117 protein-coding genes, 1 pseudogene and 3 riboswitches are annotated in these 114,109 nt (G+C 49.1%); of the genes and pseudogenes, 39 read left to right on the plus strand and 79 right to left on the minus strand.

The features are described 5' to 3' along the window. Window positions 1-181: 181 nt before the first annotated feature. The 3 genes from EXW93_RS14130 to EXW93_RS14140 all read right to left on the minus strand — a co-directional run bounded on the left by EXW93_RS14130 (window position 182) and on the right by EXW93_RS14140 (window position 3,424). The gene (locus EXW93_RS14130) at window positions 182-1,534 is read right to left on the minus strand and encodes an Ig-like domain-containing protein (RefSeq protein ID WP_174316655.1); all 1,353 of its coding nucleotides are present in this window, start codon (window positions 1,532-1,534) and stop codon (window positions 182-184) included. Between the two features lie 173 nt (window positions 1,535-1,707). Then, complete coding sequence (locus tag EXW93_RS14135; RefSeq protein WP_174316656.1) at window positions 1,708-2,115, minus strand: hypothetical protein; 408 nt, start codon at window positions 2,113-2,115, stop codon at window positions 1,708-1,710. A 73-nt stretch (window positions 2,116-2,188) separates the two neighbouring features. Next, window positions 2,189-3,424 (minus strand): UDP-glucose dehydrogenase family protein, encoded by a 1,236-nt coding sequence (locus tag EXW93_RS14140; RefSeq protein WP_174316657.1) that lies wholly within the window; start codon window positions 3,422-3,424, stop codon window positions 2,189-2,191. Window positions 3,425-3,534: 110 nt separating this feature from the next. Here EXW93_RS14140 and EXW93_RS14145 point away from each other — a divergent pair, with 110 nt between their 5' ends. Then, on the plus strand, window positions 3,535-3,783 hold the full coding sequence (locus tag EXW93_RS14145) for a hypothetical protein (RefSeq protein WP_041255214.1): 249 nt from the start codon (window positions 3,535-3,537) through the stop codon (window positions 3,781-3,783). A gap of 63 nt (window positions 3,784-3,846) precedes the next feature. Here EXW93_RS14145 and EXW93_RS14150 read toward each other — a convergent pair whose 3' ends face one another. Next, window positions 3,847-4,275, minus strand: a complete 429-nt coding sequence (locus EXW93_RS14150; RefSeq protein ID WP_174316658.1) for a helix-turn-helix domain-containing protein — start codon at window positions 4,273-4,275, stop codon at window positions 3,847-3,849. A gap of 122 nt (window positions 4,276-4,397) precedes the next feature. Beyond that, window positions 4,398-5,822: an SdrD B-like domain-containing protein gene (locus EXW93_RS14155; RefSeq protein WP_174316659.1), complete on the minus strand. Its 1,425-nt coding sequence runs from the start codon at window positions 5,820-5,822 to the stop codon at window positions 4,398-4,400. 139 nt (window positions 5,823-5,961) lie between these two features. On the opposite strand from EXW93_RS14155, the gene EXW93_RS14160 reads away from it, so the two are divergent. Both EXW93_RS14160 and EXW93_RS16530 read left to right on the plus strand, forming a co-directional pair. Beyond that, complete coding sequence (locus EXW93_RS14160; protein WP_254606216.1) at window positions 5,962-7,416, plus strand: S8 family peptidase; 1,455 nt, start codon at window positions 5,962-5,964, stop codon at window positions 7,414-7,416. Continuing rightward, on the plus strand, window positions 7,416-7,559 hold the full coding sequence (locus EXW93_RS16530; RefSeq protein WP_254606217.1) for a hypothetical protein: 144 nt from the start codon (window positions 7,416-7,418) through the stop codon (window positions 7,557-7,559). The genes EXW93_RS14160 and EXW93_RS16530 overlap by 1 nt, the downstream gene beginning before the upstream one ends. A 45-nt stretch (window positions 7,560-7,604) precedes the next feature. Here EXW93_RS16530 and EXW93_RS14165 read toward each other — a convergent pair whose 3' ends face one another. Genes EXW93_RS14165 through EXW93_RS14175 form a run of 3 tightly spaced genes read right to left on the minus strand, consistent with a single transcriptional unit; the run spans window position 7,605 to window position 8,771 of the window. Continuing rightward, window positions 7,605-8,027 carry a hypothetical protein gene (locus tag EXW93_RS14165; RefSeq protein ID WP_053454386.1) on the minus strand — a complete coding sequence of 141 codons (423 nt, stop codon included), beginning with the start codon at window positions 8,025-8,027 and terminating at the stop codon, window positions 7,605-7,607. Window positions 8,028-8,034: 7 nt separating this feature from the next. Next, complete coding sequence (fabZ, locus tag EXW93_RS14170; RefSeq protein WP_023469477.1) at window positions 8,035-8,457, minus strand: 3-hydroxyacyl-ACP dehydratase FabZ; 423 nt, start codon at window positions 8,455-8,457, stop codon at window positions 8,035-8,037. A gap of 26 nt (window positions 8,458-8,483) precedes the next feature. Further along, complete coding sequence (locus EXW93_RS14175) at window positions 8,484-8,771, minus strand: DNA-directed RNA polymerase subunit beta (protein WP_023469478.1); 288 nt, start codon at window positions 8,769-8,771, stop codon at window positions 8,484-8,486. A 386-nt stretch (window positions 8,772-9,157) separates the two neighbouring features. Between EXW93_RS14175 and EXW93_RS14180 the strand changes: the two genes are divergently transcribed. Together EXW93_RS14180 and EXW93_RS14185 are read left to right on the plus strand one after the other, a co-directional pair. Continuing rightward, a complete protein-coding gene (locus EXW93_RS14180; protein ID WP_023469479.1) occupies window positions 9,158-10,525 on the plus strand; it encodes a hypothetical protein in 1,368 nt (455 codons plus the stop codon). An 88-nt stretch (window positions 10,526-10,613) separates the two neighbouring features. Further along, the gene (locus EXW93_RS14185; protein ID WP_174316660.1) at window positions 10,614-11,561 is read left to right on the plus strand and encodes a class F sortase; all 948 of its coding nucleotides are present in this window, start codon (window positions 10,614-10,616) and stop codon (window positions 11,559-11,561) included. Window positions 11,562-11,608: 47 nt separating this feature from the next. Here EXW93_RS14185 and EXW93_RS14190 read toward each other — a convergent pair whose 3' ends face one another. Together EXW93_RS14190 and EXW93_RS14195 are read right to left on the minus strand one after the other, a co-directional pair. Further along, window positions 11,609-11,932 (minus strand): winged helix-turn-helix transcriptional regulator, encoded by a 324-nt coding sequence (locus EXW93_RS14190; protein ID WP_023469481.1) that lies wholly within the window; start codon window positions 11,930-11,932, stop codon window positions 11,609-11,611. A 67-nt stretch (window positions 11,933-11,999) separates the two neighbouring features. After that, a complete protein-coding gene (locus EXW93_RS14195) occupies window positions 12,000-13,157 on the minus strand; it encodes an AI-2E family transporter (protein WP_035395884.1) in 1,158 nt (385 codons plus the stop codon). 248 nt (window positions 13,158-13,405) lie between these two features. Here EXW93_RS14195 and EXW93_RS14200 point away from each other — a divergent pair, with 248 nt between their 5' ends. Together EXW93_RS14200 and EXW93_RS14205 are read left to right on the plus strand one after the other, a co-directional pair. Beyond that, entirely contained in the window at window positions 13,406-15,946 is a 2,541-nt protein-coding gene (locus tag EXW93_RS14200; protein ID WP_174316661.1) for a HAMP domain-containing sensor histidine kinase, read from the plus strand. 100 nt (window positions 15,947-16,046) lie between these two features. Next, window positions 16,047-16,892 carry an NAD(P)-dependent oxidoreductase gene (locus tag EXW93_RS14205; RefSeq protein WP_035395878.1) on the plus strand — a complete coding sequence of 282 codons (846 nt, stop codon included), beginning with the start codon at window positions 16,047-16,049 and terminating at the stop codon, window positions 16,890-16,892. Between the two features lie 50 nt (window positions 16,893-16,942). Here the strand turns inward: EXW93_RS14205 and EXW93_RS14210 are convergent, their stop codons facing one another. Then, window positions 16,943-17,725 (minus strand): flagellar hook-basal body protein, encoded by a 783-nt coding sequence (locus EXW93_RS14210; protein WP_035395874.1) that lies wholly within the window; start codon window positions 17,723-17,725, stop codon window positions 16,943-16,945. Window positions 17,726-17,740: 15 nt separating this feature from the next. Further along, window positions 17,741-18,535 carry a flagellar hook-basal body protein gene (locus EXW93_RS14215; protein WP_035395871.1) on the minus strand — a complete coding sequence of 265 codons (795 nt, stop codon included), beginning with the start codon at window positions 18,533-18,535 and terminating at the stop codon, window positions 17,741-17,743. A 242-nt stretch (window positions 18,536-18,777) separates the two neighbouring features. Here EXW93_RS14215 and EXW93_RS14220 point away from each other — a divergent pair, with 242 nt between their 5' ends. Beyond that, window positions 18,778-21,630 carry a sensor domain-containing protein gene (locus EXW93_RS14220; RefSeq protein WP_174316662.1) on the plus strand — a complete coding sequence of 951 codons (2,853 nt, stop codon included), beginning with the start codon at window positions 18,778-18,780 and terminating at the stop codon, window positions 21,628-21,630. 46 nt (window positions 21,631-21,676) lie between these two features. On the opposite strand, the gene EXW93_RS14225 is transcribed toward EXW93_RS14220, so the two are convergent. The 28 genes and pseudogenes from EXW93_RS14225 to prfA form a co-directional block, all read right to left on the minus strand. Then, window positions 21,677-22,873, minus strand: a complete 1,197-nt coding sequence (locus tag EXW93_RS14225) for a multidrug efflux MFS transporter (RefSeq protein ID WP_174316663.1) — start codon at window positions 22,871-22,873, stop codon at window positions 21,677-21,679. Window positions 22,874-23,067: 194 nt separating this feature from the next. After that, a complete protein-coding gene (gene mreB / locus EXW93_RS14230; protein ID WP_023469490.1) occupies window positions 23,068-24,048 on the minus strand; it encodes a rod shape-determining protein MreB in 981 nt (326 codons plus the stop codon). A gap of 217 nt (window positions 24,049-24,265) precedes the next feature. After that, entirely contained in the window at window positions 24,266-25,570 is a 1,305-nt protein-coding gene (gene murA, locus EXW93_RS14235; protein WP_174316664.1) for a UDP-N-acetylglucosamine 1-carboxyvinyltransferase, read from the minus strand. A gap of 221 nt (window positions 25,571-25,791) precedes the next feature. Continuing rightward, window positions 25,792-26,025 carry a DUF1146 family protein gene (locus EXW93_RS14240; RefSeq protein ID WP_023469492.1) on the minus strand — a complete coding sequence of 78 codons (234 nt, stop codon included), beginning with the start codon at window positions 26,023-26,025 and terminating at the stop codon, window positions 25,792-25,794. 318 nt (window positions 26,026-26,343) lie between these two features. Then, window positions 26,344-26,757, minus strand: coding sequence for a F0F1 ATP synthase subunit epsilon (locus EXW93_RS14245; protein ID WP_029342737.1), 414 nt, complete (start codon window positions 26,755-26,757; stop codon window positions 26,344-26,346). Between the two features lie 26 nt (window positions 26,758-26,783). Continuing rightward, a complete protein-coding gene (atpD, locus tag EXW93_RS14250; protein ID WP_023469494.1) occupies window positions 26,784-28,202 on the minus strand; it encodes a F0F1 ATP synthase subunit beta in 1,419 nt (472 codons plus the stop codon). 36 nt (window positions 28,203-28,238) lie between these two features. Then, window positions 28,239-29,090, minus strand: coding sequence for an ATP synthase F1 subunit gamma (gene atpG / locus EXW93_RS14255; RefSeq protein WP_058704130.1), 852 nt, complete (start codon window positions 29,088-29,090; stop codon window positions 28,239-28,241). Window positions 29,091-29,132: 42 nt separating this feature from the next. Next, a complete protein-coding gene (gene atpA, locus EXW93_RS14260) occupies window positions 29,133-30,641 on the minus strand; it encodes a F0F1 ATP synthase subunit alpha (protein ID WP_035395863.1) in 1,509 nt (502 codons plus the stop codon). Window positions 30,642-30,660: 19 nt separating this feature from the next. After that, the gene (locus EXW93_RS14265) at window positions 30,661-31,194 is read right to left on the minus strand and encodes a F0F1 ATP synthase subunit delta (protein WP_023469497.1); all 534 of its coding nucleotides are present in this window, start codon (window positions 31,192-31,194) and stop codon (window positions 30,661-30,663) included. Continuing rightward, window positions 31,194-31,727 carry a F0F1 ATP synthase subunit B gene (gene atpF / locus EXW93_RS14270; protein ID WP_023469498.1) on the minus strand — a complete coding sequence of 178 codons (534 nt, stop codon included), beginning with the start codon at window positions 31,725-31,727 and terminating at the stop codon, window positions 31,194-31,196. Before atpF ends, EXW93_RS14265 begins: the two co-directional genes overlap by 1 nt. A 127-nt stretch (window positions 31,728-31,854) precedes the next feature. Beyond that, window positions 31,855-32,067 (minus strand): F0F1 ATP synthase subunit C, encoded by a 213-nt coding sequence (atpE, locus tag EXW93_RS14275; protein ID WP_023469499.1) that lies wholly within the window; start codon window positions 32,065-32,067, stop codon window positions 31,855-31,857. Window positions 32,068-32,142: 75 nt separating this feature from the next. Then, on the minus strand, window positions 32,143-32,886 hold the full coding sequence (gene atpB / locus EXW93_RS14280) for a F0F1 ATP synthase subunit A (RefSeq protein WP_023469500.1): 744 nt from the start codon (window positions 32,884-32,886) through the stop codon (window positions 32,143-32,145). Window positions 32,887-32,894: 8 nt separating this feature from the next. Continuing rightward, entirely contained in the window at window positions 32,895-33,281 is a 387-nt protein-coding gene (locus tag EXW93_RS14285; RefSeq protein ID WP_023469501.1) for an ATP synthase subunit I, read from the minus strand. Then, a complete protein-coding gene (locus EXW93_RS14290; protein WP_023469502.1) occupies window positions 33,278-33,496 on the minus strand; it encodes an AtpZ/AtpI family protein in 219 nt (72 codons plus the stop codon). The genes EXW93_RS14285 and EXW93_RS14290 overlap by 4 nt, the downstream gene beginning before the upstream one ends. Window positions 33,497-34,273: 777 nt before the next feature. Continuing rightward, window positions 34,274-35,407, minus strand: coding sequence for a non-hydrolyzing UDP-N-acetylglucosamine 2-epimerase (gene wecB / locus EXW93_RS14295; RefSeq protein ID WP_174316665.1), 1,134 nt, complete (start codon window positions 35,405-35,407; stop codon window positions 34,274-34,276). A gap of 124 nt (window positions 35,408-35,531) precedes the next feature. Then, window positions 35,532-36,153 (minus strand): annotated as a pseudogene (gene upp / locus EXW93_RS14300) (uracil phosphoribosyltransferase). A 72-nt stretch (window positions 36,154-36,225) separates the two neighbouring features. After that, window positions 36,226-37,206 carry a hypothetical protein gene (locus tag EXW93_RS14305; protein WP_055969291.1) on the minus strand — a complete coding sequence of 327 codons (981 nt, stop codon included), beginning with the start codon at window positions 37,204-37,206 and terminating at the stop codon, window positions 36,226-36,228. Between the two features lie 132 nt (window positions 37,207-37,338). Continuing rightward, entirely contained in the window at window positions 37,339-37,980 is a 642-nt protein-coding gene (locus tag EXW93_RS14310; RefSeq protein WP_023469506.1) for an ABC transporter ATP-binding protein, read from the minus strand. After that, complete coding sequence (locus tag EXW93_RS14315; protein ID WP_055969298.1) at window positions 37,977-39,005, minus strand: ABC transporter permease; 1,029 nt, start codon at window positions 39,003-39,005, stop codon at window positions 37,977-37,979. The genes EXW93_RS14310 and EXW93_RS14315 overlap by 4 nt, the downstream gene beginning before the upstream one ends. 75 nt (window positions 39,006-39,080) lie before the next feature. Then, window positions 39,081-40,436 carry a HAMP domain-containing sensor histidine kinase gene (locus tag EXW93_RS14320; protein ID WP_055969302.1) on the minus strand — a complete coding sequence of 452 codons (1,356 nt, stop codon included), beginning with the start codon at window positions 40,434-40,436 and terminating at the stop codon, window positions 39,081-39,083. Further along, on the minus strand, window positions 40,433-41,101 hold the full coding sequence (locus EXW93_RS14325) for a response regulator transcription factor (RefSeq protein ID WP_023469509.1): 669 nt from the start codon (window positions 41,099-41,101) through the stop codon (window positions 40,433-40,435). Before EXW93_RS14325 ends, EXW93_RS14320 begins: the two co-directional genes overlap by 4 nt. Window positions 41,102-41,175: 74 nt before the next feature. Then, window positions 41,176-42,435 carry a serine hydroxymethyltransferase gene (gene glyA, locus EXW93_RS14330; protein WP_174316666.1) on the minus strand — a complete coding sequence of 420 codons (1,260 nt, stop codon included), beginning with the start codon at window positions 42,433-42,435 and terminating at the stop codon, window positions 41,176-41,178. 111 nt (window positions 42,436-42,546) lie between these two features. Beyond that, entirely contained in the window at window positions 42,547-43,086 is a 540-nt protein-coding gene (locus tag EXW93_RS14335; RefSeq protein ID WP_023469511.1) for a TIGR01440 family protein, read from the minus strand. Continuing rightward, a complete protein-coding gene (rpiB, locus tag EXW93_RS14340; RefSeq protein ID WP_029342752.1) occupies window positions 43,086-43,526 on the minus strand; it encodes a ribose 5-phosphate isomerase B in 441 nt (146 codons plus the stop codon). The genes EXW93_RS14335 and rpiB overlap by 1 nt, the downstream gene beginning before the upstream one ends. Before the next feature lie 5 nt (window positions 43,527-43,531). After that, window positions 43,532-44,047 carry a low molecular weight protein arginine phosphatase gene (locus EXW93_RS14345; RefSeq protein WP_023469513.1) on the minus strand — a complete coding sequence of 172 codons (516 nt, stop codon included), beginning with the start codon at window positions 44,045-44,047 and terminating at the stop codon, window positions 43,532-43,534. 17 nt (window positions 44,048-44,064) lie between these two features. Then, a complete protein-coding gene (locus EXW93_RS14350) occupies window positions 44,065-45,063 on the minus strand; it encodes an L-threonylcarbamoyladenylate synthase (RefSeq protein WP_023469514.1) in 999 nt (332 codons plus the stop codon). Further along, the gene (prmC, locus tag EXW93_RS14355; protein WP_023469515.1) at window positions 45,060-45,908 is read right to left on the minus strand and encodes a peptide chain release factor N(5)-glutamine methyltransferase; all 849 of its coding nucleotides are present in this window, start codon (window positions 45,906-45,908) and stop codon (window positions 45,060-45,062) included. The genes EXW93_RS14350 and prmC overlap by 4 nt, the downstream gene beginning before the upstream one ends. Next, a complete protein-coding gene (gene prfA, locus EXW93_RS14360) occupies window positions 45,908-46,966 on the minus strand; it encodes a peptide chain release factor 1 (protein WP_023469516.1) in 1,059 nt (352 codons plus the stop codon). Before prfA ends, prmC begins: the two co-directional genes overlap by 1 nt. Window positions 46,967-47,122: 156 nt before the next feature. Here prfA and EXW93_RS14365 point away from each other — a divergent pair, with 156 nt between their 5' ends. The 8 genes from EXW93_RS14365 (at window position 47,123) to treC (ending at window position 55,626) form a co-directional block, all read left to right on the plus strand. Beyond that, entirely contained in the window at window positions 47,123-47,491 is a 369-nt protein-coding gene (locus tag EXW93_RS14365; RefSeq protein ID WP_035395845.1) for a GntR family transcriptional regulator, read from the plus strand. Next, complete coding sequence (locus EXW93_RS14370) at window positions 47,485-48,351, plus strand: ATP-binding cassette domain-containing protein (protein ID WP_035395843.1); 867 nt, start codon at window positions 47,485-47,487, stop codon at window positions 48,349-48,351. Before EXW93_RS14365 ends, EXW93_RS14370 begins: the two co-directional genes overlap by 7 nt. Further along, on the plus strand, window positions 48,344-49,318 hold the full coding sequence (locus EXW93_RS14375) for a hypothetical protein (protein WP_174316667.1): 975 nt from the start codon (window positions 48,344-48,346) through the stop codon (window positions 49,316-49,318). Before EXW93_RS14370 ends, EXW93_RS14375 begins: the two co-directional genes overlap by 8 nt. Before the next feature lie 170 nt (window positions 49,319-49,488). Continuing rightward, a complete protein-coding gene (locus EXW93_RS14380) occupies window positions 49,489-50,847 on the plus strand; it encodes an alkaline phosphatase (protein WP_035395839.1) in 1,359 nt (452 codons plus the stop codon). Between the two features lie 11 nt (window positions 50,848-50,858). After that, window positions 50,859-51,506 (plus strand): DUF4352 domain-containing protein, encoded by a 648-nt coding sequence (locus EXW93_RS14385; protein WP_055969310.1) that lies wholly within the window; start codon window positions 50,859-50,861, stop codon window positions 51,504-51,506. A 128-nt stretch (window positions 51,507-51,634) separates the two neighbouring features. Continuing rightward, window positions 51,635-52,342, plus strand: coding sequence for a trehalose operon repressor (gene treR, locus EXW93_RS14390; RefSeq protein WP_174316668.1), 708 nt, complete (start codon window positions 51,635-51,637; stop codon window positions 52,340-52,342). A 182-nt stretch (window positions 52,343-52,524) separates the two neighbouring features. Beyond that, the gene (treP, locus tag EXW93_RS14395) at window positions 52,525-53,964 is read left to right on the plus strand and encodes a PTS system trehalose-specific EIIBC component (RefSeq protein ID WP_174316669.1); all 1,440 of its coding nucleotides are present in this window, start codon (window positions 52,525-52,527) and stop codon (window positions 53,962-53,964) included. A gap of 21 nt (window positions 53,965-53,985) precedes the next feature. After that, window positions 53,986-55,626, plus strand: a complete 1,641-nt coding sequence (gene treC, locus EXW93_RS14400; RefSeq protein ID WP_174316670.1) for an alpha,alpha-phosphotrehalase — start codon at window positions 53,986-53,988, stop codon at window positions 55,624-55,626. 210 nt (window positions 55,627-55,836) lie between these two features. Here the strand turns inward: treC and EXW93_RS14405 are convergent, their stop codons facing one another. Further along, complete coding sequence (locus EXW93_RS14405; RefSeq protein ID WP_035395828.1) at window positions 55,837-57,195, minus strand: alanine/glycine:cation symporter family protein; 1,359 nt, start codon at window positions 57,193-57,195, stop codon at window positions 55,837-55,839. Window positions 57,196-57,384: 189 nt separating this feature from the next. Here EXW93_RS14405 and EXW93_RS14410 point away from each other — a divergent pair, with 189 nt between their 5' ends. Next, a complete protein-coding gene (locus tag EXW93_RS14410) occupies window positions 57,385-59,088 on the plus strand; it encodes a methyl-accepting chemotaxis protein (RefSeq protein WP_023469533.1) in 1,704 nt (567 codons plus the stop codon). A gap of 49 nt (window positions 59,089-59,137) precedes the next feature. On the opposite strand, the gene EXW93_RS14415 is transcribed toward EXW93_RS14410, so the two are convergent. The 9 genes from EXW93_RS14415 to EXW93_RS14455 all read right to left on the minus strand — a co-directional run bounded on the left by EXW93_RS14415 (window position 59,138) and on the right by EXW93_RS14455 (window position 67,690). Next, a complete protein-coding gene (locus EXW93_RS14415; RefSeq protein ID WP_174316671.1) occupies window positions 59,138-59,959 on the minus strand; it encodes a DUF6612 family protein in 822 nt (273 codons plus the stop codon). 212 nt (window positions 59,960-60,171) lie between these two features. Beyond that, on the minus strand, window positions 60,172-60,630 hold the full coding sequence (ribH, locus tag EXW93_RS14420) for a 6,7-dimethyl-8-ribityllumazine synthase (RefSeq protein WP_035395821.1): 459 nt from the start codon (window positions 60,628-60,630) through the stop codon (window positions 60,172-60,174). Continuing rightward, window positions 60,627-61,817 (minus strand): GTP cyclohydrolase II, encoded by a 1,191-nt coding sequence (ribA, locus tag EXW93_RS14425; RefSeq protein WP_174316672.1) that lies wholly within the window; start codon window positions 61,815-61,817, stop codon window positions 60,627-60,629. The genes ribH and ribA overlap by 4 nt, the downstream gene beginning before the upstream one ends. Further along, window positions 61,817-62,443 (minus strand): riboflavin synthase, encoded by a 627-nt coding sequence (ribE, locus tag EXW93_RS14430; RefSeq protein WP_035395815.1) that lies wholly within the window; start codon window positions 62,441-62,443, stop codon window positions 61,817-61,819. Before ribE ends, ribA begins: the two co-directional genes overlap by 1 nt. Then, the gene (gene ribD / locus EXW93_RS14435; RefSeq protein WP_174316673.1) at window positions 62,428-63,468 is read right to left on the minus strand and encodes a bifunctional diaminohydroxyphosphoribosylaminopyrimidine deaminase/5-amino-6-(5-phosphoribosylamino)uracil reductase RibD; all 1,041 of its coding nucleotides are present in this window, start codon (window positions 63,466-63,468) and stop codon (window positions 62,428-62,430) included. Before ribD ends, ribE begins: the two co-directional genes overlap by 16 nt. A 159-nt stretch (window positions 63,469-63,627) precedes the next feature. Next, window positions 63,628-63,772: riboswitch (FMN riboswitch) on the minus strand. Between the two features lie 183 nt (window positions 63,773-63,955). Continuing rightward, window positions 63,956-65,161 carry a M20 family metallopeptidase gene (locus tag EXW93_RS14440; RefSeq protein ID WP_023469539.1) on the minus strand — a complete coding sequence of 402 codons (1,206 nt, stop codon included), beginning with the start codon at window positions 65,159-65,161 and terminating at the stop codon, window positions 63,956-63,958. Window positions 65,162-65,183: 22 nt separating this feature from the next. Further along, window positions 65,184-66,002, minus strand: coding sequence for a MetQ/NlpA family ABC transporter substrate-binding protein (locus EXW93_RS14445; RefSeq protein WP_029342773.1), 819 nt, complete (start codon window positions 66,000-66,002; stop codon window positions 65,184-65,186). Window positions 66,003-66,021: 19 nt separating this feature from the next. Continuing rightward, the gene (locus EXW93_RS14450) at window positions 66,022-66,672 is read right to left on the minus strand and encodes a methionine ABC transporter permease (protein WP_023469541.1); all 651 of its coding nucleotides are present in this window, start codon (window positions 66,670-66,672) and stop codon (window positions 66,022-66,024) included. Continuing rightward, window positions 66,662-67,690 (minus strand): methionine ABC transporter ATP-binding protein, encoded by a 1,029-nt coding sequence (locus EXW93_RS14455; protein WP_023469542.1) that lies wholly within the window; start codon window positions 67,688-67,690, stop codon window positions 66,662-66,664. Before EXW93_RS14455 ends, EXW93_RS14450 begins: the two co-directional genes overlap by 11 nt. A gap of 86 nt (window positions 67,691-67,776) precedes the next feature. Further along, a riboswitch (SAM riboswitch) is annotated at window positions 67,777-67,880 on the minus strand. Window positions 67,881-68,129: 249 nt separating this feature from the next. Next, a riboswitch (SAM riboswitch) is annotated at window positions 68,130-68,231 on the plus strand. A gap of 67 nt (window positions 68,232-68,298) precedes the next feature. On the opposite strand from EXW93_RS14455, the gene EXW93_RS14460 reads away from it, so the two are divergent. Continuing rightward, window positions 68,299-69,057 carry an alpha/beta hydrolase gene (locus EXW93_RS14460; protein ID WP_035395806.1) on the plus strand — a complete coding sequence of 253 codons (759 nt, stop codon included), beginning with the start codon at window positions 68,299-68,301 and terminating at the stop codon, window positions 69,055-69,057. Between the two features lie 81 nt (window positions 69,058-69,138). Here EXW93_RS14460 and EXW93_RS14465 read toward each other — a convergent pair whose 3' ends face one another. Next, on the minus strand, window positions 69,139-69,753 hold the full coding sequence (locus EXW93_RS14465) for a thymidine kinase (protein WP_041255579.1): 615 nt from the start codon (window positions 69,751-69,753) through the stop codon (window positions 69,139-69,141). 183 nt (window positions 69,754-69,936) lie between these two features. On the opposite strand from EXW93_RS14465, the gene EXW93_RS14470 reads away from it, so the two are divergent. Next, the gene (locus EXW93_RS14470) at window positions 69,937-70,587 is read left to right on the plus strand and encodes a DedA family protein (protein ID WP_023469545.1); all 651 of its coding nucleotides are present in this window, start codon (window positions 69,937-69,939) and stop codon (window positions 70,585-70,587) included. A 36-nt stretch (window positions 70,588-70,623) separates the two neighbouring features. On the opposite strand, the gene EXW93_RS14475 is transcribed toward EXW93_RS14470, so the two are convergent. Next, complete coding sequence (locus tag EXW93_RS14475) at window positions 70,624-70,869, minus strand: type B 50S ribosomal protein L31 (RefSeq protein ID WP_023469546.1); 246 nt, start codon at window positions 70,867-70,869, stop codon at window positions 70,624-70,626. 91 nt (window positions 70,870-70,960) lie between these two features. Next, entirely contained in the window at window positions 70,961-72,334 is a 1,374-nt protein-coding gene (gene rho / locus EXW93_RS14480; protein WP_023469547.1) for a transcription termination factor Rho, read from the minus strand. A gap of 353 nt (window positions 72,335-72,687) precedes the next feature. Here rho and EXW93_RS14485 point away from each other — a divergent pair, with 353 nt between their 5' ends. Continuing rightward, window positions 72,688-73,365 (plus strand): C40 family peptidase, encoded by a 678-nt coding sequence (locus EXW93_RS14485; protein WP_023469548.1) that lies wholly within the window; start codon window positions 72,688-72,690, stop codon window positions 73,363-73,365. A 76-nt stretch (window positions 73,366-73,441) separates the two neighbouring features. Next, window positions 73,442-74,209 (plus strand): SDR family NAD(P)-dependent oxidoreductase, encoded by a 768-nt coding sequence (locus EXW93_RS14490; protein WP_174316674.1) that lies wholly within the window; start codon window positions 73,442-73,444, stop codon window positions 74,207-74,209. 274 nt (window positions 74,210-74,483) lie between these two features. Here EXW93_RS14490 and glpX read toward each other — a convergent pair whose 3' ends face one another. From glpX to EXW93_RS14515, 5 genes are all read right to left on the minus strand, one after another. Next, a complete protein-coding gene (glpX, locus tag EXW93_RS14495; protein WP_035395794.1) occupies window positions 74,484-75,449 on the minus strand; it encodes a class II fructose-bisphosphatase in 966 nt (321 codons plus the stop codon). Window positions 75,450-75,481: 32 nt separating this feature from the next. Further along, window positions 75,482-76,729: a UDP-N-acetylglucosamine 1-carboxyvinyltransferase gene (murA, locus tag EXW93_RS14500; RefSeq protein WP_023469551.1), complete on the minus strand. Its 1,248-nt coding sequence runs from the start codon at window positions 76,727-76,729 to the stop codon at window positions 75,482-75,484. 28 nt (window positions 76,730-76,757) lie between these two features. Then, window positions 76,758-77,405 (minus strand): fructose-6-phosphate aldolase, encoded by a 648-nt coding sequence (gene fsa / locus EXW93_RS14505; protein ID WP_023469552.1) that lies wholly within the window; start codon window positions 77,403-77,405, stop codon window positions 76,758-76,760. 154 nt (window positions 77,406-77,559) lie between these two features. Then, window positions 77,560-78,414: a class II fructose-1,6-bisphosphate aldolase gene (fba, locus tag EXW93_RS14510; RefSeq protein ID WP_023469553.1), complete on the minus strand. Its 855-nt coding sequence runs from the start codon at window positions 78,412-78,414 to the stop codon at window positions 77,560-77,562. Window positions 78,415-78,546: 132 nt separating this feature from the next. Continuing rightward, window positions 78,547-78,921, minus strand: a complete 375-nt coding sequence (locus EXW93_RS14515; RefSeq protein WP_035395791.1) for a response regulator — start codon at window positions 78,919-78,921, stop codon at window positions 78,547-78,549. 94 nt (window positions 78,922-79,015) lie between these two features. Here EXW93_RS14515 and EXW93_RS14520 point away from each other — a divergent pair, with 94 nt between their 5' ends. Then, window positions 79,016-79,525, plus strand: a complete 510-nt coding sequence (locus EXW93_RS14520) for a DUF2529 family protein (RefSeq protein ID WP_035395788.1) — start codon at window positions 79,016-79,018, stop codon at window positions 79,523-79,525. Window positions 79,526-79,661: 136 nt separating this feature from the next. On the opposite strand, the gene EXW93_RS14525 is transcribed toward EXW93_RS14520, so the two are convergent. The 7 genes from EXW93_RS14525 to rpoE form a co-directional block, all read right to left on the minus strand. Then, the gene (locus EXW93_RS14525) at window positions 79,662-80,984 is read right to left on the minus strand and encodes a PTS sugar transporter subunit IIC (RefSeq protein ID WP_023469556.1); all 1,323 of its coding nucleotides are present in this window, start codon (window positions 80,982-80,984) and stop codon (window positions 79,662-79,664) included. 12 nt (window positions 80,985-80,996) lie between these two features. Then, window positions 80,997-82,403, minus strand: a complete 1,407-nt coding sequence (locus EXW93_RS14530; RefSeq protein WP_174316785.1) for a GH1 family beta-glucosidase — start codon at window positions 82,401-82,403, stop codon at window positions 80,997-80,999. Window positions 82,404-82,415: 12 nt separating this feature from the next. Continuing rightward, a complete protein-coding gene (locus tag EXW93_RS14535; protein ID WP_055969344.1) occupies window positions 82,416-82,724 on the minus strand; it encodes a PTS sugar transporter subunit IIB in 309 nt (102 codons plus the stop codon). Continuing rightward, the gene (locus EXW93_RS14540) at window positions 82,724-83,068 is read right to left on the minus strand and encodes a PTS lactose/cellobiose transporter subunit IIA (RefSeq protein ID WP_174316675.1); all 345 of its coding nucleotides are present in this window, start codon (window positions 83,066-83,068) and stop codon (window positions 82,724-82,726) included. Before EXW93_RS14540 ends, EXW93_RS14535 begins: the two co-directional genes overlap by 1 nt. A gap of 152 nt (window positions 83,069-83,220) precedes the next feature. Beyond that, complete coding sequence (locus EXW93_RS14545; protein WP_023469560.1) at window positions 83,221-83,928, minus strand: GntR family transcriptional regulator; 708 nt, start codon at window positions 83,926-83,928, stop codon at window positions 83,221-83,223. 132 nt (window positions 83,929-84,060) lie between these two features. After that, window positions 84,061-85,656 (minus strand): CTP synthase, encoded by a 1,596-nt coding sequence (locus EXW93_RS14550; protein WP_023469561.1) that lies wholly within the window; start codon window positions 85,654-85,656, stop codon window positions 84,061-84,063. Window positions 85,657-85,926: 270 nt separating this feature from the next. After that, on the minus strand, window positions 85,927-86,451 hold the full coding sequence (gene rpoE / locus EXW93_RS14555) for a DNA-directed RNA polymerase subunit delta (protein ID WP_023469562.1): 525 nt from the start codon (window positions 86,449-86,451) through the stop codon (window positions 85,927-85,929). Window positions 86,452-86,621: 170 nt separating this feature from the next. Here rpoE and EXW93_RS14560 point away from each other — a divergent pair, with 170 nt between their 5' ends. From EXW93_RS14560 to EXW93_RS14575, 4 genes are all read left to right on the plus strand, one after another. Continuing rightward, entirely contained in the window at window positions 86,622-87,065 is a 444-nt protein-coding gene (locus EXW93_RS14560; RefSeq protein WP_174316676.1) for a GNAT family N-acetyltransferase, read from the plus strand. Between the two features lie 45 nt (window positions 87,066-87,110). Next, window positions 87,111-87,428, plus strand: a complete 318-nt coding sequence (locus tag EXW93_RS14565; protein ID WP_023469564.1) for an ArsR/SmtB family transcription factor — start codon at window positions 87,111-87,113, stop codon at window positions 87,426-87,428. 65 nt (window positions 87,429-87,493) lie between these two features. Then, the gene (locus EXW93_RS14570) at window positions 87,494-87,922 is read left to right on the plus strand and encodes a DMT family transporter (RefSeq protein ID WP_023469565.1); all 429 of its coding nucleotides are present in this window, start codon (window positions 87,494-87,496) and stop codon (window positions 87,920-87,922) included. A 12-nt stretch (window positions 87,923-87,934) separates the two neighbouring features. Continuing rightward, window positions 87,935-88,414, plus strand: coding sequence for a DMT family transporter (locus tag EXW93_RS14575; RefSeq protein ID WP_035395771.1), 480 nt, complete (start codon window positions 87,935-87,937; stop codon window positions 88,412-88,414). A gap of 392 nt (window positions 88,415-88,806) precedes the next feature. Here EXW93_RS14575 and EXW93_RS14580 read toward each other — a convergent pair whose 3' ends face one another. The 4 genes from EXW93_RS14580 to EXW93_RS14590 all read right to left on the minus strand — a co-directional run bounded on the left by EXW93_RS14580 (window position 88,807) and on the right by EXW93_RS14590 (window position 91,068). Next, on the minus strand, window positions 88,807-89,277 hold the full coding sequence (locus tag EXW93_RS14580) for a heme-degrading domain-containing protein (RefSeq protein WP_174316677.1): 471 nt from the start codon (window positions 89,275-89,277) through the stop codon (window positions 88,807-88,809). After that, entirely contained in the window at window positions 89,265-89,903 is a 639-nt protein-coding gene (locus EXW93_RS16535) for a Gfo/Idh/MocA family oxidoreductase (protein WP_254606218.1), read from the minus strand. Before EXW93_RS16535 ends, EXW93_RS14580 begins: the two co-directional genes overlap by 13 nt. Window positions 89,904-90,019: 116 nt before the next feature. Further along, window positions 90,020-90,316, minus strand: coding sequence for a Gfo/Idh/MocA family oxidoreductase (locus tag EXW93_RS16540; RefSeq protein ID WP_254606219.1), 297 nt, complete (start codon window positions 90,314-90,316; stop codon window positions 90,020-90,022). After that, a complete protein-coding gene (locus EXW93_RS14590; protein ID WP_174316678.1) occupies window positions 90,313-91,068 on the minus strand; it encodes a DeoR/GlpR family DNA-binding transcription regulator in 756 nt (251 codons plus the stop codon). The genes EXW93_RS16540 and EXW93_RS14590 overlap by 4 nt, the downstream gene beginning before the upstream one ends. Window positions 91,069-91,194: 126 nt before the next feature. Here EXW93_RS14590 and EXW93_RS14595 point away from each other — a divergent pair, with 126 nt between their 5' ends. From EXW93_RS14595 to EXW93_RS14610, 4 genes are all read left to right on the plus strand, one after another. Then, a complete protein-coding gene (locus EXW93_RS14595) occupies window positions 91,195-92,028 on the plus strand; it encodes an SDR family oxidoreductase (protein WP_023469570.1) in 834 nt (277 codons plus the stop codon). A gap of 94 nt (window positions 92,029-92,122) precedes the next feature. Beyond that, window positions 92,123-93,688 carry a sensor domain-containing diguanylate cyclase gene (locus EXW93_RS14600; RefSeq protein WP_174316679.1) on the plus strand — a complete coding sequence of 522 codons (1,566 nt, stop codon included), beginning with the start codon at window positions 92,123-92,125 and terminating at the stop codon, window positions 93,686-93,688. A 12-nt stretch (window positions 93,689-93,700) separates the two neighbouring features. Next, window positions 93,701-94,030 carry a potassium channel family protein gene (locus tag EXW93_RS14605; protein ID WP_023469572.1) on the plus strand — a complete coding sequence of 110 codons (330 nt, stop codon included), beginning with the start codon at window positions 93,701-93,703 and terminating at the stop codon, window positions 94,028-94,030. Window positions 94,031-94,043: 13 nt separating this feature from the next. Continuing rightward, entirely contained in the window at window positions 94,044-94,694 is a 651-nt protein-coding gene (locus EXW93_RS14610; protein ID WP_174316680.1) for a hypothetical protein, read from the plus strand. Window positions 94,695-94,747: 53 nt separating this feature from the next. Here the strand turns inward: EXW93_RS14610 and mgtE are convergent, their stop codons facing one another. After that, window positions 94,748-96,100, minus strand: coding sequence for a magnesium transporter (gene mgtE, locus EXW93_RS14615; protein WP_254606220.1), 1,353 nt, complete (start codon window positions 96,098-96,100; stop codon window positions 94,748-94,750). 230 nt (window positions 96,101-96,330) lie between these two features. Here mgtE and EXW93_RS14620 point away from each other — a divergent pair, with 230 nt between their 5' ends. The 4 genes from EXW93_RS14620 to EXW93_RS14635 all read left to right on the plus strand — a co-directional run bounded on the left by EXW93_RS14620 (window position 96,331) and on the right by EXW93_RS14635 (window position 99,413). Next, window positions 96,331-97,068: a metal ABC transporter ATP-binding protein gene (locus tag EXW93_RS14620; protein WP_174316682.1), complete on the plus strand. Its 738-nt coding sequence runs from the start codon at window positions 96,331-96,333 to the stop codon at window positions 97,066-97,068. Further along, window positions 97,065-97,910 carry a metal ABC transporter permease gene (locus tag EXW93_RS14625; RefSeq protein WP_174316683.1) on the plus strand — a complete coding sequence of 282 codons (846 nt, stop codon included), beginning with the start codon at window positions 97,065-97,067 and terminating at the stop codon, window positions 97,908-97,910. Before EXW93_RS14620 ends, EXW93_RS14625 begins: the two co-directional genes overlap by 4 nt. Then, complete coding sequence (locus EXW93_RS14630) at window positions 97,907-98,824, plus strand: metal ABC transporter substrate-binding protein (protein ID WP_174316684.1); 918 nt, start codon at window positions 97,907-97,909, stop codon at window positions 98,822-98,824. Before EXW93_RS14625 ends, EXW93_RS14630 begins: the two co-directional genes overlap by 4 nt. 76 nt (window positions 98,825-98,900) lie before the next feature. After that, complete coding sequence (locus tag EXW93_RS14635) at window positions 98,901-99,413, plus strand: PCYCGC motif-containing (lipo)protein (RefSeq protein WP_174316685.1); 513 nt, start codon at window positions 98,901-98,903, stop codon at window positions 99,411-99,413. 71 nt (window positions 99,414-99,484) lie between these two features. Here EXW93_RS14635 and EXW93_RS14640 read toward each other — a convergent pair whose 3' ends face one another. Further along, window positions 99,485-99,925 (minus strand): hypothetical protein, encoded by a 441-nt coding sequence (locus EXW93_RS14640; protein ID WP_174316686.1) that lies wholly within the window; start codon window positions 99,923-99,925, stop codon window positions 99,485-99,487. Between the two features lie 189 nt (window positions 99,926-100,114). On the opposite strand from EXW93_RS14640, the gene EXW93_RS14645 reads away from it, so the two are divergent. Continuing rightward, window positions 100,115-101,128: a zinc-binding alcohol dehydrogenase family protein gene (locus EXW93_RS14645; RefSeq protein ID WP_304465957.1), complete on the plus strand. Its 1,014-nt coding sequence runs from the start codon at window positions 100,115-100,117 to the stop codon at window positions 101,126-101,128. 215 nt (window positions 101,129-101,343) lie between these two features. After that, on the plus strand, window positions 101,344-103,776 hold the full coding sequence (locus EXW93_RS14650) for a HAMP domain-containing sensor histidine kinase (protein WP_023469581.1): 2,433 nt from the start codon (window positions 101,344-101,346) through the stop codon (window positions 103,774-103,776). Window positions 103,777-103,837: 61 nt separating this feature from the next. Here the strand turns inward: EXW93_RS14650 and wrbA are convergent, their stop codons facing one another. Beyond that, the gene (gene wrbA / locus EXW93_RS14655; RefSeq protein ID WP_174316687.1) at window positions 103,838-104,440 is read right to left on the minus strand and encodes an NAD(P)H:quinone oxidoreductase; all 603 of its coding nucleotides are present in this window, start codon (window positions 104,438-104,440) and stop codon (window positions 103,838-103,840) included. A gap of 226 nt (window positions 104,441-104,666) precedes the next feature. Between wrbA and EXW93_RS14660 the strand changes: the two genes are divergently transcribed. Beyond that, complete coding sequence (locus tag EXW93_RS14660; protein WP_174316688.1) at window positions 104,667-106,457, plus strand: LTA synthase family protein; 1,791 nt, start codon at window positions 104,667-104,669, stop codon at window positions 106,455-106,457. Between the two features lie 361 nt (window positions 106,458-106,818). Here the strand turns inward: EXW93_RS14660 and EXW93_RS14665 are convergent, their stop codons facing one another. The 3 genes from EXW93_RS14665 to groES all read right to left on the minus strand — a co-directional run bounded on the left by EXW93_RS14665 (window position 106,819) and on the right by groES (window position 109,453). Then, window positions 106,819-107,319: a GIY-YIG nuclease family protein gene (locus tag EXW93_RS14665; protein ID WP_174316689.1), complete on the minus strand. Its 501-nt coding sequence runs from the start codon at window positions 107,317-107,319 to the stop codon at window positions 106,819-106,821. 176 nt (window positions 107,320-107,495) lie between these two features. Next, on the minus strand, window positions 107,496-109,136 hold the full coding sequence (groL, locus tag EXW93_RS14670) for a chaperonin GroEL (RefSeq protein ID WP_174316690.1): 1,641 nt from the start codon (window positions 109,134-109,136) through the stop codon (window positions 107,496-107,498). 32 nt (window positions 109,137-109,168) lie between these two features. Continuing rightward, window positions 109,169-109,453 (minus strand): co-chaperone GroES, encoded by a 285-nt coding sequence (groES, locus tag EXW93_RS14675; protein ID WP_023469587.1) that lies wholly within the window; start codon window positions 109,451-109,453, stop codon window positions 109,169-109,171. Window positions 109,454-109,673: 220 nt separating this feature from the next. Here groES and EXW93_RS14680 point away from each other — a divergent pair, with 220 nt between their 5' ends. Together EXW93_RS14680 and EXW93_RS14685 are read left to right on the plus strand one after the other, a co-directional pair. Next, entirely contained in the window at window positions 109,674-110,366 is a 693-nt protein-coding gene (locus EXW93_RS14680) for a CPBP family intramembrane glutamic endopeptidase (RefSeq protein WP_023469588.1), read from the plus strand. A gap of 21 nt (window positions 110,367-110,387) precedes the next feature. Further along, complete coding sequence (locus tag EXW93_RS14685) at window positions 110,388-110,621, plus strand: DUF4305 domain-containing protein (protein ID WP_023469589.1); 234 nt, start codon at window positions 110,388-110,390, stop codon at window positions 110,619-110,621. Between the two features lie 41 nt (window positions 110,622-110,662). On the opposite strand, the gene EXW93_RS14690 is transcribed toward EXW93_RS14685, so the two are convergent. From EXW93_RS14690 to EXW93_RS14705, 4 genes are all read right to left on the minus strand, one after another. Further along, a complete protein-coding gene (locus EXW93_RS14690) occupies window positions 110,663-110,959 on the minus strand; it encodes a DUF2089 family protein (protein ID WP_023469590.1) in 297 nt (98 codons plus the stop codon). Between the two features lie 18 nt (window positions 110,960-110,977). Continuing rightward, window positions 110,978-111,265: a hypothetical protein gene (locus EXW93_RS14695; protein WP_023469591.1), complete on the minus strand. Its 288-nt coding sequence runs from the start codon at window positions 111,263-111,265 to the stop codon at window positions 110,978-110,980. A 181-nt stretch (window positions 111,266-111,446) separates the two neighbouring features. After that, window positions 111,447-112,742, minus strand: coding sequence for a cation:dicarboxylate symporter family transporter (locus EXW93_RS14700; protein ID WP_023469592.1), 1,296 nt, complete (start codon window positions 112,740-112,742; stop codon window positions 111,447-111,449). A 179-nt stretch (window positions 112,743-112,921) separates the two neighbouring features. Continuing rightward, complete coding sequence (locus EXW93_RS14705; protein WP_023469593.1) at window positions 112,922-113,980, minus strand: NAD(P)/FAD-dependent oxidoreductase; 1,059 nt, start codon at window positions 113,978-113,980, stop codon at window positions 112,922-112,924. Between the last annotated feature and the right edge of the window lie 129 nt (window positions 113,981-114,109).

Genomic DNA, 114,109 nt, shown 5'->3' on the forward strand with positions numbered 1-114,109 from the left:
TACTCGATGTTCGTCGAACCTGCTTGGAGTTGTGACTAATTCATGAACCCAAGTCGTATTTATGAATAGCTCTCAAACATTTCACCAGTTTTAAAAAAGTCATTTTCCAATGGTGGTCGCACTCACCTTGAAATCCTAACAAAAAAGAAACAGCAGGTGAGACCCACTATTTCTTCTAGAATTATTTTTTTGAGACCCGGAGTTGCTTCGTCGTCTTCCCGTATTTATTTTGTGAAGTGACGGTAATGACCGTTCCTGCTTTTTGTTTTTTAACTTTCCAATCAAAGCGTCCTTTAGAATCTGCTTTTTTCGTGTATGTCTTTTTTCCAAGCTTCAGAGTAACAGTGGCACCTTTTTCAGTCGTTCCACTGACATGAGTTGACTTCACGTTCATCGCTTTCAAGCTGACGCTTGGTAACAGATGGCTCGATTTGACTTGGAATTGATAACGACCCGTATAGAGATCTGCGTCATTGATTTGTAGATAGTACGTTCCTTTTGGAAACGACCATGTATTCAGATAACGTCCTGGTGTATTAGATTCACCGGATAACCACACGTTGTCGATTGTCTTTCCCTGCTGATCAATCCAAATGATTCTCATAGCAGTAAGATACGACGATAACTCGAGTGTGATTTTACTTTTTTTCGGAACAATGATTTTATAGAAATCGTTCTGATCCGACCAATTTAGGAATCCTGTCATTTTTTTAAAGAAAGCTAGCTTTTCTGCTTCGACGATTCCGTCATTCGGTTCGTGCTCTGTATTGTTCGCTGCCTTAAAAGAGGCTTGAATGTCATAGACACCCGTGTAACCAATATAGGAACGGTCCATGTACAAATAATAAGTACCAGCAGCTACGTCGAATGAATGTAACCATCTACCAGGTGTTTTTTCCGAACTACTGATGAAATCACTATCTATCTTTTTTCCATCTTGATCCATTAGCGAGACTAATGACTGCTGATAGATATAAGTCGAAAGATCGAATGAAACCGTCCCGTCTTTCGGCACTTGAATGCGGTAGACATCACGCTCGTCTTGCTCAGAGAGTAATCCACGAATTTTTTGATTGAATGGTAAGGCTTGAGCCTCACTAGTTCCATTATTCGGTTCAACATCCTGTCCTGCCGTTTTCTTGAATGACGTCTCCACTTTGTAGTCACTCGGTTCACTACTATCATTCTCTACGACAAGACGATATGTCCCTGCTTCTAAGTAATAGTAATCATACTCTCTTGCAGGTGTCTTCCCATCACTATTCATCGAATGATGCATGATTTTATCGCTGTATTCGTCTAACAGATCAAAATCAGTATCTGGACCGAACGCTGTCAAATCGAATGCCAACTTCCCTGCGTCTTCTAATGTCACGTTATACTCATTCGTCCCAGAATCAGAGACATTTCCTTTCACTACACCATTCAGTGGTAACATCTCTTCTGCAGATACCAATGTACTGGACGGTCCGTAACCAATAAATACTGTACTCGCTAACAACATGGTCGCTGTCCACTTCCATACCTGTTTCATGATTTTATTCCTCCCTCAAAAAAGATTTCGACCTTAAGTATAACGAACACTTCGATTCGAACGTCTTCTTATTTTCTAATTAATGGTAATTGTTTTTTCGATTTTCTGTTCAATCACAAAAAAAGAAAGCCACGCGGACTTTCTTTTTAAAATCAAATCCTTTCTTATAAAACTTACGGTAGAGTATACATCGACTTTTCCAGTGCTTCAAGAAATGGACGTTCCGCAAAGGCATGACTCCGTTCTGCTGTGACGACGATCGTCTCCTTCTCGCGCTTAAAACGGACCGGTAGTCCTTCCGCGATCCAGTCGAGCTGGGCTTGCATCTTTTGGCGGATGCTGCCACCCTTGCGTTCGGCTTCCATGAACTGACGTATGTACTGCAGGACATAGCCGAATCCGAACTCGATCGGAATTCGGAGCTCCGTCCCCCGTTGACGGATCCGGATCACTCCTGCCCCGTAATGGACGGCACGTTCCCACTCTTCGTTCTGTCGTTGATTCCATCCGGGATATAACACGTGTGCCTCGAGCGCTCCTTTGGGACCACTCGGTTGAACCGCGAAATAATCGATCTGCATGTCGCTTCGTCCTTTCGTCTAGAAAAATAGGGATGACACCATGACTGGTCTCACCCCTAATGACAGGTCGCACTTAGCGTTTGTTCGAAAATTCTTTTCCCGGGCGTCCGATTGCTTCATAGGCGACGCCTGCCGGGGCATCGACGTACTGCCAACAGTTCCGTCCGTCAATCAAACGTGGCGTCTGCATGACGCGCGTCAACAGTTCTGGCGCCATCGTCTTCATCTCTGGCCACTCCGTCATGATGACGGCGACGTCCGCTCCGCGTAACGCTTCTTCAAGCGTTGATTTCTGATCAAGCAATGTACGCGCCGCCGGATCATAGCCGACGACGACGACACCGAGTTGCTCGAGCCGTTCCGCGAGGCGTAAGGCTGGCGCATCCCGTAAGTCGTCCGTTCCCGGCTTAAAGGCAAGACCGAGTAGCGCGACACGCATTCCCCGCTCCGGTCTGATCTTCGCGAGGACATAATCGAGCTGGGCTTCGTTCGTCCGGTCAGCTGCTTCGATGACGTGCAGCGTCGTCTCGTGCGTCCGCGCAAGCGTCGTCAATGCGGCGATGTCTTTCGGGAAACAAGATCCGCCGTAGCCGGCACCTGCTCGCAAGAAGGCAGAACCGATCCGAGGATCAAGTCCGATCCCGTGGGCGACTTCCGTCACGTCGGCACCGACTGCGTCCGCAAGGCGAGCGATCTCATTAATGAAACTGATTTTGACGGCGAGGAAACTGTTCGCCGCATACTTCGTCAATTCGGCAGTCGTCGGATCAACGACGACGACCGGAGCTGTAGTTTGAAATAACTGCTCGACCGTTTTCGCAAAGGCGGCATCCGTCGTCCCGATGATCAATCGGCTCGGCTGACGGTTGTCCGCGAGGGCCGTTCCTTCACGCAGAAACTCCGGCACCATCGCAAAGCGTAACGTCGGGTGCTCGTCTTGCAGGCGTGCCGTCGTTCCCGGTGGCACCGTCGACTTGACGATGACACTCGCGCCCGGACGCGTTTCTTCAATCAAGCGTGCGACCGCTTCGACAGCCGATAGATCACAGCTACCGTCTGCCCGTTCTGGAGTCCCGACGGCGATCAAGTACAAGTCGGACGCCGGATAGTCCGTCGTGAACGTCAAGCGTTCGCGATTGAGGCGGAGCGCGTCTTCGATTCCTTCTTCGGTGATCGGTGCGATCCCTTGCGCTAACCGTTCCATCCGTTCTGCATTCAAGTCGACACACGTCACCTCATGTCCGTTTTCTGCGAGTCCGATCGCGGTGACGAGTCCGACATATCCTGTCCCAATCACTGTTGCTTGCATCTCCATCACGTCCTTGTCCATTTTTCTCTGTCTTCACTATACGGGAGGAAAGCCGATTTGTGCATCGAAAAAGCTTTCCGAATACGCTATACTGAGTACGGAATGGAGGAATGCATGTGGCGATCATCATTTTTAGCCTCATTTGTCTCTTCGCGTATCGGATCCGTAAGCTTCCAGAAGTCCTGCGGTCGATTTTACTCGTCCTTGGTTTAATCAGTGGATGGTTCGCGTTATTTGAGATCATTGGATATATCGAAGCCAATCCGTACTTGGCGGCCATCCCGATCGCACTCGGGCTCGGCTATTGGTACTGGAAACGTAAACAACGTTCCGTCAAAAAGACGCCTTCGGATCAGTGAAGGCGTCTTTTTCTATGACATACGAAAGCGCACGCGGGAGTTGTCCCTACGTACGCTTTGCTTTTAGGAGTGTTGTTTACGTTCCATCGACGCGATCTGTTCCTCGATATCGAGTAACTTCAATTCGTGTTCGAGCTCAAGGCGACGTTTCTTCCGTTTCAAGCGTGCGAGTTCCGCTTCCATCGACGCTTTCGAGGCTTCCGGTGTTGCCGTCTCACTCGATTGCATCGTCGCTTGGAGCGGATCAAAGACGTTCGACTTCGCGAACTGGGCTGCTTCCGGTCCGAACATATCTTGGATGATTGGGAGAATCTTGTTCAATGCCGTTCCCGGAATCTGTGATTTCTCATCGACTAATCGTTTCAACGCCAATTCATCGACACGATAGCCTTTGCCGTCCTGCTCCGCGTGCAATTCCCCTGTCCGAATCCAGCGCCGGACCGTCTCTTCCGATACGCGTAACAATTCACTGATCTGTTTTGTCGTCAGCATCGAATCCCTCTTTCCTGTGATTTGGTACTACTATTATGCGCATATGTGTGCGTGTGTGTCAATCAACACACATTCCTCCATAAAAAAAGAACGCCTCACTCAGAAGACGTTCCGTTTAAGCCTTATCGTTTTCGAACGAGCAACCATACTCCGACAACGGCACTCATGCCACCGACAATCGCGAACGGAAACGGCTTGTCTTCCCCTGCTTGCGGTAGACGTTCCGCTGTAACAGTCGGAGTCGACGTCGTATCCGCTTTTGCTGCGACCGGTGCTGTCGATTTGACCGGACTGACGACTTTTGTCGGCGTTTCCTTGACCGGTTTCGCCGGTGGCGCCAGTTCGACGGCAACCATTGTTCCGCCACCATCGCGTGTTAGATCAAGAACGGCGTCGACCGATTGACGCTTCAAGTGTTTTAAGAGATGCGCCTGAGCATCCTTCGCCTCACTCATGTCCTCTTCAAACGCGATGTAATCGAGGTGATGCATCGCCTTGACTGTATAACCGGCAGGCGCTTTGACTTTTAAGATGTACGTGCCGACCGGGAAGCCGTCTCCGCCCGCAAAAGCGTGATCATCTCCTTCGTCTTCAATCGTCCATGCCGTTTCACCCGTGACCGTATCCAGTAACGTGTACGTCATCGGGACGGTCTCTTCTTTTTCCTGCGGCTGTTGGTCCCCATTCGCATCGACGAAGTTCGTCAGTGTCAGGAAGTGCGACGGTTCCATCATCTCGTCCCCTTCCGTCATACCAGCATCGATGACCCGGACGTCCCCTGCCTGGATCGTTACGTTCGTTGTTCCGAACGTGTTGACATCTGAATCCTGATGCGGCTTCGTGAACGTGTACAAGCCGATGTCATAGCCATCAACCTTGACTTGATACGTCCCTGGCGTCACCTGTTCGAATATGTAGTTCCCTTGTTCCGTGATCGCCATATCCGTGACGTCGCCACGTGGTGTGATCAAGAAGACACTGACGTCATCAAGAAGGGCTTCCGTCTCTTGACGAATCCCGTCTTCGTTCGCGTCATACCAGACTGTTCCCGAGATTTGCCCCTTCGTCGCTTTGACGTTCGTCGCCGGAGCTGGTTTTGTTTCTGTGACCGGCTTTTCCTTTGTTGGCGTCGTCGGTTTCGGCTTACTCGGTGTATCCGGTTTGACGTCTGGTTGATCTTCCAGTTCCGTGACCGGTTCTTCCGGTGTCACAGGATCATCTGTTGCCGGCTCCTCCGCGTCGACTTTCGGAAACTCAAGGATGATCGATTGCTGTGTCGTTGGTTCCGTGACGACAATCCGTGGTGCCGTCTCTGACGTGAACGTCACCGTCGGATGTGCAGTGATATCAATGCCGTTTCCCGTCAAACCGTCTGAGAACGAGAGTGGTGTCTCACTCGTCACATCGACGATGCCTTCTCCCGTGAAGGTCAACGTATACGGTCCCGTCCCGCTTGCTGTCACGTCCCATTTCGATTCGGCTTGGACCGGAGCGATGCCCGTCCCACTCCACATCAGGAGTAACAAAAAGATGATGATTTTTTTCATGGTGTCTCATTCAGCTCCGTTTCTGTAAGAAAAACATATCTAAATTTTAAACAACAACGTAAAATTAAACCAGATAATTTTGTTTGAACTGTCCTTTTTTTCAACTTTCCACCATTTTCCGTAAAGGTCGTGATTTTTCATGAAACGTATCCTTCCACTCCTGCTCGGTGTCAGTCTCCTGACCCCGTCCGCCGTCTCGGCTGCGACGACACCACTTCCGGTGACGAGTCAGACGTTACGCGGTACATATGATGCGTCCGGACGTGCCGTCTTCACCCTACCGTCAGCCCTCTATATTGAACGGGCAACGCATCTCGAATTCGATCTCGATCGCTCGAAAGGTTCCGTCTATACCTCAAAGACGAATTACAGCAAAGGCGTAACCTACAGCCGGTATCGTCAACTGCAGGATGAAGCGTTGATCTTCCCACTCAGCTGGTCCGGGACACAGTACGTCGTCTTCGAAGGAAAACCGGGGACCCGCTACAAGATTCCCTTCATCCTCCGTAAACTCCAGCCGCTCCTACCGATGAAGCCAAGTGCGACAACGTCAAAGACCGCGAGTCTCCTCGTCAAGATGAAGCACGGCAGTCTGAAACAATCCGTCTCGACGTCGCTCCATGCGACACGATCGTCGCTTCCGGGCCTGTCCCTCGAAGAATGGACGTTCAAGACGAATGCTGCCGCAGCGCAGGCAAAACGTTACTTAGAACGATCAACTGCTGTCGACTACGTCGAACATACACAGACCGCCCGGACGGCAAAGGATATGTATCGCCCGTACCAATGGTCGCTCCAGAACACAGGACAACGAAAAGGAAAAGTCGGAGCTGACATCCAGTATGCCGCTGCCTTAAAACGCCTCGCCGGAAAAACGTTACAGCCGACACTTGTCGCCGTCGTTGATACCGGGATCAACTCGACCTATGCCGATTTCGCAGGACGCGTCCGGACCGATCTCGGGTACGACTTCATTCGCGGAAAGACTTCCGTCACCGATCCAGACGGTCACGGTTCCCATGTCGCCGGGATCATTGCTGCGAATGCCGATAATCTGTATGGCATTCAAGGGATCAATCCAGCGGCTTCCTTGATTCCGATTCGTGTCCTTGATGCAAACGGGCAAGGCTCCACGTCGGACGTCGCACGTGGTATTCTCCACGCCGTCAAAAAAGGCGCCCGCGTCATTAACCTCAGTCTAGAAATGGATGAAAAATCACGCGCTATCGAGGATGCGATCGCGTATGCCGATCAGAAGAAGGTGCTCGTCGTCGCTGCTTCCGGTAATGACGGCGCGAAGACGATCAGCTATCCTGCACGCTATGCGCATGTTCTCTCTGTCGGCGCAACGGACCGAAAAGATGTCCGCGCTTCGTTCTCGAATCGCGGACAAGGACTCGATCTCGTCGCACCGGGCGTTGAGATTCCGAGTTACATCGGTGACGGTGAACTCGCCTATTCGAGTGGAACCTCGATGGCAGCCCCTCACGTTGCAGCTGTCGCGAGTCTCCTAATGAGCTTAAAACCGAGCTGTCCGGCCTCGCGTGCACGTCGCAGTAGCCCCCTCACGTTGCAGCTGTCGCGAGTCTCCTAATGAGCTTAAAACCGAGCTTGTCACCGAGCGCGACAGAGAAACTCTTAAAGTCGTCCGCTCGTGATCTTGGAACAAAAGGCTACGACACCTCATACGGCTACGGTCGTCTCGACGTAAACCGTGCGATCTCGCTCGTCAAATAAACGATAAAGCGCCGATTCCTGTGACAGGAGTCGGCGCTTTATCGTTCATCGGATGATTTCGAGCGGAATCTCAATCCCGCGTCCTGCACCGGCGTCAATGACAAGGACAGGCAGGCGATTTTCGTTGAAAACTTCATCTTCAACGGTTGTATCTGAAGTGTACGTGCGAATCTCACCCATTTTTTTAGCGGAAAACGACACGAATGGGAACGGAATCGATTGATTCGAGACCTCTAACCGAATATCGACTTGTTGGTCGTCAAGACGAATGTCATTCGTCGTCTTGATCGTCAAACGCATCCGGTCCTTACTCGTCAAGGAAATCTGGGCGGAGATGTTCTCTGTCTGACCAGCCCGTTTGATCGGGTCGACGATGACCGATGGGGAAGCGGTCTCGACCTTTTCAGCACGCTGACAGCCAGGGATGATCAATAAGGAAATCGCGAGAGGAAGCAACCAGCGTTTCATCTGGTCGTCACTTAATTGCGAATGTCAATTCGGCAGTGCAGGCGACTTCCCCGTCTACCGTCGCTGTGGCACGACCTTTTCCGATAGGTCCACGTAACTTCGTCAATTCAACTTCGAGGCGCAATTGATCGCCCGGCACGACTTGACGTTTGAAGCGGCAGTTCTCGATGCCGGCAAAGAAAGCAAGCTTTCCTTGATTCGCTTCCATCTTGAGGACAGCAAAAGCTCCGACTTGCGCGAGTGCCTCGACGATGAGAACGCCGGGCATAACATTATAGTCAGGAAAGTGTCCGTTGAAAAATTCTTCGTTCGCAGACACATTTTTCACTCCGACCGCGCGTTTGCCTTCTTCGACCTCTAAAATCCGATCGACGAGCAAAAAGGGATAACGATGCGGAATGACTTCCTTGATTTGTTCGATTGTATACATATGAAACAGCTCCCATCACTGACAAATTAAGATTTCATCCAAAAATCGGTGATGCGGGTCCATGTGTCGAGCTTTAACACATCCATTGCCTCGCCACCACCAAACGTTGCATACCCTACCATTGCACCGACGACCAGTGCGACGATGACGAGAACGAGAACGATCAACAACCGGACGAGAATTGGGACACGTCGCGTCGTGTATTTCCGAAGACGTGGTGTTTTCTTTTCAGATGTTCCGGCGTCCTTGCCTTGTTGATGTCGCTTTGAACGTTCACGCGTTGGCTGTTCCGTACCTGCTTGGTCTTGTACCATTTTGATCACCTTTCATTGATTCAGTCTAAGCGTAGTATAGCACATTAGTACCAGGTAACAATATCAGGAATGACTTTGTTTTCTCCTGGTTCCTAGCTAGTGTAACACGAGCGATCGGTAAACATTTAAAAAAAGTTTTCTTTTGTTATATAAGGAAGTAAAAAATTCGCAACACATTATTTCCGTAAATCTCACATTTTTTTAAATCCAAATGCCATCCACCCGCGTAAGCCTTACAGATTCACAAGCAACACTTACAAGCACAGGATGACACGGGCCCGGTTTCATCCCTCTATTCAAGTTTAGATCAACGCTTCCAAACGTTTTTCCTATTAAAAACTAAAGCAAGCGCTCCACTACCTTAAAATCGAGAGGATGGATTCAACATGAAACACACTAAAAAATTCGCAGCATCAGCAATGGCAGCAGCACTCGTACTTCCAGGAACAGCAGCATTCGCTTCTGGTGGCGCAGATGACATGAAACAAGAGGCACCAAAGAACGTCACGGTCAAAACAAAAGCTGCTGACCTTCGTGCCACACTCGATCAGTTACTTTCAGAGCACTTCGTCCTCGCTGTCATGGACATGAAAAAACAATATGACGGTTCAAAAGACGCAGAATATTACGAAGCAGCACTTAAACAAAATGCACTCGATATGACACCAGCCATCGCTTCCGTTTACGGCGACGAAGGCGCAAAACAATTCGAGAAAATTTTCGTTGATCACAATAAATACACAACAGACCTCGTCAAAGCTGTAAAAGCAGATGACCAAGACGGCATCAACGCTTCGAAGAAAGAAACAGAAGAGTTCGTACAAGATCTCTCAAGCTTCCTCGATACAGCAACGGAAGGTAAACTCCCGAAAGCAGCAGCTGAAGAAGTCCTCCGTGCTCACGAAGCAGATGTCTACAAGACATTCCAACAATATGCTGCTGGTGACTACGAAGGATCGTACAACACGTTCCGTGAAGGATACAGCCGCATGTACGATATCTCTAAAGCACTCTCTGTTGCTATCACAACACAGATGCCTGAGAAATTCGACAACACGAAAGCAGATTCTAAAGCAGCAGATCTTCGTTCAACACTTAACAGCCTTGCAGCTGAACACGTTGCACTTGCAAACCTCAGCATGACAGCTGGTGTGGATAAAGCGAAAGATTACGATGCAGCAAACTGGGCTGAAGATATGCACACTGCAGACTTCAAAGCAGCGATCAAATCAATCTACGGTCAAGCCGGTGCGGATCAGTTCGAACAAGTTTGGACGAAAAACCACATCGAAGCACAAGCAAACCTCGTCACAGCAGCAATCAATGACGATAAAAAATTAATGGGTGACGCACAAGACATGCTCAAAATGTTCTCGAACGATTTCGGTGCATTCCTCGGTGCGGCAACAGAAGAAAACCTTCCAACAAAAGCAGCACAAGAAGCCGTATCAGGTCACGAGACTTACGTCCAAGATACGTTCATGCAGTATGTTGAAGGCGACTACAAAGGTTCTGTCGACACATTCCGTGAGTCTTACGCTTACATGTACGGCGTAGGTGAAAACCTCGGTGAAGCGATCGTCAAACAATCGCCAGAGAAATTCATGGATGGTACACCAGGCTCAATGCCTAACACTGGTAACGGTGGTATGAGCGACAACAACACAGCTGCAACAACAGGTGCAATCGCAGTATTCGGTCTCGCACTCGGAGCAGTTGGTCTTGTCCTCGCACGCAAACGTCAAAACGCCTAAGAAATTGGGTATAATCAAAAACAGGATAGCAATCTGCTATCCTGTTTTTACATAGAGAGACCCTTCTCTCGGAAAGGAGTTACACGTCATGCGAAAATGGTTACTGCCGACAAGCATCGTTTTGATGGTTGTTTCCGTCGGAACGCTCTTGTTCCTGCTCTTTAGCACACCGGAACAAGCAGCATCCAACATCACCCAAGGAACGGCGTCACCCAAGACGGTGACTTCTTCCGAGAATAAGAAGGAGGCGCCAGCAGAAGATCCGTTAAAACCATCGGACATCTTCAAAAAAGAGTTCAAGGATCTTTCGACGAATGAAGTTGAATTACCAAAGACTCTCTCGATTCCAACGCTTGACGTCAAAACAAAGGTCGAGCAAGTCGGTCTTGATAAGAATGGCGCCATGGCGACACCAAAGAATGAACAACAAGTCGGCTGGTATAAGTTTGGTCCACGTCCAGGCGATGTCGGGAATGCTGTCATCGATGGACACACCGATACGAAAACAGGTCCTGCCGTCTTCTATCAACTAAGAGACTTAAAGAAGAATGATCAAATCAAGATTAAGGATGCTTCGGGACGGACGCTCGTCTTCCGCGTCAAAAAGCTTGTTCAATACGATCACTTGGATGCCCCGCTTCAAAAAATCTTTGGTGCTTCTGAGAAACGGAATCTTAACTTGATTACGTGTATCGGAACGTTTGACCAAAATGCCGGAACGTATGATGATCGACTCGTCGTTTTCACAGAACTCGATGAGAAAGCATCTGATCCCGTCAAAACACCACCGAAACCAGCCACGAACGTCCGCGTCAGTGGTGGATTCGTGAACTGGTATGCTTCTACGGATAAGGATGTCGTCAAATACAACATCTATCAAGAAAAAGACGGTAAACGCAAAAAACTCGGTACAACAGATGTCATCGAACGGAAAGCCTTCCCACTTCCAGAAGATGCGACGGGTCGTTTCATCATTACAGCCGTCAACAAAGCAGGCATTGAATCGGAAGAAGCCTTCAGTGCCATACGTCGTTAAGATCCACACAAAAGCCAGAGTCTAGCGACTCTGGCTTTTGACGTCCATCAATAACGAATATGCTGTTTGCTCCAGCGAATCGATTCCTTGAACTGACGGACGAGATCTTCTGCCGGTGCCGTTAAATAATAGGCCAGCCCGTGCACTTTTTCTGACATCTGCTGGACGACGAGACCATCTTCGATCAGCTCCTGCAGCTGTTCGAGGATTTGACCGTGTGACTGATCGATCCGTTGCTCGAGTTCCCCGATCGTCAACGCCCCATCACGCAAAAGATAAATGATACTCGACTTGAGGCTGTTCTCAAAGTTGTGTTGAAACTTCTGCAATGCCAGTAAATCGGCTTGTTCTTCGGTATGACGTGAATCCATCTGATCCCTGCCCCCTTTTTCTTAACTACGTCTTCAGTATGACGCACTTTTACGTGAATTTCAAAACTCAATCGCGCTCCGTGACAATCGTATCGAACGTCTTCTCTTCTTCCGTGATGACCATCTTCTTTTGCGACCGAAGATGATAGAGACGACGGATGTTCAGGATGACGACCTTCATGACGGCGTAGAACGGGACACCGAGTAAGACCCCGAAGAAACCAGCGATGTTCCCCGCAACCAGCAGGACGATGATGATCGTCAATGGATGGACATCGAGCGTTTTCCCTTGGACGAGCGGTGACATGATGTGCGAATCGATCTGTTGCGCGACCGTCATGACGATGATTGCATAAATCGCAAGAATCGGATCCTGAATGAACCCGACGATCAATGCCGGAATGACACCGAGGACCGGACCAAGGAATGGAATGATGTTCGTCAGTGTCGCAAACAACGCAAGCAGCAACGCATAATCAATCCCGATGATTAAGTATCCGATGTAGGCGATGATCCCGACCCCGATACTGACGATGACCTGACCTCGGATGTAACTCATGATCGTCAAGTGGACGTCCCCGAGAATTTTTTTCGTTTCCTTATGGTACTCGTACGGCATCAGCTTGACGAGATTGCCTTTCAGCTTATCGCCATCAAGCAACATATAGATCAACATGATCGGGATGATGACGATCGTTACGACCGTCGTCGTCACGACACTGACGAATCCACCAACGCCCGTACCGATGTTCTTGAGGAACGTCGAAGCGTACTCCGAGATATTGCTAGAAAACTTATTGAACAAGTTATCTGGTCCTGAGAGGAAGCGTGAGAACACCGAACTGTTTTCAAGTTGCTCTCGGACATCGATCAATTGACGCTGAAACTGCGTCGCAAGTGTCGGAATCGAGTTGACGAACTGTGTGATCTGTTCTGATAGCATCGGACCGAAGATGAAGCCGAGCGTCGTCAAGATTCCGATCAGACCAACGAGGACGATCAAGACAGCAGGTCGTCGCTTCATCTTTTTCTCGAGCAGCTCGACGATCGGTAGCAGGACATAATAGAGAATCCCGGCGATCGCAAGCGGTGGTACGACCATCTGTAACAAAATCGCGACCGGTCGGAATAGGAACGTGACATGATCGCCAATCCAGACGATGATGAGTAACGTCATGATCCACCAGGCGAATCGGTACCATTTGTTTTCGAACATTTTTTGCATCTAACCACTTCCCTAATTTAAAGTATGAAGTTCCATATCCTCTATTGTTTTCCTTAAAACAACGCTTCTTAATCCTTATTCTCAGAAAATATATCGGTTCCTCCATTTTAACCAATATATGATATATTTGTTTTAATAAGATTTGCAGATTCAAATTTGCCGTACAAGTTGAATGTGCGTAAGATGAATATATTCGAACTTAAGCAATCTTTTTCATACATGTAAAATAGAATACGGAGGATACCCCAGTGAAATGGATCAACCATACCATCGGTCGCCAATTGATGTTCGCCTTCTATATGGTGTTCGTCGCCCTCAGCATCACGTCTGCGATCGTTTATTTCTACACGGAACAAAAAATCGATCAGGCGAATGCGACATTCGATGACTTACGTGAACGACGAACGAATGCGAATGACCTCGCTAGTGAGTGGACCGTCGCGCAAAGTAACGTTAAATCCTACTTATTGACCGGCTCACAGGAAACACTGGATACCGTCAAGACGAATCAACAGGAAATCAATCGTTTAACGACATGGTTCGAAAAGTACGCTGTGTACGAGCAAGGAAAAGAGTACGCAACCGCGACACGTCAAATGTATGACGATTATTTCGGAACAGCACTGCCGCTCCTTACTGAATACGTCGACGGGAAGAAAGACGGGAAAATCGATGAAGCTTTTGTCGACCCTGATACCCTTGCTGCGCTTTCGAATGGGAAGGATCTGTTTAATGCAAACGGAACAATACGCGGATCGGTTAGTTTATCAGACGCTGATGTCGACATGACACGGATTGATACGTTACTTGCTGATTATCTGACGTTGATTCAAGGGAAGGAAGTCGAGGCAAAGAACGATCTTCTTGGCGAAATGCGTGTCGCCCAGTTCATCTGGCTGTCGAACCTCGTCGTCTTGATTCTCGTCCTCTTCTCTCTCGTTCGTCCATTCATCAGCCGCATTACGAAGCAGGTCAACGCACTGTCTCACGATAGCGCTTTGCTTGCAACAGGTGAAGACATCCAAGCGATTCCATTACCGAAACGGAAGGACGAGCTGCATACGCTGACGGCATCATTCAATCAAATGGCGGCATCGATTGCCGACAACAAGGTCCATATGCTGGCGAAGAACGAAGAACTCCAGGCACAACAGGAAGAACTCGTCGCCCAGCAAGAAGAACTGCAAGCGCAACAGGAAGAGCTTGAGGAAGCACTCGATATCACGCTTCGGAGCGAACAACATCTCAAGTATCGCAATGAATTGACCGAGACGCTTGCGTCCCGTGAGACACTGACGGCGTATCCGGAAATCATCGAGAAGCTCGTCTCGATCACACATTCTGAGATTGGTGCATTGTTGTTCCTTAATCAACAGGAAGTCCGTTCAACGATCGATTATGGGATGACGGAAGAGATGGTCGGTCGTCTTGTCTCCGATGATCAATCACTCTTGCACCGCGCACGCCTCCTGAAGCGTCCAGTTCATTCATCGAAACAGGTCGCGCACGAAAGTCCGCTTCCATACCCATACTATATGTATGAGGTCGCAGTCCCAGTTCTTGATCCGACGAAAGAGCACATGATCGCCTGTATCTATCTCGTTCGTTATCGTGACGCCTTCACAGCGGAACAGATGGATGACATCTTGTCGTTCTCGCATCAATTATCGCTTTCCCTTCTCCGGATGGGGATTTATGAAGAAATGATTCGTGAGAAGAATAAGACGACCCAACTATTAAACTCGATTCGTGAAGCCGTCGTCTACATCGAACATGAGACGGACGAATTGCTCGTCAACGAACCGCTGATGACGTTGTTCCCGGAAGTACCAACAGAGTTCAAAGACGAAGAGCGCTCTGCCTTCCAGCAAGCGATGCAGGCACTCGCTGACATCATCGATGAACCAGCACCATTTGAGCGTTACATCGAACAGATCGTTGAGCTGAATTTACCAAAAGATAGCTTGATCGTCTCGATTCGAAAACAGAGTACGTACATCCAGATTTATGCCGAGAAGATTGAAGTCGACGGCATGTGGGTCGGTACGATGCTTGTTCTCCGTGACGTCACAAAGGAAACGGAAGCCGAGCGGATGAAAGAAGAATTCGTCTCGACCGTCTCGCATGAATTACGGACCCCACTCTCTTCGATCTATGGCTTCACCGAGCTGATGCTTAATAAACGGTTCGAGGAAGAACGGCAACGGAAATATCTCCAGACGATCCACTCCGAGACGGGTCGCCTGACGACGCTCGTCAATGACTTCCTCGATGTTCAGCGCATGGAATCGAGCGAACACCGTTACGAGATGACGACATTCGATGTCGTCGAACTCGCCCAGGATTTAATCGAGTTCTATGATGTCTCGCATGAGACGCACACGATTGATTTTGAGGCACGTGGACCGATCATGATCGACGGCGACGCAGAAAAGATGAAGCAGTTGCTCAACAACCTGCTCAGCAATGCCGTCAAGTACTCACCGAGCGGTGGGACGGTCTTGATACGGATTACAAATGAACTTGGTTTCGCCCAAATCCGGATTCAGGATGAAGGTATCGGGATTCCACAAGACGCGCTTCCGAAGTTGTTCGATAAGTTCTACCGTGTCGATAACTCCGAGACACGGAAAATCGGTGGAACCGGTCTTGGTCTATCGATCTGTAAGGAAATCGTTAAACACCACAGCGGAACGATTGATGTCGAATCCGTCGTCGGTGTTGGATCAACCTTTACGATCCGTTTCCCGATTGCTGTCATCTCGACCATCCTCACGTATGAAGATTAATCACCTGACCGTTCACATCATGTGGACGGTCTTTTTTGTCGTTAGATTCGACGACGTGCGGGGTATAGTCAAAAGCGCATTAGGATAAGGAGGAATCAACATGCAACTGGGATGGATTGGTTTAGGACATATGGGTATACCGATGGCAAAACGTCTGCTTGACGGTGGGCATGACGTGATCGTCTACAACCGGACGTTTGAAAAAACAGCGCCGTTGACTGCTCGAGGAGCAAAAGCTGTCAAAGAAGCACAGGAAGCAGTACGTCAAAGCGACATCATCTTCGTCATGCTCGCGGACGGACCAGCTGTCGCGTCCGTTCTCGAGAGTGTAACAGACGACCTCACAGGTAAGACGATCGTCAACTTGAGTACAATCTCACCGGAAGAGACAAGGAAGATGGCTCGGCTTGTCGAAGAGAATGGTGGGACGTATCTTGAAGTTCCTGTTTCGGGGTCCGTCCCCGTCGCAGAAAACGGGCAGCTCGTCTTGCTTGCTGGCGGTGACGCAGACGTCGTCACGGCTTGTCAGCCGTATCTTGATCTACTCGGAAAGGAAACGATCCATTTCGGTCCACATGGCTCAGGAAGTGCGGCAAAACTTGCCATCAATCTCTTACTCGCCGTCGTCGGACAAGGAGTCGCGGAGACGTTGTTGCTCGGAGAAGGTGCGGGTCTTGAGAAAGAGAAGCTGATCCAGATGATCAGTGCATCGGGCATGAACACGCCGCTCTTCACCGGTAAACGGGACATGTACCGGAACAACGATTTCCCGTCTGCCTTCCCGCTTCGCTTGATGGCGAAGGATCTCGGGCTGATCATAACTGAAGCAAAACGTCAGCAGCTCGAGTTGCCGCTCGCTCAAGCAGCGGATCGTAGTTATGCGAAGGCAAAGCTTGACCATGGGAATGCCGATATGGCCGCTATTTATCAAGCGCTACAAGACTGAATATAAAAAGCAGATCCGCACTCAAATCTGAGGCGATCTGCTTTTTCATGTTATTTCAGTGACGTGACGATTCCCATCATCTGATCGGTCGTCATCAGTGCTTTTGAATTGAATTGATACGCCCGTTGAATCTGTGTCAAATTCGTCATCTCGGTTGCCATATCGACGTTCGACGACTCGAGTGTGCCGACCGTCAATGGGTTGCCACCGACCGCCTGATATTGTTCCGGTGTCGTGAATAAACCAGAACCGTCTTCCGTCAACTGGTTCGGATTGTCGATATACCCGACACCAATCCGTGCGAGGACACGGCGCTCTCCATTGACGATTCCCGTGACGTTGCCGTCCTTGTTCAATTCGACACCCGTCGCATCCGCAGGTAAGAGAATTGGTTCATTTTGACCGTTGACGACAGACCGTCCCGCGTCATCCGTCAATTGAATACGCCCATCGGCTTGCGGTGATAGTTGGAAGTTTCCGTCTCGCGTGAACTTCGTCATCCCATCCCGATCGATGACCGCAAAGAAATGATGCGGATCCGATAAGGCGGCATCGAGTGCCCGGTCCGTCCGTTTGAACGTTCCCATCGAAAAGCGCGTCGCTTCATTGGCGACATAACCGCCGACACCGATTCGTAAGCCGGCCGGTGTCGATAAAGGTCCCGTTTGCAACGTAGCCGGTTGATTCTGGATGTTACGCGTCAACAGCTCTTTAAACTGGGCGTCACGACGTTTATATCCGTTCGTATCGACATTCGCTAAGTTATGCCCGGTCGTATCGAGTTGTTTTTGTAATTGCGCCATTGTACTAGCTGACGTATAGAGTGATTGCATGGTGTTCCCCTTTCATTATCGGACGCGACCGATTTCAGAAACTGCCTTTTCCGCTGTCCGATCATACGCTTGAATGACTTTTTGATTCGCTTCAAACTGACGCAGACCAGCGTTCATCTCTGCCATCGTTTGTTCGATTGCGACGTTCCCTAGTTCAAGTACCCCTTGATCGACCTTGACGTTGCCTTGCGCCAGCGCTTCAGGTGCCCGGTAGAGTCCGTTTTCGACTCGTTCAAGTTGTTCCGTATTATTCGTCGTCACGAGTCCAAGTCGTCCGACTTGTTCTCCGTTCCCACGCGTCACGATACCTTCAGGTGAGACTTTGAAATCGTCATTGCCGACGTTCATGATATTTCCGTTCTCATCGAGTACCTGATCGCCGTCCGTCGTCCGCAAGATACCGTCTCCATCGACCGCAAACTGTCCGTTCGTTGTATACAACACTTCTCCTTCAGGTGCTGTTCCGCCTCCATTACCATGTAGGATCGTAAACATCGGTACGCCTTCCGCCGAACTGATCTGTAAATCCGTCGCATTTCCTGTCTCCGTGATGGATCCGGGTGCGAAGTTCGGTGTCGCTGCCTGCATGAACACACCTGTCGCGAGTGTACCGACGTTTCCAGCAGGTCGAATTCCCGTCCGTTCATTCGTCGCCGCTTGATGGATCATCATCTCTGGAAACGTGCGCAAGGATGCTTGATCGGCACGGAAGCCGGGCGTCCGTGCATTCGCTAAGTTATTACTCAACATCTCTTGTTGGCGTTGCAATGCCTGCATCGCACCGGATGCCGTATACATTCCGCGTAACATCTATATTTCATCTCCTCATTGACTTCATGTTCAATTCTATCTTTTAGTATATCGGTCCGTTTGCTTCAGATTATGAGTTTTTTTCAAAAAAAGGGAATAAAATTCTGAGTTGCATCTAAAGTACTACTATTCCTATCAAAAAATCATTCTCCTTCTTTTGAATTCGTTTCATATTCATAATTATTCCAATTGGGTATAATTAGAAGTAGTTCATATCGACCAGTTGAAACGAGGTGATGACGGTGTCTTTCTTTAAAAGACGTACGAACCAATCGACCACTCCTTCTTTAGATTTCACACTGTTGACAGACATGACCCACTTCCTTGAAAATCACCCGGATGCAGTTTATACGATGGATTTGAAAGGAAATTTCATCGCATTTAATAATAAGCTACCTCTTTTACTCGGTTATCCTACCGACGCGATCCGTGGTATGCATTTCAGCGAGTTGCTTATAGGATCAGAAGCTGAACGCATCGCACCATTGAAGCATCGTGTTCACGAAGGCGAAACGATTCATTTCACAACGGATATTCAACGAAAAGACGGTCAAATCCTGACCGTTAATGTTACGAACATCCCCCTCTATAATCAACACGTCATCATCGGACTTTACGGGATTGCGCGTGATGTCTCCCAACAAAAAGAATTACGTACTGCTTATAATCGTCTACTTGCAAAGGAACAGTTGACGACGACGCTTGAAGGTGTCACATTCCTTGAATACATTCCTTCGACAAAACAATTGACCGCAGATGCCGCACTCAGCCAATTACTCGAATGGTCACAGCGCCATGTCGCACAAATGGATGCGTATGAATTGCTCGATGAGATTCATCCGGAAGACCGTGATCTATTTTTACAACAGAGTACTGCCTTGTGTGACGAGCACATTACCGAATTCTCGATGTCACTCCGGATGAGCAAACGACGCCACTATACGAAAGTCGTTCGTTGTGATGCTTTGCTTCAACAAGATTCTTCTCCTCGTTGCGTTAACTTTATTTTGCATGATGCAACGGAGCTGACGAGTCTTGAACGCGAACGGGATCATGCCATTCAGTCCTTAAAGGATGTCTTCGGCTCACTCGATACGTCCATTTACGAACATATCTATCATCCACAAACCGTCACATTTCAATCAACCGGTTTTTTAGCTCCCTATCAGCACATTCTGAATCGCATCGAAAAGGAACCTCAGTTATGGCGAACACTGATTCATCCAGAGGATTTACCACATTTAGAACTCTCCTATCCTGAGATTCGTAACGGTAAGGTCGTCCGACACGTCTATCGTCTCCAACTCCTCGACAATGTCTTTTGGATCGAGGAAATCTGTATTCCGATTCGTGATCGCAATGGAGAGGTCACGGGTCATTACGGGGTCTCGTCTGATATTACGATCTTAAAAGAGCAACAACATACGATTTGGCATCTCTCCATGCATGATTCCTTGACACAGTTACCGAATCGCGCCTTTTTACTCGAGGAAATCACGAATTTATTGAAAACACGAACATCGTTTACATTGCTTGCCGTCACGTTTAAGCAATACAATGTCATTCATGAACGTTTCGGACACGATGTCGGAGATGAATGGATTCGCCAGACAAGTGCTGCAGTTCGTCGTTTTGCAGATCAAGATCACTTCGTCGGTCATCTGTTTGGTGATAAGTATCTATTCATCATCAAAAAACCCATCGATGAGACCGCCATCGTGAAATTGAGCCATCAGCTACTAAAGCTGTCTGAAAAACGTTTTGATGTCTTATCCTATGAGTTGTTCACGAACGTCTACATCGGTATCACGTACGTCGTCAACGATAAACAATCAGCCGATGAATTATTGAAACAAACGTATACAGCACTTCGACGTGCAAAATCACGAACGAAGAGCAATTATCAGTTTTACTCGTCGACGCTCGACATCGATATGTATCGCCGTTATGAACTCGAACGGGATTTACGGTACGCCATTCAAAACGAGCAGCTCGTCCTCGAATACCAGCCGAAAGTCGACGGCTGGAACGGAAATATTCAAGGAGCCGAAGCCTTGATCCGCTGGAATCACCCTGAATGGGGACGCTTGACACCAAAGGACTTCCTGTCCTTGTCGGAAGAAAGTGAGATGTATCTTCATATTGGCGACTGGGTGCTCGATCAGACATGTCGTTTTCTCCATGCGCTTCGTGAGCGACGCCATCCGAACATCGTTCCGATTTCCATCAATGTCTCTCCAAAACGCCTCTTTTATGGCGATTTCGCACAAGTCATCGAAGAGTACCTTCAGAAGTACCGGATACCAGGGCACCTCCTCGAGATTGAATTACTTGAGTCCGACATTCTTCTCGAAAGCGATAAAATACATGAGATTCTAGCGCGTATTTCTGCACTAGGGGTCCATATTTCGTTAGATGACTTCGGTACCGCCTATTCTTCGATTTCTCACGTCCAGCGCTATCCGATCAATTGTCTGAAGATTGATCGTTCTCTTGCACAACTGATCGAGCATGACTCGAAAAGTCGTTCTGTCGTCAAAAGTATTCTCTTCATGGCAAAGGAGTTTCAATTGACAGTCGTCGCAGAAGGCATCGAAACGATTCCGCAGCTCGACTTTTATCGCGAGTTACAGTGCGACCTGATTCAAGGTTATTTGTTTAGCAAACCTGTGTCAGAGAGCACTTTTGAAAAATTACTGACGAAAGGGATGTTATATCCTCAACACACCGGTACAGCCGCTCCAGTCGAAGCGATCTTATCGTTATTCGCTCAAATCACGATTACCCGGCTAAACGGTCGAGCCATCCAAGTCGGATCCTCTGATATCCTGATCAACCGATGTACGAATAAGACGCTGTTCTTCTACTCTTCGATTCGTCTGCCGATTCATCAAAACATCGAACTAAACGTGACACTTGCCTCATTGATTCATCCCGAGATTTTTCTCGTTCCTGTATCCATCACGGAACTCGATAACGGCCTGTTCCATTATGCAGCGGATTTCAAGGTGCGTGCGCTCTCTTCTCTCGTCCAGGAGCAACTGAAACATTCTCAACCTTCCTTTTTGGAAGACGTTCTCGAACCGCCTTCTTAAGACAAAAAACACGTCGACTCCTTCGTTAGAGTCGACGTGTTTTACCTTATCCGTTATTTTTACTGAGCATTGCTGTTTGTGTCCGCTCTAACACGGCATTCGTGATGACGATCAGTCCAGTGAAGAGGAATAACGCTTCAAAGCCGAAGTGCCCGGCAATCTGTCCACCCGCGAGTGGTCCGAGGAAGTTCCCCATGAACTGCGCGGACTGGTTATATCCAAAAATCCGTCCTGACGCATTGGCTGGCGTATTCTTCCGAAGCAACGTTTGGACGGACGGCATTAGTGCTGCTGTCGCAAAACCAATTCCCATCCGTAAGACGATCAGTTGGCTCGTATCCGTGACGAACGCTTGCGGAATCAAGAACGCCGCAAAAATAAGTAGCGCAAAAAACAAGACACGCTCTGCTCCGATTTTATCCGATAGACGACCGAGTCGTTGCGCCGCGATCAATGCCGCGATCCCAGGTGCCGAAGCAACGATCCCGGATAGTAACGCGAGACGTTCTGTCCCCGGACTGAGTTCCCGGACGTAGAGCGACAGAATTGGACTAATCGATTGTGCCGCGAACTGAATCAGGAACGTCGTCAAAAAGAGACTTAAAATGAGTTCCGGATGACGCAGCGACTGGATAACTTCTTTCGCGGACGCCATTTTTTTGACTTCCATTGGGACGAATTCTTCTTTAACTAAGAAGTAGGTCACGAGGAAGGTAATGAAGAGCGGAACGCTCGTAAAGAGAAAAACGGGTCGAAGCCCAACAACGTCGGCGAGGAATCCTCCAATGAGAGGTCCTAGCAATCCACCGGCAATCCCACCGGTCGACAGGGTGCCGAGCGCCCAGCCACTTTTCTCTTTTGGGGTTTGGGAAGCAACGAGTGTAATACCGGCTGAAATGAATCCGGACACGGCTCCCATGACAAGACGTAAGAATACGAGTTGATAGACGTCTTGAACGAAACTAATCAAGAACATGACGATCGACATACCAAGACTTGCGCGAAGCAACATCAGCTTCCGTCCTTTTCGGTCAGCGAGACGTCCCCAGATTGGTGAGACGATCGCAGCGACGAGGAAGGTTGCACCAAAGGCGATGCCGGACCAGGTCGTAATGTCTTGTCGGCTGTCGACACCGAGTTCTTCAATGAATAAAGGCAAAAACGGTAATACGAGACTGAGGGCTGCAGCGGTCAAAAAACTACCGAACCAAACAACGACTAAATTTCTTTTCCACAATGGCATTGTGGCATCACTTCCTTTTATTTTACAATTCGTTTCAATACAACAACTTCTAATATACACTTCACAATGTGAAATGTCTAGCGTTTGAATCGTTCAAGTGTTTCTTCCAGTTGTCCTCTACTCTTCATTAATTCGCAAAATGAATGCTACAAAAAAAAGAAGCATTCTCCGTTGAGAACACTTCCATCTTTTCATCACTTGCCTAGATTATCGAGCATGATGCCTGTACCGCGTGCGACACATAGCATTGGATCTTCTGCGATCAGAACCGGTAGTCCGAGTTCTTTTGCAAGCAGTTGATCGATGCCGTCAAGGAGTGCGCCCCCACCCGTCAGGATGATACCGCGATCGATGATATCCGCTGCGAGCTCTGGTGGCGTCTTCTCGAGCACACGCTTCGTTGCTTCGACGATTTCCATCGCTGCTTCCGCGAGCGCTTCGTGCATCTCTTCTGATGTCACCGTGATGTTGTGCGGTAAGCCTGTCACGAGATTGCGTCCCCGAATATCCATCTGTTCGCTCCGTCCGTCTTCTGAAACAGTAGCAACTGTCGTCTTGACCGCTTGTGCCGTCCGTTCCCCGATGATGAGCTTATGTGTATCCTTGATTGAACGGATGATGTCGTGGTCGAAGCGATCTCCTGCGACTTTGATCGTCTCCCCGCATACGATATCACCCATCGATAGTACAGCGACGTCCGTCGTTCCCCCACCGATATCAATGACCATGTGCCCTGCTGGCATCCAAATGTCCATACCGGCACCGACTGCTGCGACCTTCGGCTCGACTTCGAGGAAGACCGTCTTTGCGCCTGATTTTTCACCGGCTTGACGAATCGCCTTCGCTTCAACCGTCGTGATGCTTGCTGGTGTACAGATCAACATCCGGACGCCACCGAACATCTTACGGACTTCAATCTTATCGATGAAATGGCGAAGCATTGCTTCCGTCATTTCGAAGTCCGCGATGACTCCGTCTTGTAAAGGACGAATCGCGACGATGTTCCCCGGTGTCCGCCCTACCATCAAGTGTGCTTCCGTTCCTACTGCATGAATCTTACCTGTTGCCTTATCGATCGCGACGACCGATGGCTCATCGAGGACGATGCCTCTCCCTTTGACATGAATGACGACGTTCGCCGTCCCTAAGTCGATTCCGATATCTTTTGAAAACATCTCGTGTGCTCTCCTTTACCCGATGGCTATTATTCCAAAATATAGAACGTCGTTTGGACGTCTAACCCATTTATGTATACATACTTTTCAATTCTAGCATACGCCTCATAACGAAACGACTTTCTTTTTCGCTTTTCACATTTCATTGTCATCTTTTTGAAAATACAGCAAAAAAGCATCATCTCAAAAACATGAGATGATGCTTGGATAATTGGAATTAAAGCTTTGTTGCTGCCGTTTCTTCGACGATTGCCGCTTCTTCTGTCACACGTTCGACGTCTGCACCGAGTGCTTGAAGTTTGAGGTGGAAGTCGACGTATCCACGATCGATGTGGTGAAGCGCACCGACACGCGTTTCGCCTTCAGCGATCAATCCTGCTGTGACGAGTGCAGCACCTGAGCGAAGATCCGTTGAAAGAACTTCCGCACCTTGTAACTGTACACCACCATTGATGATCGACGAGCGACCTTCAATCTTGATGTCCGCGTTCATGCGACGGAATTCTTCAACGTGCATGAAACGGTTCTCAAAAACTGTTTCCGTGATGACCGATGTGCCGCCTGCTTTGAGAACGAGGGCCATCATCTGTGCTTGAACGTCTGTCGGGAAACCAGGGTGTGGCATCGTCTTGACATCAACTGCTTCAAGTTTTGCTGGACCAACGACACGGAGTCCTTCTTCTGTATCCGTGATCTTAACGCCCATCTCTTCCATCTTCGAGATGAGTGGACGAAGGTGTTCGCGCTCAGCACCGATGACTTCGACGTCACCTTCTGTGATCGCTGCTGCGATCATGAACGTACCTGCTTCAATCCGGTCAGGAATGACATAGTGTGTTGCACCGTGTAATTTCTCGACGCCTTCGATGCGGATCGTTTCTGTACCTGCACCGCGGACTTTTGCGCCCATTGCGTTCAAGAAGTTCGCAAGGTCAACGATTTCTGGTTCTTTTGCGACGTTCTCGATGACTGTCGTTCCTTCTGCGAGTGTCGCAGCCATCATGATATTCTCTGTCGCACCGACTGATGGGAAGTCGAGGTAGATTTTTGCACCTTGGAGACGACCGTCGACATGCGCTTCAACAAATCCGTTTCCGATGATCGTCTTCGCGCCCATCGCTTCGAATCCTTTCAAGTGAAGATCGATCGGACGTGATCCGATTGCACAGCCACCTGGCATTGCAACGCGTGCGCGCCCGAGGCGTGCAAGTAATGGACCCATGACGAGAATCGAAGCTCGCATCTTACGCACGTACTCGAGTGGTGCCTCGTCTTTAAGATTCGGCTCTGCATTGACCGTCACCGTGTTGGCTTCCGCATCGAATTCGACTTCCGCGTTCAAGTTGCGCAACACGTTATTAATCGTATAGACGTCTGCTAAACGTGGTACGTTTTGAAGAACCGATTGTCCTTCTGATGCAAGCAATGTTGCAACGAGTGTTTTTAATACGGCATTTTTTGCACCTTCTACTTTGACTGTGCCAGCTAATTTACGTCCGCCTCGGACAACGATTTTTTCCATTCCCCATACTCCTCTGCTTCGTTTCTGTTCTATTTATGATGGCGTGATAAGTGCGTATGCGGTTCAAAATGAACCGATAGAAGAGAAACTCCCAATAGTTAAAACTACTACGCGACTGTTTCGATGATTGATAAATTGACTGTGTTCTTTCATTAAAGAACAGTGTCCTTTTCCATGGTAATCCAGTTTCACGATACAAGGTTTACAATGAAGTTACAAGTTCAGCTGAATAAGAATTTCAGACGTTGCGCAAAACCAGCATATTCAAGTAAAAAGCGCGCCAGACTGGAACCAAGAGCAACAGCAAGCAGGACACGTAGTAAAACCGCCTGTGGACCTCTAGGATGTTGCAGGAATTTATCCCATTTGATTGGTAACATCACCCACCAAGCAAACAAGATGGCGATCACGTACATGAGCATGCTGATCAGAGCACTAATACCAATTGACGTCACTATCCTCGCACCTCTTCTTCATAATTTCTTCAACTTTACCATGATTTCATAAAATGAATGATTGCGCAAACAAAATGACACAAGCTGCATTTATTTTATCGCATAAAATATATTTATTGAAGAGCAAATGAGGAAAATCATGAGCTTTCTGTTGAAGAAATCGTGAAAACAAGGCATATAGTGTTCTTTTACATATTTTTCGCTTCCTAAACCTGATTCCAAGCGCCTCGCTCAGAAAACGCTTCTTCGCACTCATTCATTGATGCGTCGTACAAAAAAAGACCCGATTCCATGAAGGAATCGAGTCTTTGATCGACATCAATCGCGACCGTAATCTTTCAAGCTGAGACGGTTAACTGCTCGTTTCAGTGAAAGTTCAGCACGCTTGAATTCGAGTTCTGATAATTTCGTGTCCTGGAGACGACGTTCTGCACGAACCTTCGCAGCTGCAGCACGGTCGTAGTCGACCTTGTCTGCTTGCTCCGCAGTTTCCGCAAGAACCGTTACAGTATCCTGGCGCACTTCCATAAAGCCACCGCTGATAGCGATCAACGTGCGTCCGCCATCTTCGTGGCGCAACTTCAAGATGCTGATGTCGAGTGGTGTCACGAGTGGGACGTGGTGCGGGAGAACCCCGATCTCACCAGAAATCGTCTTCGCAACGACCATACGGACATCGCCATCATACACTTCGCCATCCGGGGTGACGATATTGACATGAAGTGTGTTCATCTCAAGTCCCCCTTATGCTTTGTCACTTAGACAAGCGCCTTCGCTTTTTCAATCGCATCTTCGATCGGACCGACGAGACGGAATGCTTCTTCCGTTAAGTCATCGTGTTTACCTTCGAGGATTTCTTTGAAGCCGCGGATCGTGTCCTTAACTGGGACGTACGATCCTTTTTGTCCTGTGAACTGCTCAGCTACGTGGAAGTTCTGCGACAAGAAGAACTGGATACGACGCGCACGGTGTACAGTCAATTTGTCGTCTTCTGACAACTCGTCCATACCGAGGATCGCGATGATATCTTGAAGTTCTTTATAACGCTGAAGTGTTTCCTGAACTTGACGTGCAACACCGTAGTGCTCTTCGCCGACGATTTCCGGTGAAAGGGCGCGTGATGTTGAAGCAAGTGGATCCACGGCAGGATAGATCCCCATCTCAGAGAGACGGCGCTCAAGGTTCGTCGTTGCATCTAAGTGAGCAAACGTCGTCGCAGGAGCCGGGTCAGTATAGTCATCGGCTGGTACATAAACCGCTTGGATCGATGTAACCGAACCTTTGTTTGTTGATGTGATTCGCTCTTGGAGCATACCCATCTCTGTTGCGAGTGTTGGCTGGTAACCAACGGCAGATGGCATACGACCGAGAAGGGCCGATACCTCAGAACCCGCTTGTGTGTAACGGAAGATGTTATCAACGAAGAGAAGAACGTCTTGTCCTTGCTCATCACGGAAGTATTCTGCCATTGTCAAACCAGTCAAGGCAACACGAAGACGTGCACCCGGTGGTTCGTTCATCTGACCGAAGACCATCGCTGTTTGTTTGATAACGCCTGAATCCGTCATCTCGTGGAACAAGTCATTTCCTTCACGCGTCCGCTCACCAACACCTGCGAATACCGAGATACCGCTGTGCTCTTGCGCGATGTTGTTGATCAATTCCTGGATGAGGACGGTCTTACCTACACCGGCACCACCGAAGAGACCGATCTTACCACCCTTGATGTAAGGAGCGAGCAAGTCGACGACTTTAATTCCAGTCTCGAGGATTTCAACTTTCGTTGAAAGGTTATCGAAAGTCGGTGCTTTTTTGTGGATCGGAAGACGTTCCACGTCAGCAGCGATTTCTTTTTCATCAATTGGGTTACCGAGTACGTTGAAGACGCGACCAAGTGTCGCTTCTCCGACGGGTACCGAGATTGGAGCATTCGTATCGAGTACTTCCATTCCACGGCGTACTCCATCCGTAGAGTCCATCGCAATGGTACGGACGACGTCGTCACCAAGGTGCAGGGCGACCTCAAGCGTCAAGTCGATAGCCACTTCTTCTACAGTTTGCGGCGTATATTGAATACGAAGCGCGTTGTAGATGTTCGGTAAGTGTCCTTCGAACTTAACGTCGATGACAGGTCCCATGACCGCGACGACGCGGCCTTTTAAACCGAGTTCGTTCATCGTGTTTCCTCCTACCTATCGTTACGCCAGTCGGGATTACTGCTGCGCAGCAGCCCCACTGACGATCTCTGTGATTTCTTGCGTGATCGCAGCTTGTCGAGCTCGGTTGTAGACGAGAGTCAATCGACCGATCAAGTCATCTGCGTTATCTGTCGCACTTTGCATTGCTGTCATACGTGACGCATGTTCTGCTACTTTCGCGTCAAGAAGCGCACCGAAGATCAAGCTCTCCGCATAACGCGGGAGGAGTTCCGCAAGGATTTGTTCCTCGCTTGGCTCGTACTCATAAGTCGTCGAAGACGAAGCTTCGATTTCGCCGAGTGGGAGAAGGGTTTCGACTTTCACTTCTTGGCTGATGACAGATAAGAAGTGGTTGTAGCACAGCTTGAGCTCGTCGATTTCGCCGATCGTGAACGCACTCACTGTGCGCTTCACGATCTCAGCGACGTCGACATACGAAGGAGAATCGTTCAAGCCTGTGATCGCATCCGTGACCGTAATTCCGCGTGAACGGAAGAACTGGACACCGACTTTACCGACCACGAAGAGAACGTAACTGTCCGTAGTATGCTTTTCTTTGATTTCCCGGTAGACTTCACGCAGCACGTTGGCGTTATATGCACCAGCTAAGCCGCGATCCGATGTGATGACGATGTAGCCCGTCTTTTTGACGGGACGTTTCTCGAGCATCGGATGGCTCGCACCTGTCGTGCCATTCGCAATGGTTCCGAGTACCTCTTGCATTTTCAGCATGTAAGGTTGGAACTTCGCGCTATGTGCTTGAGCGCGGTTCAGTTTCGACGCCGAAACCATGTTCATCGCTTTCGTGATCTGTTTCGTACTTTTCGTCGAGTTGATCCGCGTTTGTATCTCGCGCAACGATGCCATTTCGATTCACCACCTTGTTAGTATCAAGAGCGTTCCGCCGGATTAAACCGTCGCTTGGAACGTTTTCTTAAATTCTGAGATTGCTGCTACGAGCTCTTCGTCTGCTGGAAGGTTACCTGTCTTACGGATCTCATCGCAAAGTTGTTTGCGGTTTTGATCGAGCCAGAGGTTGAGTTCCTTTTCAAAACGACGAATATCCGTTACAGCAACATCATCAAGGTGACCACGAGTCAAGGCATAGATGATGATGACTTGCTTATCGACAGTAAGTGGTTGGTTCAAGTCTTGTTTCAAGACTTCAACTGTCCGCTCACCACGGTTAAGCTTCGATTGAGTCGCTTTATCAAGGTCAGATCCGAACTGAGCGAATGCTTCAAGCTCACGGTAAGATGCGAGGTCAAGACGGAGCGTACCCGCTACCTTCTTCATCGCTTTTACTTGAGCCGAACCACCTACACGCGATACCGAGAGACCCGGGTTGATCGCGGGACGGACACCTGAGAAGAAGAGATCCGATTGAAGGAAGATTTGACCATCCGTGATCGAGATAACGTTCGTCGGGATATAAGCTGAGATATCCGACGCTTGTGTTTCGATGAACGGAAGGGCAGTCAAGCTACCTGCGCCAAGCTCGTCGTTCAACTTCGCCGCACGCTCAAGAAGGCGTGAGTGGAGGTAGAAGACATCCCCTGGGTAAGCTTCGCGGCCTGGTGGGCGTTTCAAGAGAAGTGAAAGCTCACGGTAAGCAGCTGCTTGTTTTGAAAGATCATCATAGATGACAAGAACGTGTTTGCCTTGGTCCATGAAGTGTTCACCCATCGCGACACCTGCGAATGGTGCGAGGTAAAGAAGTGGAGCTGGCTGTGAAGCCGCTGCCGAAACGACGATCGTGTAATCGAGGGCACCGTTTTTACGGAGCGTCTCGACGACGCCACGGACTGTTGATTCTTTTTGTCCGATTGCGACGTAGATACAGATCATGTTTTCTTCTTTTTGGTTGATGATCGTATCGATCGCGATCGACGTTTTACCCGTCTGACGGTCACCGATGATCAACTCACGCTGTCCACGACCGATTGGAACGAGGGCATCGATCGCCTTGATTCCTGTCTGAAGTGGTTCGTGTACCGATTTACGCGCCATGACGCCAGACGCCTTACGCTCGATCGGGTTGTAGTGTTCTGTTTCGATTGGACCAAGACCATCGATTGGCATACCGAGTGGGTTGACGACACGTCCGAGGAGTGCGTCTCCTGTTGGTACTTCCATGATGCGGCCCGTACGGCGAACAGAGTCGCCTTCTTTGATTTCAAGGTAGTCACCGAGGATGATGATACCGACGTTGCCTTCTTCTAAGTTTTGCGCCAAGCCCATTGTGCCGTTAGCGAATTCTACGAGCTCTCCCGACATGACGTTGTCGAGTCCGTGTGCACGAGCGATACCATCACCGATTTGGATGACCGTACCTGTCTCGTTCACTTCCATCGTAGAACCGTACTGCGCGATACGCGCTTTAAGCAGGGCGCTGATTTCTTCAGCTCTAATGCTCATGCGTTTCACCCCTATTTTCTTACGCTTTTAACAGCTCACGCTCAAGGCGCGTTAGTTTAGTTTCGATCGTACCGTCATATGTCGTGTAACCGATTTGAACGCGAAGTCCTCCGATGACACTCGTGTCGACGACGTTCTCGACTTCAAGCGTTTTACCTGATTTTTGGCCAAACGTCTCTTTCACTTTCGTGAGTTCCTCGTCTGACAATTTGTATGCACTCGTGACGATTGCCGTCGCGACATTGCGGTGTTCATTCAACAATGCAATGAAGTGTTCCGGTAATGTAACGATCTCTGCCGCCCGGTCGTTTTCGACCATGACGAGCAATGTGTTCAAGACGATCGAGTTGAAGCCCGTGAAGCTTGTTTGAAGAACTTGCTTGAGCTCTTCAGCAGAAATCGATGGGTTATCTAAAACCGAAGCGAGCTCTGGTGTTGCGTGGAGCACTTCGCCGAGCGTCCGCACATCAGCTTCTGCTTGCTCGAGCACATGGTGCTCAAGCGCAAGATCGAAGAGCGCTTTTGCGTAGCGTCCCGCTACGTGATCACGCATTAGTTCGTGCCCTTAGTATCAGCAAGGAATTGATCGACGAGTGCTTTTTGAGCGGCTTCGTCTGTCGCAAGCTGTGTTTTCATGACGTGGCGTGCTGCAGCGATTGCTTGAAGAGCGACATCGTTCTTCAAAGCAGCTTGTGCTTCAGCGCGTTCACGTTCGATCGCACGGCGAGCTTCTTCCTTACTCATTTCGGATTCAAGACGTGCCTGCTCCATCGCACGTGCTTGCTCTGCTTCTGCCTGACGGCGTGATGCTTCTAAAAGATCGCGTGCTTCCGTACGCGCCTTGTTTAATTCTTCGCGTTGTTGTTCTACGTAGACTTCAGCGTCTTTACGGCTCTTTTCAGCCGAGTTGATCTCGCTAGCCACATGCTCTTCCCGCGCTTTCATCATGTTGACGAGCGGGCCCCATGCGAATTTCTTCAAGAGGATGAGGAGCAAGAGGAAAACGACGATCGTGACGATCATGTTGGCTAATAAGAGTTGGTTGCCTTCGCCGCCAGCCTCTGCCGCAAGATACGTTAGATTCATTCGATTACACTCCCCTCGTGGTTGGTTCAACTTCAATATCTACATAAGGGAGCCTAAGCTCCCGTGACGGTTCACTCAAACGTTGAACGAATAGCGCCCTATGTAGTCCGTTCTCGTTAATCGTGGATTAAGAGTTGAGAAGAAGGAAACCGACCGCTACACCGATGATTGGAAGTGCCTCAACAAGACCGATACCGATGAACATTGTTTGACGAAGTTCGTTTTTGAGTTCTGGCTGACGTGCTTGACCTAATACTGTACCGTTTACGATAAGACCGTTACCGATACCTGCGCCGAGTGCGCCGAGTCCGATGATGATCGCTGTTGCAATAAGATTCATGATAAATTGCCTCCCTAGAGTATGTTCATTGATTTGTCGTGCTGTTATCGGAAAAGCGGATGCTTTACCTTCGAATTAATGGTCGTGCGCTGCCTTATGTCCGATGTAAACCATCGTCAGGATAAGGAAGATGTACGCTTGGATACCACCGATGAAGAGTGAGAATCCTTGCCAGATCAACATCGGGATACCCGAGATGATCGCGCCGACTGGTCCGAGGAATTGGAAATCGTTCGTACCAGAGACGATACCGATCGAAAGAATGATTCCGATCATGATTTCACCAGCGAAGATGTTTCCGTAAAGACGAAGACCGAGCGTCAACGTGTTTGCAAACTCCTCGATGATGGTAATGATAAACATCGGCGTCATGAATGTTTTCGCATAAGCGCCGAAGCCTCGCATCTTCACACCGTAGTAATGACTTAAGACTACTACGAGAGATGAAAGTGCCAGTGTCACGTAAGGATCTGCAGTTGGTGAGTTGAACCAAATGTAGTGTCCCGTCACGACGTTGAATGGGAGACCCATGATGTTGGACACAAGGATGAACAGGAATAATGTCATTCCGAACGTAAGGAAGCGACCCCCTGTTTTCCAGTCCATCGTGCTGCTGATGATTCCGCGAACGAATTCAAGGAACATCTCCATCACGTTTTGAGCACCGGTTGGCTTCATCACAAGACGTCGCGTACCGGCCACGGCAATCAAGAAGACGAGAGCAGCAGCAATCAATACTGTGATCAAGTTCGTCCAGCTACCGTACAGAACGAAGTCACCCCAGAGTGGGATTTCGTAAAGTGGCATTTCGTGGTTCATTTGACTATTCACCTCTTTTCCCGCTTGAGTTCGTGAGTCAAGAACTCACAAAATTGTATGACGTGGCCGGCGAGAAGGCCTATTACCACCGCAGTTAATGACAATTCAGTTTGATATTTCAAACCGATCATCACACAAAGTACCGCGACCGCCATGCGTGAAACGGTCCCTCGAGACACTGGCTTGCGCCCCGTCTCAATTACACGATACATACGATCGACGCTTAATCGTTGAAGCGTCAAGATCAGAAAGCTGCCAGTTCCACCAAGTGCTAGTCCATAAATGACCGGGTCACTCGGGCGTCCGATGAGCAGCAGGACAGCCAGGATTCCGTAAAAGAGTCCAAACCATCGTAAGTACGCACGATACAACGCATCTTGAAGGATGATGTTCATGTCTTCTCCCCTAACAAGTGCCTGATCATGGCGATCATGCAAAGAATGCCGATGAAAATCCCGATGAACACGGCGAATGTCGCACCCATTTTTTCCCACCATTGTTGTTGTTCCCCATAGTTCCCAACCAAAAAGCCAATGACGATCGGTGCAGCCAGTGCCGTCGAAATTTGCGAGGCCATGACCATACTCTTCGCGAGCCCACTTTGGCGCACTAGAGACGACCCCCTTTTTTCCCAATTGCGAGTTCTTTTTCTTTCCCACAATTTGCGGATTTTCATACTAGTCAAGAATACAATGAAGCAGCTTTCATAGTCAAATGAATTCACAATAAAAACAGAGCCAAAAAACCTATACATATCAACGAATGATAAGGTTTTCACAGATGTCATACGTGCAACTCATTTCACGAAGATGTGAAGAAAATATGTAGTACTATCAACGGTTATAGAGATTGTTCATATGGTGAACAAAACCGTTGAATAGTAACGTTATATCGTGCTACCTCAACCGAAACAAGACCTCTAAAATTGATTTGTGTCGATTTTGTGAAAAAACATTTTCTGTTCACAATTGTAAACGCTTCCGAATCGGGACGCAAAAACAGCTCTGACATCTGTTTGTAACAATAGATTTCAACGATTTCCAATTTTTCAATCGTGAGGTGTGTCACAGCCTGAATCGTCATGGTTTATCTTCCAGTTTCAAGGTCATCTGGTTTTACATTTTCTAAACAAATGGGCTGATTTTAGTGGAAATGGTAAGAATTAAAGATGTTATTCCTATAAACTAAAACCTCTTGTCGCCATAGATGTACTAAAACAAAAAGAATCGCTTATTTCACGCGACTCCTACAGGAAAAAGCACAAGTCTTTGTGCTGTCAGAGACAGGTGAGACCTGACTCCTCGTCTAAGGACGATGGAGACGCGGCTTGCGTCTCGCCTGAGGAAAGCAAGTGAATGTAAGCGATTCGGAGAGTACTAGTCGTTTCTCATTGCGTGAGTAGCGGTGCCGGCGCTTCCCCTTGACCGAAGTGATGCAGGATCGCTTGGACGATCCGTTCTGACGCATGACCATCACCGTATGGGTTTGAGGCATGTGTCATTTCTTTATAAAGTGCGTCATTCGTCAACAGTTCGGTTGCCATCTGATAAATCGTCTCTTCTTCTGTTCCGGCAAGCTTTAACGTCCCAGCAGTAATTCCTTCCGGACGCTCGGTCGTATCGCGTAAGACAAGTACCGGAACACCGAGTGACGGCGCTTCTTCCTGTACACCACCGGAGTCCGTCAAGATTAAGTGAGCACGACTCGCGAAGTTGTGGAAGTCGAACACGTCGAGCGGAGCAATTAACGAAATCCGATCATGTCCCTCAAAGACCGTCTTCGCCGCTTCCTGAACAACTGGGTTAAGGTGAACTGGATAAACGACGTGTGTATCCGGGAATGCATCGACGAGACGACGAATCGCGCGGAACATCTGGTGCATCTTCTCGCCTTGGTTCTCACGACGGTGCGCTGTCATCAAGATCAACTTCCGATCCCTGACCGTCTCAAGCATCGGATGGACGTAATCGGCTTGGACCGTCGTTTGCAGGGCATCGATTGCTGTGTTCCCTGTAATATAGACGCCAGCATGACGATTCTCGGACGCAAGGTTCGCTGCCGCTTGTGCGGTCGGAGCAAAATGTAAGTCTGCGAGCGTCGACGTCAACTGACGATTGACCTCTTCCGGGAACGGTGAGTATTTATTATACGTGCGCAGCCCTGCCTCGACGTGACCGACCACGATTTGGTTGTAATAGGCAGCAAGGCTCCCAACGAACGTCGTCGTCGTGTCGCCATGGACGAGGACAAGGTCCGGCTTGATCTCTTTCATGATCGCATCGAGTCCTTCAAGACCACGCGTCGTAATGTCAACGAGAGTTTGACGTTGCTTCATGATGTTCAAATCGTGATCCGGTTCGATTTCGAACAGGGTAAGTACTTGATCGAGCATCTCGCGGTGCTGGGCTGTAATTGTGACATGAACATCAAAAGCAGGGTGTTGCTTCAGGGCGTTGACGAGCGGTGCCATTTTAATAGCTTCCGGTCGAGTCCCGAAAATCGGCATGACTGTAATCGGCATGGTGACTTCCTCCTTTTTTCCTTTTTTCATTAAAACATATTTCAGCAGTCTTGCGCAGTTTACGAAATAGCAACGAAAAGACCGCAGATCATCGTCTGCGGTCTTTTTGTGTATCTTACTATTTTTACTTCGTTCCGAAGAGACGGTCTCCTGCGTCACCGAGTCCTGGGACGATGTAGCCGTGGTCGTTCAACTTCTCGTCGAGTGCCGCGAGATAGATATCGACGTCCGGGTGTTCTTCTTGAACGCGTTTGACGCCTTCAGGTGCTGCACAGAGACATGCGAGCTTAATGCTCTTCGCCCCTTGTTTCTTTAAGGAGGAGATGGCGTCTGCCGCCGAACCACCTGTCGCAAGCATCGGGTCAACGACGACGAAATCACGTTCTGCGACGTCTGTTGGGAGCGTATTCCGTTGGCTCGAGTGTCTCCGGATCACGGTACAAACCGATGTGACCGACCTTGACGTTTGGCATCATGCGGAGCATGCCGTCGACCATCCCGAGACCGGCGCGGAGAATCGGGACGATCCCGAGTTTCTTGCCTTCGATCATCTTCTGCGTCGTCTTCGTGACCGGTGTCTCGATCGCGACATCTGTGAGTGGAAGGTCACGTGTGATTTCATATGCCATCAATGAAGCCACCTCGTCGACAAGTTCCCGGAATTGTTTCGTTCCTGTTTCGACCTTACGCATGATCGTCATCTTGTGCTGAATCAATGGGTGATCAAATACATGTACTTTACTCATTGTTTGCATCTCCTCTCCATTCTCTTTTCGCATTGTACTCTAAAAGCGCACTGCTTGGGAACTGTTTTTTCGTCAGTCCCCAAGCGTGCTCTTGCCGGAAAGAATCGCTTTCGCCGCGTAAGACCATTCATTGTCCGGCTGTTGTGCGAGTTCTTGCAAGGTCGCGCGATAATCACCTTTTTTATATTTTTGTTCATAGACCGCTTGCATCCAGAGGACATCACTCATGTAACCCGACTTCGGAAAATCCTCACGGTACGCGATATAGTCCGCCTGTGTCGTCTTCTTTAACTTACCAGCGGCAATCAACTTATAAAAACGCGCCATCCCTGCCGTCTCTTTATTTTTCAAGACGTCTGCACTCAACAGGTCATTTGCTTTTTGATAATCCTTTGCTTGGACAGCCGCAACCGCTTCCTTTAATGCGGCTTCCGGTTTCAGACCACTCGTTTTCGTCGTTTTCTTTTCCTTAACCGGCGACTCTTCTTGTTTTACTTCCGCTTCCGTCTTTCGCTTCTGATCGGTATTCAATTTCTCGTTTTCTTTTTTTAACTGCTCGACTTCCGTTTGTAAGGCAGCCAATTGTTGCGCAATTTTTTGATCGGTCTCTTCTTTCGGTGCAGCATTTTCTGAAGTAGGAGACCACGCTTGAATACCTACGAATAAGAGGCCGGCCGCTACCACTCCGGTTGCCGCCATCCACCATTGATTCTGATTCACCGCTTGGCGCCACTGTTTTAATTTGTCATGTTTCTGAATCGCTTCCGGCAGCGCCTTGAATCGCTTCTTCGCAAGACGTCGTCCGCCTGCCTTTGAGGCGATCGCAAGACGATATGTATAATATTCAACCGGCATCGGTAAATGTTTCCATTGCAGAAGCCGTGCATCCGCTTGTTCATAAAAGCCTGCTTGTTGCATGATGATGATCGTCTTGAAATCTTCGTACAGTCGTTTGTATTCTGATTTCGTCGTACTCTTCTTCTCCAACCATTTCAACATCTGGCTTCCTGTCGTCGACGCGAGCTCGGCTTGGGTCAACTTCATAATATTCATAACGCGTAAACTCCTTCATTTCCTTTTTTAAAAAGTATAGCAAATTTTTGGAATGACATCGCCTCCTCTTACAAGATTGAATATAAAAAAAGAATCGCTTTCCATTCTCTCGAAAGCGATCCATTCGTTGTCTTATGCTGTATGAATTTTTCCATCCTCGATCCGCCAGATGCGATCACAGACGTCAAGCATCCGTTCATCATGAGTGATGACGATAATCGTCTTGTTTGACTCATGCGCTTGCCGTTGTAATAGCTCCATCACTCGACGCCCATTCGCATAATCGAGACTTGCGGTCGGCTCGTCCGCTAAGACAAGTTGCGGATCATTGACGAAGGCGCGGGCAATCGCGATACGTTGACGCTCACCGCCCGATAACGCATGCGGCAAATGATCTTTGCGATGTTCGAGTCCGAACATGGCTAGTGCTGCGACCGTATCCACTGTTCGTCCAGCTTCTTTTGCGACGAGTTCCAGTTGCTCCTGGGCTGTCAAAAAGGGTACGAGATGCGACTCCTGAAAGATGAACCCGACTTCCTCAAGACGTAAGCGACGACGTTCTTCGCCCGATGCTTCACTGACGCACGTATCATCAAAATAGACGGCACCTTTTGTTGGTGTCTGCAGTAAACCGAGCAACTGAAGGAGTGTACTTTTCCCACTCCCGCTCGGTCCAACAAGGGCAATCAGTTCCCCTGCTTCTGCCTGTAAGTTGATATCGTGCAAGACGGTCATCTCACCATAACTCTGTTCAATCCGTTCTAACTGAATCATCCGTTCATTCCTCCCATCGCGTCTGCCGCCTCAAGTTTTTTCACCATTCGTAACGGAACGAGCGCTCCGAGGATCGCTGTTACGAGTAAAATGCCGCCGTACATCAGACTCGTCGACCATTCAAATCGGAAGGGAAGATCCGCTGGTAAGAAGCGGCTCGTCAGATAGGTGATAACGACACTGACACCAAAGGCGAGGCTCGTCAGGAGGATGACTTGTACGAGTAGACTCGCACCCATCGTCCGTGTTCGGATGCCGATTGCTTTTAGGACGCCAAGTTGTTTCATCTTCTGCATCGTCAAGATATAGAAGAAAGCTGTCAGAATCAATGCCCCGATGACGACGAGTGCAACCCGCATCATCTGGAAGGAGTTTTGCTCCGCTGCATAGCCTGGCACATTCTCAACGACTGCTTGTTTTGAGAAGACCGCTTGATCCGTTTGTAATGACTGACCGATGTACGCTGAGACGTATGATGCCCCCATCTTCGATTGCCATGCTTGCCACGATTCATCCGTCATCCAGAGGACAGGTGCGTGACTATAACGTCCGTCCGTGACCGTGCCGGCAATCCGGAACGTCTCTTTCGTCCGAAAATCGGTGATCGTATCGCCGACACGGGTTCCGCGTTGTTCCGCGTATGCAGCATCGACGAGCACCTCACCTTTTTGCAATGATTGCAACTGTTTTGGACCATAATTCGTAGTCTCTGGTAACGCAAAGACTGTCACATCATCCTTCGTTCCATTCTTCTTCTCAAGCACCATGTTCTGGACACCGAGCGCTTCCGCGCCCTTCGGTGTCTCATCCGCCCGTAAGAATGAACGGGTCAGCTGCCCTTCCGCATCTTTACTCAGTGCAAACTGCTCGACCGGCAGATTACGGACGGCAGCCCCATTGTCGTAGGCCAGCCCGTCCGCAAGACCGGTGATCATTAAAATCAATAAAACGATCAACATCGTCACGATCGTCATCCAACTGAATCGTCCTTTCATCCGGACGAGTTCTTTCCATCCTAGTTTCATTGCATGATCCCTCCTGTATGTTCGCTACAGGATTGATGATACGACTGCAATATGAACGGAACATGAACGCACGCGTCAAGTACGTAAAAAAATCAATGTCACAGTCAGACCGGATGAATCGGACGACAAGCTCGCATCCCCACCAAGTTGGCGCATCGTCTCTTTGACGATCGCAAGCCCAAGACCCGTCCCGCGCGACGTGCGGGATACATCACCTTGATAAAAGCGTTCAAAGGCATGTTCCATCTGTTGTTCGGTCATGCCTGGTCCTTCGTCCTTGATTCGGACGATGACCTGATTCACTTGTTCTTCCGCTTGAATGTGAATCGTCGCTCCTTCGGCTGAGACCGAAACAGCGTTTCGAATGACGTTTTGGAAAACATGTTCGAGCGCACTAGCATCTGCTTGAATCTGTAGCGCTGGCGATACATCGAGTGCGACGGCGATGCCTTGCTCATCGAGCTGAAAGGCAAGTGTTGCGAGTGTCGTCTCTAAACTCGCGCGTAGATCGAGTGCTTGCCGCTTGAAGCGCCGTCCTTCATCGAGCTTCGCTAAGATCAATAATTGACGCGTCAGCTCCGACATTCGTGCTGCCTCTTGTTGAATGATTGCCCGTCTCCTGACGTCTTCTCCCGTCACGTCGAGTTGTCCCGCGTACCCCGAGATCGTCGTCAGCGGTGACTGAAATTCATGCGAAACGTTTGCGACGAACCGGCGTCGTTCTGTATCAGACGCTTCGACTGCCGTTGCCATCTCGTCAAATCGCCGGGACAGCTCTCCAATCTCATCGCGTGCCTTCGTTCCGACGCGGATTCCGTAGTCACCGTACGCCATCTGTTCCGTCGCTTTGGTCAGGCGCCGGATCGGACGCACGAGATACCGGATGGAGAAGACAAGCAAGAGGAAGCTGATCACGACCAGCAGTCCGAGAAACAGACCGACGAACAGGTGCAACTCACGAATTTGCCGACTCAAGTCCGGCCGGACGAAGATCGCATCCGTTCCTTGCGCCGTCTTGACTGACGTCCCGTACGTATTGATGACTTCATTGTCGAATAGACCGAGCAAGAAGAGGTGGAACGGATACTCACGCATCCCGTAGTACGGTTGACCATTTTTCACTTGCTCGACGATTTGACTTGAGAGCGTTTCATCACGAAATGGATTTCCGTAACGCTCCGTTCCGTCTTCGGTCTGCACATATAGTTGAAAGCCAGTCGCTTGTAACATCCGGTAAAACGATTCCGTCTTTCCGTCACCGTGCGTCTCGTAATAATCAATCGCTGTCTCGACCGCTTCCTCAACTTTTTGGCTATAGCTGTCCTGCCAAAACGAATAGTAGGCAATGTTACTGATTAAAAGCGCTAACAGTGCGGACACGAGTAGAACGACACAGACGAGTCCGACGATTTTCGTATAGAGGGATCTCATGATTCGACCTCCAACCGGTACCCGAGTCCACGAACCGTCTCAATCTTCACCTGATTCGTCTCCTTTAAGCGTCCACGGAGTCGTTTGATGTGGACGTCAATCGTCCGGTCATCTCCCATGAAATCAAGTCCCCAGACGTGTTCAATCAATTCCTCGCGACTGAATACCCGTCCCGGAAAACTAGCCAGCTGATGTAATAATTCGAATTCGCGCCGCGGAAGTGTCCACTCGGTCGACTGGATCGTCACGAGCTGACTGCGTTTATCGATCGTGACATCTCCGAGATGTAGGACGGGTTGCGCCGCTTTTTGATAGCGCCGAGCCACGGCGTGAAGCCGAAACACTAATTCTTCCGGATCAAACGGTTTCGTGATGTAATCATCGGCACCGGCTGCAAAGCCGTCCCGCTTATCCGTCAGCTCACCGAGTGCTGTCAGCATCAAGATCGGGATGTCCCCGTTTTGCCGTAATCGCTCACACAGGACGAGACCGGTCTGCCCGGGAAGCAAGACATCGAGCACCGCTGCTTCGAACGTCATCGTGTCAATCCAAGCGAGCGCTTCATTTCCGTTTGCTGTCGCTCGAACGGAATGTCCGTCGGCTTGTAACGTCGATACGACAAGTGCTTGGATATGTGGATCATCTTCAACGACTAGAATATACATCGTACGCCTCCTTTTTTAGACAAACAAAAATCCCCTTCCCCTTCTCATAACGAAAAGGACGAAGGGGATGACGATCATCCGCGCTCTGGGTAGAGTGGGAAACGACCTGTCAAAGCAACGACACGCTCACGTGCTTGTGCGAGAACGTCTGCTTCTTCTGGGTGGTTCAAGACGAGTTCGATCAACTCGGCGATTTCTTTCATCTCCGCTTCCTTAAAGCCACGTGATGTCATCGCAGCCGTTCCGATTCGGATACCGCTCGTGACGAACGGGCTCGCTGGGTCGAACGGAATCGTGTTCTTGTTGACCGTGATACCGGCTTCGTCAAGGGCATGCTCAGCGAGTTTCCCCGTGATCCCGAGCGGTTGCAAGTCGACGAGGAGCAAGTGATTGTCCGTTCCGCCTGAGACGATCCGGAGTCCACGCTTCGTCAATTCCTCACCGAGGACTTTTGCGTTCGTGACGACTTGACCGATGTAGTCCTTGAACTCTGGTGCAAGAGCTTCACCGAACGCGACAGCTTTCGCGGCGATGACATGCATGAGTGGACCACCTTGGATGCCTGGGAAAATGGCTTTATCGATTGCTTTCGCATGCTCTTCTTTACAGAGGATCATCCCACCACGTGGACCACGCAACGTCTTATGCGTCGTCGTCGTGACGAAGTGTGCATGCTCGACTGGGTTCGGGTGCTGACCTGCTGCGACGAGTCCTGCGATGTGTGCCATGTCGACCATCAAGTAAGCGCCGACGCTATCTGCGATTTCACGGAAACGTTTGAAGTCGATGACGCGCGGATACGCCGATGCGCCCGCGACGATTAATTTTGGTTTGTGCTCTTCTGCTAATTGTGCGACGACGTCGTAATCAATCATCTCTGTCTCTTGATCGACACCGTATTCCACGAAGTTGTACTGGACACCGGAGAAATTGACGGGGCTACCGTGCGTCAGATGGCCACCGTGCGAGAGGTTCATCCCGAGGACCGTATCGCCTTGCTCGAGAATCGTGAAGTAGACCGCCATGTTCGCTTGTGCGCCCGAGTGTGGTTGCACGTTCGCGTGCTCCGCACCGAAGATTTCCTTCGCGCGGTCGCGTGCTAGATTCTCAGCGAGATCAACATACTCACAGCCACCATAATAACGGCGACCTGGGTAACCTTCTGCGTACTTGTTCGTCAAGACGCTGCCTTGTGCTTCCATGACAGCTTGCGAGACGAAGTTCTCGGATGCGATCAATTCGATGTTATCCCGTTGACGACCTAGTTCCTGGCGCATTGCCGAAAAGAGTGTCTCATCTTGTTGTTTCAGATACGTAAGCGGTGTTTGTTCCATCTGAATTCCCCCATTTCATTTCGATAGACCTATCTTAACACGAATGTTTCGTTCCCGGCATCCCTAAAAACAACATCAAAAAAGCAAGGGGTGCGCAACCCCTTGCATCAATCATTCGTATTTAGCACGTGCTCCACCGATTAATTTCGGTCGTGTCACGGCTGCCGTCACGTGTGCCTCACCGATTTCCTTGTGCGGCAAGCGCACAGGAATCGCAACAGCCTTCAAGTGCATCCCGATGAACGTGTCCCCGATATCAATCCCGGCGTCTGCCTGAATCGCTTCGACGACGACCGGTGCCGAGAAGCGCTGATAGGCAGCACTTGCCATCGATCCACCGGCTTCCGGAACAGGAACGACCGTCACTGGATCAAGTCCGAGTCGCTCTGCCGTTTGCCGCTCAAGCGTCAGCGCCCGGTTGATATGCTCACAGCCTTGGAAGGCAAGATCAACTTGGTGCGACCGACGAAAGGCATCGAACACGTCGAACAACGCGTCCGCGACTTCTGGTGAACCGGCCTTGCCGATTTGTTTGCCGATGACTTCGCTCGTCGAACAGCCGATCACGAGCAATTTTCCTTTTAAGGAAAATCGTTCATCCAGAGCGTTCAGTGCTTCTTCTAAATCGTGCTGGATGCGTGTCAAGTCCATTACTTCACCTCATAATCTGAGATTTTGCAAACGCGGTTCTCATGACGTCCGCCTTCGAATTCCGTTTCAAGCCAAAGCTGTGCGATCTCACGAGCCAGTCCAGGACCGATGACGCGTTCGCCCATCGTTAAGATGTTCGAATCGTTGTGCTGACGCGTCGCTTTCGCGCTGAACGTATCATGGACGAGTGCTGCTCGGATGCCCTTGACTTTGTTCGCTGCGATTCCGATCCCGATTCCGGTTCCACAAATCAAGATACCACGATCAAACTCTCCATTCGCGACTGCCTCAGCAACTGGAATCGCGACATCCGGATAATCGATCGAGTCGGCTGAATGCGTACCGAAGTCCGTATAGTCGATGCCGAGTTCTTGTAAGAGATCGTTGATTTCTGCCTTTAACTTAAAACCGCCATGATCCGCGCCGATTGCTACTTTCATCTTTACTATTCCCCCGTTTGTTTAGGTTGTTTTTTCGGAAGTTTCCGTGTATCCGGAGCTTTTCTTCCGTTTCCGTTCTGCGTCAATTTTAACACAAGACGGTTGACGAGGGGTTCGAGTTCATTGCGTACTTGCCGGTAGACGTTCATTGATCCGCCGTACGGATCGTTGATATCCCGTTCAAGCCCTGTCACATATTCATATAAGGTGAACGTCCGTTCTTTCAGTTCCGGATAGCGTTCACCGACTTCCTGCTTGTGCTGACGCGTCATCGTCAAGATGATGTCGGACCAACGTCCGAGTACATCATCAAAGACTTGCGTATAGTGCTCGAGTTCGATCCCGCGCTCGCGCAACACTTGTAAGGCGTTCTCGGACGCATCAAATCCTTGCATCGAACGTAGTCCTGCTGAACGGACGTCGAATTCCTGATCAGCGACCTTCGAGCGTAGTAATGCCATCGCCATCGGGCTACGGCATGTATTTCCTGTACAGATGAATAAAACGCGACGTGTGCTCATCTCCGTATCCTCCTTCTTCAAGGGCGAATGACCCGACCACCTGCTGCTTTATGGAGGCGGTTGCGGACCGCAAGCCCCACCCCTTCTTCTGATAGGTCTCGTACAAAAATCTGATCCACCGTCGTCTGATCAAATCGCCGTAAACAATCGTAAAGACGTTGTGCCGCCGTCTCCATCGAATTACCAAGGGAGCAGCGAACATCTGCGTCGACATCCTCCCCGTCAAACAGGAGAACGCCCGTCTTGTGTCCGGTTTGTCGCGCATCATCGATGAGTTGCTGTAAGAATGAAAGATCCCCTTCGACGACGGACAGTGTTGCTTCCGGCGCATAGTGGGTATATTTCATCCCGGGTGCCTTCGGTGTAACATCTTTCATCGATAAGGCAGGATCGAGTGTGACAGGACCGATGACCGACTCGATTTGTTCGCGTGTCACGCCACCCGGTCGTAAAATCGCCGGTGGCGTCATCGTACAATCGATGACAGTCGATTCGACCCCGATGCCCGTTTCCCCTCCATCGACGATCGCAGCGATGCGTCCCGAGAGGTCATATGCGACGTGCGCAGATGACGTCGGTGAAGGTTTTCCGGAACGGTTGGCACTCGGTGCTGCGAGGCCCAGCCCTGTCGCTTCAATTAATTGAAGCGCGAGCGGATGGTCTGGCATCCGTAATCCGATCGTATCTAGTCCTGCTGTGACGAGTGTGGATGCGGTGCCGTTCGATTCGAGGATGATCGTCAAGGCTCCTGGCCAGAACGCCTCCATCAAACGTGCCGCGACATCTGGAATGTGCGTGACGAACTGATGTGCCTGTTCTACGGATGCGACATGGACAATCAGTGGATTGTCGGAAGGTCGACCCTTCGCGGCGAAGATTCGCCGAACAGCCGCTTCGTTCGTTGCGTCTCCTGCGAGACCATAAACGGTCTCGGTCGGCATCGCCACGACCTCTCCTTCCTGCAATAACCGAACTGCTTCATCCATCGTCTGTAAGTCAATCATTTCCGTCTTCACGCTGTACAATCCTTTCGTTCCGCATACACGATACGGTCTTTACCGTTTATATCTTTTAAAATACCCGTTTCCGCATTTGGATAACGTTCTTTTAACATCATTTGCACTTCTGGTCCTTGATTGTGTCCAATTTCAAACGCAATCAGTCGGAAATCGTCGCGTAGGACCCGTCCACTCTCCTCGACGAGACGTCGGTAAAAGACGAGACCGTCTTTTCCGCCAAACAGGGCGAGATGCGGTTCATGATCGAACACGACTTCACTGAGTAATTCTTCTTCCTCGATATAAGGAGGGTTCGAAACGAGAACCCGGACGGAATCATCTGCGAGCGGTGCGAGTAAATCTCCTTCAAGGAACGTCACGTCTCCACCAAGCGCTGCTTGATTTTGCTTCGCGACCGCGATTGCAGCTGGTGAAATATCGACGGTCGTGACCGGTTGCTCGAGTTCGAGGGCGAGCGTGATTCCAATCGCCCCGCTACCGGTACCGATGTCGACGATCTGTCCCGCGGTGAACGTCTCGCGTTTGAGACGCTCCGTCACGAAGACGATCAACTCTTCCGTTTCCGGTCGTGGAATCAAGACATCCGGTGTGACACGGAAATCCCGTCCGTAAAACGGCTGATAGCCGATTAAATGCTGAACGGGCACACCGTGAACATGAGCAAGCAAGTATTCACTGAATCGTAAATCCTGCTCCGGTGTCAATTCATCGGACAAGCGGACAAGGAGTCCGGTCCGGTCGACTTCTAAGACGTGCATGAGTAACCATTCGGCACTTGAACCCTCGCGTCCTGCTTGTTCCATCATCGTTTTTGCCTCATTTAGACGTTTTGCGATCCGCATCAGTTTGCCGCCTCCGATGCTCGCGCCTGATGTTCCATGACGAGCGTATCGATGACTTCATCCATCTCGCCTTGCAAGATTCGATCAAGCTTCTGAATCGTCAATCCGATGCGATGGTCCGTCACCCGGTTTTGGGCGAAATTATACGTCCGAATCCGCTCTGAACGGTCACCCGTACCAACAGCCGACTTTCGTTTTTCATCATACTCCGCTTGCTGTTCGCGTTGAATTTTATCGTAGACACGCGCCCGTAAAACTTTCATCGCTTTTTCCTTGTTCTTGATTTGCGATTTCTCATCCTGACAGCTCGCGACGATCCCCGTCGGCACGTGCGTGACACGGACGGCGGACTGCGTCGTATTGACGGACTGTCCACCCGGTCCACTCGACGTGAACGTATCGACCCGGACATCCTTATCATGGATTTCGACCTCGACGTCTTCTGCTTCCGGTAACACGGCAACCGTTGCGGTCGATGTATGAATCCGTCCACCCGATTCCGTTGATGGAACGCGTTGGACGCGGTGTGCCCCGTTCTCATACTTCAGCTTCGAGTAGGCGCCTGTTCCTTTGACGATAAAGATGATTTCTTTATAACCACCGAGCTCCGTATAGCTCGCGTCGATGATCTCAATCTTCCAGTTCTGTTTCTCAGCAAACTTCGAGTACATCTTAAACAGGTCACCCGCAAATAAGGCTGCCTCATCTCCCCCTGCCGCACCACGAATCTCGACGATGACGTTCTTATCGTCATTCGGATCCTTCGGTAAGAGTAAAGCTTTCAGCTTCGCTTCGAGCTCTTTGATCTCCGGCTCAAGCATCGCGACTTCTTCCTTCGCAAGGTCGCGCATCTCCGGATCTGTCAACATCTGACGTGCCTCTTGATAGGCTTCCATCTTCTCGCGATAGACGCGATATGTCTCAACGGTTGGGGCAAGCTGCGACTGCTCCTTTGAGACCTCGCGTAATTGATTCGTATCATTGATGATGGCTGGATCAGCCAACATATCATTCAGTTTTTCATAACGGTCCTCTAAGGCACTCAATCGATCCAACATCTCGGTCATCCTTCCTGGCGGTTCTTCTGTCGTCAGTATAGCAAATATTGCGATCGTTGGCGTAACCGTCTTCTCGAAAAGAAACATTGACAGACCGATTCGAAATTCCTATAATTGGTGTATTAATTGAATTAGTACACTTAAGGAGGTGAAGAAATGTTCACCGTCGATCCGAAAAGTCCCTTGCCGATTTATGAACAGTTAGTCACGCAAATCATCCGCTCGATTGCCCGTGGTCTACTCCGCTCCGGCGAACAGATGCCATCCGTTCGTGAACTTGCCGGTACACTCCTTGTCAACCCGAACACGGTCTCCCGTGCCTATCAGGAACTCGAGAGCCGCAACTTCATCGTCACGATGCGCGGCAAAGGCTCCTTCATCTCAGATATCCCCCTCAGTGAAGTCAAACAAGCCGCTATTCAAGATCCACTCACCCGTCTTTGTTCCGTCGCCGACGAACTCTCGATCTCAAACGAAGAACTCTATCAACTCATCTTACACATAAGGGAGGATTCCTCATGTTGACCGTTTCTCATCTAACGAAACAAATTGACCGTACCATGATTTATGAAAATGCATCCTTCACCCTGCCAGCAGGAACGATCACCGCGTTGATCGGTCGTAATGGTGCCGGAAAAACGACGTTACTGAAAACACTCGTCGGAGCCCTCGAGCCGACACGCGGAAAGGTCGAATGGAACAACGAATCCATTCACCATGTCCCGCAGACGCGGGAGCACCTCTTTCTCGTTCCTGACTCCGTCTCCGTCTATCGTCAAATGACACTTGGCGAACTGATCAACTTCTACAATGCGTTCTATCCGAATTTCGAAAAGACGTATATCGAAAATTATTGTCGCTCGTCGAATCTCGATCGTGGTCGTCGCGTGACATCTTTATCAAAGGGACAAGCCCAGTTGTTCCTTCTCCAACTCGCGTTTGCAACCAATGCCCCGGTCCTCTTGCTTGACGAACCAACTGATGGACTTGACCGGATCAACAAACGTGATTATCTGAAACAACTCGTCTCATTACTCGCGGAGCGCCAGACAGCCGTTCTGATTGCTTCGCACCAACTCGAAGAACTTGATTCCCTTGCCGACCGTGTCATGACGATCGAAAAACACCTCGTCCGCGAACCAAAGGCACTCGATGATGCCAAAGCTAGCATGCAGAAATGGCAAGTCGTCTATGAAGATGTTCCAGAGCTCAGTCATGCCGATCTCCACGTCTTATCCCAAACGGGTCGGGTCGTGACGTTACTCGTCTTATCGGATGAAGGCGCACGTTATCTTGAAACGACGCGTCCTCTCTTAAAGGATGCTTTACCGGTGCAGATGGAAGATTACTTCTTAGGGACATTTGGAGGGAAACGACATGGTTAAGCAATTGATCCGCTATCATATCAAGCAAGGTATTTGGCCTCTCGCTTGTTTCATTCTGCTCGCAATCTTCAGTTATGGGTTCGGCAGTTATACCGTCATCAATGAATTCGAAAAATACGATGTGTCTCAGCAACCCGATCTACTCAACACTGTACTCGTCAGTCCGTTCTTCGCTGGGTTCGCAGCAATTCTGATTGCCGTCTTTGCGATTCTGATGCTCGGTTCTGAGCGTGGAAGTGGTCGTAGTCTGATCTTGCATGCACTCCCATTCCCGAAGGTCTGGTTATTCTGGATTAAATGGGCAATTGGTGTCGTGACATTGATCGTCTTCCCGATCATCGGCTTTTTTGCTAGTTGGTTATTACTACAAGCATTCGGTATCAATCCGTTTGATTACGTCACGTGGTCGTCACTCCTTCAAGATTTTGGTCTATTCCTTCTATTTGATGTGACGATTTTGACGATCTTCTTATTCGCCGGAACGATTGCTGGTGATATCATCGGACAACTGTTACTCGGAACGTTCTTCTTGTTCTTGAATTACTTCACGTATTTCAGTATCTATGCTATCGGTCAACTGGGTTTTGGCGTGGGCTATGAAGAGTTAGACAAACCAACAAGCTTTTTGATGACGATCACGACGCCATTTGCGCTCTTCTTCGAGTACAATACCGATTTCAACATCACCTATGCTGTGTTGTTCAGTTTAGCCTTGACGGTCATCTTACTGATTTTCGGTAGTCGTCTCTATGTCAAAGGTGCGAACGAACGTCTCGGGCGTTTCACGATTTTCCCGAAATTACATCCAGCACTCATCATCACCTTCTCGATCTATACGACGATTCTGCTCGCTGGCATCATCGGTCTGATTTCGTCTGAGAACCAGTTCCTGTACTGGCTCGCGATCGCGATTCTCGCCTGGCCGACGTTTAGCTCGTATCGTCGGATGATTGGGTGGAGTCGCTAATGCAACGAATGGACCTTCTGAAATGACTTTTCAGAAGGTCCATTTTTTTGTCATCGATTCTTCACAAAGCTTTACACACTATACACATGGTTTTCATATTTCACCCGTAAGGTGGAGTTTGTAGTTCGTATCGATTATCAAACCCCATCACCTTTCGAGGAGGAACCTGTATGAAATTAAAACGTATCATTCCGATTTTTGCCTTATCAACCCTTTCCCTCAGTACGATGTTCTCGATGCCTGAAGCAGAAGCAAAGACAAAACCTGTTAAATCACCGGAAATCCGGAACGTCATCTTCTTGATCGGCGACGGAATGGGGGTCTCGTATACATCTGCTCATCGTTACTTAAAGAACGATCCATCGACACCGGTTGCTGAAAAAACAGCGTTTGACCAATACCTCGTTGGTCAACAGATGACTTATCCGGAAGATCCGAAGGAAAACGTCACCGATTCCGCTTCCGCAGCAACAGCGATGTCATCCGGCGTCAAGACGTATAATGCAGCAATTGCCGTTGATAACGATAAATCGGAAGTCAAGACCGTCCTTGAAGCAGCGAAAGAACGTGGTAAGTCAACAGGACTCGTTGCAACATCGGAAATCACGCATGCGACACCTGCTTCGTTCGGTGCTCATGATGAGAGCCGAAAGAACATGAACGCGATCGCAGACGATTACTTCAAGGAACGCGTCAATGGGAAGCATAAAATTGACGTCATGCTCGGTGGCGGTAAGTCGAACTTCGTCCGTCCGGATGTTGATTTGACGAAAGCATTCAAAAAAGACGGTTACAGTTACGTCACGGATCTGGATCAATTGCAAGGTGATAAAAACAAACAAGTCCTCGGTCTGTTCGCAGATGGTGGATTACCAAAACGGATTGACCGCGAAAACTCGGTCCCATCGCTTGAACAAATGACGAACTCTGCCATTAAGCGACTCGACTCGAATAAAAAAGGATTCTTCCTGATGGTCGAAGGTAGCCAAGTCGACTGGGCCGGTCATGACAATGATATCGTCGGTGCCATGAGTGAGATGGAAGACTTCGAGCGGGCATTCAAAGCCGCGATCGCATTTGCAAAGAAGGATAAACATACACTCGTCGTCGCGACAGCTGACCACTCAACGGGTGGATATTCAATCGGTGCAGATGGCATCTATAACTGGTTCGCTGAACCGATCAAAGCGGCAAAGAAAACACCTGACTTCATGGCGCAAAAAATCGTCGATGGTGCGGACGTCCGCAAGACGTTGACGACGTATATCGATCAGGACAAACTCGCCTTGACGGACAAAGAAATCGATAGCGTCTCCCGCGCTGCTGAATCGAAGAAATTACTCGAGATCGATAATGCGATTGAAGAAATCTTTAACGAACGCTCGCATACAGGCTGGACTACAGGTGGACATACAGGTGAAGACGTACCGGTCTATGCGTTCGGTCCTGCTAAAGAACGTTTCGCGGGACAAGTCGACAACACGGATCACGCGAAAATCATCTTCGATCTCTTGAAATCGAAGAAATAAGGAGAATGTTCATGAGACAGATACTTGCTACTTTGATGCTCGGGACGGTGCTCGCTGGTTGTGGCACTTCAGCATCACAAGACACACCAAAAGAACCAGCGTCTGCGAAACAGGAGCAGCCGGTATCGCTTGAAAAAACAAGCGCCTACGTTCCAAACCCACAAATTCCAGACGATCGCGATTTGACAAAAATCGATCAGACCGTCACGGATGATAAGGGCGACCTGACGCTTAAACAATTCAAACGAGTGAACGAAACACGGAAGATTGGTCCGATCGAGATGACGATCGAAGAAATCAAAGTATTCCATGCTCGTCCAAGCTATGGCATGATTGATTTCTTCCATGGCTTTACGCACGATGAATCCTTTGATTTGATCAAGACACGGGTCACGATCAAGAACACAAGTAATGAACCGGTCACGTTCAATCCTGTCGCCCACTTCAAACTCGATGCTGCGACAGAAAAGACGCTCGAGGACGACGTCTATTTGGAGTCGCTTGCGAAGACTTACGCCCCGTCCGAGTCACGGAGTGGTAACTTCGGCTTCATCTTGGAACATCCGGTTGACTCGATTGAACTCTTGACGAGTGATGTTCTCGATGAAAAACAAGATGTCCTCAAAAAAGGAACGACGTTTTCGACGTCTCTTCGTTGACTGACATTCACACTTCTACGCTCTATCTATTTTCCGGTCATGTCCGGATCATAGGTGGAGCTATTTTGATGCCTGTAATCGTTCCGTGCTACACTAAAGGCATTATTTGAGTGTAAAGGACGGATCATATGCCGAAGTATGTAAACATCTATCACGAGCTCGCACAGCGGATTCAGGAAGGAACGCTTCCGGCCGAAACGAAATTACCTTCTGAAACGGAATTGATGCATGAATTCGAGGCGAGCCGCGGAACGGTTCGAAAAGCGATTGATGCCCTGCAAGAAAAAGGCTTCGTCCGTAAACATCAGGGGAAAGGTGTCTTCGTCCTGTCGCAAGAAGCGATCGAGTTCCAATTCAACGGCATCGTCAGCTTCTCGGAAGCACATCGCCGGATGGGGCGTCATACCGTCGAGACGGATGTCTTATCCTGCGACGTCCTTTCCGCTTCCGCTGAACTCGCTTCGTTATTACATGTGGCAGAAGGAACGGACGTGACACGCATCGAACGCATTCGCCAAATCGATGGTGAACGTGTCATCCGTGACATCAATCATTTCGTGACAGCACTTGTGCCCGGACTAACGACTGACATCGCTCGAGGTTCGATCTATCAGTACATCGAAGAGACACTTGGTCGGCAAATCAGCTACGCGAAACGAAAAATCGAAGCCCGTCCTGCGACACGCGAAGACCAAGAACGACTCGACCTTCACGATATGACGCATGTCATCGTCGTCACGAACGATACGTATTTCTATGAAGGACAACATTTCGAACGGACGGAATCGCGTCACCGGCTCGATAAGTTTCAGTTCACTGATATTGCCCGTCGTTGAATATGCATTTTTAAATGAGGGAATCCGTAGATGACGGGTTCTCTCTTTTTTACTCTCCCCAACTTATCTATATAAGTTCTTGACCAACTTATATAGATAAGTTAAGATAAGTGTGCGCAGATAAGAAAACGTTTTCATTTCAAGAGTGGTCGAGTATGTCACTTCCAAAAAGGAGCATCGAGATGAAACCAAACTATCGTCAGATTGCAGAGCAAATCATTGAGAACATCGGAGGCAAGGAGAACGTCGAGCAGGCAGCTCACTGTGTCACCCGTCTTCGTTTAACGCTTAAGAATCAAGAGCTTGTCGATCAAGAAGCCTTACTTGAAGTTCCGCTCGTCAAAGGCGCGTTCTTGAACGCGGGTGTCTATCAAATCGTCATTGGTGCCGGAGACGTCGACCGGGTCTATGCAGAATTCATTCAATTAACCGGTTTACAGGCAACGACGATCGCAGATGTCAAATCGTCTGGCGCTGCCAAGATGAATCCGTTCCAAAAGTTGATCAAAGTCTTTTCTGATGTCTTCATGCCTATCATCCCGGCGATCATCGTTGCTGGTCTCTTAATGGGAATCAATAATCTATTCGGTATCGAGTTCGGTGGCAAGACGATGATTGACCGTTACCCGAATCTGCAAGGGTTATGGGACCTCATCAATATGATGGCAAACACGGCCTTCGTCTTCCTCCCGGCACTCGTCGGTTGGTCAGCGACGAAACGCTTCGGTGGAAGTGAGATTCTCGGGATCGTCATGGGTCTGATGCTTGTTCATCCAGATCTCTTAAACGCTTGGAACTACGGACAAAGTGCTCTAAAAGGTGAAATCCCGACGTTCAACATTCTCGGTCTCTTTGAAATTGAAAAAGTCGGCTATCAGGGACAAATCCTCCCTGTACTCGCCGCTGCTTATGTTCTCAGTACGATTGAACGTTGGCTCAAAAAACGGGTACCGAATGCGATTCAATTACTCGTCGTACCGATTACGACGATCACATTGACGGGATTCCTCGCCCTTGCCGTCATCGGACCAGTCACGCGTCAAGTCGGTGACTGGATTACGATCGGTGTCGTCAATACATTCGAAGCTGTTCCATTACTCGGTGCCCTACTCTTTGGTGCACTCTATGCGCCGCTCGTCATCACTGGCATGCACCACATGTTCATCGCTGTTGATCTACAGTTGATCGGACAAAGTGGGACGACGTTCATTTGGCCGATGATCGCGATTTCGAACATCGCTCAAGGTTCAGCAACACTCGCGATGCTTTTCCTCGCGAAAAACGTTAACGATAAAAACATGGCATCAACGTCCGCTTTATCCGCCTACTTCGGAATCACGGAACCGGCCATGTTCGGGGTCAATCTCCGGTTCAAGTATCCGTTTTACGCGGCACTCGTCGGTTCAGCGATTGCGTCAGCTTTCATCGCTGTCAGTGGCGTTCTTGCTCCTGCGATCGGTGTTGGCGGATTACCTGCTTTCATTTCGATCGTACCAGGTTCGATTCTGTCGTTCATCGTCGGCATGGTGATTGCGATCATCGTCCCTGTCGCCTGTACGTTCCTGTTCCACTATGTCTCAACGAAACGCGCAAAAAAAGCTGCCCTCAATAAAGCAGCGTAATTCTAGAAAGGTGTGTATCTCATGATCACGACAACCGATTGGCGCAAATCCGCCGTTTATCAAATCTATCCGAAGAGTTTTTATAGTCCGGAGGGCAAAGCGACCGGTACGTTACGTGGCGTGACGGCCAAACTCGATTATCTGGCGGATCTGGGTGTCGATTATCTTTGGTTGACGCCGGTCTATGCCTCACCGCAAAACGACAATGGTTATGATGTCAGTGATTATTACGCGATTGATCCATCGTACGGAACGATGGACGATTTCGAGACGTTACTTGCAGAAGCGAAACAACGCGGTTTGTCTGTCATGATGGATATCGTCGTTAATCACTGTTCCACGTCGCATGTCTGGTTTGAAGAAGGACGTCATCCGGATAGTCCCTATCACGACTACTTCATTTGGCGCGAGACACCGAACGACTGGGTATCGAAATTCGGTGGTCCTGCTTGGTCGTTCGATGAGGTGGCCGGCAAGTATTACTTGCACCTGTTCGACAAGACGCAAGCCGATCTAAATTGGGAAAATCCGCGCTTACGGGAAGAGGTTTACGACATGATGCGCTTTTGGCGGGATAAAGGAGTCAGCGGCTTCCGACTTGATGTCATCAATTTGATTTCAAAGACGCCAGGTCTTCCGAACGATCCAGCAGGAGACGGACGGACGTATTATACGGACGGACCGAACGTCCACGACTACTTGCAAGAGATGAACGCAGAAGTCTTTGCCGGACACGATCTCTTGACTGTCGGTGAGATGTCATCGACGTCACTTGAACACTGTCTTCGTTATTCATCGCTTGATGAACAAGAACTGAAGATGACATTCAACTTTCATCATTTGAAAGTCGATTATCCGAACGGTGAGAAATGGACGGCAGCACCGTTTGATTTCACGCAACTGAAACAGATCTTCTCCGACTGGCAATCCGGCATGAACGGACAAGCATGGAACGCGATCTTTTGGTGCAATCATGATCAGCCACGCGTCGTCAGCCGGTTTGGTGACGACGCCACGTATCGCGTCGAAAGTGCGAAGATGCTCGCGACGACGCTTCACGGCTTACAAGGGACACCGTACATCTATCAAGGAGAAGAGATCGGGATGCCGAATCCGGACTTCACGGATCTGTCCGACTACCGCGATGTCGAAACATTGAATGCGTATCAGGAAGCGCGGGACAACGGTGTAGCGGAAGAAGAAATTCTTGCTGCGATTCGTCAAAAGTCGCGTGACAATGCGCGGACGCCGATGCCATGGTCAGACGCACTCAACGGTGGCTTTAGTACAAGCGAGCCGTGGATCCCGGTCTCGCCGACGTATGATCACATCAATGTCGAGTCGGCTGTCGCAGACCCAAACTCGGTCTATCATCATTACAAACGATTGATTCAACTCCGTAAACAGTATGACGTGCTCACGGATGGTTCGTACCGTCTGTTGACACCAGACGATCCGTCACTCTGGGCGTACGAACGCGTAACGAACGAGGAAGAGTTGCTTGTCGTTTCGAACTTCTACGGAACAGACACGACGTTCACGTTACCTCGTGACGGGTCGGACTATACGGTGTTGATTCACAACTACCAGGAGATGCAGACAGAAGATCACACTCTGACGTTACGTCCTTATGAATCCTTGATGCTTTATCGTAAAAAGTGATGCATCTCTTGTTGTTCTCTTGATCACCATCTCTAACAACGCATGTTTTATCATCCTCGCTTTCCACAGGCGGGAGTCGAGTATGATGCACATTCGTATTTCTTTCGGATCAAATAAAAAGGGAAATCACCATCCGAGTACATGACCCGGAACGTGATCTCCCTTTTCTCATACTTCATCATACACGAACTCGTTTTTAGAGCATGTATCCTACGAAACCTTCCGATTCGCTTCTTCTCGTCTCAACTGTTCGCGGAACAGTCGTGTCTCGGCAATGACGACGCCAGACAATCCAATCAAACCGATTAAGTTCGGAATCGCCATCAATCCGTTAAAGACATCGGAAATCGCCCAGACCATGTTCAAGTTCGTCGTCATCGCGCCGGCTCCGGCGACTAAAACGAACAGGATGCGGTACGGTAGGATTGATTTTTGACCAAATAGATAATAGATCGACTTTTCACCGTAATACGACCAACCGAGGACCGTCGAGTAAGCGAACATGACGAGACCAATCGTAACGATGTATTTCCCGGCAGGACCGAGGAAGACCTCGAAGCTTGCTGTCGTCAACTCGACGCCTTCTAATTTCGTGTCCAACTGTCCCCCCATGACGAGCGTCAGACCCGTGATCGAACAGACGACCAATGTATCGAGGAAGACTTGCGTCATCGAGACGAGCGCTTGACGCCCCGGGAAGTCCGTCTTCGCAGCAGCGGCTGCGATCGGTGCTGAACCGAGTCCTGCTTCGTTCGAGAAGACACCACGCGCGACACCATAACGAATCGCTGCCCCGATTGCCCCACCCGTGATGGCTTCGTTTGAGAACGTACTGCTGAAGATCGTCGAGATCGCACCTGGAATCAAGTCATAGTTCATGACGAGAATCAGCAAGCCACTTCCGACATAGAAGAAAATCATGAACGGAACGAATAGACTGACGACCTTTCCAATCGATTTGACCCCACCAAGAATGACGACACCCGTCAATACCATCAACGCGATCCCCGTCACGTAAAGTGGCACATCAAACGTCGATTTCATCGCGAGGGCGACCGAGTTCGTCTGGACCCCGTTCCCGATCCCGAACGCCGCGATTGAAGCGAATGCAGCAAACAGAACACCGAGCCATTTCTGCTTCAGTCCACGCTCAAGGTAATACATCGGTCCTCCTGCCATCTGTCCTTTTTCATCGACGACGCGATATTTGACGGCAAGAATCGCTTCCGCGTACTTCGTTGCCATCCCGAACAGACCGGACAACCACATCCAGACGATCGCACCTGGTCCCCCGAGGACGACAGCGGTTGCGACACCGACGATATTCCCCGTACCGACGGTCGCAGCCAGTGCCGTCATCAACGCTTGAAAGTGACTGATGTCACCTTCTGACTTATCGTCCTGATGCTTTGAAAACGCAAGCTTCAGCGCATATGGCAGTTTGGTAATTTGAATGAATCCTAAGCGAATCGTCAAGTAAATCCCCGTACCGACCAACAGAATGAGTAACGGTGGTCCCCAAACAAAATTGGACACCTTACCAATCCAGTCACTAAATGAATTTCCCATTCGTTTTACCTCCCCCTATGTAATCTATAGTTCCTTACCATTTTTTCAGAATTTACTGATAATTGTCAAACTATTTTTTCATAAAACTATTCTACATTTTAATTTTTTCTATAATAAGTAAATTTTTTACTTGTGACGTTATAATCAAGAAAATGAATAGTTCATCTTGCAAAAAAAGGAGCGAATCATATGAAGATTAAAACGAAGCTTATCTTATTGTCCTCCATCCTTTTGCTTAGCTTGATCGGTGTCGGGTTATACGGCGCATCTTCTCTCAATCGTGTTGACCAAGAGAGTCAAACGATCACCTCGTCCTGGATTCCCGGTCTGAACTTATCTCATGAAACGAATACTGCTCTATCTGATTTACGACGTGTCGAATTGCTACACATTCAAGAAAATGATCCAGAAATCAAAGCCGGTTATGATAAGCGTGTCAAAGACGGTTTAGCGACCGTTGATGCGAATCTCGCGAAATACGAAAAAACGATTTATTTAGAAAGCGATCGCGCACTGTTCAATGATCTCACAAAAAAATGGCAAACTTTCAATGAGACGACTGATCGCCTTCTCGTCCTCAGTACACCAGAAACTCAAAAAGAAGCGGTCACCTATTATGAAGGTGAGAGTCGTGATTCATACTTCGCTGTTTCGGATCAATTGACGAAAATCGTGAAATACAATAATCAACAAGCTGGTAAAAATGGTGACGCTATCACCAGCGCCGCTAATACGGCGCATCTTATGCTGTTCACGATCATCGGTGTCGTCGGATTGCTCGGTGTCATCTTCACCGTCTTGATTTTACGCTCAATCTTCGGTCCACTCCGTCAACTGCAGGCGAAAACGCATGAACTCGCAACACAAGGTGGTGACTTGACGGCGCAACTCGACGTCGTACGAGAGGACGAAATTGGACAAATCGCCAAGTCGATGAATCAATTCATCGCTCACTTACGAACAATTATTGTCCAAGTCGATGATACGGCAACACACGTCGTGTCGACCTCTCGTCATGTCTCTGGTCGAATCAGCGAACTCGATCAAGATATGGCGTCGACTTCGCATACGATTGAAAACTTATCGGCGGGTATGCAAGAGACAGCCGCTTCAGCTGAAGAGATGAACTCGTCTGCCGTCGATATGGAAGCGACGATTCATGACATCGTCTCCGGCGCAGAAGCGAACGGAAAACGCGCTCAAGAAGTCGGCGGTCGTGCTGAATCGCTTCAAGTTGTCGCCACAGAAGCGAAACAGACCGCCACTCAAATTCTCTTCGAAACAAAAAATAAACTGGAAGATGCGATGGCACGGGCGAAAGCCGTTAAGGAAATTTCCGTTTTGTCTGACGCGATCCTTTCAATTGCGGCGCAAACGAATTTATTATCCCTTAACGCTTCGATTGAAGCAGCACGTGCCGGAGAAGTCGGTCGAGGCTTCGCCGTCGTCGCCGATGAGATTCGAAAACTCGCCGAGAGCAGTCGAGATACCGTTGAACAAATTCAAGACGTCTCACTCTCCGTCATCGATTCCGTCGAACACTTGAATGCCGCGTCCGGTGAGATGCTCTCTTTCATCGATACAAAGGTCGTCAAAGACTATGATTTATTCGAAGATGCCTCGATTCAATACCGTGATGATGCGCAATTATTTGGTGATGCAGCAGAACATTTTGCCGCTCAAGCTGGTCAACTTCAGGAACTGACAGCAAATATGCTCGGTGTCATCCATGACGTTGCGGTCACCGTCAATGATGGGGCGCAAGGCACACAATCGATGTCGGAGCAAATCAATCATTCCGTTCAAGCGTTCCGAGATGTGCATGAACAGACTTCCGTCAGTCAACAGCAGGCGGAAGCATTAAAAGAGGTATTACGTCAATTTCAAGTCTAAATGAGACAAGCCCCTCACTTCCGATTGGAGGTGAAGGGCTTGTTGTTCGTTATTGTGTCGCACCTGTGAGCGGTTGGGCATCTTTTGCTTCCGCCGGTAATTTGATTTCGTCAATCTCATTGAATTTCGAGAACGTCGACGCGTTTTTCATATTGAACTCGGTATCTTTTTCAATCGCAAATACCATGTCCATGTCGAGAGACTTTGGATAGAACGTTTTTGCGTCATACGTCATCTTGTAGTTCATCTTCTTATAGTCGATGCTATCCATCGCATCTTTCATCTGCGCCATCTGTCCTGTTTGTTCGAGCGAATCCTTCATGAAAGCTTTGAGGTCGTCACCCTTTAGTTTGACGTCGATTTGATAGACGTCACCCTCTTTTTTTGCTGTCCAGTTGTCTTTATACTTTTTCAACAGCTTGAGATTTTGATCCGTCGATGCCGATGACTCCATTGCTTCAACCATATCGCCTAGTTCCGAGACATCTTGAACGAGCCATTGTCCGTTTTGCGAGATATACATCTTATCGTCGACGATATAGCTCTCAATCGACATGTCTTTACCGTCCTGTGGATTTTTCATTGTCATCGTCTGGTGCATCGTAAGCGGCTTCTGGATGATATCGGCGGATACCTTTTGATCCACTGTCATCTCACCTGCTTTTGAGTTGACTGTCCCTTCCATATGGAACGATTTAATATCTTTTTGAGCGGCTGTCGCTTTATTCAGTAATTCCGTATTCGAGAGTTCCCCCGACTTCGTCGAACCAGACCCACTGCCACTCCCTGTATCTGTTTGTCCATCTTGACATCCCGCAAGCCCAATCGATGCTGCAACGATCCCGGCTGCTACCCACCTAACTTTCTTCATATTCATTTCCTCCTTTATACGCGTTACCCTGATTTACGAAAAACATTGGAAAATGTTTCAAACTTTCTTTAGTAGACCATTACCGTTCTACTTAAAATTGAATCCTCAAATTTCAAATCAACGATTCTTTTTTTGAAATTCGATTCAATCTTCAAGAGATTTCCGCAAAAAAACAGGATGACGGAATGTACCGTCACCCTGCCTCTATTCAATTAAATCGTCCGTAAAAGATTCGCCATCTCAATCGCAGAAACCGCAGCTTCGTAGCCTTTGTTTCCGGCTTTCGTGCCAGCACGTTCGACTGCTTGCTCGATCGAATCCGTCGTCAGGACACCGAAGATGATCGGCACGCCTGTATCGCGCGAGGCACTTGCGACACCTTTTGCGACCTCGTTACAGACATAATCATAGTGCGACGTCGCCCCACGGATGACGGCACCGAGTGTGATGACGGCGTCATACTTACCGCTTTTCGCTAACTTTTCCGCGACGAGCGGAATTTCGAATGCTCCCGGAACCCACGCTGTATCGACAGCATCCGCTGCGACCCCGTGGCGGCGGAAAGCGTCGTTTGCTCCTCCGACGAGTTTTGAAGTGATCAATTCGTTAAAACGTGCTGCGACGATTGCGACGCGTAGTCCTTCTCCTGTTAAGAAACCTTCGTAGATCATAATGTGTGTCCTCCTTGGATGTCGAGCCAGTGCCCGAGTTTCGTTTGTTTTGTTTTTAGGTAACGCTGATTTTCCGGCTCGGCCGGTACTTGATGGGGTACACGTTCGATGATTTCGATCCCCTCTTGCTCGAGCACCCGTTGTTTGTCCGGGTTGTTCGTCATCAAGCGGATCTTCGTCACGCCGAGATCGCGCAACATATTGGCTGCGACCGTGTAGTCACGCATGTCCGTCGGATAACCGAGTGCATGGTTCGCTTCGACCGTATCGAGTCCTTGTTCCTGTAACTCGTACGCTTTTAACTTCGCCATTAGACCGATGCCGCGTCCTTCCTGACGTAAATACAAGACGGCTCCACCTTCTCGTTCGATCCGCTCGAGTGCCGCATCGAGTTGTGGTCCACAATCGCAACGCTTCGAACCGAAGACATCCCCTGTCAGGCATTCCGAGTGTAGACGGACGAGCATCCCGTCTTGCGCTTCGCCGGATAAGACAGCGACATGTTCTTTCTCGTCTTGCGTCGTATAGCCAATCATCCGGAAAGCTCCGAACGTCGTTGGAAGTAATACTTCTGCTTCACGTGTCAATGGACGCTCGAGATACGCGACAAGTGCTTCAATCGTGACCAGTTTTAAATCGTGTTCTTCCTTATAGAGAAGTAGATCGTCGACCCGTGCCATCGTGCCATCTTCTTTAATGATTTCACAGATGACGGCGATCTCATCGCTACCGGCAAGACGGGCAAGATCGACACCTGCTTCCGTATGTCCGCGTCGCTCCCGGACACCACCCTCTTTTGCGATCAACGGGAAGATATGACCCGGTCGTTTGAAACGTTCCGGTCCATCCGTCAGCATCCGCTGAATCGTTAGCGACCGTTCCTCGGCACTGATGCCGGTCTTTGCCTCTTCATGATCGATGCTGAGCGTGAATGCCGTCCCATGCGGGTCCGTATTATTCGCTGTCATCGGAGCAAGTTCGAGTCGCTGTGCGATCCGCGGACTGACTGGTACACAGACGAGTCCTTTTCCATGTGTAATCATGAAGTTGATGTTTTCCGGTGTCGCGTGTTCCGCGAGCATGACGAGATCGCCTTCATTCTCACGATCCTCGTCATCACAGACGATGATCGGTCGTCCGTTTTTCAAATCTTCTATTGCGTCTTCAATCAAGTCGAATCCGTTCATTACATGTCGCCTCCTAAGAATGCTGCCCAGTCCGTCTGCTTCTCATGCTGCGTGAAATGATAGAGATGTTTCGCCATCATGTCACACTCGATATTGACGACTGCACCGCTTGCCAATCGATCAAACGTCGTCACTTGACGGGAGTGCGGAATCAATGAAATCGAGATCGTTTCCGGTGTGACGCGTTGCAACGTCAGGCTCGTGCCGTTGATTGCGATCGAGCCTTTCGGAATACAATACTTTTGCCACGCTCCGACATCAAACGTATAGACCATCGCTTCTCCATCCGGTCGCCGACTGATCAGTCGGGCTGTTCCGTCGATATGTCCACTAACGAAATGTCCACCGAAGCGACCGTCTGCCGGCATCGCCCGCTCAAGTTGCAAGGGACTTCCGACTCGGTACGTACCGAGTGCTGTTGAACGGATCGTGTCATGGACGGCATCTGCCGTGAAACCGGTTGGACTCATCGACGTGACCGTCAAACAAATCCCGTCGACGGCGATGCTATCACCGATCTTCGTTCCTTCGAGTACCCGGTGCGCCTCAATTTCAAGCGCTAACCCGTTCGGTCGCGGGATCTTTCGTTTTAAGGTTCCGACTTCTTCAATCAATCCGGTGAACATGTCGTCTCCTCCTTTCGAATGTACGTCAGATGGAGATCCGGTCCGACCGTCTCAACCTGGTCGATTTGAAAACGATCTTCGATATCGTGTTGACCATTCCACGCATCGCCTTCAAAAATCGATGGGGCTTGGTAGACTTCGATTCGGTCAACGAGATCTGCCTCAAGGAAAGCGGCTTGAATCGTTGGTCCGCCTTCAATCAAGACACTACGGATGTCTTGTTCGTATAAGCGTTTCAAAATCGCTTCCGGCGTCTCATATTCACCAACGAGGACCGTCACCTGATCGTGACTAATCCGAGGAACACTCGTCAGCCAGTAGGTTGGATTTTTACCATCGCGGAAGACTTGCGCCGTCTCCGGAATCCGCCCCCGGCGATCAACGATTACTCGAATCGGCTCGATGCCTGACGATGCGCGTAACGTCAGTGCCGGATCATCGACGAGCACCGTCTCACTTCCGACGAGGATGGCATCGTGGCGTCCACGCAGGGCACGACCGTTCGCGCGTGCTTCTTCTGACGTGATCCAGCGCTGTTCACCTGTCGCCGCGATCCCGTTCATCGTCTGAGCGATTTTGACGGTCACGGTCGGACGTTTTCGTTCGATCGTCTTCCAGAATACCGTGTAAAGGGCTTCTGCCTCATGCCGTAACAAGCCGACCTCGACTTCGATTCCCGCGTCCTGTAGCCGTTTGATTCCGGAACCAGCGACAATCGCATGTTTGTCTTCCGTTGCAACGAAGACTCGTTTGATTCCTGCTTGTAGAATTGCTTCCGTGCATGGTGGCGTCTTGCCGTGATGGTTGCATGGCTCGAGCGTCACGTAGAGATCGGCACCACGGGCGGCTTCTCCTGCCATCCGTAAGGCTTCGACTTCTGCGTGCGGCCCACCGGCAAACCGGTGTGCACCGAAGCCGATGATGCGTCCTTGTTTGACGATGACACAGCCGACACTTGGATTCGGACTTGTTTGTCCGTGTAACATTTGTGCTAATTGCATGGCATAACTCATCATCTGTGACATCGCGTTCACTCCTTTCAAATGAAAAAAGACGCCCCTTGAAAAAGGGGCGTCTGTATAGAAGGGTTCACGAAATACACGGTTCGCTTCCTGCATTTTTTCATGCAGAAAGAGACCATCTCCTGAAAACATTTTTTCAGAAAACAGCTTGAATCGCGTCGTTTCGTTCTTCTCCCATCCGGACTTTACCGTCGGCCCTGGAATCTCACCAAGTCAGCCATGATGCGTACATCACAGGTCGCGGGCTCGTCGATCGATTGATCGCATCACCGCCGGTTGGGATTTTCACCCTACCCCGAAGAACTGGATTATTGAGTTATACAATTTTAGCCTAGCATATCTTTTTCAAGAAAACAAAGCGCAAATGCTTCTGTCTTGTCTCTTTTTTGATTTCGCTCCAGTTCTGTCACTCATCACCAATTCGTGATCGATCGCATCTCAAAAACGACCGGAGCACTTGATAGCAGTGCATCCAGTCGTCGTTTTCCGCTTATAAATATCCGTTCTTCCGATCGTGGAATTCTTGAGCGATCGCCCCGCGCGTCCGTTCATCAGCGAGGACGCGAAGCGCTGTCCGGGCGAGGATTTTTGCTCCTGTGATCAATGCTTCATCTCCAGCTTCTGAACGGGCCGCTTCTTTGAATGCTTCCGTATGGGCGACGAGATCATCTGGTCCAATCTTGATATACGGATGGATCGTCGGGATGACTTGACTGATGTTACCGGCGTCCGTTGAACCAAGACCCGGTCGTTCGTCCAAGTGAACGATTTCGCCGAGCGCCTCTGCTTCTTCTTGGAACAGACGGTCGAACGTCCGGTTGAAGACGAGGTTATCGACTTCATTTTGGAAGGCGATGACATCGAGCGTCGCCCCAGTCGCGAGTGCCGCGCCTTGGGCGACGGCTTTGACTTTTTCCGTGACGGCATTCAATCGTTCCCGTGTCGTTGCCCGGATGAAGAAACGTGCTTTTGCGTATTCCGGGATGATGTTCGGCGCATCGCCTCCATGCGTGATGATCCCGTGGATCCGGACATCGTCTGGTAACTGCTGACGTAAGGCATTGATTCCGTTGAAGAGTTGAATGACAGCGTCGAGGGCGTTGATGCCTTCTTCCGGTGACGCCGCTGCGTGCGCCGGACGACCCGTAAAGGCAAAGTCGAGTGGATCGACCGCAAGGGAAGAACCAGTGATCCGTGTTTGTCCCGACGGATGGACCATCAAGGCTGCATCGATTCCTTCCAGTAACTGATGTTTGACGAAACTGCCTTTCGCACTGCCGTTCGGTCCACCTTCCTCGGCTGGTGTTCCAAGGACAACGACACTCCCGCCGACTTCATCGAGCACTTTACTGAGCGCGATCGCCGCTGCGACGCTCGTCGTGCCGATGATATTATGACCGCACGCGTGACCAATACTCGGCAACGCATCGTATTCAGCAAGAAAGGCAATCGTTGCGCCTGGTCGGTCGCTCGATTTCTTCGCGAAGAACGCGGTATCATGCCCCGCGACGCCGAGTTCTACTGTAAAACCTTCCGCCGTTAGACGCTCCGCATGGAGCCGCGAAGCAAAGAATTCCTCGTTCCCGATTTCCGGCGTTGCATGAATCCGGTGACTTGTCTCAAGATACGATTCCCGTTTTTGTTCGATATCCTGTTCAATCGTCTCTACCCATGTCGTGCGTACTGGTGTCGTCATACTGTCCACTCTCCTTTTGAAATTATTCGCCGATGTCGCTCAGTGGAACGAACGTCGGGATCGTACTGCCTTTGTATTCTTTTTTGATGAAGGCCGCGACATCTTTTTGTTGATACAGCGATGCGATTTTTTTCAGTTCTTTTTTGTTCTTGTCTTCCGTCCGTGTCGCGATGATGTTGATGTATGGTTTTGCTGTCTCGTTCTCATGAACGATCGAGTCCTTGATCGGGTTGAAGCCAGCGTCAACCGCGATGCCATTGTTGATGATAGACGCCGCGACGTCCGGTAAGACGCGTGGCGTTTGTCCGGCGACGATCGGAACGATTTTCAGCTTCTTCGGATTCTCGACGATCTTATCGACCGAACCGTTACCATCGAAGTCGTCCGGTAGCTTGATCAGACCTGCTTCTTGCAGTAACAAGAGGGCGCGTCCCATGTTCGTCGCTTCGTTCGGAACAGCGATTTTTCCGCCAGTTGGAATGTCTTTGACGTCCTTGTATTTATCCGAGTAAATCCCCATCGGTGCGATGACAGTCGTCGCAATCGGCGATAGCTTCAAGTTATGTTCTTTTTTGAAAGCGTTGAAGTAGGAAATCGTCTGGAAGGCATTGGCGTCGATCTCGCCCTCAGCCAGTGCCATGTTCGGCTGGACATAATCGGAGAACTTGACGAGCTCGATTTTGATGCCTTCCTTCTCTGCTTTTTTGGCGACATAATCCCAAACTTGTGTGTCTGAACCGCTGACACCGAGCTTGATCGTCTTTTCGTCTTCTCCTGATGCTGCGCACCCGGCAAATAAAATCGTCGTGAGTGTTGCTCCAATTGCTACTGCTTTTTTCATGGCTGAATCGCTCCCTTGATTAATGTCTTCTGATTTTTCGTGCGACGATGTTGCCTGTCGTCTGTAAGCCTTGGACTAAGATGACGAGAATCCCGACCGTGATGATCATGACTTTCGTATCAAACCGTTGATAGCCGTAAGTAATTGCTAAGTCACCCAAACCGCCACCACCGATGGCGCCTGCCATCGCCGATGCCCCGATCAAGCCGACCGTCGCGATCGTTAAGTTCAGGATGAGTGAACCGAGTGCTTCCGGTAGGAGGAAGCGGAAAATCGTTTGAAACGGTGTCGCGCCCATCGCTTCTGCTGCTTCAAGAACGCCTTTATCGACTTCGAGTAAAGAACTCTCGATCAGACGCGCCATGTACGGTGCAGCGTAAAAGACGAGCGGAACGATTGCGGCTTCTGTTCCGATCGATGTCTGAACGATCAAGCGCGTCAACGGGATGATCGCGACGAGTAAGATGATGAACGGAATCGAGCGGAAAATATTGACGATACTGTTGAAGAACGTGAACAACGGAACATTTTCAAGTAACGCTCCTTTTCGCGTGACGACAAGCAGGATACCGAGTGGTAAGCCGATCAAGGTCGAGAACAAGAGCGAAACGGATACCATCGTCATCGTCTGCAAAAATGCTGTCCAAATATCACTGTAGTTAACTAGCATCAGCGAGCACCTCCTCAACGGTTACCTGTGCCTGATCGATGTAGTGTAAGGCACGTTTCACTTCTGTCGTCTCACCGATCAGTTCAACGAGTAATGTGCCGAACGGCGTCTCCTGCAACTCCGTGATGCTACCGTGCAGGATATTGACATCGACGTCGAAGCGTTTTGCGACTTGCGACAAGAGTGGTTGTCCGGTGTGATGTCCAAGGAAGTGAATCTTATAGATTGGATGCGCATTTCGCGACTCGATCAACTGACGAATCGACGCTGGAATCTCGTCATGCATGACGGACCGTACAAAGTTCCGTGCCGTCTCGGTCTGCGGATTTGAAAAGACATCAAAGACCGTTCCTGACTCGATTAGCTTCCCAGCTTCGATGACGGCTACACGATCGCAAATCTCCCGGATGACGCCCATCTCGTGGGTAATCAAAAGAATCGTGATCCCGTACTCTGCATTGATCCGTTTTAATAACTGAAGAATATGATGTGTCGTCTGGGGATCAAGTGCTGACGTCGCTTCGTCACATAAAAGGACGGAAGGTTGCGTCGCGAGTGCCCGGGCGATACCAACGCGCTGTTTCTGCCCACCCGACAATTGATCTGGATAATGATCCGCCTTGTCCGCGAGATCGACGAATTCGAGCAACTCCGTCACCCGACGGCGAATCTCATCTTTCTTGACGCCTGCGAGAACGAGTGGTTTTGCAACGTTCGTAAAGACCGTGTTCGCATTCAATAGATTGAAGTGCTGAAAGATCATTCCAATCCGTTGTTTTGCTTGGCGTAATTTTTTCGGAGACAGTTGCGTTAAATCTTCCCCATCGACCGTCACCGTTCCTGACGTCGGTCGTTCTAACAGATTGACACAGCGGAGCAGTGAACTTTTCCCGGCACCGCTAAAGCCGATGACACCAAAGATTTCGCCTTTCTCGATCGTCAGGTCGACACCGTCTAGCGCTGCAATCGTCTGATCTTTCGTGACGTACGTTTTTTTGACTTGATGAAATGCAATCATTCCGTTTTCCCCCTTCATTCAACAAAAAAGGTCCCTTCTTGAGAAACAAGAAGAGACCTGGATCCGCACAGTGGCAGAATCCACTCCACTCATCTCTCAGACATCTGTCTGATGGAATTGGCACAGTGCTCATAATGAGTCTGTTGCCGAGGTTTCGTAGGGCCAGTCCCTCCACCTCTCTGGATAAGTATTGCGGTATGAAATTCGTATGTGTGTTGTTGCGTTGTTGCTTATGTCGTAAAACTAATTTTTACATTACGGGTCGAAACTTTAAAAGTCAACCAACTTTGCAAAAATAATCCATTTGGCGCATATCGATGGATTTACAAGTTATGAATTAGCTTAATGAACGGATCACGATTCGTCAAGAAAGATTTGACAAGTCATTTTTGGTCGTGCTACCATCGTTTCAATGATTATTCCGACAATTCCAATATGATATTTATCAAGAGTGAACGAGAGACCTGGCTCTATGACTTCACGGCAACCTGCAATTTGTAAGGTGCTCCGACCAGCAAAGCGCGGCTTTGGATGATACGGTGAAAAACTCGTGGGCGTCCAAGCAGTGACGTCGACGAGTTTTTTTCATGAATGGAGGAAAAATAGTAATGATGAACTATCCTGTATTGACTGGTGCTGAAGCGTTTTATTTTCAAGGTGGATCGATCGGCATTCTAATCTGTCATGGTTTTAACGCCACTCCGCAAAGTGTCCGGGACGTCGGTGAGGCATTCGCTGCTGAAGGTTTTACCGTCTATGCCCCGCGCTTACGTGGACATGGAACGAACGTCCGCGAGTTCGAACAATCGACTGCTCGATGTTGGAAGCAAAGCCTGCAAGACGGCTATGAACGTTTACAAGAAACATGCGATCAAGTCTTCGTCATCGGTCAATCGATGGGTGCGACGCTTGCGCTGTCGCTCGCCGCTGACGGGATTCCGTTTGCCGGCATCATTACGATCAATGCCGCACTCTCCGTTCCATCCTATGAATCACTTTCGTTCGAGGACGGTCCAGAGTATTTACCGGAAGGCGCACCGGACATTAAGCGAGCAGCCTTTGAAATCATCTATGATCTTGTTCCGAGCCGTTGTGCGTTCGAACTTGTTCGCCTAATGGATGAAACAAAAGGACGCCTTGGATCGATCCTTCTACCGACATTGATTCTTTACTCAGCGACCGATCACGTCGTTCCACCTTCGAGCTCGGATTATCTGCACCAGCACATCGGAACAAATGATAAACGAAGCTACTGTTTACTGAACTCGTATCACGTTGCGACACTCGATCATGATCAGGATTTGATTGTTCGTGAGACGATTCGCTTTATCGAACAATCGTGTCAGTTTTCGCAAGAAACAGGCTGAATCAAAAAAACAGCTATTCGTTTCCATATGGAAGCAAATAGCTGCTACATCAAAGGACGACCATCATCGGTACGTCTTTTTTTAATTTTCTTGGTGCTGCACCGATTGGAGCGGCTTCGGTTTTCCAGGTACCTCATGGCAATGACGGCAACGTGGCTCATACGATTCCGACGCTCCGACTAGGATGATCGGATCATCATAGTTGGCTGGTTTCCCATCAATCAAACGTTGTGTCCGGGAAGCCGGATCCCCACACGAAAGACAGATGGCTTGTAGTTTCGTCACGAATTCTGCGCGCGCCAGTAATTCAGGCATTTTCCCAAATGGCTCTGCCCGGAAATCTTGATCAAGGCCTGCACAAATGACGCGTTTTCCGTCTTGTGCGAGTGCTTCGATGACTTGTACGATCTCATCATCAAAGAATTGAACTTCATCGATCCCGACGATTTGTGTTTCTTCTGCTACTGCCGCATAAAGATCACGACTCGTCGCCATCGGAATCGCTACGACAGAGTTGCCAACGTGAGAGACAACATGCTCTTCATGGTACCGGTCGTCGATTGCCGGCTTGAATACTTGCACGGGCAGTTTGCCGTACTGCGCCCGTCTGACACGACGAATCAACTCTTCCGATTTCCCGGAAAACATACTGCCACAAATTACTTCGATCCAGCCGTACTGATTTATTACATGCATCATCGTCCGACACCGTCCTCTAAAAATAGTCACTTTAACGAGTATAGCCCGAAACGGTATCGAGAAAAAGGGTTGACTTCCGGAAATCAAAATTCATTTTTTCTTTCCCTAGAATTTTTGTCCTTTCATTCCAACTGCCCCCTATTTCCTGTACACTGAAGAAGAAGATTCTCACGAAAGAAGGTGTCCCCGATTCATCATCTCTTACATGACATCCTGCACCAATATGGTGCCCTTGGTCTCTCCGTCCTTCTCGCAGGTGGTATCGTGGGATTGCCGGTTCCTGATGAGACCCTGCTCGTTTTGTCCGGATTTTGGATGCATCAAGGCAATCTACCACTCGTCGGTACGATTCTCGCCGCTTACGCCGGCAGTTGCATCGGGATGACGATCAGCTATTTACTCGGATTAAAACTCGGTATGCCACTACTACACCGCGTTGGACCGAAAATGCGTATCTCAGAAAAACATATTCTTTCCGCTGAAGCCGGTTTTCGTCGTTACGGAAAATCGGTCTTGATCATCGGTTACTACATACCTGGTCTCCGCCAACTCTCTGCCTTTTTTGCAGGCGTCTCAAAAATGCCGTTTCGCGTTTTTGCGAGTTATGCGTATACAGGTGCCTTGATTTGGATCAGCGTGTTCTTAGGTGCCGGTTACTTCGTCGGCCGCCATCTCTCGTTCCATAAAGTCATGGACTATGTCTTGGCACATCCGGAAGTCATGCCCTATTTAATCGGGATTGCTGGCGGAATCGCCTTCTCGTTCGTCTTGAAGACGTATCTCACTTATCGTTCACAATTCAGTCTATACAAAAACAGCCTGCTTCCGTAATGGAGACAGGCTGTTTTTTTAAGAACCAACAAGTAATTACTTGCGGCCGTATTTTTTGTTGAAGCGATCGACACGACCATCTGCCGCGTTGAACTTTTGACGACCTGTGTAGAATGGGTGCGAGTCTGAAGACACATCCACACGGATGAGTGGGTACTCGTTACCATCTTCCCAAGTGATCGTTTCGTTCGAAGAACGAGTAGAACCGCTTAAGAATTTGTACTCAGTCGTTGAATCCATAAATACTACTTTGTTGTAGTTAGGGTGAATTCCTTGTTTCATGGTTGATTTCTCTCCTTCCGCCCTGGTTCATTTGCTGAGCCAGAGTAAGTTACCTTCCTATACTAAACGATTTTTTTATGCGTCGCAATAGTTATTTTTCTGTCGTCGTTTCCTTCTTGACGGTACGTGGTTTAGCTGGCGCGCGTCGGACCGCCTTCTTCTGTTCTTTCTCAAGTACGACGAAAAATTCTTCATTATTTTTCGTATCACGAATCTTACGCAGGAACGTATCGACGAACTCGTTCGACTCATTCATCGTCCGGCGAATCGCCCAAAGCGCATCGAGCTGCTCTTTCGGAAGCAACAGTTCTTCCTTCCGTGTACCGGACTTCCGAATGTCAATCGCTGGGAAGATTCGACGCTCTGACAACTTACGATCGAGATGCAGTTCCATGTTGCCGGTTCCTTTGAATTCCTCATAGATGACGTCATCCATGCGCGATCCTGTCTCGACGAGTGCTGTCGCAAGAATCGTCAAACTACCACCGTGTTCGATGTTTCGCGCTGCACCAAAGAACCGTTTCGGCTTATGGAACGCAGCCGGATCAATTCCGCCCGAGAGCGTCCGACCACTTTGCGGTACCGTTAAGTTATAGGCCCGTGTTAGACGCGTGATCGAATCCATCAAGATGACGACATCCTTCTTGTGTTCGACGAGCCGCATCGCCCGCTCGAGGACCAGTTCAGAAATTCGGACGTGGTTGTCCGGTGTTTCGTCAAACGTCGAGCTGACGACGTCTGCTCCTGGAACCGAACGCTCAATGTCCGTTACTTCCTCAGGTCGCTCATCAATCAAGAGAATGATTAGTTCGACATCCGGATGATTCTCCTGAATCGAGTTTGCGATTTCTTTGAGGAGTGACGTCTTCCCTGCTTTTGGCGGTGCGACGATCAAACCACGTTGACCAAATCCAACCGGTGCGATCATATCCATGACACGAACGGATAGATGGCGTGGTTCTGTCTCAAGTCGCATCAATCGGTCCGGATAAATTGGTGTCAGTGCCGGGAAGAATAAACGGTTACGGGCAGTATCCGGTGCTTCACCGTTAACGGCTTCCACGCTAAGTAACCCTTGGAACCGTTCGTTTTCCTTCGGTGGACGGACTTTACCTGTGACGACATCACCATTACGTAGATTAAAGCGTCGGATTTGAGATGCTGCGATATAAATATCTTCAGAGGATTGGGAATAATTGATAGGACGAAGGAAGCCAAAGCCACCATCGTTTTGCATTTGTGGATTGCCAGGGATGACTTCGAGTACCCCTTCGAGGAAATAAAGACCAGTCGATTCAGCCTGTGCTTTTAAAATCTTGAACATCAACTCGCGTTTACGGGCTTCCCGGTATTGTGGGACATTTTTCGTCTTTGCGATTTCATAAAGTTCTTTTAATGTCAGTTGGCTCAATTGAGCCAGTGTATAGGAACGTTCTGGTTTATCTTTTTTATCAGTTGTTGGCATGTTCTTCACCTATTCTTTATAAATTCAACTGCATTCAGCATACTTCCATACATACATCAGGAGGTATGTAATTTTATTCGTGAACTAAAGGTATCATATTTTTTGAATTCGTCGTCAACAATCCTTTGCGTTTCTTACTTTGTAATATTCAAGGATATTATTTCAGTTATGTTACAAAAACATCTGTTTTGTCTTCTAACTGAAAAAACGTTTTCAAGTGTGCGCATGCTAAGATATTCCTGCAGACAAAATTCTTACACAGTTGTAAGGTTCACTGCTTAACCAAACACTTAATGATTTCATCATATAACTTACGGACGCAACACACTACATTAAACGGAGGAATTCTTAACATGAAACGTTTTCTAGCATCGATCGCGACAGCAGCCTTAGTGGTTTCAGGTTTTACATCAGTGGGTACAGGTAAAGTTGAAGCAGCAACAGTCACGAAAGTCAAGATCACGGACAACGGTCTTCGTGTTCGGACAGCACCTTCTACGAAAGCAAGCATCGTCGGGAAAGTCAACGCTGGTCAAGTCTTTACATATAAAGGCAAGTCAGGCAGCTGGACAAAAATCTCATACGGCGGCAAAACACGTTATGTCTTCTCACAATACACAAAGACATACAAATCATCTTCAAGCGCTAAAAAAACAACGAGCACATCTTCTAAACGGACTAAAATCCTAAGCGAAGCAGCAAAACATAAAGGTACACCATATGTATGGGGCGGAACGACGACTCGTGGATTCGACTGCTCTGGTTTCACAAGCTACGTCTACAAGAAAGCGGCTGGTAAAACATTACCACGTACGTCTTCTTCACAATATTCTTCTTCTAAGAAAGTCAGCGTTTCTAAAGTACAGCCAGGAGATCTTGTCTTCTTCTCACACGGTAGCGGCATTCAACACGTTGGGATCGCAACAAGCAAGTCAAGCATGGTCAACTCAGAAACAGGTGGCGTTAAATACTCAAGCTTCAAATCAGGGTACTGGGGTTCACGCCTTGTCGGCGCAGGATCTTACCTATAATTCATCATCTCAAAGCGGTTGAGCATTGGCTCGATCGCTTTTTTTCATCGAATCAATTACAGGAGGAGGAAATCGGATGCATGTCTTAATCACAGGTGCTTCAAGAGGTCTTGGTCGTGAATTTGCTTATCTGCATGCCAAGCAAGGGGATCACGTCTTGCTCGTCGGACGCGATGCGACAGCACTCTTCGAAACGAAGTTCCATGTCGAGCGACTCGGGGGAACGGCAACCGTCTTTCCGTATGACTTAACGAAGCCGACGCATCGTCTTGCACTATTTCGGGCAACGGAACAGATTCCGGTCGACTGCGTCATCAACAACGCCGGGATTGGCGTCTTTGGTTCTTTCCTTGAGACCTCGTTCGAAGACGAGTCCCGGATGATTGCCTTGAATATCGAAGCATTAACACACGTGACGAAGGTTTATGCCTCTCGCATGAAAGCACAGGGAATCAAAGGACGTATCGTCCATCTCGCATCAACGGCTGCGTTTGAAGGGGGTCCATGGCTGAGTGTTTATTACGCAACAAAGGCCTACGTCCTTCATTTCTCGGAAGGATTGACGGAAGAACTCGCACAAGACGGTATCCAAGTCAGCGTTGTCTGTCCAGGCGCGACCCATACCGGCTTCGAATCAGCAGCAAACCTTGAACAGTCGCGTTTGTTCTTGCGACCTGGTGTCATGGATGCTCCGACGGTTGCGCGCATCGCCTACCGCGGCTATATGAAGGGGAAAACGTTCATCGTGCCTGGCTTCGGCAATGCCTGGTATATCTTTTCGACGCGTTTTCTACCGCGTCGGTACGTCACCCGACAAGCAGGAGAAGTCCAGCGTCCGCGGTAATCGTCAAATAACGATTCATTTATCACTCAACGTTCATATCCTCACTTTCCTCAGGCGGGAGGTAAGCCGCGACATCTCGCAGCTTATGCGAAATGCCGGGTCTTCCCTTACCCTGACGGAAACGTTAGCACGTTTCCTTTTCCTGCAGGAGTTGAGGATGAACGTCTTGATTCCTAGAAACATATCACAAAAAGAGTTGGCATTCCGGAGATCATCCGTAACGCCAACTCTTTTTATGTGGATTCAGACGTCCTTTTTGAGGAGTCAGTCTGTTTTACTTAATGACAAGCTTCGGTTTCTTCTTGAACGAGTGAATACCTTCAACGAAACGCACCGTTCCGGATTTTGCACGCATGACGACAGAGTGTGTCTGACCGCCTTGTGCCGTGAACTGAACACCTTTCATCAACTCACTGTCCGTGACGCCTGTCGCAGCAAAGATACAATCGTCTCCTGAAACGAGATCATCCATCATAAGGATCTTCGATGGATCTTCAATGCCCATCTTCTTGCAACGCTCGACCTCGGCATCGTCTGCTGGTAACAAGCGTCCTTGGAGCTCACCACCGAGACATTTCAAGGCAACAGCAGCAAGAACGCCTTCCGGTGCACCACCTGAACCGAGCAGGATATCAATCCCCGTATGCGGGAACGCCGTGTTGATCGCAGCAGCGACGTCACCGTCACCGATCAAGCGAATCCGCGCCCCTGTTGCCCGAATCCGTTGAATGATTTCTTCATGACGTTCGCGATCCAGAATCGAGACGACGACGTCTTCGATTTCTTTGTTCTTCGCCTTCGCTACGGCTGCGATGTTTTCTTCGATCGTCGCATCCAGACTGATGTGTCCTGCCGCTTCCGGGCCGACTGCGATCTTATCCATGTACATGTCCGGTGCATGAAGTAAATCTCCTGCATCCGCGACCGCGAGAACAGCAAGTGCGCCCCATGTTCCTTTTGCGACGATGTTCGTTCCTTCCAGCGGATCGACGGCGACGTCGAGTCGTGGTCCATACCCATTTCCTAGCTTTTCTCCAATGTAAAGCATCGGTGCTTCATCCATCTCGCCTTCCCCGATGACGACGGTTCCTTTCATCGGAATCGTATCGAAGACATCACGCATCGCGCTTGTTGCCGCATCATCCGCTTCATTCTTCAATCCTTTTCCCATCCAGCGTGCAGAGGCGAGTGCTGCTGCCTCCGTGACGCGTACCAGTTCCATTGATAGACTTCTCTCCATGTGTATGTCCCCTCTCCCTTGTTACAAATCGGTCAAATCGTTTCACGCCATACGAGGGCGCCAAGTTCCTTCAACTTCTGATCAAATCGTTCGTAACTCTGGTCAAGCACTTCTGCATGGTGCAGCGTCGTCTCCCCTGAAGCGAGAAGTCCCGCCAAGACAAGTGCTGCGCCACCGCGTGGGTCCGGTGCCTCGATTTCCGTACCAAGTAAGGATTCGCCACCACGAATGATGATTGAGGCGTCTTCATGCGTGATTCGAGCATTCAAGCGTCGTAACTCCTGCACATGCCGGAAACGCTGCGGATACAACTTATCGACGACGATACTCGCTCCTTTTGCTTGCAGCAACGCTGCCGAGATGACAGGCTGTAAGTCGCTCGGGAATCCACCGTAGTGGAAGACACGAATATCGACCGGCTTCGTCTCCTGAAACGTCGCCGTGACGGAATCATCCGTTGCTTCGATCAACGCACCGTACCGCTCGAGTTTTTGGATGACGCTCTCGAGATGAAGCGGAATGACGTTATCGACGGTGACGCGTCCAAGTGCCGCCCCCATCGTCAAGAACGTTCCTGCCTCCATTCGGTCCGGAATCAAGGTATGCCGGCAACCACTTAGTTGCGATACGCCCTTGATTCGAATCTCGTCCGTTCCTGCCCCTTTGACGCTTGCCCCCATGTTCGTCAACATCGTACTGACGTCGATGACTTCCGGGTCGTAGGCGGCGTTTTCGATGACAGTCGTTCCTTCAGCGAAGACAGCGACGAGTAAGGCACTGATCGTCGCTCCGAAAGATGGGAGATCGAGGTAAATTCGGTTACCGACGAGACGATCGACGCGCATGTAATGGACGCCTTGCTCGTTACGTACAGAAACACCTAGACGCTCTAGTGCTTTGATGTGTAAATCGATCGGTCGTGGTCCGATGGCATAACCTCCAGGAAGACCGACGACTCCTTGTTTGAATCTGGCTGCCAGAACGCTCATGAGGTAGATCGATCCGCGTAACTTGCGCGTCTCCGCACCAGTCAACGGCATCGATTCGACCCGGCTTGGATCAATCGTCACCATATCGCCTTGACGTGTCACGACCGCGCCGAGCGTCTCCAAAATCTCGATCATCGTCGCGACGTCGCCAATCTCCGGCACGCCTTCAAGAACGACCGTTTGATCCGTCAGGAGGGCTGCAGCAAGACACGGGATGGCGCTTTGCTTCGAACCACTGATTGATACGGTTCCTTCTAGGCGTTGTTGCCCTACGATATGCAAAATGTCCACGTTCCATCAACCTTTCTCTTCGCTACGATTATTGCTGCGTTTTTTCCCAGTCCGCGAGGAACTTTTCGATCCCTTGCGTCGTGAGTGGGTGGTGTGTGAGTGACTCGATGACCGAGAACGGAATCGTCGCGATGTCTGCGCCCGCAAGAGCAGCGTTCGTGACGTGAACCGGGTTCCGGACCGATGCCGCGATGATCTGTGTCGGAATATCATGTACGACGAAAATTTGAGCAATCGTCTCGACGAGCCCCATTCCATCTTGGCCGATGTCATCTAGACGACCGAGGAATGGTGATACGTATGTCGCACCAGCACGGGCTGCGAGTAACGCTTGGTTCGGATTGAAGATCAATGTGACGTTCGTCGTGATCTTCTCTTTTGAAAGGGCTGCGACTGCTTCGAGTCCGGCCGGAGTCATTGGAACCTTAACCGTAATGTTCGGTGCAATTTGGGCAAGTTCCTTCCCTTCACGAATCATTCCTTCTGCATCAAGCGCGATGACTTCAGCGCTAACAGAGACGTCCCCGACGATTTCACAGATTTCACGAAGTCGTGTATGGAAATCGACGCCTTCCTTAGCGACGAGCGACGGATTCGTCGTGACACCATCTAAAATCCCCATTTTATGTGCTTTCTTGATGTCTTCTACGTTTGCTGTGTCAATGAAAAATCTCATCTTTCTCGTTCCCCTTTCATCCCTTGAAATCGCTTACGACTCTATTATAGGTTTTTTTCACGAGAAGTCCTACTGTTTTCCATTGAATACATGTTCACATGATATGAAAAAAGCACGGTAGACCGAAGTCTACCGCACTTTAAAGAGGAGTCGATTAAGCTTTGTTGCTTGAACCGAACTCACGCATCTTACCGATGACAGTTTGTTTGATTGCTTCACGACCTGGTGCGATGAATACGCGTGGGTCATATGCTTCTGGTTTCTCAGCTAACACTTCACGAACGACTTTCGCGAATGAGATTTGGTTCTCTGTGTTAACGTTGATTTTTGAAGTTCCGAGTGAGATCGCTTTTTCGATATCGTGTGTCGGAATTCCAGTTCCACCGTGAAGAACGAGTGGGAGGTTTGTCGCATCACGGATTTCTTCCATCTCTTTGAATCCGAGGTTTGGTTCACCTTTGTATGGTCCGTGAACAGAACCGAGTGCAGGAGCAAGCGTGTCGATTCCAGTTTCTTTGACGATGCGTACACACTCGTCAAGTTTCGCGTACATGACATCACCGATGACGTCGTCTTCTTGTCCGCCAACTGTGCCAACTTCCGCTTCTACTGAAACGCCTTTAGAGTGAGCGTATTCAACAACTGCTTTTGTTGTTTCGATGTTTGTGTCGATCGGGCTGTGCGAATCATCGATCATGACAGATGTAAATCCAGCGTCGATCGCTTCTTTACATTTCTCAACGCTCGAACCGTGGTCGAGGTGGATTGCAACTGGAACTGTGATTTTCATGTCGTGTACAAGACCTTCAACCATTTTCACGACAGTGTAGAATCCGCCCATGTGGCGTGCTGCACCTTCAGATACTCCAAGGATGACTGGTGACTGCTCTTCTTGAGCCGCACCGAGAATCGCTTGTGTCCACTCGAGGTTGTTGATGTTGAATTGACCTACTGCATACTTACCTTCGAGAGCTTTGTTTAACATGTCTGTCATAGATACTAATGGCATAATGACATCCTCCTCTGTTTTGATCGCTGCTTACACGAACTCGTGCAATTTCAGACTGATTATAACATACTGATTCATCGGAACGTACAGCATTTCGCTCGGTTTTTTGGTTTGTGACGGCGACGTGAAAGATTAACCGCTTACATCGTGAGAAATTTGCACAGTCACTTCTTTTTTTAATTCAAAGATGTCAAATGGCTTTCCGAAGAAGGCGACAACCCCTAATCGTTTCGCTTCTTCCATCGCTTCTTTTTCACCGAGTGCCGTCATTAAAATCGTCCGGACGCGTCGTCCGATCCGGTCCTGATGACGCAATACCTCGATCCCGGTCCGCCCCGGCATGTTGACATCCATCAACAATAGATCGTATGCCGTTTCCTGTAAGTAGACGATCGCTTCCTCTCCATCGACGGCGACGTCCGTTTCGTACCCTTCTGCCCGGAACAATTGTGCAAGTAAGTTCCGGATTCCCGGCTCATCCTCGACGATCAACAATCTGCCTTTCATCTCTGCCACTCCCCCTCTAGTTATTTCCATTCTACACTAAAGCAAAACTTGCTTTATACTGTCCTTGAGAGAAACATAGAAAGGATGAAGAAAAATGATGAAAATCTTAGCTACACAATTCAACGGAAAATTGCAAACGCTCGCAAAACAGGAAGACGAACTATTCGATGTCGTCCGTCTACTCGCACAAGCGCTCGTCGGAGAAGGCACGGTCTACGTCGACGCTTACGGCGAATGTGAAGGACTCTATCCGATGCTCTCAGAAGGACCAGACCAGATGAAACGCGTTACGAAGATCAAGGATCGAAAGACCTTGCACGCTGTCGATCGTGTCTTAATCTTCACGCCGGATACGGAACGTTCGGATCTCCTCGCTTCTCTTGCCCGTTACGACGCATGGCATACGCCTTATGCGATCGTCACACTCAGTGACGTGACGGAAACGCTCGAGCGTTCGATTGCTCCGCTCGCATTGAAGTTCAATAAAGGATTGCTTCCGGCAGAGGACGGTTCACGTCACGGACTGCCGAGTCTTGCCCTTTGCGCGTTCCTCTTGACGCATATCTTGACGCAACTACAAGAGATGACGGAAGAGTGGGATTGACGTTTTTCTTCTATAATATAAAGCTCACTGGATACGTGTCCGCGTCTCACTAAGCTTACGATTTTCATTGAATCAAAGCGAAACCGTTCATGACCGGTATACAAAAAGGAAGCGCCATTCGCGCTTCCTTTTTTGATCATGCCGAAGCATGTTCTTCTTGTGCTTTTAGTTCTTCGCCGTAAGACAGCTGATCCTGCATCCGAACGAACGGTAGATAGATTGCGACCGACATCGCAATCGTCGCCAGCTGGAGCAAGGCGCCCTGCCAGCCGCTGATCAAGAAGCCAGAGATGACGGGTGGTGTCGTCCATGGTACTTGAAGCGCATTAAATGGTTCGACCCAACCCCAGAGGATCGAGAAGTAGACCATGAAGGATGCAATCGCTGGTACGATGACGAACGGAACGAACATGATCGGGTTGAAGACGATCGGCATCCCGAAGATGACCGGTTCGTTGATGTTGAACAAACTTGGCGCAAGTGATAGCTTCCCGAGTTGCTTCAAGTGAGCCGAGCGAGCAACGATCAATGTCGCGATGATGAATCCGACCGTAATCCCTGTTCCACCGAGCTTCGTAAAGACATCGAGGAACTGAATCGTAACGATCTTCGCGTTGTCACCGACGACAAGTTCTTTTCCGGAGTCGATGATCGCTTGGTTTTGTAAAGCGTTCGCTGTCAGCAACGGTCCCATGATTCCCATGATGATCGCTGCGCCGTGAATCCCGCACCACCACATGACAGACATCAAGATCATGATCAAGACTGCTCCTGCGAGCGTATCCGTCAAGTTCTGAATCGGTGCTTGCAAGACGTCGTAGACGACTTCCGTGAACGTCCGGTCAGCGAATGCTTGGAAGACAGCAAACGTGACGACAGACAATGTAATGATTGCGAGTCCCGGAATGAGTGCCGAGAACGAGTTTGAAACGCCCGGCGGTACACCGTCTGGCATCTTAATTCGGATGCCCCGCTTGATGAACTGCGAGTAGATGAAACCAACGACGAGTCCGACGACGATCGAGGCAAGGACCCCTTGTCCGCCCGTCCATACTTTCGGTACGACACCCGTGACGACTTCCCCTGACTTCGACAGAACGGATGATTGTGTGATGATCAAGAAAGCGATGATTCCGAGAATCCCGGCTGGAACCCCTTCGATCTTCTCGTTTTTTACATAGGAGTAGGCAATACCGAAGACACCAATCAATGCGAGGATATCAAACGTCGCACCGACGACCTGCGTCAGCGGTAATGTCCAGTCGGCACCGAATAGGCCCGTCATGAACTTCTCCCAGCCTGGGATTGGTAACGCAAGAATCAGTAGGAATAACGAGCCGATGATCGTCATCGGCATCGTTAAGATGAAGCCGTCCTTGATCGCAAGGACAGGCTTGGCGTTCGCGAATCGTGCGAAGGCAGGAGTGACTTTTTCAAATACGGTTTCTAATCGGTTCATTCCGACTCCTCCTTATAGTTCAGCAGCACGTGTCGCGATGATTTCCTGGTACCAATGGAACGACTGTTTCTTCTTCCGTGCCAGACCATTCGCATGATCGACATAGATGAATCCGTACTGCTTTTTATATCCGTTCAACCAGCTGAGTAGATCGATGACGGACCATGCATAATAACCAGAGACATTGATGCCCTCTTCGACAGCACGCTTGACGGCGCGAAGATGACTTTCGATGTACTCGATTCGTGGTGTATCCATGATTTCTTCGCCGACGATCGGATCCTCGTCACCGAGACCGTTCTCCGTGATGTAGATTTTGATATCGCCGTATCGTGCTTGGAGCATCCGCATTCCTTCAAGGAAGGCATCCGGTGCGATTTCCCAGCCCCACTTCGTGTAGACTTTATCGTCCATCAAGACTGTCTTATAGACGCCATCGAACGATGGGTTCCCAGGACGTCCGGTTGAGTTTTCACGGCCACCTGCCATGACGAGCGCCGAATCATTCTTCATGACACGTTGTGGACAATAGTAGTTCAGTCCGATGAAGTCGTTCAGCGGTGCTATCCGTTTCAAGAGATCGAGCTCTTCTTCTGTCCATTCCGGCAACAAGCCCTGCTTTTCTAAATCCTTCACGACATATGCTGGGTACTCACCCTTTAAAATCGGATCATAGAACCAGTGTGTCGCGTATTCATTCGCATGTACTTCGGCCTGTTTGTTCTCTGGCGCTTCATCGATGCTGAATGCCGGGTTGAAGACGTGGGTGATCCCGATTTCTCCTTCATATCCCGCTTCCTTGAACGCTTCGACTGCGCGAGCGTGAGCGACGAAGACGTTGTGCGTCGTTTGGAAGTACGCTTTTGCATCGCCTGTGATGCCGGGTGGGTGTGCGCCCGTCAAGTAGCCGAGCGAACAGAAAATGACCGTCTCGTTGAAGGTAATCCAGTTGCGGACACGATCGCCGAACGCTTCGAAACAAGTCTTCGCAAAACGCACGAAGGCATCTGCTGTTTCAGGACTACGCCAGCCGCCTTGTTCTTCAAGGACTTGTGGTAAATCCCAGTGATAGAGTGTCACGAACGGGACGATCCCGTGCTTAAGGCACTCATCGATCACGTTGTTATAGAACTCAAGTCCTTTTTCATTCACTTCACCTGTGCCGTTCGGGAAGATGCGTGGCCATGAGATCGAGAAGCGATACGATTCAAGACCCATCTCGGCCATCAGACCGATATCTTCTTTGTAACGGTGGTAATGATCGATTGCGACATCCCCGTTCGTCGCTTCAAACGTCTTTCCAGGAATCTTCGAGAAGACATCCCAGTTCGAGACGCCTTTTCCGTCTACGTTCCAAGCACCCTCTACTTGATAAGAAGCAGAAGCAGCGCCGAATAGAAAATCTTTTGGCATTTTCATCATCTTCACCTCTTATTTGTTTGCGAGTTTGATTGCTTGGTCGAGTACTTTCGTTCCGTTCATCATGCCGTAATCAATCGTGTTGATGACATCGATCGGTACACCTTTTGGTTCACAAATCTGTTTCCCTTTCGAAAGAAGGTACTTCACCTGTGGTCCGAGGAGAGCGACATCGAGTTCGTTGACGTACGTTTCCATCTCTGATTCCGGGTATGCTGCGATGTCTGCTTCCAAGCCACGCTCCGAGGCAACCGCTTTCATTTTTTCTACTAACATACTCGTCGACATACCTGCCGCACAAAAGAGTCCGATTTTCATCATTATTGATCCATTCCCTTCAATTGGTTGATTTCGTTTTGCATGTTCATCATATATCCGAGCATTTCCTTGACGAGGATCGTGTTCATGAGGTGATCCTGCGCGTGTACCATCAGGACGCCAACCGTCGCTGTCTTGCCTTGTGCTTCGAGTGTGACGAATTTCGTCTGAATGCTATGGGCATCCTTGAGTGTCGCGTCACCTTCTGTAACGGCCGCTTGTGCCTCTTCGACTTTACCTTCTTGCATCAGTAACATCGCTTGGTGGTAGCTTGCTTTGGCGTCGCCCGACAAGGCGATCAATCCAAAAATATCTTCCGGGGTAATTTCAATCGTTTCAGAAGTCATGCTGTCTCTCCTTTGTTGTATGGATAACTCAAATTCATAGGTACAAATTCTACAGTTCGATAATAGCATGCGCTTTCATAACGTGTAAACCCTTTCTTTTTAAAAAATTTAAATAAAAAAAACACACGAAATTCGCTTCGTGTGTTTCCTTCTTATTTAATATTCGAGACCTTCAGCATCTTCACGTGGCGGAAATGATGCGTCGCTCGCGAGACGTCGAAGATTTTCCCATTCGTCAAATAGACTGTATTGTCGACGAGTAAGGATGGATCGTTCTCTTTTAATCCAAGCAACTCGGCGTCACTGCTATTCAAGTAATCGGCATAGATGACGCGATCCGCAAATCCGATCGATAGATTTTGATCGTTGCGTAAATACGTATAGATCGATTTTTGAACGATGTTCTCATCGAGATACATGACGAGATTTTTTCGGAAATAAGACGCTTCGATCGAAAACGGGTGATCATCGACGAGACGCAGTCGTTTGACGTAATAGACCGGTGTACCGACCGGACATTTCATGCGTTCCGCGACTTCTTCGTCTGCCTTCGTCTGTTCGAAAGCGAGAACGCGCGTCTCGACCTTCCGTCCACTGAAGTCGCTCGTCAATCCTTGTAGCTTTTCGAGATTAACGTAATCGCTCTTATAATGATCGCGGACGAAGACACCGCTCCCTTGCACTTGGTAAACGTATCCTTTATTGACAAGAATCTCGATCGCCTTCCGGATCGTGTTCCGGCTGACATCGAATTTTTGGGCGTATTCGTCTTCCGTCAACAGTTTGTTCGTATGTTGATAGACGTGCTCATTGATCTCGATCTCGATTTGTTCAGCGACATGTTTATACTTCGGAATCAATGATATTCCCCCCTCTATCTAAAATTTGTAGGAATGAATCCGCTACCATTATAGCAGATATGTATTTTGACGATAGGAATAAATGAAAATAAACCCGTCTTCTTGAAGAAGACAGGTCTATTTGAACATGACTTATTCACCAAGTGAAGCTTGGATGAAGTCATGGAAAAGTGCTTGTGGACGTTCTGGACGCGAGATCAATTCTGGGTGGAATTGACACGCGACGAACCATTTGTGTTCTGGAATTTCGATGATCTCAACGAGACGACCGTCTGGGCTCGTACCTGAGAAGACCATGCCGTTTGCTTCGAACTGCTCGCGGAATTCGTTGCCGAACTCATAACGGTGACGGTGACGTTCGTAGACGAGCTCGCTTGAGTACGCGGCACGTGCTTTCGTTCCATCTTCGAGTTTACATGGGTAGAGTCCGAGACGGAGTGTACCACCGAGGTCCTCGATGTCTTTTTGTTCTGGCAACAAGTCGATGATCGGGTATGGTGTCGCTGGGTCGATTTCCGCTGAGTGTGCGCCTTCAAGGTTGAGGACGTTACGTGCGAATTCGACTGTCGCGAGTTGCATCCCGAGACAGATACCGAAGAACGGTACGTTGTTCTCACGTGCGAAACGTGTCGCTTCGATTTTCCCTTCGATACCGCGTTCTCCGAATCCACCAGGAACGAGGATTCCGTCTGCTGAACCAAGTAATTCGTTGACGTTTTCGCGTGTCACGTCTTCTGCGTTGATCCAGTCGATTTCGATGTCACTGTTGAAGGCGAATCCAGCGTGTTTCAATGCTTCCGCGACCGAAATGTACGCATCGCGCAATTCGACGTATTTTCCGACGAGTGCGATCTTCGTCGTCTTCTCGAGGTGCGTCACTGTGTGAACGAGTTGTTTCCAAGCCGTCATGTCAGCAGCTGGCGTATCGAACTTGAAGTAGTCACAGACGAGTTGGTCCATGCCTTGGCGTTGTAAGTTGAGTGGTACTTCATAGAGTGTCGATGCATCTTGTGCTTCGATGACTGCTTCCGGACGTGTGTCACAGAAGAGAGCGATTTTATCTTTCATCTCTTGTGGGACTGGGTGCTCCGCACGTAAGACGATGATGTCTGGTTGAATACCGTAGCTACGGAGTTCTTTGACACTGTGTTGTGTCGGTTTCGTCTTGAGCTCACCTGCCGCTGCAAGATACGGAACGAGCGTACAGTGAACGTACATGACGTTTTCTTTCCCGATATCGTTTTTCACCTGACGAATGGCTTCGATGAACGGAAGCGATTCGATATCCCCTACTGTTCCACCAATCTCTGTGATGACGACGTCAGCGCCCGTTTCTTTTCCAGCACGGAAGACGCGATCCTTGATTTCGTTCGTGATGTGCGGAATGACTTGGACCGTTCCACCGTTGTAGTCGCCACGGCGTTCCTTCTTGAGGATCGTCGAGTAGATACGTCCAGACGTGACGTTCGCGTTCTGGCTCAAGTTGATGTCGATGAAACGCTCGTAGTGACCAAGGTCAAGGTCTGTCTCCGCGCCATCATCCGTGACGAACACTTCCCCGTGTTGATACGGGCTCATCGTACCTGGGTCGATGTTGATGTACGGATCGAATTTTTGGATCGTGACATTGAGGCCACGGTTTTTCAAGAGACGAGCGAGCGATGCAGCGGTGATCCCTTTACCGAGTGACGATACGACGCCACCTGTTACGAAAATATACTTTGTCATGTTAAATATTGCTCCCTTCTCTAATTCACATCTCAACAATACAGAGGTGGTAAAAACAAAAAAGCAAAAGTGCCCCCATTGGAATAGGAGACACTTTTGCTGAAATAAGCACGTTGCTTAAAGAAGCCCATGACTAACTTACGTCATTCGGAAAACTTCGTCAAGCCTAATTTTTCAAAGAAAAATTTCCGTGCTCGTTCGTCAGCCGTCAACGAAAAAACTGCCATTTCTATAGGGAAATAGCAGCTGTACAGTTGTGGTTGATCGTGCTTAGACTTCCTCTTCTTCTTCGAAGTCTTCTAAGTCTTCTTCGTCGAGATCATCATCGAGATCATCGATGGCTGCGACTTTTTTGAACGTATCATCGTCTTCGCTGTCGTCAGCTGAATCATAGTCCGCTGTCTTCGCGAATGTATCGAGATCGTCTTCGATCGTCTCGAACTCATCTTCTTCTGCATCATAGTTGAACTCTTCTTCAAACTCATCGAGTTCTCCACGTTGACGCGCTTCGATGACGAGATCCTCATCCGACTTATCGAACGGATACCAAGCGCGGAGTGACCAACGGTTTGCTCCGACGTTGACGAAGTTTCCGTCGATGTTCATGTCTGTATAGAGTTGAGCAAGTTTCTCGAACTTGTCTTCTTCATCTGTAAACGTATGGTACTTTTCGATTTCTGACGTGATGTCATCGAACGTGATTGGCTGTTCGCCAGCTTCTTGCAACATTTCGTTGACGAATTCGATCAGCGAAAGATCAGTAATCTCTTCTTTACTTAAACGGCTGAGGCTCATTGTGACGGCCACTTCCTTTCATTTGCGTTCAATCCATTACTTCTCATTATACGCAAAACAGCTTTTAAAAATCCAGTCTCTATTTAAAAAAAGCTCGAATTGATTCTCGATTCGTGTTTTTCCTACTCCCGAAAAAGGAATATCCAAGGGAGAAGAAGGAGGAATGACAGATGGAGATGACAATCGAACGGGTCAACGATTTTGATGACTTCAACTGGTTACCAATCTTATCAAAGAGTACACAGGAAGGCTATCCCTTCATCGAACGGATGCTACGTGAACGCCGAAATGAAACGTATCGAGAAGACGGAGAAGCAATGTTCGTCGTTTTGTCGCTCTCCGGTCACGTCATTGCGTGCGGGGGTTATATGAAACAAACCGACACGAACGACGTCGGTCGGATTCGTCATGTCTATGTCTTATCGGAAATGCGACATCACGGTGTCGGTACGCAACTGCTTGAGAAAATCATCCCAGAAGCGCTGTTGACGTATTCCGAGCTCTGGCTCTATACGGACGATGCCAGTACATTTTATGAACGATTTGGTTTTGAGCCGTATACGGCAACCAAAGTGACACATCGACTTTTAAAGCATGCATTCGTCCAACCTTAAGTGTCTTGGATTGACATATCGAGAATCATCGATTAGTTTAAGCGTATGACAAATCAAGTGGATCTATTCAAGGCATTATCGAACGAGGTACGTCTTGATATCTTACGCTGGCTCAAGGATCCCGAGACTCATTTCAATAAGCCGACGGCCCATCTCGCGACGAATCTGTCGGACAAGGGAGGCATTTGCGTCGGAGATATCCAAGAGAAGGCGAACTTATCTCAATCGACCGTCTCCCAATATCTTGCGATGTTGCAAAAAGTCGGATTGCTCGAATCCGAACGTCACGGCAAATGGACGTATTACCGGCGAAATGAAGAAAAAATCCAGGAGCTCGCAGCGTACCTCAAAGGAGAACTTTGATCCGTTCTCCTTGCCTTACATATCGACATTTCTCGATATTTAGATTCGTGAAAGGATGAATTCTGTTGAAAATCGTGTATTACGTACTCGCGTTACTTGCGGGTATCGCTTTAAGTGTCGAAGGGGCCATCTATGGTGAGCTCGGGAACTTCGTCGGAAAACTTGAAAGTAGCTTTTATAATTTCTTCGCCGGTACGATCATCATCGGGCTGATCGTCCTCTTCTTCGGAAAAGGTTCACTCGGCTATACATTTCGCGCACCGAAATGGACCTTGCTCGGTGGTCTACTCGGTAGTATCTACTTGACGATCTTGATCATCAGCATCCCGCTCGTCGGTGTCGGTCTCGCCATGATCAGTGTCATCATCGGACAGATGATCGCCAGCATGGTCATCGAACATTACGGCTGGCTCGGTAGTCCGAAACGTCCGATCAATCGTGACAAGCTGACGGCTTCTGCTTTGATGCTCGTCGCTCTATTTCTCATCTTTTAAGGAGGTTCGCTCGTGAATATTCTATTGCTCGGTTTTACATTACTCGGCGGCGTGATGCTGAGTGCCCAGTCTTCGATCAACGGTGCCTTCAGTCAAAAGGCAGGGGCTCTGGAAAGTACGTTCCTGACTTTCTTTACCGGAATGCTGATTCTCGCACTCGCCATCCTATTCTTCGGTCAAGGAAACGTCTTGCTCTTGCTTGAAGCACCACGTTGGCAACTCAGTGCCGTCCTATTCGGCGTCAGTTATCTCTTCCTGACGATTCTTGCTGTTCCGCAAATCGGTGTCACGGCAGCTAGTATCGCGACCGTCATCGGTCAACTCGCAGCAGGTATGGTCATCGACCATATCGGTGCGTTCGGTGGCGTCGTCGTTCCGCTCGACGGAAAACGTCTGCTTGGTCTGCTTGCAATGCTTGCTGCGCTTTACTTCGTCTATCGCGGGAACACACGCAAAGACGTGTCCGCTTCATCTGATTCGATGGCATCGTGACGATTGTCCTCACGATTCGTTCACGCGCTTTCCTCAGGCGAGACAAGCCAGTCTCGGCTGTCACAGACAGCCGACCCGGGTCTTGTTTATCTCTGACAGCGCAAAATCTTGCGCTTTTTCCTGTAGGAGTTGCGTGAACAACGTGAGTCCTGCTGTTTCTCATGATCTATCAAAATAGAACATAAAAAACCGAAATGCTGAAGTATATTCACTTCAGCATTTCGGTTTTTTCGTGTCGAACGATCCGTTGATGAACGTGCAAGACGAAGACTCCTGCGGGAAAAGCGGAATGGGTGAGACCCCGTAGGCGCGAATGCGGCGAGGAGGCTCGCCTTCCGCCCGCGGAAAGCGAAGTCTTGCACGAGAATCAACACTTGTATTTTATAAATACCTTATTGCCCCAGCTGTTGTCTCTTAAGTAAGCGCAACGCTTCCGTCGCAAGACGATGATCTGCTTCCTGCGATAGACCGGAAACGGTGATCGTACCAACGACACCGACTCCTTCGATCCGGATCGGGAACGATCCACCAGCATCGGCATAATCAGTTGGCGAAACGGCATACATCGAGTGGTACGAGCGATGTTTACTCTCATTATACCGACGCATGTAGAGCGAGCTATAGCCATGCCGTAAGACGACGTTCGATTTCCGGCGGATCCACTCTTCCTGATCCGGTGCCGTACCGTCGAGCGCCGCGTAATATAAACACTGTCCATTCCGTTTGATTTCAACGGCGATCGACAAGTTCTCCTTCATCGCCCGTCCGATCAATTCATGTCCCATCCCGATCGCTTCCGTATTCGTCAAGGACGTCAAGACGAGTTCGTCCTCTTCCGCTAGCAACACCTTCAATTCTTCCATGCATCCCATTCCTTTCGTAAGAGGCGTCGTCCTTCATCACTGCTGATGCGCACTGCTTCAATCAAACGCATCGTTTTTTCCGCGTCGCGTAAATCGACAGGTACTCGTCCCCTGCGAAGTCCTTCCGCCAACTGTTCATAAAACGTCGCATAACTGCCTGGAAGTGTCGCGAGACGCTCGACTGGCTGATCAGCGATTTGAAGGTAACCGTAGGAATCTACTTCATCTTCACCGAGCTGTTCGTTCACCGGATGACCTTTCGCAAGCCGTCCTTCTTGCGGGTCCATTCCGTATTTAATGTAACTGCCGCGCGTCGCATGAAACTCGAAACGTGGTGTTGGTCCTTGAATGAAGGACGTCGAACGGAGAATGACACGACGCGTACCGTAATGTAGCGTGACATGGAAACCGTCATCAACGACAGCACCGTCACGTTGCAGGTAGACGTCGCCCGTGAGTGCATCCGGTTCTCCGAATAAGGCAAGTGCTTGATCGAGTAAGTGTGAGCCGAGATCAAACAGGATGCCGGCGCCACTTCCCGCTTGTTCCCGCCAGCGTTCCCGAACGACCGGGCGATAGCGATCAAAGCGTGATTCGATGACTTGCCAGTCGCCGATCTCGTTCATTTCCATCAATTGTTCAAGTGTCAGGAAGTCACCGTCAAAGCGACGATTTTGATAGACGGCGACTTGAACGCCGTGTTGTTTCGCTAACGTTTGCAGCGCCAGTGCTTCTTCGATCGTTACGACAGCCGGCTTTTCGAGTAAGACGTGCTTTTGTTTGCTTCAATCGCTTGTTTTGCCATTTCGAAATGGAGTGCCGTTGGTGTCGTGATGATGACGAGCTCCGTGTTCTCATCCTGTAAGGCTTCAGCAAGTGTCGCGACGACCGTCGCCTCACTGAAATAGCGCGCTACCTGTTCCGGTCGACTGGAGACGACTTGTGTCACTTCAAATACCGGTAATGCCTGTAAGAACGGAACGTGGAACGTTACCGCTGAAAAACCGAATCCGACGAGCGTCGTTTGAATCGGGTTCATGTTGTTTCCTCCTCTGTCACGTCGAGATCGACATGATAATGATCTAGTCGTTCTTGCCATGTTGCATCTGGTACTTGATCCGTAACGAGTACATCGATTTGCTCCCAGTCACAGACCTTATGCAAAAAACGCTTATTGAATTTCGTATGGTCTGCGAGGACGATGACACGGGTCGCACTTCGAATCATCGCTTTCTTTACGACCGCTTCTTCGAGTTGTTCCGCAAAAAGTCCTTCTTCCGTCAATCCACATGCTCCAAGAAACACACAATCGACTTGATAATTCAGGATGTCGTCTGCCGTCTTGATCCCACTTAAGCTACGCGCATGCCGGTCGAAACGTCCTCCCGTGACATACAGCTCAATATCCGTGCGAGCTCCGACATAGTCTGCGATGTCGAGGGAGTCCGTGATGACTTGTAGTGGATAAGGCGGAAGTGCTCGTGCCATCTCAGATACCGTCGTTGCAGCGTCGAGCAATAAGCGATCGTTCGCTTGGACGTGACGCGCTGCACGCTGCCCGATCCGCCGTTTTTCCGGTTTCTCTGTCCGCTGTTCATACGCAAGCGTTCCGCCAGCGCGGACTAATCCATTCTTAACGCGAATGATCTCCCCTTCTTGTTCGAGGGCGATGACGTCGCGACGTGCAGTATCCCGTGAAATCTGATACTCCTGCATCAATTGATCGAGCGAAATTTCAGGACTCGTCTTGATCCATTCCCGCATCTGTTGCAACCGTTCGATTTGCCCCATCGATTCCTGCCTCCTTTTTCTTTATATTAAGTTTTTTCATTAAAATATGCAATTTTAATGCAAATAGTTCAACGATAATTCGGGTAAATAATAGAAGACAACTATTTTCAGAACGGAGGAATTGATATGCAAACGATGTTGATCACGGGTGCTTCTTCCGGTATCGGTCTTGCGACGGCGCGGCGATTCGCAGACGCCGGATGGTTCGTCTACGCTGGTGTCCGGAGTCCAGACGAAATGACCGTGTCATTACCGACGCTTACCTTCTTGCCGCTCGATGTGACGGATGAAACAAGCGTGAAAGCAGCCGTTCGTCAAATTGAACAAGAAGTCGATCATCTCGACGTCGTGTTCTGTAATGCCGGTCATGGTTTGCTGCGCGCACTCGGTCAAGCGACGAGTTATGAAATCAAGCAACTCTTCGAAACGAACGTCTTCGGTGTCATCCGAACGATCGAAGCTTGTCTCCCCTTACTCAAACAAGCACCGGACGGTAGTCACTTACTTGCGACTTCAAGCGTCAGTGGTCTCGTCGGTCAACCGATGAATGAACTGTATTGTGCCAGTAAGTTTGCGATCGAAGGGCTGTTCGAAAGTCTTGCGACCTACTATAAACCGTACTTCAACATCGACGTCACCCTGATTGAACCAGCCGCCGTCGAGACGAACTTTACCGCAACTGTGCTCGATCAACTCGAACGGACGGGCGGCTTACACGAAGACGACTTCAAACCGATCATCACGGCCTATTTGCAGACGTATCGGACGCGACATGCCGATCGCCAATCGGCAGAAGCTCTGGCTGAGGTGATCTTCGAGGTCGTCCACCGTGACGAACGTCCGTTACGGATCCGGACGACAGAAGCCGATGAACATTTCGTCGCCCATAAGACACATCATGATCCGTCAGGTCTCGAAGGGATCGCCAAAATACGACGGCTGACATTAAATCTCGACTGATTTCCCTTTTTTTGAAATTTCAATCCGCCTAAGTAATCTTCGCCCACTATACTGAGACTATCTACCTAAAAATTATCTAGAAGGGCGGAACGCCATGCCATCCTTGTTTCTTTTTACGATCGTCTATCTGATTCCGACCTTCATCATGTCCTACATGTCGATTGATATATTTTTACGCAATCCATCACGTCCGCAACACCGACTGCTTAGCTTATTCACGTTCGCTTACGGGATGTTGTTCCTTGGTGAATTTTTCCGGAATGCCTCCCCGATCGAGTTTAGTCCGGCATTCGTGACCTACTGGTTCGGAAATGCTGGTCTGATCGTCTTCAGTACATCGCTCCACTTCATCTTTCGCGTCTCGAATTTGTGGAAACGAATGCCACGCTTACTGTACCCATGGATCTTCTATCTGCCGATGGGCGTCGTGTTGACGACATACGTCTTCCAGACGAACGTCATCAACAGTCAGCAATTCACACAGGTCGGACAGTTCATCTACCCTGAATTCAACACACAATATCTAGTGACGATGACGGTCGGGAACATCTTCCATCTCCTCGTCATCGGTCTGCTCGTGTACGCACGGACACACTTGAAAGATGCGCGTCGTGGCATTATCAATGTCTTACTCAGTGTCGCGATTCTCGTTCTCGCGTGGGATATCGTCTTCGGCTACTGGTCGTTCTACGGCATCATGCCACCGTATGCCTATATGTATGGCGGTTTGTTCTGGGCAGGAGCACTGGCAATCGCAATGCGCCGATTCGATTATCTCGCGTCCTATCAGAAGCGTTTCGCGACGCTCTACAATTTGAATCCTTCTGCAATCCTGCTGCTCGACCGGGATGGACGAATCGAGAGTGCCAACCCAGCCGCTCATCGGCTGTTTGAGACCGATGACTTAACGGCATGTACGTTTTCGACCTACTTGCCGGATAAAAAACAAGCCGATTGGTCGCTGCATTATATGACGCACTTTTTATCGCAACGTAAGTTCAATGAATTCGAGACGAAGATTTTGACAGCACAACAACAAGAACGCTACGTCGTCATGGATGCCGATTTCGTCTTCATCGAACAAGAGCTGCACGGGATGCTGTTGATTCGTGATATCCAGTCCTTCAAGGAAGCGGAGCAGACGATTCGTTTCTTCGCCTACCACGATCCGTTGACGAAGATTGCGAATCGCCGGAGCTTTTATGAACGTGCAGCGCAAGAGTTACTCGAACTTGATCACGCGGCGATCATCGTCGTCGACCTCGATGGTTTCAAAGCCATCAACGATACGTATGGACATCAAATCGGTGACGCCTTCTTGATTCATATCGCTCGCCTACTAGAACACCATGCGGAACAGAATGGATTCGCTGCCCGTGTCGGTGGCGACGAATTCTTCTTACTCTATCGTCATCCGTCTGTCGCTACGCTCCATACTTATGCCGCAGACCTGTTGACGTACTTGCAAGACAACCCTTACCGGTTCGCTGAAGAAACCATCGAAATCCGAACGAGCATCGGACTCAGTTACTCACCCAATCATGGCGTCGATCTCGACACGCTGATTCAGCATGCTGACCAAGCGATGTATCGTGTCAAACATGCCGGAAAGAACGATTATTTCATTCATGATACGATGGACTCGACGCAACGATCCTAAAGGAGAGATTCCATGATTTCTGTACTGACGATTTTTTCACGCTTATTCAAGGGATTGCGCCGCGCCTTTCACTTATCTTACTTTCGTGGTCTATTGATTCTCTGCCTGTTGACACTCGTTTCCGGTACGATCTTCTATAGCACGGAAGAAAACCTGTCGATAGTGGATGCACTTTACTTTTGTATCACGACATTAAGTACGGTTGGGCATCCAACGTTCGTTCCGACGACGACGCTCGGTAAGGTCTTTACGATGGCATACATCACGATTGGCTGCGGGCTGTTCTTAACACTGATTGCCACGTTATCGTATGTCCTGATTAAACAACCGGAGGATGAATAAGGGGGAATGATCCATGCGCCAAGCTGCCATCCAAAATAATTTCGATTGGTGTCGCCTCGTCTGTGAATCAGCCGGTTGCCGGGTGACAGAAACTGATTCGACCTGGCACGCTCAAGGAAACGTACCAAGCTATTATCCGGAACTTATGGTCCGGCTTCCCCATCAGCGAATTGGTGTCACGGATGCCTACAGTATCAAGGACTGCACGGCAAGCTATGATTTCTCGAGTGCCGGTCTCAGTCATCTGTTCACAGCGGAATGGATGACCCGCCCTGCCATACTCGATCGCCGTGCTCTTCCCGTCGATTGGTCCGTCGTGACGGATCTCGATCAGTTCGCTCGCTTCCAGTCGATCCAGGCAACACCGGAGTTGCCCACAACGTTATGGCAACATCCCGCTGTCCGATTCTTCTATTCGGAGGCGCAACAAGCAAGTTGCATCGCCTACTCGAATCAAGTGACGACCGGACTGACGTACGTCAATTCCGATTACCTCGACGAACGCTTATGGGATGATATCGCACGTTTGAGTTCAGCACATTTTCCCGGTCAATCGCTCGTCGGTTACGAGTATGGCGATCACCTGATCACAGCGCTTGAAGCCGGCTTTGACGACGTTGGTCCACTCGCGATCTGGATTCGCACGACGAATGATCACACATGAAAAAACCGAACCGATTCCCTTCCTCTTGACGAAGATGAATCGGTTCGGTTTTTTTACATCAAGCGGCTAATGAATGCCGTTGCAATCCCGAAGTAGACGAGGAGCGATAAGATATCGTTCAACGTCGTGATCAATGGTCCGGATGCAATCGCCGGGTCAATCCTTAGACGATGTAAGATGAGCGGAATGATCGTTCCAGCAAGTGTCCCAAAGATCAACGTGATGACGAGCGAACTGCCGACTACAAGTCCTAAGACGGCACTCCCTTGCCAGACGTAGGCGATGACGGCGATCAAGATACCACAAATGATACCAATGATTAAACCAACCCAGAGTTCTCGCAGGATTAATCGAGTCGCGACCCGCTTATCGACTTCACGCGTGATCAATCCGCGGACGACGACCGCGAGCGATTGAGTACCGGTATTTCCGGTCATCCCGGCAATCATCGGCATGAAGAAGGCGAGCGCGACGACTTTTGAGAGCGTCTCTTCGAACTGACTGATGATTGATCCAGAGACGAGCCCGATGAACAGTAGCAAGACGAGCCACGGTAAACGACGGGTCGCAGCAATCCACGGCTTCGTCTCGAAATCAATCGATTTACCGGATGCCGAGAGTTTCTCGATGTCTTCGTTTGCTTCTTCCCGTAAGACGTCAAGCGCATCATCGACCGTGATCAATCCAACGAGAATGTCGCCCTCGACGACGGGTAACGAGACGAGATCATAGCGTTCGAACAGTTGCGCGACCTCTTCCTGATCGGTCTCTGCCGCTACCCGAATCACCTTCGTCTCCATGACGTCACTAATTCGTTCCGTGTTTTCAGCTAAGATGACATCCCGGTATGAGATGACACCAACGAGTTCACTGAGTTGATTGACGACGTAGACATAGTTGATCGTCTCCGAATATTCGATGTAGTCGCGCATCTTCTCGACTGTCTCACCGACCGTGAAATCCTCTCCGACCCAGATGAACCGGTTCGTCATCAAGCGCCCTGCCGTTTCCGGTGGATACGTCAAGAGATTGCGGACGATCAGAGCCTCGTCCGTCCGCATGCTTCCAAGCAAGCGGTCAGTCTCTTCCGGTCCCAGTTCCTCGAGTAAATCCGCGACGTCATCGTTCTCCATTAAATCGAGGACGTGCCCGGCACGCTCGACGTCTAAACGACGTAAGACGGCGAGACGTTGCTCCCCTTCGAGCTCCTCGAGGACATCCGCCAATCGCTCGTGATCCAGATAGTCGAGGAGTCGTGCCTGATCGTCTTCGCCCAACTCTTCATACACTTGCGCGATATCATACGGATAGACCTCTTCGATGACTTGCTGTGCTTGCTCTCGTTTTTCTTTCGCGAGCGCATCGAGCAATAGCCACTTCCATTGTTGTTCTGCTGTCTGACGCAATCTCCTCACCCCCATTACGATTCTGCTTTTTCATCTTAGCACGAGTTGATTCGCAATCGATATCGAAAAACAGTTGACATCTGTTTCCTATGGCTTTAAAGTTTGCCTTAAGGAAACATTATTTGTAGACCGAATCTTTTTCCAGTGATTGGAGTTAAAATTTTTACCCTATTTTTTGCCCTAAGGAAACTTTTCTTCTATATACCACAAAATCAAAGGAGTGATTATTCATGTACGCCCTTGACGTTGATTGTCTCACCGTCTCTTATTTTGATACCCATGCACTCGACGGAGTGTCCGTTCGCCTCCCGGTCGCTTCGTTGATTGGCATCATCGGACCGAACGGCGCTGGTAAATCCACATTCTTAAAAGCCGTCCTCGGTTTGATCCCGGCTCGGATCGAGCAGTTACGCGTGCTTGACCAATCACTCGAAGACGTCCGGTCACGCGTCGCATACGTCCCGCAACGAAGTGCAATTGATTGGGACTTTCCGGTTCGTGTGCAGGACGTCGTGTTGATGGGCTGTTATCCGAAGCTCGGCTTATTCAAACGACCATCGAAAGCACAAAAAGCGTTCGCCATGGATTGTCTCGAACGCGTCGGTATGTCCGATCATGCTGAACGCCAAATCGGTGAACTGTCAGGCGGACAGCAACAACGGGTCTTTCTAGCGCGTGCCCTTGCCCAAGAAGCAGAGCTACTATTGCTGGACGAACCGTTCGTCGGCATCGATGTCGCGAGTGAGCAGATGATCATCGAGCTCTTACGGACCCTTCGAGCCGAAGGACGGACGATTGTCGTCGTCCACCATGATTTGCATAAAGCAGAGGACTACTTCGACACATTGATGCTGTTGAACAAACAACTGATCGCTGTCGGTCCACCGGCTGATATCTTGACACCGGAATGGCTCGAACCAGCGTATGGCTTACCTTTATTCGAACGACGCAAGGAGGGACAAGGATGACGTTCATTGAGGCATTACTTCAGTATGAGTTCTTACAAAAAGCGATGATCACCGCCATCATGGTCGGCATCATCTGTGGTGTGATCGGCTGTTTCATCATCCTTCGCGGGATGTCGTTGATGGGGGATGCAATCTCGCACGCCGTTTTACCCGGTGTTGCGATTTCCTACCTACTCGGGATCAACTTCCTGATCGGTGCTGTCGTGACGGGTCTCGTGACAGCGCTCGGAATCGGTTTCGTTAGCCAGAACAGTCGCATCAAGAACGATACGGCAATCGGAATCATGTTCACATCCGCCTTCGCCCTCGGGATCATCCTGATTTCGTTCTTACGTAGCAGTAGCGATCTCTATCACATCTTGTTCGGCAACGTCCTCGCGGTCCGTCCGAGCGACATGTGGATGACCGTCATCATCGGACTGATCGTCCTTGGCGGAATTTTCTTGTTCTACAAAGAGTTGCTGATCAGCTCGTTTGATCCGACGATGGCGCAAGCCTATGGACTATCGACGCGTTGGATTCATTACGGACTGATGACGTTACTAACACTCGTCACCGTCGCTTCACTTCAGACCGTCGGCATCATCCTCGTCGTCGCGATGCTGATCACACCGGCAGCGACCGCGTATTTACTGACGAACCGCCTCTCACGGATGCTGTTCCTAGCGGGAGGCTTCGGTACGTTGTCCGCCATCATCGGACTGTATTTCAGCTTTACCTATAATCTATCTTCCGGTGCATCGATCGTCCTCGTCGCGACGACGCTGTTCGCCCTCGTCTTCGTCTTCTCACCACGTCACGGTCTGATGCGTCACCGGAAACGAAAGGAGTCTACTGTATGAAATTAAAACTCATTCTGTTCGTCCTCCTCAGCACGGTCTTGCTTGCTGCTTGTTCGACACCAGCAGAAGATAACGGGAAGCTAAAGGTCGTTGCGACGTATTCGATTCTCGCTGACCTCGCACGTAAGGTCGGTGGTGAACATGTCGATGTCCACAGCATGGTCAAGATCGGGGCAAACCCGCACGAGTATGATCCACTTCCAGCAGACGTACAAGCGATGGCAGATGCTGACGTCGTCTTCTACAACGGGTTGAACCTGGAAGCCGGCGGTGCGTGGTTCGATAAACTCCGGGCAACGACTGGCAAAGACGCGTCTGACGCACCAGTCTATCGTTTAAGCAAAGGCGTCGAACCGAAATACCTGACGACGAAGGGCAAAGAATCGGAGACTGATCCGCATGCGTGGCTCGATATAAGCAATGGGATTCGCTACGTCGAAAACGTCAAGCAGGCATTAATCAAGGAAGATCCGAAGCACAAAGCCGACTACGAAAAAAATGCCGATGCCTATATTAAAAAATTGCAGACGCTTGATCAGGAAGCGAAAAAGCAGTTTGCCGCTATTCCGAAAGCAGAACGTCATCTCGTCACGAGCGAAGGAGCCTTCAAATACTTCGGAACTGCCTATGACGTCAAAGCGGATTATATTTGGGAGATCAACTCAGATAATCAAGGAACTCCGGCTCAAGTCCGCCGGATCGTCGATACGATCAAGGAGCAAGATATCCCTGTCCTGTTCGTCGAAACGAGCGTCGATCGGCGGAGCATGGAAACCGTCTCAAGGGAGACTGGTGTTCCGATCGGTGGTACTCTCTTCACTGACTCACTCGGTGCACCGGGTAAGGATGGCGACACTTACTACAGCATGATGCAAGCAAACATCGAGACGATCACGGAAGCACTCGCCAAGTAAGCGTCAACAAATCGTCACGCCTTCTCGATACGTCTTTCCTTATAATGAAGGCAAGACGATGAAAGAGAGGCACATTATGCAAACAGGACTATATCGTTACGCCTTTCCCCTTAGTATCAGCCTGTTGCTCGCTGCATGCGGAACAGCTGATCAAACGGGTGCTCCGAAGACAGAACAGACGAATCACGGAGATCATGCTGACCATGCCAGCCACGGTGCTGGTGATCAACTCGAGAAGACCGCGGGACCAGACACGTTACCCGCTTTTCTGAACGAACAGGATGAGTCGATCCAGACGATTTACCGCTCCGTCGCTAAACATCCTGATCTCTTGAAGAAGATGCCTTGTTATTGTGGTTGCGGTGAATCTGCTGGTCATACAAGCAACTATGACTGCTTCATCGAAGAGCAGACCGCTACTTCCACGACCTGGACGACGCACGGCATTACGTGCGGCACCTGTCTTGATATCGCAGCACAGTCGATTGTCGCTTATCAAAAAGGTAGCTCCGTCAAGGAAATCCGGACTGCCATCGATCAAGCTTATAAAAAGACCGGTGTCACACCGACGCCAACTCCGGCACTCTAAAAAACAGTCCGCCCTCCTCGCGATGAACGTCAGGAAAGGCGGACTGCTTTTTTATGTTCTTTTTTTCTGTCTCATGTGGAGCGCTTTTGACTTCTAGCACGCAAAACGAGCGGTCGACCCGACAACAGCTCATCCAGTTGATAGTACGTATGTGCCCGAATCGGTCGATCCGTTCGTGGCAGGTGACGGAGTTCGTATGCTACTTCGAGTAAGTAAAATTTGTATTCCTCCCCTTCATCAAAACCGAAGCTTGCGCGCCGTTCTTCGATATACGCAAGGACACGCTCCTGTTGCGAGAACGAGAGCCGCTGGACTTGTGGGGCAAGTGCCTCGTGCGGAGAGAGCACGATTTCCCGCTCCGTGCGATACAATCGATGCATGACGCCACCACTTTGACGCAAGGCAATCAAACGCGCGGGTCGATATGGACGTGGGTGCGGATGCGCATGGACGAGGTAACGTTCAATCGTGACTTGAGTCGGTCCTGCCGGTAGAGAGATGACGTCATACATACAAAATCGCTCCTTCTCAAAAGTTGATAGCTACTCTCATATGCTACCATATCTATCCAGCATTCTTACGTTGACGACAGAAGGGGAATCGGTTTTCAAAGTTTCGCAATTGGTTTTAAGACCGAGCGGGGGTGGAACAGATGGAGAGAAACGATTCCTATCTGGAAAGGATGATTGTCGATGTCGAATATGTCCGCTGTCGGTTTCCACCGACACTTACCACTAACGGAACAAGAGAGTCTGATTGATTTAGAACTGCCACGCCCGGAAGCAACCGGACACGATTTATTGGTTGAGATCAAAGCCGTATCAGTTAACCCGGTCGATACGAAAGTCCGTGCTCACGGGAAAGACGAAGACGCCCCGAAGGTCATCGGTTACGATGCAGCCGGAGTCGTCATTGAAGTCGGCGATGATGCCTCCCTCTTCCAAGTCGGTGATGAAGTCTATTATGCCGGTGCGATTCAGCGCCCTGGGTCAAACAGTGACTTCCAACTCGTTGATGAACGGATCGTCGCCAAAAAGCCGGAACGGTTGACGTTCAGTGAAGCCGCTGCTCTCCCGTTGACGACGCTGACAGCTTATGAAGCATTGACCGATCGTCTCGGATTGACGTTTGACGCTAAGTCGAATCTCGAGAAGACGATTCTCATCATTGGAGCTGCTGGTGGTGTCGGTTCAATCGCGACACAACTCGCGAATCACGCTGGGCTGACCGTCATCGGAACGGCGTCGCGTGACGAGACGATTGATTGGGCGAAGGAACACGGTGCACATCATACGATCAATCACCACGAGGCATTCCGTCCTCAGCTGGAAGCCCTCGGCTACAAATACGTCGACTATATCTTCTGTCTCAATGCGACGGACCAACATTTTGAGACGATGGTCGATGTAATTGCACCGCAAGGGAAAATCTGTAGCATCGTCGAGACGGATCAAAAACTCGATTTGAGTGCGCTCCAACAAAAGAGTGCGACGTTCGTTTGGGAGTTCATGTTCACGCGTCCGCTGTTTGCGACAGAGGACATGATCCGCCAACATGAGATTCTGACGCAAGTCGCAGCATGGATCGAAGAGCATACGCTCGAGACGACGGTCACACAGACGCTAATCGGCATGAATGCCGACAACCTAAAAGAAGCACATCGTCTTGTCGAAAGCGGAAAAACGATTGGGAAGATTGTCGTCGAACATCATTAATGGGCATCGGAGCAGGATGGGAGTAAAATCCCGTTCTGCTTTTTTATCGTTCTTTGTTTTCTTTGTGAACCTGAATCTCTTACTTTGAAGATAATTTAAGCATTATGACTATATTTATTCGTCTAAAAAATGTACGATTACGGTAACAAATATTCCAATGTAATACATCTAATCGACGCTTGATACACATAGACAAAGGAGCATCCATAATCCATATGCGAAAATGGTTCAATCAAAAGATCAGCCGACAGATCATGTCGTCGTTTTATCTCATTCTTATCACACTATCGATCTCTTCCCTGGCTGCTTATTTTTACACGAACCACCAAGTCACGGATGCGAAACAGGAGCTCGATGCGATCAGCTTACGTGAAGATCGAGCGACGAAACTTTGGGACGATTGGCAGTCCCTTCAATACGAGATGCGGGGCTATATCGTCTTCGGTGACGATGCCGTGCTCGACGTGATTGATGAAAAAAAAGCCTCACTTGAACAACAGACCGCTTGGTTTGAGAAAAATCGTCTCTACAAAGCGGATCAAATCTATGCGTCTGATATCCGGTCGCTCTATAACTCGTATACGAACTTCGTCATGCCAAGCTTGATTAAATATGTTCAAGCGAAGCAGTCAGGCACGATCGACGAACGTTTCTTGCAGATGCCAAGTCTGAAGGCGATGATGCCACAAGTACCACGGGACCCGAACCGGAAATTCAAAATGAATGCCTCGAATAGTGAGACGATGCGTAAAAGCGTCAACACGATGGAGAGCACATTCACAAACTATCGGAGTAGTCTCCGTGCGAAAGAACTCGGTGCAAAAGAACAACTCGTCACCCAGACAAAGTACGCTGAGTGGATTTGGCTCGTCAATCTGCTCGTCCTATTCCTTGTTATCTTGCTGATCGTCCGCCCGTTCATCGAACGGACGACGCGACAGATCCATCTTCTTAGCAAGGAGAGTAAACTTCTTGCAAGCGGTGAGCATACGTTACCGTTGATTCCACTCAACCGTGCTGACGAGATTGGTGAATTGAGTAAATCGTTCCATCAGATGGCGACAGCTTTGATTGAAAACAAACATCAATTGATGTCAACGAACGTCAATCTCGAAGATGCCTTAAAACTGACGCAACGGAACGAGTCCCACTTGCGTCTACGGAATCAATTGACGGAGACACTGGCGTCGCGCGATAGCATCAGCGCTTATCCTTCTGTCATCCAAAAGATGGTTGAGATCACGCAGTCTGATCAAGGCGCACTGATCTTTAAAGAAGGAACAAAAGTCATCGATATCGTCTTTTATCCACAGACACCGCTCACAGTCGAGGATTGGATGCCAACGATTGAGCCGTTATTGCGTGAATCGCGACAAGATAAACGACCGCATACACAATTCGAGGACGAAGTCGCACGCGCTGTCACACCGGTTCTTGACCCGAGTCAAAATGAGATCATCGCCTATATCTTCTTGTCCCGCGATCAGGATCGGTTTGATCGTTACGAGCAGGAAGAACTAGCCGCCTTCGCGCGCCAGCTGGCATTGTCACTCTTGCGGATGCGGACGTTCGACGAGATTGAACGTGAGCGGGAAAAAACGGCGCGACTATTGAACTCGATTCGTGAATCGATCGTCTATATCGAACCCGAAGGCGATATTCAATTGATCAACCGACCATTGCTCGATCTGTTTGACCATCCGGTTGATGACAGTATCGATGAGAACGGACTGATGAACATCACTCCGTCTGTCGTCCAACTTAAGCATCGCGTCGACCAACTACCGGAATTCGAACGTTACTTGAAAAAGACGTTCGTTCAGCGTGAAATCGGTGAAGGAATCACCTTCTCAATCGATCACGAGCGACGCTTCATCAAGACGTATTCCGAGAGCATTCATTATGGTGGACAGTTCCGCGGGATTCTACTCGTCTTACGTGACGTGACGAACGAAGTCGAGATTGACCGGATCAAAAACGAACTCGTCTCGACGATCTCGCACGAACTGCGGACACCACTCTCGTCGATCTATGGCTTTACTGAGCTGATGATTCAGCGTGACCTGCCACCGAAGCGACAGAAGAAGTATCTCGAAGCGGTCCATTCGGAAACAGAACGTCTTTCGCTGTTGATCAATGACTTCCTCGACCTGCAACGGATGGAAGCAAACCGTCAGGAATATGAGATGGCACCGTTTGATATCGTCGCGATGATTCGGGATTTGAAACAGTTGCATAGCCTGTCGTCGTCTTCCCACGCGATTGAAATATTCCGAAACGTCGAACCGCTGATCGTCGAAGGGGATGCGAAGAAGATTCGCCAATTGTTCAGTAACCTGATCAACAATGCGATCAAATACTCACCAGCTGGTGGAACGATCGATATCCAACTGACGCGACACGCGTCACGTGTCACCGTCGCGATTCAAGATGAGGGTATCGGGATTCCTGCTTCTGCGATGAGTAACTTGTTCCAAAAATTCTATCGTGTCGACAATTCGGACACCCGTCAAATCGGCGGTACTGGTCTTGGGCTCTCAATCTGTCGCGAAATTGCGCGTGGGCATGATGGAGAAATCCATGTCGAGTCGATCGAAGGACAAGGTTCGACGTTCACAGTCGAACTTCCGTTGACGCAAAATACATGATGCATATGAAAAAGCGCCAGAATGCGAATCAGCATTCCGGCGCTTTTTGAATTAGGTAATGTTATGAGTTGAGACGGCTTGCCACTTCAACCGTCCGTTTCGCTTGATGGCGCACGGCTGGTTCGACCGATTCGACCATGTTGCCGTCTTGGTCGACAGTGACCGATGTACCATATGGATTTCCGCCCGCTGCGAACAAGACAGGATCCGAATAACCTGGTGCTGCAACGATTGCACCCCAGTGGAACATCGTCGTATAAACTGCGAGAACAGTCGCTTCCTGACCGCCATGCGGATTCTGTGCCGACGACATCGCACTGACGACTTTATTAACGAGTTTGCCTTGTGCCCACAGTCCGCCTGTCGTGTCGAGGAACTGTTGGAATTGTCCTGGGACATGACCGTAACGTGTCGGGACGCTAAAGATAATCGCATCTGCCCAGTCGAGTAGATCCGGTGTCGCTTCTTCGATATCACGTGTGGCATCCGCATGCTTTTGCCACAATGGGTTCGAAGCAATCGCTTCTGCTGGGGCTGTCTCCTTGATTTTCGCAAAGCGGACTTCCGCCCCTGCCGCTTCTCCCGCTTCTTTTGCCCACGAGGCAAGTTGATGGTTCGTTCCGGTTGCGCTGTAATAGATGACCGCTAGTTTCACGTTTGACATGACTTCGCTCCTTTTTTAAAAGACAGTGACGGACGATGGACGTACACGCTTTCTATTCCCGCTTTCTACGCAAATTAACGTCAATTGTTTGAATTCAAGAGGAAATATAGACCAATTTTCCGACTACATCATGGAACGAGCGAACATGACTGTCCACATCTGGGCGTTCCACCATTAAACGTTTAGGGTAAAGACCGTGTGACGACACACGTAAGGAGTACTGACCATGGCGATTCGCTACATCCTTTATCTGTTACTCGGCATGCTGAAGTTCATGCTGTTTAGTTACTTTACAAAGACCGATCTTTCGCTCCATTTAACACTCATGAACCTGGCCGGGATGCTGATCCTGTCGAGCTGGACGTTACTGATTCCGTGGAATAAACGCCGCTGGGTCTGGCTCGGTCTACTGCTCGCGCACAGTTTTCTGCTCGCTTCCGACATGTGGTACTACCGTTACTTCGAGGACTTTCTTTCCGTCTCGCTCCTCTCACAGATGACACAGATGAGTGACGTCAGCAGCGGCTTCACTGCCTTGATCGTACGGCAAGATTTCCTCTTGTTCGCTGATAGTTTGATTTTCGTACTACTGCTTTTCGTCTTCCGCAAGCGACCGGAAGTGACGACGAAGCAAACACGACGCCGGACGGCTGGAATCCTTGCAGTCAGTGGGATCGTCTTGTCTGCTTCACTGCTGACGTACCGGACGCTTACGGAAGATCGTCAACCAACGGCAACAATCTCCGATATGCGTGACTATTACCTGTTCGGCTTTTGGGGTTATCACGGGTGGGATGTGTTTAAAGGTGTGACCGGACGACCCGGCGACGGACTGACGGCACAGGAACAACAGCGCATCAATCAAAAGCAACAGACGAATCCAACAGGCCCGAAGCAGACACCGAATATCATTTTGGTACAGCTCGAGTCATTCCAGGCTTCAGTCATCGACCAAACCATCAACGGTGAAGAAGTGACGCCGAACCTAAATCAATTGAAGAAGGAATCGCTCTACTTCTCGTCGCTCTATCACCAGACGCATGAAGGACGAACTTCGGACGCTGAGTTCATCACGAACACCTCACTTTATCCATTGAAATCAGGCTCTGTCTATACGCAATATCCGACGAATGAATTCGAGCCGCTCCCTGCATTACTTGAGAAAAATGGATACGATACGGCAGCGATGCATGCTTACGAAAAAGGTTTTTGGAATCGTGACGATGTCTACAAGAACATCGGTTTTAAGCACTTCTTCAGCCAAAAGGATTATTCAAAAGAGAAGAAAATCGGCATGGCACTGAACGATCAACAGTTCTTCCTCGAATCGATTGATCACATGGAGACGTTGCAAGAACCGTTCTTCTCGTTTTTAGTCGCGCTGACGAGTCATACACCGTATGAAATCGACAAGGAAGACCAGACGCTTGATCTATCTGGTTATGAGGATTCAATGCTGAAACGGTATTATCAGACCGTCCATTACGTCGATACCGGTGTCGGAAAGATGATCGACGAGTTGAAACAACGCGATCTTTGGGATCAGTCTCTCGTCATCTTTTATGGCGATCACGATAGTGGACTTGTCAATGAAGACAGCGAGATGCGCAAAAAAGCGGATGTCTCGTCCCCGGTTGCTGCCTTTGAGCTCGAGCGCCGCATCCCACTCTTCATCAAAAAACCCGACCAACAAACCGGTCGGGTCATGAAAGAGAATGGCGGACAGATCGATATCGCACCAACGATCATTGACTTATTGAATCTCAAAACGTCCTATATGATGGGACAATCACTCGTCGACGACAAACCGAATTTGACGGGCTTCCGCGATGGTTCGTTCCGCTATCAGGACTATTATTATGAAGCGGATTTGACGAAAGCATCCGGTGAAGGCACCTGTTATGACGTCTCAACGGAAAAGAAAGTTGAGTTGAAGTTCTGTCGAAATCAAGTGAAGGATGTGAGTAAGCAGTTAAAGCTGTCGGATAAGATTATTGAGGAGAATGAACTGGAGTAATCAAAGGACATCTGATTTTCTTAAAATAAACAAGCCTGACTTCTCACTAGACGTGAAGAAGGTCAGGCTTGTTTGTCTATATTTATCTTTTCTTATACTTTTTCAAATCGCTCACTAACAAGCAACATTTTTCCTGTAGCAATTACTCCATTTCTTAAATAAGACATTTTTATTCACTTAAATATTTTAATTAAATAGTTCAGAAATCGATTGATCAGAAATCTGAAAAAGATATAGAGTATAAATATTCTTGATTTTATACTGATCATTTCGAGAAAAAAGTTATAATATTTGCATTATCTAATCAATAAAATGAAGGTATATTCATCTAACTGAATTAGTTGTTTGTACATGTATAGTTTTAAGCATTTGATTTATTGCCACGTGTTTTATTATAGCCTTTTTCATAAGAATTATATGTATCTATAGAATGACGTTCTAAATCATTTAATGTTCTAAAACCAGAATTTTCAAGCGAAATCATTCTGATAGTCCAATAATCACCATACTTGTAATCTGCATAAACATCACCGTTTCCTTTACCTGTAAAGTGACTATTTACTCTGTTTAATACTTGCTTACCTTGTCCTATATAATATAAATCTTTAGATACATTATATAAAATGTACACACCTTCAAAATTATATTTGTTAGCATACAATGCTCTACCTTTTCCCCCAAAACTTTGATTTCGCATTTGAAAGAATTCTTCTGGTGTTATTTCTAATGTATTATTAGCTAAATCCTTTATTTGAGATCTGATATTCTCTTTTAATTTGCTTATTTTATAATCGTTATAAGCAACTAACGAAGCAACTATAATTACAGAAAAAAAGGCGAAAAAAATAAATATTACTTCCATATCACCACTCCTTCACTATTAATATATTGATTTATACGCACTATATTTCATTTTATCTTATAATAATATATTTTATTAACATTATTCAAATATACAATAAAACACTTCATCGATTTTACATGAAATTCGATGAAGTGTTTTTATTTGTACATACAAAATGCTTTATAACTTATTACTTACATCATTCCGCCCATTCCACCCATGCCGCCCATATCAGGCATTGCAGGAGCAGATCCGACTGGTTCTGGTTTATCGGCGATGACAGCTTCCGTCGTCAAGAACATCGCTGAAACGGATGCTGCGTTTTGAAGTGCTGAACGCGTTACTTTCGCTGGATCGACGATTCCTGTCTCGATCATGTCGACATACTCATCTGTTGCCGCATTGTAGCCCATTCCTGGCGCTTCATGCTTGAGACGCTCGACGATGACCGAACCTTCTTGACCTGCGTTTTCCGCGATTTGACGAAGCGGTGCTTCAAGTGCGCGAAGCACGATGTTGACACCTGTTGCTTCGTCACCTGTTGAGACCGACAGAATCGATTCGACGGCTTTCGTAACGTGAATGAGAGCTGTTCCCCCACCTGCTACGATACCTTCTTCGACCGCTGCGCGTGTCGCGTTAAGTGCATCTTCAATCCGGAGCTTGCGTTCTTTGAGTTCTGTCTCGGTTGCTGCCCCGACTTTGACGACTGCTACGCCGCCTGCGAGTTTCGCCAGACGCTCTTGTAATTTCTCACGATCGAAGTCACTTGTCGTCTCTTCGATTTGCGCACGGATCGTACCGACACGTGCTTCGATCGAATCCCCGTGTCCGTGACCTTCGACGATTGTCGTGTTGTCTTTTGAGACGACGACTTTCGACGCGCGACCGAGTTGCGTGATTTGTGTTTCTTTCAGATCAAGACCGAGGTCTTCTGTGATCAATTCTGCGCCTGTGACAATTGAAATGTCCTCAAGCATTGCTTTACGGCGGTCACCAAAGCCTGGTGCTTTGACTGCTACCGCGTTGAACGTACCACGGAGTTTGTTGACGACGAGTGTCGCCAGTGCTTCGCCTTCAACGTCTTCTGCGATAATAAGGAGTGGTTTGTTTTGTTGAACGACTTGCTCGAGGACTGGAAGAATCTCTTGGATGTTCGAGATCTTTTTGTCCGTGACGAGGATGTACGGGTTCTCAAGGACCGCTTCCATCTTATCTGAATCCGTAATCATGTATGGTGACGCGTAACCACGATCGAACTGCATGCCTTCGACGACGTCGAGTTCTGTCGTGAAGCCGCGTGATTCTTCGATCGTGATGACACCATCTTGACCGACACGTTCCATTGCTTCTGCAATCAATTGACCAACTTCTTCGTCTGCTGCTGAGATTGCTGCGACTTGGGCGATTGCTTCTTTACCTTCGATTGGTTTTGCGATCGTGTGCAACTCTTCGACAGCGCGACGGACCGCTTTTTCGATTCCTTTACGGATGACCATCGGGTTTGCGCCCGCTGTAACGTTTTTAAGACCTTCACGAATCATCGCTTGTGCGAGGACTGTCGCTGTTGTCGTACCATCCCCTGCGATCTCATTCGTTTTTGAGGCAACTTCTGCAACGAGTTTTGCACCCATGTTCTCGAAATGATCTTCGAGTTCGATTTCTTTTGCGATCGTCACACCATCATTCGTGATGAGTGGTGAACCGAACTTCCGCTCGAGGACGACGTTGCGTCCTTTTGGTCCGATCGTGACTTTGACTGCATCCGCTAATGCGTCGACCCCGCGGAGCATTGCTCGACGTGCTTCTTCACTGAATAAAATGTCTTTTGCCATGACTGAAATCCCCCTTTAGATGATTGACTGAATTACTCGGCTACTGCCAAAATATCGCTTTCGCGTAAAATTAAGTATTCATTGCCGTCGACTTTGACCTCTGAACCGGCATATTGTGCATAGATGACGTGATCTCCGACACTCACTTCAAGTGGTACACGTACGCCTTGCTCTGTCACACGGCCTGTACCGACAGCGACGACTTTACCCTCTTGTGGTTTTTCTTTCGCTGACCCAGGAAGAACGATTCCTCCGAGTGTTGTTTCTTCTTTTTTAACGACTTCGATCACGATGCGATCACCAAGTGGTTTTAACATGCGAAACATCCTCCTTGAAAATGACTGTTTTTTAGCACTCACTTTAGTTGAGTGCTAACATATTTTTATCTTATACGCTTTCTCTTCTGAATTCAAGCCTGAACCTTTATCCGTTTTCCCGAAATCGACACCTTTGAATCATCGTCAATCGTGCGCCAAGACCGTTTGTTTGTTACAATCGGGACAGTACCTTCATTACAAAGGAGTTGTGTCCTGTACGATGAAAAATCCAATCAGTCTGCCTTTCGTGATGGCGGAGAAGTGGCAAAAGCGTCACGTCATTCCGATCATCATCTATCTGATCGTCCAATTGGTTCCGGGTTCGTTCCAGTATTTCCTTCCGAAAAACGTCATTGCTGACGTCGCCGGTTGGTGGCTTGCGATCGGCTTCACGGTCGCCGTCATCGTCTCCTACTACTGCCTGCGTCCCGATTGGCAGAAGTGGAAGGCAGAGGGACGTCAAACCGATCCGATGGATACGTTGAAATGGATCGGAATCGGGATCGTGCTCCTGTATGCGCTCTTGATCAGCGTCAACTTGATCGATGCCTGGATGGCAGGCGGGATCGAGAATGTCGCGAAATCGCAAAATACGGATCAGATCATCCAAGCGATCCAAGTCATCCCACTCCTTCAAGTCATGGTCGTCCTGCTCGGACCGATCATGGAAGAGTTCTTGTTCCGGCATATCCTGTTCGGGAATCTCTCCTCGAAGCTCGGTTTCTTCTTCAGCTTCATCTTGACGGGTGCCTTGTTCGGACTGATTCACCAAGACAACAAATTTTTAATCTATGTCGCGATGAGTTTTGTCTTCTCGCTCGTCTTCGTCAAGACGCGCCGGATCATTGCTCCGATCGCCATCCATGTCTTTAACAACGGAATCGTCGTACTCGCCATCTACGCGATGTCTTAATTTACGAAAGGTCGTGTTTTCATGCGTCAAAGCTCGAACTTCATGGCAGTATTCTATGCCATATTCGGTATTCTCTTCATGTTCCTCGCCTACAACAACTCGGTCGAAGCAGGAACGGTCTTTAACTTCTGGACGATCCTGCTGACGTTGTTTGCCGCGATCGACTTCTACCGTCTCTACTTGATTTTCCGCTTCCGCGCAGCAGCAAAGAAGATGATCAAGAAGGAACAGGACAAAAAGAACGACAAACAATAAAAAAACGAGATTTCCGTCAGACGGGAATCTCGTTTTTTGGTTTATTCTTTCGCTTGACCCTTGCGGTAGGAATCGATGATCGTCTTCGCCACATCGAGACTCAATCGTTCATCTAAGACCAAGTTCTTGATCATATTGACGAACTCGACATCCTCTTGCTGCACCGAATCAATCCGCTCGATCAACTGGTTCAACTTCGCCCGGACGGTCGGGTAGGATACTTGATAGGCAGTTGCCATATCCTTTAATGAACCAGAGCTCAAGACGAACTTGCGGATGAACTCGAGATGCTCCTGTTCGAGTGCCAGTACCCAAGCGGGCACGTCTTGTCGTTCCATCGTGTTCCCTCACTTCTCTTACAAATCTTGAATCTCCATTCGTTCTTTTTCACGCTTCAGTTGCTTGCGACGTGAGTTAACTCCCATCTCGGCCATTGAGATCATGAGTGATAAACAGGCAAACGTTCCCATCCGAATCACTGACTCCCGATCCGACGTGTGTGGTCCTGTTCCGAAATACCAGTAAATTCCGAGCCCGATGATGATCGCTGGAATGATGAGGCTCCAGACTCTTCCTCGCCGTGCTAAGTAAAATTGTACGATACAGACTGTGACAATACCAATGACGATTCCTACCGTTTCCATCCTATCGCCTCTCCCCTATGATTATATCAATAATATTAACTTTATAATTAATAATATTCAACATAATTTTAACTATAATCAAAAATAAGGGATTTTATTTAAAAACAATCGACTTTAATCTATTTTCAAGGACGAAAAAAAGAAGGACTGACGATTCAGTCCTTCCTTATATTTACGACAATCAGGCACTGCGGACGTCGTCTTTTTTACCTTCTGTCGACATGAACGTCTCGAGTTGGTCTTCGTCAAGGACACCTTCCCACTTCGCGATGACGAGTGAAGCGAGCGTGTTTCCTGTGACGTTGACGACCGAGCGCATCATATCCATGATTCGGTCAATCCCCGCGATGAAGGCAAGTCCTTCTGCCGGGATACCGACCGTACCGAGTGTTGCGAGTAAAACGACGAATGAGACGCCAGGAACGGCAGCCATCCCTTTTGATGTCAGCATTAAGACGAAGACAAGCGTCAGCTGTGTTCCAATCGAGAGATCAATCCCGTACATCTGTGCGATGAACAAGGCTGCGAGCGCTTGATAAAGCGCAGATCCATCAAGGTTAAACGAATAACCCGTCGGTACGACGAAGCTAACGATTGATTTCGGAACACCCATCTTCTCGAGTTTTTCCATGATCCGTGGCAGTACCGTCTCAGACGACGCCGTCGAATACGTCAGCAAGAGCTCATCCTTAAAGATACGCGTGAAATCAGATACCCGAATGCCAACCCACTTCATGATGGCACCGAAGACGACGACCATGAAGAGAAGCGCTGTGACGTATAACGTCGCAATCAATTTAAACAATGAACCGAGCGATTCAATCCCGAACGTCGAGACCGTGACACCGATTAAAGCGAAGACACCAATCGGCGCAAATTTCATGACGATATTGACGAGATTGAACATCGCTGCTGCGACGCCTTCAAAGAAACGAACGACCGGTTGGCCCTTCTCTCCTGCAAAACCGACACCGAGTCCGAATAAGACCGAGAAGAAAATAATTGCAAGCATGTCACCGCGGACCATCGCGTCCAAGATGTTCGTCGGGACGATGTTGACGATCTTGTCGACGAGTCCTGCGTCTTGTGTCGTCTCTTCCGTTTCGACATATGTCGAAATGTCCGTTTTATCGAGTGTCGACATGTTAATACCAGCACCCGGTTCAACGAGATTGGCTGCGAACAGCCCCGTGAAGATGGCGATCATCGTCACGATCGTGAAGTAACCGAGCGTTTTGACGCCAAGACGTCCGAGACTTTTCGGACTACCGACTGATGAGACACCGAGGACGATCGTCGTGAAGACAATCGGAACGACAATCATTTTCATCATCCGGATAAAGATGTCACCGATTGGCTTGAGCCACTCCGCGACATGGGGATTCCCATAAAATACACCACCGACTGTGATCCCGAGAATCAAGCCGATTAAAATTTGCCAGGCAAGACCAATTGGCTTACGTTTCGTAGTTGTCATACTCTTCCTCCTTATACATCCGTCTTACTTGTATCCTACATGTAGTGGAACATAAGTAGAATTTTGTCCTAAATACAGTACGTTGTCAAATCGTTCTGTTATAGTACAAAACTAGATTCTGTATAAAAAAACGTCCAAAATCCGCTTGTTTCCAAGCATTTTGGACGTTTGAACATTATTCAAGATTGTTGATTGACGCGTTCCTCAATCAACGCACGATTGCGTTTTTTAAAGACTTCGTTATGTGACGAGACCATCGCCACTTTTGGCGCTTCCGGCTCAATGAAGCGTTTTGCCCGGTTGACGGCATTCGCCGCATCTTGAAAGGCACCTGAGATCAAATGGACCTTCCCGTCGTGTGAAAGAATATCTCCGGCAGCATATAGTCCCGGTACACTCGACTCGCTCGCTGCGTTACCCGCGATATAGAAGTCATCGACCCGTGCGATATCGAGATCACAGGCGTCAAGCAGTGCCGCGTCCTGCTCGTAGCCGTGATTGATGATGACTTCATCAATTGGAATCTCAACGATTTCCTCTGTTTGACAGTCGATCAATTCGACTGATGCGATCCGTTGATGATCAGGACTTGCGATCAGCTTGTGAATCGTCGTGTTGAGGAGACAAACAGCCGAACTTTTAACGAGCTGGTCGACTTGCGCCTCGTGCCCCGAGAAACAATCCCGGCGATACGTGACGTAGACTTTTTTCGCGACCGGTTCGAGCTCGTTCGCCCAGTCGATCGCAGAGTTCCCACCACCTGAGACGATGACGGTCTTTCCTTTAAAGCGTTCAATCGATTTGACCGTATAGTTCAAGTTCGACACTTCAAAGCGTTCCGCACCTTCGACTTTTAATTTTTGTGGATTGAGGATGCCGCCGCCGACCGCGACGATGACCGTCTTCGAATAATGGATCCGACCCGATTCTGCTTCTAAGACGAAGTTGCCGAAGACGTCTTTTGCGATCGAGATGATCTTTTCATTCAATTGAACAGTCGGTTGGAACGTCAGTCCTTGTTCGACGAGTTGAGCCATGAGTTTTTCACCAGTGATCGGTGGCTGTCCGCCGACGTCCCAGATCATCTTTTCCGGATAGACGTGCAATTTTCCTCCGAGTTCTGCTTGATACTCGATCAATTTCGTCTTCATGCCCCGAAGACCACTATAGAACGTCGAATATAACCCTGCAGGTCCTCCGCCGATGATCGTTACGTCGAACAACTCCTGTTCCCTCATCTCGCTCACTCCTCATCTTTGATTACGATTGATTATCATTCTCACTCCCTCATGATAACGTGAACATCTCTTGAACACAAGAAAAAATGTTGACAGCGTTTTTACAGGACTGGTATGGTTAATGAGACG

Origin of the sequence: Exiguobacterium sp. JMULE1, from assembly GCF_013337175.1 — a bacterium.
In the GTDB taxonomy this organism is placed as follows: domain Bacteria; phylum Bacillota; class Bacilli; order Exiguobacteriales; family Exiguobacteriaceae; genus Exiguobacterium_A; species Exiguobacterium_A indicum.

Bases quoted from the DNA above. Each gene is read 5' to 3' on its own strand.
- EXW93_RS14130 (WP_174316655.1), bottom strand. From the start codon at position 1,534: ATGAAACAGGTATGGAAGTGGACAGCGACCATGTTGTTAGCGAGTACA.
- EXW93_RS14135 (WP_174316656.1), bottom strand. From the start codon at position 2,115: ATGCAGATCGATTATTTCGCGGTTCAACCGAGTGGTCCCAAAGGAGCG.
- EXW93_RS14140 (WP_174316657.1), bottom strand. From the start codon at position 3,424: ATGCAAGCAACAGTGATTGGGACAGGATATGTCGGACTCGTCACCGCG.
- EXW93_RS14145 (WP_041255214.1), top strand. From the start codon at position 3,535: ATGCATGTGGCGATCATCATTTTTAGCCTCATTTGTCTCTTCGCGTAT.
- EXW93_RS14150 (WP_174316658.1), bottom strand. From the start codon at position 4,275: ATGCTGACGACAAAACAGATCAGTGAATTGTTACGCGTATCGGAAGAG.
- EXW93_RS14155 (WP_174316659.1), bottom strand. From the start codon at position 5,822: ATGAAAAAAATCATCATCTTTTTGTTACTCCTGATGTGGAGTGGGACG.
- EXW93_RS14160 (WP_254606216.1), top strand. From the start codon at position 5,962: ATGAAACGTATCCTTCCACTCCTGCTCGGTGTCAGTCTCCTGACCCCG.
- EXW93_RS16530 (WP_254606217.1), top strand. From the start codon at position 7,416: ATGAGCTTAAAACCGAGCTTGTCACCGAGCGCGACAGAGAAACTCTTA.
- EXW93_RS14165 (WP_053454386.1), bottom strand. From the start codon at position 8,027: ATGAAACGCTGGTTGCTTCCTCTCGCGATTTCCTTATTGATCATCCCT.
- fabZ (WP_023469477.1), bottom strand. From the start codon at position 8,457: ATGTATACAATCGAACAAATCAAGGAAGTCATTCCGCATCGTTATCCC.
- EXW93_RS14175 (WP_023469478.1), bottom strand. From the start codon at position 8,771: ATGGTACAAGACCAAGCAGGTACGGAACAGCCAACGCGTGAACGTTCA.
- EXW93_RS14180 (WP_023469479.1), top strand. From the start codon at position 9,158: ATGAAACACACTAAAAAATTCGCAGCATCAGCAATGGCAGCAGCACTC.
- EXW93_RS14185 (WP_174316660.1), top strand. From the start codon at position 10,614: ATGCGAAAATGGTTACTGCCGACAAGCATCGTTTTGATGGTTGTTTCC.
- EXW93_RS14190 (WP_023469481.1), bottom strand. From the start codon at position 11,932: ATGGATTCACGTCATACCGAAGAACAAGCCGATTTACTGGCATTGCAG.
- EXW93_RS14195 (WP_035395884.1), bottom strand. From the start codon at position 13,157: ATGCAAAAAATGTTCGAAAACAAATGGTACCGATTCGCCTGGTGGATC.
- EXW93_RS14205 (WP_035395878.1), top strand. From the start codon at position 16,047: ATGCAACTGGGATGGATTGGTTTAGGACATATGGGTATACCGATGGCA.
- EXW93_RS14210 (WP_035395874.1), bottom strand. From the start codon at position 17,725: ATGCAATCACTCTATACGTCAGCTAGTACAATGGCGCAATTACAAAAA.
- EXW93_RS14215 (WP_035395871.1), bottom strand. From the start codon at position 18,535: ATGTTACGCGGAATGTATACGGCATCCGGTGCGATGCAGGCATTGCAA.
- EXW93_RS14225 (WP_174316663.1), bottom strand. From the start codon at position 22,873: ATGCCATTGTGGAAAAGAAATTTAGTCGTTGTTTGGTTCGGTAGTTTT.
- mreB (WP_023469490.1), bottom strand. From the start codon at position 24,048: ATGTTTTCAAAAGATATCGGAATCGACTTAGGGACGGCGAACGTCGTC.
- murA (WP_174316664.1), bottom strand. From the start codon at position 25,570: ATGGAAAAAATCGTTGTCCGAGGCGGACGTAAATTAGCTGGCACAGTC.
- EXW93_RS14245 (WP_029342737.1), bottom strand. From the start codon at position 26,757: ATGAACACACTTCATGTCAATATCGTCACCCCGGATGGCGAAGTGTAT.
- atpD (WP_023469494.1), bottom strand. From the start codon at position 28,202: ATGAACGAACTCGGTTTAAAAGGCCGCGTCGTCGCGGTCATGGGACCT.
- atpG (WP_058704130.1), bottom strand. From the start codon at position 29,090: ATGGCATCGTTGCGCGAGATACAAACGCGGATCAACTCGACGAAAAGT.
- atpA (WP_035395863.1), bottom strand. From the start codon at position 30,641: ATGAGCATTAGAGCTGAAGAAATCAGCGCCCTGCTTAAAGCGCGTATC.
- EXW93_RS14265 (WP_023469497.1), bottom strand. From the start codon at position 31,194: ATGCGTGATCACGTAGCGGGACGCTACGCAAAAGCGCTCTTCGATCTT.
- atpF (WP_023469498.1), bottom strand. From the start codon at position 31,727: ATGAATCTAACGTATCTTGCGGCAGAGGCTGGCGGCGAAGGCAACCAA.
- atpE (WP_023469499.1), bottom strand. From the start codon at position 32,067: ATGAATCTTATTGCAACAGCGATCATCATCGGACTCGGCGCACTCGGC.
- atpB (WP_023469500.1), bottom strand. From the start codon at position 32,886: ATGAACCACGAAATGCCACTTTACGAAATCCCACTCTGGGGTGACTTC.
- EXW93_RS14285 (WP_023469501.1), bottom strand. From the start codon at position 33,281: ATGAACATCATCCTTCAAGATGCGTTGTATCGTGCGTACTTACGATGG.
- wecB (WP_174316665.1), bottom strand. From the start codon at position 35,407: ATGCCGATTACAGTCATGCCGATTTTCGGGACTCGACCGGAAGCTATT.
- EXW93_RS14305 (WP_055969291.1), bottom strand. From the start codon at position 37,206: ATGAATATTATGAAGTTGACCCAAGCCGAGCTCGCGTCGACGACAGGA.
- EXW93_RS14310 (WP_023469506.1), bottom strand. From the start codon at position 37,980: ATGATTCAGTTAGAACGGATTGAACAGAGTTATGGTGAGATGACCGTC.
- EXW93_RS14315 (WP_055969298.1), bottom strand. From the start codon at position 39,005: ATGAAACTAGGATGGAAAGAACTCGTCCGGATGAAAGGACGATTCAGT.
- EXW93_RS14320 (WP_055969302.1), bottom strand. From the start codon at position 40,436: ATGAGATCCCTCTATACGAAAATCGTCGGACTCGTCTGTGTCGTTCTA.
- EXW93_RS14325 (WP_023469509.1), bottom strand. From the start codon at position 41,101: ATGTATATTCTAGTCGTTGAAGATGATCCACATATCCAAGCACTTGTC.
- glyA (WP_174316666.1), bottom strand. From the start codon at position 42,435: ATGGAACAAACACCGCTTACGTATCTGAAACAACAAGATGAGACACTC.
- EXW93_RS14335 (WP_023469511.1), bottom strand. From the start codon at position 43,086: ATGGACTTGACACGCATCCAGCACGATTTAGAAGAAGCACTGAACGCT.
- rpiB (WP_029342752.1), bottom strand. From the start codon at position 43,526: ATGAAAGTAGCAATCGGCGCGGATCATGGCGGTTTTAAGTTAAAGGCA.
- EXW93_RS14345 (WP_023469513.1), bottom strand. From the start codon at position 44,047: ATGAGCACACGTCGCGTTTTATTCATCTGTACAGGAAATACATGCCGT.
- prmC (WP_023469515.1), bottom strand. From the start codon at position 45,908: ATGCGGATCGCAAAACGTCTAAATGAGGCAAAAACGATGATGGAACAA.
- prfA (WP_023469516.1), bottom strand. From the start codon at position 46,966: ATGTTGGATCGATTGAGTGCCTTAGAGGACCGTTATGAAAAACTGAAT.
- EXW93_RS14365 (WP_035395845.1), top strand. From the start codon at position 47,123: ATGTTCACCGTCGATCCGAAAAGTCCCTTGCCGATTTATGAACAGTTA.
- EXW93_RS14370 (WP_035395843.1), top strand. From the start codon at position 47,485: ATGTTGACCGTTTCTCATCTAACGAAACAAATTGACCGTACCATGATT.
- EXW93_RS14375 (WP_174316667.1), top strand. From the start codon at position 48,344: ATGGTTAAGCAATTGATCCGCTATCATATCAAGCAAGGTATTTGGCCT.
- EXW93_RS14380 (WP_035395839.1), top strand. From the start codon at position 49,489: ATGAAATTAAAACGTATCATTCCGATTTTTGCCTTATCAACCCTTTCC.
- EXW93_RS14385 (WP_055969310.1), top strand. From the start codon at position 50,859: ATGAGACAGATACTTGCTACTTTGATGCTCGGGACGGTGCTCGCTGGT.
- treR (WP_174316668.1), top strand. From the start codon at position 51,635: ATGCCGAAGTATGTAAACATCTATCACGAGCTCGCACAGCGGATTCAG.
- treP (WP_174316669.1), top strand. From the start codon at position 52,525: ATGAAACCAAACTATCGTCAGATTGCAGAGCAAATCATTGAGAACATC.
- treC (WP_174316670.1), top strand. From the start codon at position 53,986: ATGATCACGACAACCGATTGGCGCAAATCCGCCGTTTATCAAATCTAT.
- EXW93_RS14405 (WP_035395828.1), bottom strand. From the start codon at position 57,195: ATGGGAAATTCATTTAGTGACTGGATTGGTAAGGTGTCCAATTTTGTT.
- EXW93_RS14410 (WP_023469533.1), top strand. From the start codon at position 57,385: ATGAAGATTAAAACGAAGCTTATCTTATTGTCCTCCATCCTTTTGCTT.
- EXW93_RS14415 (WP_174316671.1), bottom strand. From the start codon at position 59,959: ATGAAGAAAGTTAGGTGGGTAGCAGCCGGGATCGTTGCAGCATCGATT.
- ribH (WP_035395821.1), bottom strand. From the start codon at position 60,630: ATGATCTACGAAGGTTTCTTAACAGGAGAAGGACTACGCGTCGCAATC.
- ribA (WP_174316672.1), bottom strand. From the start codon at position 61,817: ATGAACGGATTCGACTTGATTGAAGACGCAATAGAAGATTTGAAAAAC.
- ribE (WP_035395815.1), bottom strand. From the start codon at position 62,443: ATGTTCACCGGATTGATTGAAGAAGTCGGAACCTTAAAACGAAAGATC.
- ribD (WP_174316673.1), bottom strand. From the start codon at position 63,468: ATGTCACAGATGATGAGTTATGCCATGCAATTAGCACAAATGTTACAC.
- EXW93_RS14440 (WP_023469539.1), bottom strand. From the start codon at position 65,161: ATGACGACACCAGTACGCACGACATGGGTAGAGACGATTGAACAGGAT.
- EXW93_RS14445 (WP_029342773.1), bottom strand. From the start codon at position 66,002: ATGAAAAAAGCAGTAGCAATTGGAGCAACACTCACGACGATTTTATTT.
- EXW93_RS14450 (WP_023469541.1), bottom strand. From the start codon at position 66,672: ATGCTAGTTAACTACAGTGATATTTGGACAGCATTTTTGCAGACGATG.
- EXW93_RS14455 (WP_023469542.1), bottom strand. From the start codon at position 67,690: ATGATTGCATTTCATCAAGTCAAAAAAACGTACGTCACGAAAGATCAG.
- EXW93_RS14460 (WP_035395806.1), top strand. From the start codon at position 68,299: ATGATGAACTATCCTGTATTGACTGGTGCTGAAGCGTTTTATTTTCAA.
- EXW93_RS14465 (WP_041255579.1), bottom strand. From the start codon at position 69,753: ATGCATGTAATAAATCAGTACGGCTGGATCGAAGTAATTTGTGGCAGT.
- EXW93_RS14475 (WP_023469546.1), bottom strand. From the start codon at position 70,869: ATGAAACAAGGAATTCACCCTAACTACAACAAAGTAGTATTTATGGAT.
- rho (WP_023469547.1), bottom strand. From the start codon at position 72,334: ATGCCAACAACTGATAAAAAAGATAAACCAGAACGTTCCTATACACTG.
- EXW93_RS14485 (WP_023469548.1), top strand. From the start codon at position 72,688: ATGAAACGTTTTCTAGCATCGATCGCGACAGCAGCCTTAGTGGTTTCA.
- EXW93_RS14490 (WP_174316674.1), top strand. From the start codon at position 73,442: ATGCATGTCTTAATCACAGGTGCTTCAAGAGGTCTTGGTCGTGAATTT.
- glpX (WP_035395794.1), bottom strand. From the start codon at position 75,449: ATGGAGAGAAGTCTATCAATGGAACTGGTACGCGTCACGGAGGCAGCA.
- fsa (WP_023469552.1), bottom strand. From the start codon at position 77,405: ATGAGATTTTTCATTGACACAGCAAACGTAGAAGACATCAAGAAAGCA.
- fba (WP_023469553.1), bottom strand. From the start codon at position 78,414: ATGCCATTAGTATCTATGACAGACATGTTAAACAAAGCTCTCGAAGGT.
- EXW93_RS14515 (WP_035395791.1), bottom strand. From the start codon at position 78,921: ATGAAAGGCAGATTGTTGATCGTCGAGGATGAGCCGGGAATCCGGAAC.
- EXW93_RS14520 (WP_035395788.1), top strand. From the start codon at position 79,016: ATGATGAAAATCTTAGCTACACAATTCAACGGAAAATTGCAAACGCTC.
- EXW93_RS14525 (WP_023469556.1), bottom strand. From the start codon at position 80,984: ATGAACCGATTAGAAACCGTATTTGAAAAAGTCACTCCTGCCTTCGCA.
- EXW93_RS14530 (WP_174316785.1), bottom strand. From the start codon at position 82,403: ATGAAAATGCCAAAAGATTTTCTATTCGGCGCTGCTTCTGCTTCTTAT.
- EXW93_RS14535 (WP_055969344.1), bottom strand. From the start codon at position 82,724: ATGATGAAAATCGGACTCTTTTGTGCGGCAGGTATGTCGACGAGTATG.
- EXW93_RS14540 (WP_174316675.1), bottom strand. From the start codon at position 83,068: ATGACTTCTGAAACGATTGAAATTACCCCGGAAGATATTTTTGGATTG.
- EXW93_RS14550 (WP_023469561.1), bottom strand. From the start codon at position 85,656: ATGACAAAGTATATTTTCGTAACAGGTGGCGTCGTATCGTCACTCGGT.
- rpoE (WP_023469562.1), bottom strand. From the start codon at position 86,451: ATGAGCCTCAGCCGTTTAAGTAAAGAAGAGATTACTGATCTTTCGCTG.
- EXW93_RS14560 (WP_174316676.1), top strand. From the start codon at position 86,622: ATGGAGATGACAATCGAACGGGTCAACGATTTTGATGACTTCAACTGG.
- EXW93_RS14565 (WP_023469564.1), top strand. From the start codon at position 87,111: ATGACAAATCAAGTGGATCTATTCAAGGCATTATCGAACGAGGTACGT.
- EXW93_RS14580 (WP_174316677.1), bottom strand. From the start codon at position 89,277: ATGGAAGAATTGAAGGTGTTGCTAGCGGAAGAGGACGAACTCGTCTTG.
- EXW93_RS16535 (WP_254606218.1), bottom strand. From the start codon at position 89,903: ATGAACGAGATCGGCGACTGGCAAGTCATCGAATCACGCTTTGATCGC.
- EXW93_RS16540 (WP_254606219.1), bottom strand. From the start codon at position 90,316: ATGAACCCGATTCAAACGACGCTCGTCGGATTCGGTTTTTCAGCGGTA.
- EXW93_RS14590 (WP_174316678.1), bottom strand. From the start codon at position 91,068: ATGGGGCAAATCGAACGGTTGCAACAGATGCGGGAATGGATCAAGACG.
- EXW93_RS14595 (WP_023469570.1), top strand. From the start codon at position 91,195: ATGCAAACGATGTTGATCACGGGTGCTTCTTCCGGTATCGGTCTTGCG.
- EXW93_RS14600 (WP_174316679.1), top strand. From the start codon at position 92,123: ATGCCATCCTTGTTTCTTTTTACGATCGTCTATCTGATTCCGACCTTC.
- EXW93_RS14605 (WP_023469572.1), top strand. From the start codon at position 93,701: ATGATTTCTGTACTGACGATTTTTTCACGCTTATTCAAGGGATTGCGC.
- EXW93_RS14610 (WP_174316680.1), top strand. From the start codon at position 94,044: ATGCGCCAAGCTGCCATCCAAAATAATTTCGATTGGTGTCGCCTCGTC.
- EXW93_RS14620 (WP_174316682.1), top strand. From the start codon at position 96,331: ATGTACGCCCTTGACGTTGATTGTCTCACCGTCTCTTATTTTGATACC.
- EXW93_RS14625 (WP_174316683.1), top strand. From the start codon at position 97,065: ATGACGTTCATTGAGGCATTACTTCAGTATGAGTTCTTACAAAAAGCG.
- EXW93_RS14630 (WP_174316684.1), top strand. From the start codon at position 97,907: ATGAAATTAAAACTCATTCTGTTCGTCCTCCTCAGCACGGTCTTGCTT.
- EXW93_RS14635 (WP_174316685.1), top strand. From the start codon at position 98,901: ATGCAAACAGGACTATATCGTTACGCCTTTCCCCTTAGTATCAGCCTG.
- EXW93_RS14640 (WP_174316686.1), bottom strand. From the start codon at position 99,925: ATGTATGACGTCATCTCTCTACCGGCAGGACCGACTCAAGTCACGATT.
- EXW93_RS14645 (WP_304465957.1), top strand. From the start codon at position 100,115: ATGTCCGCTGTCGGTTTCCACCGACACTTACCACTAACGGAACAAGAG.
- EXW93_RS14650 (WP_023469581.1), top strand. From the start codon at position 101,344: ATGCGAAAATGGTTCAATCAAAAGATCAGCCGACAGATCATGTCGTCG.
- wrbA (WP_174316687.1), bottom strand. From the start codon at position 104,440: ATGTCAAACGTGAAACTAGCGGTCATCTATTACAGCGCAACCGGAACG.
- EXW93_RS14660 (WP_174316688.1), top strand. From the start codon at position 104,667: ATGGCGATTCGCTACATCCTTTATCTGTTACTCGGCATGCTGAAGTTC.
- EXW93_RS14665 (WP_174316689.1), bottom strand. From the start codon at position 107,319: ATGGAAGTAATATTTATTTTTTTCGCCTTTTTTTCTGTAATTATAGTT.
- groL (WP_174316690.1), bottom strand. From the start codon at position 109,136: ATGGCAAAAGACATTTTATTCAGTGAAGAAGCACGTCGAGCAATGCTC.
- groES (WP_023469587.1), bottom strand. From the start codon at position 109,453: ATGTTAAAACCACTTGGTGATCGCATCGTGATCGAAGTCGTTAAAAAA.
- EXW93_RS14680 (WP_023469588.1), top strand. From the start codon at position 109,674: ATGAAAAATCCAATCAGTCTGCCTTTCGTGATGGCGGAGAAGTGGCAA.
- EXW93_RS14685 (WP_023469589.1), top strand. From the start codon at position 110,388: ATGCGTCAAAGCTCGAACTTCATGGCAGTATTCTATGCCATATTCGGT.
- EXW93_RS14690 (WP_023469590.1), bottom strand. From the start codon at position 110,959: ATGGAACGACAAGACGTGCCCGCTTGGGTACTGGCACTCGAACAGGAG.
- EXW93_RS14695 (WP_023469591.1), bottom strand. From the start codon at position 111,265: ATGGAAACGGTAGGAATCGTCATTGGTATTGTCACAGTCTGTATCGTA.
- EXW93_RS14700 (WP_023469592.1), bottom strand. From the start codon at position 112,742: ATGACAACTACGAAACGTAAGCCAATTGGTCTTGCCTGGCAAATTTTA.
- EXW93_RS14705 (WP_023469593.1), bottom strand. From the start codon at position 113,980: ATGAGGGAACAGGAGTTGTTCGACGTAACGATCATCGGCGGAGGACCT.